Here is a 115,343-nt window from a genome sequence, read left to right as displayed (position 1 = left end):
TTTTTCCATATCGGATCAGTCTGAACAAAACAGCCCGCAGCCCATGCAAACCGGTGTTTGCGAGGGGTGCGGGCCAACGATGAAGCCCAGAAACCCAGGGGAATGCCTGGAGAGTCGGGCCCCATCAACGGGGGCGATAAAAATTAGCGGTTAGCGCGTGCGAAACGGGCCAGTTGCTCGTTGCCACGGGTCACGGCTGTGTCCAGGGCTTCCTTGGGAGTCTTCTTGCCCGACCAGATTTGTTCGGTTTCCTCGTCGATGATGGCGCGAACCTGAACGAAGTTGCCCAGACGAATGCCGCGCGACTTGTCGGTTGCCTTACGAATCATCTGTGTCACGGCCACATCGGTGCCTGGGTTCTTTTCATAGAAACCGGAGGCTTCGGTGAGCTTGTAAGCGCCCATGGTCACAGGCAGATAGCCGGTGCGCTGGTGGCTGGCGGCTTGCACCTTGGTGTCGTTCAGGAAGTTCAGGAAGTCGGCAACGCCCTTGTACTCTTCGGCCTTCTTGCCGGCCATCACCCACAGGCTGGCACCACCAATGGCGGTGTTCTGGGGCGCGCCCTTCACGTCAGCGTAGTAAGGCAGGGTCGAGATGCCGTAGGCAAACTTGGCTTCCTTGGCCACGCGGGCGTACAGACCGGACGAGCCGGTGATCATCGCGCACTCACCCGATGGGAAGGATGCGTCCGCTGCGTTGCCGCGGCCCTTGTACACAAAGCTGCCGTCCTTCGAAGCCTTGGCCAGGTTTTCAAAGTGGCGCACGTGCAGCGGGGTGTTGATCTGCAGCTGGGCATCGTTGCCGTCAAAGCCATTGTTCTTGCTGGCGAACAGCGTGTTGTGCCACAGCGAGAAGCTCTCGAGCTGCGTCCAGCTGATCCAGCTGGTGGTGAACGGGCAGCTGTGGCCGCTGGCCTTGAGCTTGGAGGCGGCTTCAAACACTTCAGGCCAGGTCTTGGGAGGCTTGTTGGCGTCCAGACCGGCCTTCTTGAAGGCGTCCTTGTTGTAATAGAAGATGGTGGTGGAGCTGTTGAGCGGGTAGCTCAGCATCTGGCCGTTGGGCGCGGTGTAGTAACCGGCCACTGCCGACACGTACGAGGTGGGGTCGAACTTGAAGCCCGCATCGCTCATCACCTTGCCTGCGGGCACGATGGCGCCCTTGCTGGCCATCATGGTGGCGGTGCCCACTTCAAACACCTGAATGATGTGGGGTGCATTGCCAGCGCGGAAGGCGGCAATACCGGCTGTCATCGATTCGTCATACGTGCCCTTGTAGGTGGGCACGATCTTGTACTTGGTTTGGCTTGCGTTGTATTGCTTGGCCAGGTCATTCACCCAGTCGCCCAAAGCGGCGCTCATGGAATGCCACCATTGAATTTCCGTCTGGGCGTGTGCGGGAACACAGGCGCCGAAGGCGATGGCGGCAGTCAATGCCAATTTCTTCAGTTGCATTGATATCTCTCCAAAGATGACGCTGGGCACAAAGCGGCCGATGCTAGGCACGAAATGTGTCAAACATGTGTCGTTGTCCCACGGTTGTCCGGCCGATTACAACGGTAAAAACCCGTTGAGGGCCGGGCGGTGTGTCCAATTGTGACGTTTCCATGACAGTTTCAGGGTGGATTTGCCCCGAGTTGCAAGGTCTTGTGCATTGCACCATGCTTGTGCTAGCCAAGGTAAATCTGCCCCAGCCCCCTTCCATCCACTGAACAGGGACCTTCATGACCGCGCAATCGCTGGACAAAAGCAAGATCAAATTTTTATTGCTGGAGGGCATTCACCCCTCTGCGGTGGACGTGCTGCGTTCCGCTGGGTACACGCAGATCGAAGCCATCTCTGGCGCGCTGCCCGACGAGGAACTCAAGCGCAAGATTGCGGATGTGCACTTTGTGGGCATTCGCTCGCGCACCCAGTTGACCGAGGACGTGTTTGCCCACGCGCACAAGCTGGTCGCTGTAGGATGTTTTTGCATCGGTACCAACCAGGTGGATCTGAACGCTGCGCGCGAGCGGGGCATTGCCGTCTTCAACGCCCCGTATTCCAACACCCGCTCGGTGGCCGAACTGGTGCTGGCAGAGGCCATCTTGCTGCTGCGCGGCGTGCCCGAAAAGAATGCCGTGGCCCACCGTGGCGGCTGGCTCAAGTCGGCCGAGAACGCCTACGAAATCCGTGGCAAGACGCTGGGCATCGTCGGCTACGGCTCCATCGGCACGCAGTTGTCAGTGCTGGCTGAAGCATTGGGCATGCAGGTGGCGTTTTACGACGTGGTGAGCAAGCTGCCGCTGGGCAATGCGCGCCAGGTGGCCAAGCTGCACGACCTGTTGGCCCAAAGCGACATCGTCAGCCTGCATGTGCCCGAGTTGCCATCGACCGAGGGCATGATTGGCGCGGCCGAAATTGCGGCGATGAAGCCCGGCGGCATCCTCATCAACGCCGCACGCGGCACGGTGGTGGATATCGATGCCCTGGCCGACGCGCTCAAAGCCAAGAAGCTGCTTGGCGCGGCGATTGACGTGTTCCCGGTCGAGCCGCGCACCAACAAGGACGAGTTCCTGTCGCCCCTGCGCGGGCTGGACAATGTCATCCTCACTCCCCACATCGGTGGCTCCACCATGGAAGCGCAGGCCAACATCGGCACCGAGGTGGCCGAGAAGCTGGTGAAGTACAGCGACAACGGAACCAGCACCTCGTCCGTCAACTTCCCTGAAGTGGCGCTGCCCGCGCACGCGGGCAAGCACCGCCTGCTGCACATCCACCGCAACGTGCCGGGGGTGCTGTCGGAAATCAACCGCATTTTTTCCGACAACCAGATCAACGTGGCGGCCCAGTACCTGCAAACCAACGAGAAGATCGGCTACGTGGTGATCGATATCGACGCAGCCTCTTCCCCGCTGGCGCTGGACAAACTGGCCGGGGTCACAGGCACCCTGCGTAGCCGCGTGTTGTTCTGATCCTGTCGCGGGCTGCGGGGCCGAGCCGGTGCGTTGGGCCGCCCAAGGTTAAAATCCGCGCCGCACCCAAGGCACCGCAAGCGCAAATCGCCGGATTTGACCGGCTTTTGCAGCGCAGTGTCTTCATCCAGCCCCTCCAGGGCTGTCGCCCCACACGGCGATGGCTCGCATGCGCCACCTGGCCTTCAGGCCCAGGGCGCGCTGCAGGGGTGATTCACAAGGAATTTCCATGAGCCTCAAATGCGGCATCGTGGGCCTGCCCAACGTGGGCAAGTCCACCCTCTTCAACGCGCTGACCAAGGCAGGCATTGCCGCCGAGAACTACCCGTTCTGCACCATCGAGCCCAACACCGGCGTGGTGGAAGTGCCCGATCCGCGCCTGCAGCAGCTGGCCGAGATCATCCAGCCCGAGCGCATCGTTCCCGCCATCGTCGAGTTTGTGGACATCGCTGGCCTGGTGGCGGGCGCCAGCAAGGGTGAGGGCCTGGGCAACCAGTTCCTGGCCCACATCCGCGAAACCGACGCCATCGTCAACGTGGTGCGCTGCTTTGAAGATCCCAACGTGATCCACGTGGCCGGCCGTGTGGATCCGATCGCCGACATCGAAGTCATCCAGACCGAACTGTGCCTGGCCGACCTGGGCACCGTTGAAAAAGCCCTGAACCGCTACAGCAAGGCCGCCAAGTCGGGCAACGACAAGGAAGCCGCCAAGATCGTTTCGCTGGTCACGCCCATCCAGGCCGCGCTGAACGAAGGCAAGCCCGCCCGCACGGTGGAAGTGAGCAAGGAAGATGCTCCCCTGCTCAAGCAGTTCTGCCTCATCACCTCCAAGCCCGCCATGTTCGTGGGCAACGTGAGCGAAGACGGCTTTGAAAACAACCCGCTGCTCGATCGCCTGAAGGAATACGCCGCTGCGCAGAATGCGCCCGTGGTGGCCATCTGCGCAAAGATCGAGTCGGAAATGTCCGAAATGAGCGACGAAGACCGCGACATGTTCCTGGCTGAAATGGGCCAGGATGAGCCCGGCCTGAACCGCCTGATCCGCGCTGGCTTCAAGCTGCTGGGCCTGCAAACCTACTTCACCGCCGGAGTGAAGGAAGTGCGCGCCTGGACTATTCATGTGGGCGACACCGCCCCCCAAGCCGCAGGCGTGATCCACGGCGACTTCGAGCGCGGCTTCATCCGCGCCCAGACCATCGCGTTTGAAGACTTCATCCAATACAAGGGTGAGCAGGGCGCGAAGGACGCGGGCAAGATGCGCGCCGAAGGCAAGGAATACGTGGTCAAGGACGGCGACGTGCTGAACTTCCTGTTCAACGTCTAACAGGCCGTTGAAAAAATGCTCATCGAACGCGCCAGGGTCGTGGATTTCGAAGAAGCGAGTCGTCCAGACGCGCCTACGAAGCGAATGCGAGGGCCATTTCGGCCTGTTTGCAGGCCGTTTTGCCCGTTTCGGGCGCACGTATCCCATGGCTCACGCATGATGCGCGTCCCACCAGCCACCCAGACTGCCCATGCGCACCAGGTTGTAGGTGGCAAAGCACAGCAGCGCCTGGCCCGCGAGCTTGGCCTGACCGATCAGCTTGGTCTTGGCCAGACCACCCACGGTCTTGATCCAGCCAAAGGCCTCCTCGATGCGCTTGCGCACCTTCAGGCTGGTCTTGTAGCTCTCGTGCCGCGTGACTCTGGCGTCGACCGCCGAGTGCTTGTCCTTGGCCGCCACGTGTGGCGTGACCAAAAGCCGGCGGCAGCCCTTGATGAAGGCCTTGCTGTCGTAGCCCTTGTCGGCCCCGACCGTGGCCCGCTTGTTCCTGTTGCCCCGGCGCCCCAGCATGGCCAGCGCCGCTTCGCGCTCGGCGGTGCCACTGGCGTGGGTGATCTCAACATCCACGATCAGCCCGTTGCGGTTTTCCATGAGGATGTGCCCCATGTGGCACAGGCGGGACTTGTCACCCGCGCTCTTCTTGAACAACCGTGCATCAGCGTCCGTGGTGCTTTGGTGGGTGTCGTTGCAGCGCTCCTGTCCTTTGAAGTCCACCTCGGGATTGCGTCCGGGCGGCGTGTCGCTGTCATCGTCTTTGCGCTTGAAGCTCTTGTGCGAGGCCCAGGCTTCGATGAGCGTGCCGTCCACGCTGAAGTGCTCGTCGCTGGCAAGCCGCCCCCACTGGGCGCTGAGCTTGACGCGCTCGAAGAAGGCACGGGCGAGGTCTTCGTTGAACAAGCGTTCGCGGTTGGCGCTGAAGGTGGAGTGGTCCCAGACCTTGTCTTCGATGTTCAGGCCCACGAACCAGCGGTACAGCAGGTTGTAGTTGACCGCCTCGACCAGTTGGCGCTCGCTGCGGATGGAGAACAGGATCTGCAGCAGCAAGGCCTTGAGCAGCATCTCGGGCGGCACCGAGGGGCGCCCGCGGCGGGCATACACCGCTTCGAACTCGCTGTGCATCGTCGCCAGCAGCGCATCGACCACGGCGCGCAACTTGCGCAGCGGGTGTGCCGCTGGCACGCGCTCTTCAAGGCTGATGTAGCTGAACATCGCCCCCTGGAAGTCTTGGTTGCCTCTCATCTTTCTTGTCTGGGTCGTTCTTGGATGGCTTCAGATCGTAGCGGCCCACACGGGCGGCGGCGAAGGATTTTTCAACGGCCTGCTAAGCCACTGCGCGGCAGAGTTTCTGCCCCTTGGCCGTCGATCCAGCCCCGCCATGGCGCAATGCCAGTCAGTTAAGAGCTGACTGGCATTTTTTCGTTGGGAATTTGGAAGCGCGTTTTTTGACGACCCTTGGGAAGCGGCGCCCAGTGCGGCGTGGCCGCAGCACGAAGTGTCGCGATTGCGCCAGCAGGGCTGCCAACTGCTTGGGCAAGGTGCCGGCAGAGTCCAGGCTGGGGACCGCCAGTAAGTTCACGATGGCGTAGCTGGCTGTGTGGAAGCTGATGCGCTGGGGCTCGACTTGGACGTGCGCTGCCATCTCGCGCATCCAGCGGCGCAGCAGCGTGTAGGCGATCAGCACGCCCCACAGCTCCTGGCGCACCAGCGCGGGCTGCTTGCTGCGCAGCACCGGCTCACCCTCCTGCAGGGTCTGCTTGATCTCCCGGAACCCCAACTCGATCTCCCAGCGCTGGTGGTAGAGCTCGGCCAGCTCCTGCGCCGGATGCGTGCGGGGACACGGCAAGGATGTGATGAAGCGGCGCAGCCGTCCACCCACGCTCACCTCGATCAGGCGTGCCTGCCAGTGGCTGGGCAGATGCGGGTGTGCCTTGCGCGCTTGTGGGGACACCGGCATGCGGATCAGCGCATCGCCGCACGCCAGTTGCTGGACGATCTCATGGCGCAGATTGTCCCGCGCGCGCATCAACCAGTGGCGCTGCGTACCCGCAGCCTGCCAGTCCAACAGGAACGCGGCCGAGAAGTACGCCCGGTCGAACAGGGTCACCGAGTGATCCTCGCCGCGCAACTGCGCTGCCAGGCTCAATTCGCCGCAGTCCATGGCGCCGAGCTTGGCATCAAGCATCTCGTGGCTGTGTGTGTCCATCAGGCAAGTGGCGCGGATCTGCGGCCAGGGCGAGAGGCCATGCTGGTTGCTGCAGCTGCCCAGTTCGACTCGATTCTCAGGGGTGTCCGGCGCCGACCAGACCACACCATCCACAGCCAGTACGCGCAGTGGCTGGCGCACATTCACCGCAGGACGGCTCCAGGCTTGGGTCAGTAGAGCGAACAGCTCGGCCAGAGGCTCCTCGCCCAGGCGCTGGCGGGCTTGCACGCTGACACTCGGTGCAGGCGGCGCTTGTCCATCCAGGCTCAAATCCAGCTGCTGCACCACCTGCCACAGTGGCCGGTCGCGAAACAGCGCCAGTCCGATCACAAGCCACACGGCATGTTCGGCAGGCAGCTTGCGCCGGCGGATGGAGGCCTTGCCGCTGGTCCCCAGCGCCTGTGCGATCCAGGCAGGGTCTATCAACGCGCTGAGCTGCTCGAGGCGATCAGGTACTCGGGGCAGGGTCTGGCGCAAGGCGTTTGCAAGCAGGCTCATCAAGAAAAAAGGGAACGTGTTGAACACGCTCCCTTTTACTGGATCAAGCCGCCTGCGGGCTTAACTGACTGGCATTGCGCCGAAGCGGGGCTTTTTTATGGGCGACCGGGTTGCAGGCTTGATTTCACTTTTTAATTGAAATTGGGCGCTAGCGCTTATCTGGAAAGCGCAAGGCGCTATTTAATTGATAGCAATTGATTGGGCTGCGATAGGTGTTGAGCCATCCACCTGCGGTCGGTTAGCGCAGTCGGGTTGACAGCCGCCGCACCACGCGCACACTGGGGCCATCTTGTTGCCTGGCTGCACGGCCTGCGGCCTTTTGCTCGTGTCTGAGTTTTCCAAGCCCACCCATCTCGCTCCTTCTGACTCCTTTGCGCGGCAGCACATTGCCAGGTCTGCGCTGGAGGATGCCTACGCCGCTGCGCAACAGCGTGTGCATCAACTGCAGCATCACCCGGAGGGCTGGGGCTATGCGGGCTGCACCGTGGAGTGCATCGAAACGCACATCTCGTGGCTGCTGCTGGTGGGTGGGCATGTGTACAAGTTCAAGAAGCCTTTGGCGCTGGATTTTCTGGACTTCAGCACGGCCGCACTGCGCTTGGCCGCGTGCCAGGAAGAGCTGCGCATCAATCGCCGCACGGCCCCACACATGTACCTGGACGTGGTGGGCGTGGAGGGCGACGGCAGCGAGGCCCGGCCCTGGCGGGTGAAGCCCTGGGCGGCAGGGGATGCCGCAGGGGCGGAGCCCGCGGTGCTGATGCGCCGCTTTGACCAGCAGGCCTTGCTCAGCCGCAGGCTGGAGGCGGGATGCGTGGCAGACGAAGACATGGATGCCCTGGCCGAGCAGGTGGCCAGGCTGCACACGCAGGCAGCCGTGGCAGACATGGCGCAGCTGGGCGGGGCGCTGGCGGCGCCATCACCCGAGCATGCTGCCACCGCGCCGGTGCGTGAATGCCTTACCGCGCTGGCCTTGGTGCTGCCGGAGGTGGCACCGGGGCAGATGGGCGACTTGCAGCGGCTGGAACAGTGGTGCGCCGTGCAGCAGATCGCGTTGAAAGAAGTGTGGGCCCAACGTTGGCGCGGTGGCCATGTGCGCGAGTGCCATGGCGATCTGCACCTGGCCAACATTGCCTGGATTGACGGCCAACCGCAGTTGTTTGATGCGCTGGAGTTCAACCCCGATCTGCGCTGGATTGACTGCATGGCCGACCTGGCCTTTTTGGCGATGGACTTGCAAGCGCGTGGCCGGCCTGACCTGGCCTGGCGCTGCGTGAACCGATGGCTGGAGCACACGGGCGATTACGAAGGCCTGCAGGTGCTGGGCTACTACCGTGTGTACCGCGCGCTGGTGCGGGCCCGTGTGGCGGGCTTGCAGTGGACGCAGCTGCAAGCGCAGCGCGTCGATAGCGCAGCACAGGCGGCCCATGCTGCGCTGATAGACGAGGCGCAGCGCACGCTGCAACGCTACCTGGCGCTGGCCGTGGAGCTGACCCAGCCAAACGCAGTGGTGCTGTGGCTGGCGTATGGCTTGTCGGGCTCGGGCAAAAGCACCCATTCGTTACCGCTGGTGGCTCAGCGTGGCGCGGTGCGCCTGCGGGCTGATGTAGAGCGCAAGCGTTTGTTCGGCCTGCGCGCGGGGCAGCGCAGTGATGGTGTTGAAGGCGGCATCTACACCCCCCAGGCTTCGCGGCAGACCCACGAGCGGCTGGCGCAACTGGCCGTGCTGGTGCTGAAGGCGGGCTACCCGGTGCTGGTCGATGCCACCTTCTTGAACCCGGCCACGCGCACTCAGTTCATGGCACTGGCGCGGGCGTTGCAGGTGCCTTGCCGCATTCTGGCTTTTGAAGCGCCGCTGGCAGTGCTGCGCGAGCGCGTGCTGGCGCGCCAGCGCCTGGGCGAAGATGCGTCAGAAGCCGATGTGGCGGTGCTGGATTCGCAATGGGCCCACCTGCAGCCCTTGGCGCCCGATGAATTGGCGCTGACGGTGCATGTGGACACCACCCAGCCGGTGGACTGGGATGCATTGCTGCCCCGAAGCCGATGACCTGGGTGCGGGCCCTCAGCCGCCCAACTGTCCTGGCATGAAGTACAGCAGCACGCTCGTCATGACCAGGTAGCGAAAGAACTTGCCCACTGCCATGTAGGCTACGCAGGGCCAGAACGGCAGCTTGAGCCAGCCGGCCACGGCGCACAGCGGGTCACCCACACCGGGCAGCCAGCTCAGCAGGCAGGCGGCGGGGCCAAAGCGGCGCAACCAGCCCAGTGCGCGCACTTCGGTGGGGCTGCCCCGGGCGCGGTCCACGGCCTTGTGGGCGCCCAGGCCCATCCACCAGCTCACCGCACCGCCCAGGGTGTTGCCCACGGTGGCCACACCAATCGCGGGCCAGAAAAGATCTGGGTTGAGCTTGACGAGCCCGAACACCGCAGGCTCGGAGCCCAAAGGCAGCAGTGTGGCCGAGATGAACGAGACCACGAAGACCGTGCTCAGCCCGAATTGCGGCAAGGCCAGCCAGTGAAGCAGCTGGTGCATCCAGATTTCCATAGCGTTGGAGTGTAGGGCTCTGCGCCCGCGTTTCTCGCTTTGGCGGCCTCGTCCTACAGCGGCGCGGGGCATACGCTCTGGGGGCGGCGGCCCGTCGCTCGGTACCTTCTCCTCATGCCCACCCTGGAAAGCAAAAACGAGGAGTAACCCATGCCCCACCGCCACACAACTTCGATGTTTCCCGACACAGCCCGCCCATCGCGCCCCCGCTGGCAGCTCTGGCAGCACTGGCAGCACTGGCTCGTGGCCGGGTTGTTGGCAGCGGGGTTTGGTGGCCATGCAGCCGTTCACGCTGCCGATGCCGAGGGAGATGTGGATTGGCGGGGCCAGTCGGCAGGCAGTTGCCAGCAAGACCGCGCTGGTCAAGCCGCGTTATCGCGCATTGCGCAGCAGTTGCAGGCGCAAGGCATGGCCTTGAAGGCGCGCTGCCATGGGCCCAGCGGCGCCTGGCGGGTCGAGGTGACCGTGGTGGATGGCCTCAAAGCCAGCAAGGTGGTGCGTGGCCCCTTGGCCGATGGGCATGAGGTGGACATGGGCACACCGGCCGGGGTGCCGCTGGCAGCGGCGTCGGTGGATGCGAGCGGCTTCTCGCCCGACGTGCAATTCAACCGCCAGTGGCTGCGCACGTTGATGGCGCAGCACCGCTTCAGCAATCTGCCCGATGCCTGGTGGCACTTTGCCCAGCAAGGCAGCAGCCCTGTGAGTGTGGCTGCCCGCTGAGGTGGGTGATTGCAGTACAAAACAAAAACGGGTTGTGTGCAAAAACGGGTTGCGTGATCCCGCTGCGCAAGGGCTGGGGCCGCACTTGAATCGCGCGGTTGGATATTTCAGTTGCTGAAATTTTGAGCAGGTACAATCCTGCCTCCTTTTTCAGCACCCGCTGCCAACCCCCGTACCCCCATGCACATAGGCCAGTTCTCTTTGGCGAATCGTCTGTTCGTCGCTCCCATGGCGGGTGTGACGGACCGGCCCTTTCGCCAGCTGTGCAAAGCGCTGGGGGCGGGTTACGCGGTGAGCGAGATGGTGACCTCGCGCAAGGACTTGTGGAACAGCCTCAAGACTTCGCGCCGGGCCAACCATGAAGGGGAGCCAGGCCCCATTGCCGTACAGATTGCCGGCACCGAGGCGCAGATGATGGCCGAGGCGGCGGTCTACAACGTAGAGCGCGGCGCGCAGATCATCGACATCAACATGGGCTGCCCGGCCAAGAAGGTGTGCAACAAGTGGGCGGGCTCCGCCCTGATGCAGGACGAGGCGCTGGCCGTGTCCATCGCGCAGGCGGTGGTCGAGGCCTGTGCGCCGTTCAACGTGCCCGTCACGCTGAAAATGCGCACCGGCTGGTGCCAGCAGCACAAGAACGCTGTATCGCTAGCGCGCCAGTTTGAATCCATCGGCATCCAGATGCTGACGGTGCATGGCCGCACGCGCGAGCAGGGCTACAAGGGCCAGGCCGAGTACGACACCATTGCCGCCGTGAAAGCGGCGGTGAAGGTGCCCGTGGTGGCCAACGGCGACATCACCTCGCCCGAGAAGGCGCGCGATGTGCTGGCCTACACCGGGGCCGACGCCATCATGATCGGCCGCGCCGCCCAGGGCCGGCCGTGGATCTTCCGCGAGATTGGCCACTTTCTGGACACTGGCGAGCACCTGGCCCCACCCCTGGTGGCCGAGGTGCGCCGCCTGCTGCTCGATCATTTGCAAGACCACTACAGCCTGTACGGCGAGCTGACCGGCGTGCGCAGCGCCCGCAAGCACATTGCGTGGTACCTGCGCGCCTTGCCGGGCGGCGAAGCCTTCAGGCAGCACATCAACACGATAGAAGACAGCGCTGCGCAGTGGCAGGCAGTGGCCGATTTTCTGGATGCCCTGGGCACCCAGATGGACCGCATGCCCGCCGCTACTGCCGCGCTTGCAGATACAGAAGAACAAGAGGGATTGCCTGCATGAGCAAACAACACATAGAAGAGTGCGTCCGCGAAAGCCTGCAAGGTTACTTCCGCGATCTGGGCGGTGAAACGCCTGACGGCATGTACGACATGCTGGTGCGCGTGGTCGAAAAGCCGCTGCTGGAAGTGGTGATGAGCCACGCTGACAACAACCAGTCCCGCGCGGCCGAATGGCTGGGCCTGAACCGCAACACCCTGCGCAAGAAGCTGGTCGAGCACAAGTTGCTCTGATGCTGCGACAGGTGTTTGCTATATAAAACATAGCTGCTAGCGCTTGGCAGACGTGCGCTAGAGCCCAATTTCACTTCAAACTTTACCTCCACCATGGCCATGAACGCACTTCTTTCCGTATCCGACAAGACCGGCATTGTTGACTTTGCCAAAGCCCTGCACGCGCTGGGCATCAAGCTGCTGTCCACCGGCGGCACTGCGCAACTGCTGGCCAAGGAAGGCCTGCCCGTGACCGAGGTGGCCGAGGTCACCCAGTTCCCTGAAATGCTGGACGGCCGCGTCAAGACCCTGCACCCCAAGGTGCACGGCGGCCTGCTGGCCCGCCGCGAGCTGCCTGCCCACATGGCAGCCCTGAAGGAACACGGCATCGACACCATCGACCTGCTGGTGGTCAATCTGTATCCCTTTGAAGCCACAGTGGCCAAGGCCGGTTGCACGCTGGCCGACGCCATCGAGAACATCGACATCGGCGGCCCCGCCATGGTGCGCAGCGCCGCCAAGAACTGGAAAGACGTGGGCGTGATCACCGCCGCAGACCAGTACGACGCCGTGCTGGCCGAGCTGAAGGCGAACGGAAAGCTGAGCGACAAACTGCGCTTTGCCCTGTCGGTGGCTGCGTTCAACCGCATCGCCCAGTACGACGGCGCCATCAGCGACTACCTCTCGTCCGTCACGTTCGAAGAAGAAAAGCTCTCGGAAACCTACGTGCCCACGCGTACCCAGTTCCCCGGTCAGAGCAACGGCATCTTCACCAAGGTGCAAGACTTGCGCTACGGCGAAAACAGCCACCAGCAAGCCGCGCTGTACCGCGACCTGCACCCCGCGCCCGGCTCGCTGGTCACCGGCGTGCAACTGCAGGGCAAGGAACTCAGCTACAACAACATTGCGGACGCCGATGCCGCGTGGGAATGCGTGAAGAGCTTTGACGCCGCCGCCTGCGTGATCGTCAAGCACGCCAACCCCTGCGGCGTGGCCGTGGGGCTCGATGCCCTGAGCGCCTACAGCAAGGCTTTCCAGACCGACCCCACCAGCGCCTTCGGCGGCATCATCGCCTTCAACCGCGTGGTCGATGGCGCTGCCGCTGCCCAGGTCAGCAAGCAGTTTGTGGAAGTACTGATGGCCCCCGAGTTCACGCCTGAAGCGCTGGAAATTTTCAAGAGCAAGGCCAATGTGCGCCTGCTCAAGATCGCCCTTCCCTCGACATCTTCCGCACACGGAGGCAACACCGACTGGGAGCGTGGCCGCAACGCCATGGACGCCAAGCGCATCGGCTCGGGCTTGCTGCTGCAGACGGCTGACAACCACGAGCTGTCGCTGATCGACCTCAAGGTCGTGACCAAGAAGCAGCCCACACTGGAAGAAATGGAAGACCTGTTGTTTGCCTGGAAGGTGGCCAAGTACGTCAAGAGCAACGCCATCGTCTTCTGCAAGGGCGGCATGACCATGGGTGTGGGCGCGGGCCAGATGAGCCGACTCGACTCCGCCCGCATCGCCAGCATCAAGGCCAGCCACGCCAACCTGTCGCTGCAAGGCACCGTGGTGGCGAGCGACGCCTTCTTCCCCTTCCGCGACGGCCTCGACGTGGTGGTGGATGCAGGCGCCACCTGCGTCATCCAACCTGGTGGCTCGATGCGCGACCAGGAAGTGATTGACGCCGCCAACGAGCGCGGCGTGGCCATGGTGTTCAGCGGCGTGCGCCACTTCCGCCATTGATCTGCGCGCCACAAGACATCTCTGGATTTGTAGATGCATCCAGACGATGACAACCCGCCACCCCGGCCGCGCTGGCTGGGGTGGGCACTGATCGCCTTCGGGCTGCTGGTGGCCCTGGGCATGCTCAACCTGGGCGTGCGCATGGTGCTCTCGGCCAAGCCCGCGCAGGCCGACGCACCGGGGGCCGTAACTCCGCAGCCACCGGCCTCTGCAAACCCTGCAGCCCCTACCGACCCCGCTGCGGGTGCCTCAGAGGCCGCAGCTCTCCAAACCACCTCATTGGCCGGGCAAGCCTTGGTGGAATCCAGCGATTGTTTGCGCTGCCACGGCATGGATCGGCGCTACGTCGGCCCGTCCTTTCGCCAGATTTCGGCCCGCTACCAAGACCGCCCCGACGCTGCCGCTTACCTCGCCCGCAAGATCCGCGAGGGCAGTGTGGGTGAATGGGGGCGTACTGTGATGCCTCGGCATCCGCAGGTGACTGAAGTGCAGGCGCAGGCGATGGCGCTTTGGGTGCTAGGGTTGCAGCCTGCGGAGGGTGGGAGGGCTGCTGCTCCGCCGTAGTGACCTGCCCCTGATTAGTGGGGCGTCAAAGGTCTGTCTGTGACTACAGATGAAAGTGCGCGCTCAAAGTTTGAAATGGGAGGCATGCCACGGCTTGCCAAGCACGTTCTCTCAATTGAAGCGTTAGAAGTTGTACGTGACTGGCACGACGTTCATGAATGGGTCACGCCAGTCTTCCAGATACTTCTTCGCGAAAGCAGTCGTCTCGCCAGGTCGATACATCTCTAGCGTCTTCTTATAAGTCCCTACGCAAATCGTAACGATGAAGTTCAGAAGCATGTTTACGTCTGCCAAGTGACGTATTGGCTTGAACCGGACTTGGCTATCCACAAAGCGGACGTGATCCTTGTATGTTCCTGTGTGAGTGACCTGAGAGCCCTTGGAATAGAAAAACTCATACTCCGGCAATCGGTCGACCTTTTCCGCAACTTGCCGAATTGATTGGAGACCATCCAGTTCGTACCACTCAGGGTCACGCTTGCGTTTCCCGCGTGCAGCAGTGAACTCTTGATCGATTGCCGCAAGATACGGCTGAGCCAAGATTCTGTCGACCTCAGTCAGGTGGGTGCTGGCCTCACCTGCGAGCGTGGGTCGTTCGGCGTGAATATCGACGCCCAAGACCTGGGCGATCTTTGTGAAAGCAATCTCCTCGGCTGTCCCAGGAATCACGCGGGAGGCCCAAAGCCTTTCATCACGATAGTTCGCCACTACGTATCGTGTCGCTCTTCGCTCGCTGTCTCCAGCAAATATCCAATCGATATAAATTGATGCCTCGAACGCCGTTCTGGCCGGTAGGAAAGATGCGTGGCCGCAGCCTGCTGATAGAAGCACTTCAGCGGCATCAACCATTGCGACGACTTGTTTGAGCAGCACGCCGCAGACTACGACTTCGGCCATCTTCTTCGGGCTTGAATCAAACGCACGGACGATCAGATTTGATCCGTAGTTTGCTAAGTCGCGCAGCAGTTCCGTTTGTTTGGCAAAGTGCTGGAGTGCGACGGCTTTTACCTCTTCGCGATTGAGGATTGCCGGATGAGGCGTCTCTTGCATGGCAGCGACTTCTAACGAATGAAAGGGACCTCTCCGTCCCGGGTGAACCGCACGGCTGCGGAGTACGGCATTCAACTGCCACGATGGGACGTTCGATCTCTCATCAACTCACTCATTTGTGGGAGGAAGACGTCCGTGACTGACATTGTCAATTTCGGAATCGATCTAGCAATGAATGTTTTTGCTGTACATGGCGTTTAGGCCACAGGCAAACCGACATTGTTGTGTTCGAGTGCGCGGCGTGCAGCCAGACCGTGAAAGATTTCGGGTGTGCATTCTGAATGCAAGCTCGGGGCCCATTTCGGAGTGGGCCTTCCGTCTCAAACACCTTTTGCGGTGATGCAGCTGAACACCGTTGGGCTCATCACCCGCTTCTTTGGCAAAGCACTCCTTGTAATAAAAATAGCCTCCAGCGCTTATCAATAAAGCGCAAGAATCTATTTTTTCGTAACGAGGTGATGCTGAATCACGCGTCAAAATTCATCGGCAACCCCACATAGTTCTCCGCCAGCGACCGAGAAGCAGCCTCCGAATTCACCAGGTAATCCAGCTCCGCCTCCTGCATCTTCTGGCCAAAGGCGCCGGTCTCTGGGAAGTGGTGCATCAGCGAGGTGAACCACCACGAGAAGCGCTCGGCGCGCCATACGCGGCGCAGGCAGCGGTCGGAGTAGGTGTCGATGCCTGCGCGGGATTTGTCGTTGTAGAAGTCGGCCAGCGCTTTCCACAGGTAGCCCACGTCGCTCGCAGCCAGGTTCAGGCCCTTGGCGCCGGTGGGGGGCACGATGTGGGCGGCGTCGCCTGCCAGGAACAGGCTGCCAAAGCGCATGGGCTCGGCCACAAAGCTGCGCAGCGGGGCGATGCTTTTTTCCAGCGACGGGCCGGTGGTCAGGTTCTCGCGGGCTTCGGGGTCCAGGCGGTTGCGCAGTTCGGCCCAGAAGGCGTCGTCGCTCCAGTTTTCCACCTTGTCGGTCAGCGGCACTTGCAGGTAGTAGCGGCTGCGGGTGTTGCTGCGCATGCTGCACAGCGCAAAGCCCCGGTCTGTGTGGGCGTAGATCAGCTCGTGCGCCACGGGCTTCACATCGGCCAGCAGGCCCAGCCAGCCAAACGGGTAGACGCGCTCGTAGGTGCGGATGGCGGCCTCGGGCACGCTGGCGCGGCACACGCCGTGGAAGCCGTCGCAGCCTGCGATGAAGTCGCAGGTGAGGGTGTGCGGCTGGCCGTCCTTCTCATACGTGACGCGGGGTGTGGCGCCGTCAAAGTCGTGCACTTGCACATTGGCGGCTTCGTACACGGTGGTCAGGCCCGCGGCTGCGCGGGCGTCCATCAGATCTTGCGTCACTTCGGTCTGGCCATAGACCATGACGCGGCTGCCGCCGGTCAAGGCGTGCATGTTGATGCGGTGGCGCTGGCCCTTGAACAGCAGCTCAAAGCCGTCGTGCGGCAGGCCTTCAGCATGGGTGCGGGCGCTCACGCCGACCTGGTCCAGCAGGTCCATGGTGACCTGCTCCAGCACGCCTGCGCGGATACGGCTGAGCACGTAGCTGGGGCTGCGCTGCTCAATGATGACGGCATCAATACCAGACTTGTGCAGCAGTGCGCCGAGCAGCAAGCCCGCAGGGCCTGCACCAACGATGGCAACTTGGGTTCGCATGTCTCTCTACCTCGTGATGGAATGTTGATGGGCATCAAAAAACAGTGAGGTGGAGCGTAGGTGCGAGGCTCGCCAGCAGCGAGGTGCACCATGCGATAGCGTGCGATCTTCAAGCTATCTGTGCGATCATCGCGCAGAACTTGATGTGCGTCAGGCTGGCTGATCCACGAACGCAGCGCCATGCGGGGTGCTGTTCTACGCAAAGGAATTCCCTCCATGGCCACTTTTCCGATTGCCAAAGCGGATCTGATTGAAGGCATGGCCAAAGGCATGGCGGTGCTGGAGAGCTTTGACACCGAGCGCCAGCGGCTCAATGCCACGCTGGCTGCGCAGCGCACGGGCCTGACAAGGGCAGCAGCGCGGCGGCATCTGCTCACGCTGGCGCACCTGGGGTATCTGGAGACGGATGGCAGCTACTTCTGGCTGGCGCCCAAGGTGTTGCGGTTTTCGGGCAGCTACCTGGCATCGGCCCGGCTGCCGCGTGTGCTGCAGCCCACGCTGAACCGGCTGGCGGCGCAAACGCAGCAGTCGTTCTCTGCCGTGGTGCTGGACGGGGACGAGGTGGTGATCGTGGCGCGCAGCGGGGTGTATGGCGCGCCCTCGCGCACCATGGCCTATGGCTTGCACCTGGGGGCGCGCCTGCCAGCACACCCCACATCTACCGGGCGGGTGTTGTTGGCAGCGCTGCCCACGGCCGAGTTCACGCAGTGGCTGCAGGGCTGCACGCTGCAGCGGCTCACGCCCCACACCGTGACGCAGCGCAGCGCCTTGCGCAAGGTGGTGGCCCAGGTGCGGCGCGATGATTTTTGTCTGGCGGTGGAAGAGCACGAGCTGGGCGTGCACGCCCTGGCTGTGCCCTTGCGGAATCTGCAGGGGCACACGGTGGCGGCGCTCAACGTGGTCGCATCGCCCCAGCAGATGCAGGCGCAAACCCTGCAGCGCGACATGCTGCCGCTGCTGCAGGAGGCTGCGCGCGAGGTGCGCGGGCTACTGTAGCCTCGAGGCCTCGCTCACGCAGGCCTACGCGGCCTACGCGGCCTGTCGCGGCGCCGCCTTAGGCCGCGACGATGCGACCTACGCCTGTGGCGCCAGCCACCACCTTGAGCGACTTGTCGGTGCTGGCGGTGTAGTTGCGGCTGGTGATGGTGTTGACGTAAATCCAGTCGGCGCGGCATTCGCTGGCTGTGGCGGTGAGCACCATGTAGCCACGGCGCGAGGTGTCGCAGTACTTCAGGGGCGCAATCAACTGCTGCAGCGCGCCCGCCAGGGTGGCGGGGTTTTCGTTGGGCAGATATTCCTCAAAGCCGGGCGAGGTGACGGACGAGGTGGCGAACTCCACGCCCACTGCGTTGCCGTTGCGGTCTTGCAGTTCGTTGGCCCAGGCGTTGTGGGTGTCGCCCGACAGCACCACCAGGTTCTTGCCCAGGCTGCGCGAGGTGGCCAGCACGGTTTCGCGTGCGGCCTGGTAGCCGTCCCATGCGTCCAGGTTGTAGGGGATGGAGGGCTGCGCCAGGATGGCCTGCTCGGCGGGCGTGAGGCTGGCCGGGTTGGTGCGCGCACGGGCCACCAGCGCGGCGTATTGGCTCACGGAAACCCCTGCGCCGGGCTGGATGGTTTCCATCAGGATCGGTGCAGGAATGTTCATGCGCCCCATCAGCACCTGCTGGCCCAGCACCTGCCAGGTGGCGCTGGATGCGGCCATTTGCTGCTGCAGCCACTGCGTTTGCGTGTTGCCCAGCAACTGGCGGCTGGTATTGCCCACAGCTGCGGTGAAGCTGGCTGCATCAAAGCCGGTGGCAGCGAAGAACTTGGTGTAGTCCAGCTGCTCGTCGCGCGCGACTACGCGGGTGTCGAGCATGTGCAAGGCCACGAGGTTGCCGAACGCGAAGCTGCGGTAGATCAGATCAGGCTGCGCGTTGCGGGTGGGCATCCATTCGTGGTACGCCTGCAGGGCCGCTGCCTTGCGGGTGCTGAAGCTGCCTTCGGTGGCGGCTTGGTGGTTGTCTGCACCGTCGCGCCAGGTGTCGTTGGCGATTTCGTGGTCGTCCCACACGGCGATCATGGGGGCGGCGGCGTGCAGGGCCTGCAGGTCGGCGTCGCTCTTGTACTGTGCGTGGCGCTGGCGGTAGTCGGCCAGGCTGAGGATCTCCTTGGCGGGCGTGGACAGGCGGCCCAGTGCCCCGGCGTTGGCCGATGCGTAGCCGCCCTGGCCGTATTCGTAGATGTAGTCGCCCAGGTGCACGGTGGCGTCCAGGTCGCCGCGCTTGGCGGCATGGGCGTACACGTTGAAGTAACCGGCGGGGTAGTTGGCGCACGAGAACACCGCCAGCTTGACCTGCGCCACGCTGCCCGTGGGCAAGGTGCGGGTGCGGCCTGTGGGGGAGGTGGCTGCGTAGGCTCGGAAGCGGTAGTGGTAGGCGGTGGCGGCTTTCAGCCCCGTGGCATCGACCTTGACGGTGAAGTCTTTGCTGGCCAGTGCAGTGGCTTGGCCCTGGGCCACGAGGGTGGTGAAGGCGCTGTCGGTGGCCACTTCCCATTCCACCGGGATATCACCTGTGTGGCCGACCGGGGGCGTGACGCGGGTCCACAGCATCACGCGGTCGGCCAGCGGATCGCCACTGGCGATGCCGTGGGCGAACTGCACGGCAGGGGCGTCGTCACCACCGCCGCAGGCCGCGAGGGGCAGCGTGCCCAGGGCGGCGGCTGCCAGGCCCATGTGGCGCACAAAGCGACGGCGGCTGGGGTTGGCCTCGGCCGCGTCGCGGATGGGGTGGGGGGAAGAGAGGAGTTTGTCGGTCATGGCTCAGGCAGTGGGTAAAGCACCCAAGACTGCCTTGGCCAGATGACGGTGGTGTGAAGCGTGCAGAGGCGGTGTCGGCTCTGCTACAGATTTAAATAAAATAAGCCTGCAGCGCTTATCTATCAAGCGCCAGTAGCTATTATTTTGATAGTGTTTTGAACACTTCGCGTGCTGCCGCCACGGTGGCCGCGATGTCGTCGGCCGTGTGGGCGCCACTGACAAAGCCGGCTTCGTACAGCGCCGGGGCGATGTACACGCCGCGATCAAGCAGGCCGTGGAACAGCTGGTTGAAGCGGGCGCTGTCGGTCTTGAGCACGGCGGGGTAGTTCTGGGGCAGCTCGGGCAACAGGAAGAAGCCGAACATGCCGCCCTCGCAGTCGGCGCTGAAGGGCACGCCTTCGTCCTTGGCGGCCTGGGCCAGCCCATCGACCAGTGAGCGGGTGGAGGCCGACAGAGCGTCGAAGAAGCCGGGCTTCTTGATCTCGCGCAGCGTGGTCAGCCCGCAAGCCGTGGCCACCGGGTTGCCCGACAAGGTGCCCGCTTGGTACACGCCGCCCAGCGGGGCCAGGTGTTCCATGATGGCGCGCGGGCCGCCAAAGGCTGCGAGCGGCATGCCTCCGCCAATCACCTTGCCCAGCACGGTGATGTCGGGCCTGAAGCCGGGGATGCTCTTGGCGTACACGCTTTGCGCGCTGCCGAGCGCTACGCGGAAGCCGGTCATCACTTCATCAAGCACCAGCAGCGCGCCGTATTCGGTGCACAGCTCGCGGCAGCGCTTCATGAAGGGCACACTGGCGCGCACAAAGTTCATGTTGCCTGCAATGGGTTCGATCATCACGCAGGCCAGCTCCTTGCCGTGCAGGGCAAAGGCTTCTTCCAGTTGCGCAACGTTGTTGTACTCGAGCACCAGGGTGTGCTGCACCACTTCAGGCGGCACGCCCGCGCTGGTAGCGTTGCCAAAGGTGGCCAGGCCCGAGCCGGCTTTAACCAGCAGCGAATCGGCATGGCCGTGGTAGCAGCCCTCGAACTTGATGAACTTGCTGCGGCCGGTGGCGCCACGGGCCAGGCGAATGGCGCTCATGCCCGCTTCGGTGCCCGAGCTGACGAGGCGGATCATCTCCATCGATGGCACCAGGCTCAGGATTTCTTCGGCCAGCTCCACTTCGCGCTCTGTGGGGGCGCCGAAGCTGAAGCCTTCGAGTGCGGCCTTTTGCACCGCTTCAAGCACGGCGGGGTGGCCGTGGCCCAGGATCATCGGGCCCCAGGAGCCGATGTAGTCGATGAAACGCTGGTCGTTGGCATCCCAGAAGTAGGCGCCTTGCGCGCGCTTGACGAAGCGGGGTGTGCCGCCCACGGCCTTGAAGGCACGCACGGGCGAGTTCACGCCGCCGGGGATCAGCGCCTTGGCGCGTTCAAACAGGGGAATATTGAGATCAGTGCTTGGTGTCATGGGGTGGCATTACAAAGCCTTCGATGGCCTGTGTTTCGTCAAGGGAATCTGCTTCGCTGTCTTCGGACTGGTCGTCCTCGGGCTGGGCCCAGAACATGCGATCGGGAATGATGTGGCCCATGCCGGGCCGAAAGCCTGCGTCCAGGCAGCGGTCGAGGTAGTTGAGGGCTTCGCTGGTGGCTTCGCCCAGGTCGTTGCCGCTGCCCACCAGGGCCGTGAGTGCGGCCGACAGGGTGTCGCCCGCGCCGGAGAAGGTGGCATCGAACAGTTCAAACTTGTTGTTGCCCAGCACGGTCTGGGGCGAGGCGAGTACGTTGTCAACAAACTGCTCGGGCAGTGGAATGCCGGTGACCAGGGTGTAGGGCACGCCCATCTCGGATGCCGCGCGGGCGATGTCCCGGGCGGTGGGGCTGCGGTCGCTGCTCCAGTCGGGCAACAGCCAGCGCCACAGCGTGCTGTGGTTTCCAACCAACACCGAAGTCTGTGGCAGCAGCAGCTCGCGGAAGGCATCCAGGTACTCGTCAATCAGCTCTTCACGCCACCAGGAAAGGTTGGGCATGTAGGCGATGACGGGCACATCGTCGTAGTCGGCAGCGATCTCGGCAATGGTGCTGATGTTCTCGGTGCTGCCCACAAAGCCCACCTTGATGGCTTGCACTGGCAAGTCCTCCAGCACGGCGCGGGCCTGCTCTGCCACGGCCTCGTCGTCCAGGCAGAAGTGATCGAAGATCTGCGCTGTGTCTCGCGCGTAGGCGCCCGTCACCACAGCGATGGCGTGGCCGCCCACGGAGGCAATGGTGGCGATGTCGCCCGTCAGCCCGCCAGCGCCGCTGGGGTCGCTGGCGTTGAAAACCAGAATGCAGGCGGGGCTGGATTCATCCGATGGATCACTGTCCAGTTCATCGGTGTCGGGGGGGAGGGGGGGGGGCATGGTCATGATCCAGTTCCTGCGCCAATGGTGGCATAGAAGCAGCAGCTCGCAGAGATGGCTAGATACAATCGTTGCATTCTATGTGAAGGCCTATTAAGCTGTGACCGACTCTAAGACGTGGATGTGTTTGATATGCGGTTGGATCTACGACGAGGCCTTGGGTTCGCCTGAACATGGCATCGCTCCCAACACGCCATGGGATCAGGTTCCTATGAACTGGACGTGCCCCGAATGCGGAGCCCGCAAAGAAGATTTTGAGATGGTACAGATTTGACACGCGGCTCCTGCTGCGACATTTGCACTTTCCATCGGGAGCGATAATAAATTGACTACAACAGGCGCATCTTTCAAGGTGCTCGTCGTGGATGACAGCAACACCATCCGCCGAAGCGCCGAGATTTTTCTGAAGCAGGGGGGGCACGAAGTCTTGTTGGCTGACGACGGCTTCGATGCACTGGCAAAGGTGAACGACTATCAGCCTCAGCTGATCTTCTGTGACATCCTGATGCCCAAGCTGGATGGCTACCAGACCTGCGCCATCATCAAGCGCAATGCACGTTTCGCAGACACGCCGGTGGTAATGCTTTCGTCCAAAGACGGTGTTTTTGACAAGGCACGCGGTCGCATGGTCGGCTGCCAGGAATACCTCACCAAACCCTTTACCAAAGACCAGCTGCTGCAGGCTGTGCAGCAGTTCGGCAATTCCCAACTAGGAGCGATGTAATGCCCATCCAGAAAGTACTGGTCGTCGACGACTCGAAGACTGAGTTGATGTTTTTGACAGACCTGCTTCAGAAAAAAGGCATGCAAGTGCGCACGGCTGAGAACGCTGAAGAAGCGTTTCGTCGCTTGGCTGAAGAAAAGCCAGATCTGATTTTGATGGACGTTGTGATGCCTGGCCAAAATGGCTTTCAGCTGACCCGTGCCATCAGCCGCGATCCTCAATATGCTGACGTGCCCATCATCATGTGCACCAGCAAGAACCAGGAAACTGATCGTGTCTGGGGCATGCGCCAGGGAGCGCGTGGCTACATCACCAAGCCGGTCGATCCAGCAGAGTTGCAGTCCAAGATCGACGCCCTCAACTGAGGCTGCTGCGCGTTCATGGCCAATCGTGAAGCTCTCAGAGAGCTCCAAGTGCGTCTTGCTGGCCGATTGCAGGCGGCAAGGGTTGAGGGCTTGTCCGTTTCGTCATGGCTCGCGGTAGAAGCTGCGGGCCAGTCTTATCTGTTGCCGTTGGCGCAGTCGGGCGAAATTTTTCCATGGGTTGCCGTGCAACCCGTGCCATACACCCAGGCATGGTTTTTGGGTGTTGCCAATTTGCGCGGTGGTTTGGTAGGGGTGGTGGACCTGGCTGGGCTTTTGGGCTCGCCGGTGCAACGCACGGAGCAAATGCTCGCCGAGTCTAGCTTGTTGGCTCTCAACACGGCGTTGGAAGTGAACGCCGCTTTGTTGGTGGACCGTTTGGCGGGATTGCGGGGGACGGAGGCGTTTGTCGCGGCAGAAAATCCTGCAAAGGAAGCCCCCGCGTTTTACGGCACCGTCTACATCGACGCAGCAGGCGTCCGCTGGCAAGAACTGAACTTGCAGATCTTGTCCCAACATCCCGCATTTCTGAGCATCAGTGCTTGAGTTTTTCTGTAAGGCTGCACCATGTCTTTCGCTAATCAATTTGGAAAACTGTTCAATCGGAAACCCGCTCCAGCAGAAGCTGAGGCAGGTGCCGAGGGCAACAGCGATTTGCTGTCTGCCGAGTCTCCAGATGCAGGCGCATCGCGCGACCCCTACCAAGTCGAGCCCATGAACAGTGTGCAGGGTGATGTCGATTCCTATGCCCCGGGTTCGGACGACACCGTTGGTGTGGACAGTGAACTGATCACTTTGCCTGTGCTGGGCAGTGCCACAGCTGCTGCGCACCAGCGCCGCCTGCTGGCCCTGCTGGCTGTGGGCGTGGTGGCTTTGGGTGTGATTGCCGCGTGGGTGCTGCGCCAGGCAGACCAGTCGGCTCAGCAACTGGCCGCTACGGGCCAATCGTTGATGCAGTCGCAGCGTTTGGCGAAATCGGTGTCGCAAGCGCTGGTGGGTAGCCCACAGGCGTTCCCGGACGTGGTGGAAAGCTCGGGCGTGTTGGCGCGCAACATCCGCGCCCTGAGTAGCGGAGATGCCGAGCTGGGCGTGCCTGCCCTGGGCGAGCCCTACAAGCCTGAACTGGACGCGGTCATTCCGATGATGGAGCGCGCTGAGCGCAATGCAGGCGTGGTGATGGCGCAGCAGAAGATTCTGACCCAGGTAGGTGACGCTCTACGTACCATCAACCGCCAGTCTTCTGACTTGCTGGAAATTGCTGAAACGGTTTCGTCCCTGAAGCTGCAGCAAAATGCCCCCGCCTCCGAGATCTCTGCCGCAGGCCAGCTGGTGATGTTGACCCAGCGTATCGGTAAATCGGCCAACGAATTCCAGACCATGGAAGGCGTGAGCCCCGAAGCGGTGTTCTTGCTGGGCAAGGACTTGAATTCGTTCAAGGAAATCGCACAAGGCATGTTGGACGGCAGCCCTGAGTTGCGTCTGGCTGCGACCAAGGACGCCCAAACGCGTGAGCAGCTTGAAGGCCTTGTAAAGTTGTATGAGCAGACACGTACACAAGCCAGTGCCATTCTGGGCAATCTGCAAGGCTTGGTGTCTGCCCGTGAAGCGCAGTCCGCGATCATTGCCGACAGCGAACCACTGCGTCGCCAGTTGGAAACCCTCCAGACCAAGCTGTCCGCCCAAACCGGTGTGGGCGCCGGTCAGTTGGCTGCTCTGGTTCTGGCCAGTGCCTTCCTGTTGATTTGCGGCTTCTTCCTGTCGCGTGTTCAGCTGCTGGACAGCCGTAACCGCCAAAAGACTGCTGAAGCGCAGCAAAAAGACGCCAAGCGTCAAGAGCAGGAAGCCAAGCGCGTCAATGACGCCAACCAGGCCGCCATTTTGCGTTTGATGAACGAGCTGCAATCGGTTGCTGAAGGTGACTTGACGCAAGAAGCCACCGTGACCGAAGACATCACTGGCGCCATTGCTGACTCGGTGAACTACACGGTGGAAGAGCTGCGCCAGCTGGTGGGTAGCGTGCAGAACACGGCTACTCGCGTGGCGCAGACGACAGCCCAGGTGGATGCTACCTCCACTGAACTGCTGGCTGCTTCTACTGAGCAGCTGCGTGAGATTCGTGAAACTGGCCGCTCCGTTCTTGACATGGCGACCCGCATTAACGAGGTGTCCACTCAAGCCCAAGAGTCGGCCACGGTGGCGCGCCAATCGCTGCAAGCTGCTGACTCCGGTCTGCAGGCCGTGCAGAACGCCATCGGCGGTATGAATTCCATCCGTGACCAGATTCAGGACACCTCCAAGCGCATCAAGCGCCTGGGCGAATCGTCGCAGGAGATCGGTGAAATCACGGAGCTGATTTCCGACATTACCGAACAGACGAACGTGCTGGCTCTGAATGCTGCCATTCAGGCCGCGTCTGCCGGTGAAGCCGGTCGCGGCTTCTCTGTGGTGGCCGAAGAAGTGCAGCGACTGGCTGAACGTTCTGCCGATGCTACGCGTCAGATCTCGGCACTGGTGAAAGCCATTCAGACAGATACCCAGGATGCTGTGGCCGCTATGGAGCGTTCTACGCAGGGTGTGGTGGAAGGGGCTCGCCTGTCTGACAGTGCCGGTACGGCCCTGACTGAAATTGACCGCGTGTCGCGCCGCCTTGCTGAACTGATTGAGCAGATTTCGTCTTCGACATCGCGTGAAGCTGTGTTGGCCAACGAAGTGGCTGACAACATCCAGCACATTTTCGCGGTGACTGAGCAAACGGGTGAAGGTACCCGCACCACAGCGCAACAGGTTCGTGAACTGTCGCAAATGGCCGAGGAACTGCGTCAATCGGTGGCGCGTTTCAAGATCGCCTGACGCTAGTCATCAACCAGCTGGCTCTTTGCAGCCGGGGACGAATCCATGTCATCTATTGATGTCAACAATGCACCGGCCGCGGACTGGACCCCTGGAGACCAGGATCTGGGTCCTCTGGCCTGGGTGCTTGACGAGTTACGCAAATCGCTGGGTGGCGCAGTCAAATCGATGCGCCGTTTTTTGCGCGAGGCTGAACAGGCTCAGGAATCCGATCTGGCATCTCTGGACGCTGGATCGTTGCGCATAGCAAGGCAGCAGTTGCACCAGGCCAGCGGTGCGCTGGAAATGGTGGGTATGGCCCCTCCAGCTCTCGTGCTGCGGGCCATGGAGTCTGCGGTACAAAAATTTGTGCAGCGTCCCGAGCTGTGCCAAGACGACTCAGCAGGCATCATTGAACGTGCCAGCTTTGCTCTGATCGAATATCTGGAAGGCGTGCTGGGAGGCAAGCCCGTTTCGCCTGTGGCCTTGTTTCCCCAGTACCGCGATGTCCAGACGCTTGCGGGTGCGGATCGAGTTCACCCTGCAGACCTGTGGCCTGTAGAGCGGCGTTTCCGGGAGCCTGATCTGGAGGTGACCGGGTCGCCTCTGCTTTATGGCGCAGATGCCCGAGCTCGTCTTGATGCTGCGGTGCTCAAGATTGTGAAGACCGGTGACCGCAAGGCGGCGCGCAGTATGCGTGACACCTGCCTGGGGTTCGTGGCAGCCCAGCAGGACCGCCAGGTACGTGCTTTCTGGAAGATTTGTGCAGGCTTCTTTGAAGCTTGTATGGAAGGTCTGCTGCCACCAGATGTCTACGTCAAACGCGTTGCCTCGCGTGTGCTGATGCAGTACGCCACCCTTGCCAAGGGTGACAAAACGGTGGCAGATCGGCTGGTTCAAGATCTCTTGTTCTTCTGCTCCCAGGCCCAGAACGTGGATGGTGCACGTACACCTGCCCTGCAGGCTGTGCGGGACGCATTTGCGCTGGACCGTTTCAAGCCTGTGGATTACGAAACGGTGCGTTTTGGTCGTTTCGACCCCGCACTGTTGGCACAAGCCCGCAAGCGCATTGCAGCGGCTACGGAGACATGGTCAGCCTTGGCGGGCGGAGATCGCAACAAGATCAAACCGGCTGCAGATCAATTCAGCTTGGTTTGCGATTCGCTGCGCAAGCTCAATCCGGGCAGCGAGAGCTTGGCGGTCGCACTGACCAAAACCCTCGACGCCATCACCCGCACGGGCGAACCACCATCGGCCGCGTTGGCCATGGAAGTGGCGACATCGGTGCTGTATCTGCAAGCAGCCTTTGAAGAGTTGGATGCCGCAGATGACCAGATGATCCAGCGGGCGGCCCGTTTGGCCGAGCGGTTGGATGCGGTGGGATCGGGTGCAGAGCCTGAGCCTCTGGAAGCCTGGATGGAAGAGCTGTACCGCCGTGTCAGCGACAACCAGACGATGGGCAGCGTGGTGGATGAGTTGCGCGCCACCCTCGCTGAGGCCGAAAAGGCGATGGATCAGTTTTTCCGTAGCCCGCAAGAAACCTCGCTGCTGGTGGCCGTACCCGGCTTCTTGGCGCAAATGCGTGGGGTACTGTCTGTGCTGGGATTGGATCAGGCATCTCTGGCGGTGCTGCGCATGCGCGACACTGTGGAGCGTCTGCTCATCAATGAGATTTCTGACGCAGACAAGCCCGGCGCATTCGAAAAGCTGGGCAGCAATCTGGGTGCGTTGGGCTTTCTGATTGATATGCTCAACTACCAGCGTGCCATGGCGCGCAAGCTTTTCGTTTATGACGAAGAGGCAGGTGAGCTGCGCATTCTCACTGCCAAGGGGCGTTCGCGTGCCTCTGATGCTCAGGAAGAAGCTCCAGCCAAGCTGGAAGAGCGAGCAGCACAACCGTTGCCTGAGATCGTGCCACGCTTCCCGGTGGAAGAGCCTGACGGTGTGCCGACAGATTTCTCGCCATTCCCCGGCATGTCCTCGGACAGCGCCGATGCATCACAGCCGATCCCAGAAGATCAGTTGGCTCCCGAGATCTCTTTTGATTTCGCTGAGGCAGCGTCGCCAGCTGTTTCACCTGCGCCAGCGCCCATCGAGTTCGCAGTCAAAGAGCAACTGGCTGTCGAAGACGAGTTACTGGAAGTGTTCCTGGAAGAGGCACGGGAGGTAGTGGTCAACGGCACCGCGGCCATCGCAGCCTTGATTGAGGAGCCTGGCAACCTCAGCGAACAGACCACCTTGCGCCGTGCGTTCCACACGCTCAAAGGCAGTTCGCGCATGGTGGGGCTGAACGACTTTGGCGAAGCCGCTTGGGCCATGGAGCAACTGCTCAATGCTTGGCTGGCAGAGCAAAAGCCCATGCAGCCGCCGCTGTTGAAGCTCTCGTCCGATGCACTGCAAGCATTTGATCGCTGGGCCAGTGATATTGCCGCAGGCCAAGCCAGCGGATGGCAATCCCAGGCATTCCGTGAATCTGCCGATGCTTTGCGCTTGCAAGGAGCGGTGGTTTCGTTGGTGGTGCCCGGTGGTCAACAAGCTCCAGAAGCAGAAGCTACAGAGCCTGCAGCGGAAGCGCATGTGGAGCCAGCCGCTCAGGCTCCGATCGAACTGACCGAAGTATTCGACATCTCTGAGGAGGTGCTGCACGAGGACTTCCAATCCACGGAAATTCCCGAAGGAGAGGCAGAGTCGGGTTTTGTGGCGGACGCCTCGTCCCCTCAGTCCATGGGTGGCGCCGTTACAGAGGAGATCGATTTTGCGGAGTTCACTTCGGCCCTCACTGAGTCTGAGCCATCGGTAGCCCCTGCAGAAACGCCGCCTGTGTTGAACGCTGCGGTGGAGCCGGGAGTGGACAGCCCCGTCGATCTAAGTTTGCCGGACCTTTCGTTCCTGGATGCAGACGTGCCTGCTGCTGCGGTGGTGGAAGAGACGCCACTGCTTGAAGAGCATACTGTGTTCGAAGAACTGCCAGCGTTGGATGAGGTGCCCGCTTTGGACTTCGGCGCTACCGTTGAGTCTGCACAAGAAGCACCCGCGATGGAGAGCGAGCCTGAAGAGGTGCCGCTCTCGGTTTATGAGCCTGATGCCCTGACGGAACCCGTGCCTGAAGCGCCGTCTGTCATCACCGACGCGATGGAGGTTGAGGCGACTCAGCCAGAGACTACATTGGAGTCTCCAGCCGAAGAGGAACCGGTGAGCGAAGAGGCGGTCAAGGTCATTGAAACCTTGCGTATTGGCTTGCCGCTGTACAACGTGTACCTGAATGAAGCGGACGAGTGGTCGCGTCGCTTGGTCACCTGTCTGCAGGAATGGGCTCTGGAATTGCATGAGCCTTTGCCTGACACCGCAGTCGCGCTGGCCCACTCGTTGGCTGGCAGCTCTGCTACCGTGGGATTCACCGCCCTGTCCGAAATGGCACGAGTGCTCGAACACGCACTGCAGCATGTTCAGCTGGCACCGCAGGGCAACGAGGAGCAGGTGTCGGTGTTCATGGCTGCGGCTGATGACATTCGCCGCTTGCTTCACCAGTTCGCCGCAGGCTTCCTGAAAGAGCCCAACCCTGAAGTGCTGGATGCTTTGCGCCAGATTCTGGAGACAGAAGTCAGCAGCACGTTGTCGCCTGCTTACGACGATTTGATGGAGGATTCTGCGCCTGAGCCCGAGGGGCTGGAGGCATCGGAGTCTTTGGCGGAAGTAGAGAAGCCAGAAGAATTGTCCACGCCTGTCGTTTCGCAGGAGCCTGCAGTGGCTGCCCCAGTGGCTCGCGCCGTTGCGCCCGCGCTATCGGCGGTCAAGCGCGATGCGGCATCCCTGGTGGGTACTGACGTGGACGACGACATTGACGTTGTGGACGTCATTGATCCCGACCTGTTCCCGATTTTTGAGGAAGAGGCTGCCGAATTGCTGCCCCAACTGGGTGGTGCACTGCGCCAGTGGGCAGCTCGTCCAGACAATCTGGGTGCCCGCAGCGAAGTCTTGCGTGCCTTGCACACACTCAAAGGTAGCTCGCGTTTGGCAGGCGCCATGCGCTTGGGTGAAATGGCGCACCGCCTCGAATCTGCCATTGAGCAGATCGACGTGGAGACGGTCACCGTCGACCAAGTGGAGCCTTTGCTTGCGAGCTTCGACAATCTGGAAGCAAACTTCCAGACTCTCAGCGCCCATGGCGGTCAAGACCCCAGCGCAGGTGTAGAGGCAGAAGCGGTTCAAGGTTTCGTGGAACCAGTCGCTGCGACTGAATCCGTGTCGTCTCAAGGCGGTTCAAGTGCTGCCCCAGCTGTACCAGCTGTGCGTTTGCCTGCTCCGTCGCAACTGGCTCCGCTGCGTGTTGCAGCCAACCAGTCGGTGCGTGTGCGTGCGCAGTTGCTCGATCGCTTGGTCAACCAGGCGGGTGAGGTGATGATCAGCCGCTCGCGTCTGGATGTACGGCTTGGACAGTTCCGCAGCTCGCTCAATGACCTGTCCGGCAACTTGGATCGCCTGCGTCAGCAGTTGCGTGACATCGAAGTACAGGCCGAGTCGCAGATGCAATCGCGCATGGCGCTGGCCAAGGACTCTGCCGCAGGTTTCGACCCGCTGGAATTTGACCGTTTCACCCGCGTGCAAGAGTTGACCCGCATGATGGCCGAGTCGGTGAACGACGTGGCGACGGTGCAGCGCAACTTGCAGCGCGCCATGGAAGGTGCGGAAGACGATCTGATTGCCCAAGGCCGCCAGGCGCGTGAGCTGCAGCGTGATCTGCTGCGTACCCGCATGGTGGAGTTCGAAGGCATTGCGGAGCGTTTGTACGCTGTGGTTCGCCAATCGTCCAAGGAAAGCGGCAAGCAGATCAAGCTGGACATCACCGGAGGCTCTATTGAAATGGACCGTGGGGTGCTGGACCGCATGACACCTGCCTTCGAGCACTTGCTGCGTAACTGCGTTGCCCACGGCATCGAAGAGCCTGACGTGCGGGTGGCCGCTGGCAAGCCAGCCACCGGAACCATCACGGTGGATCTGCGGCACGAAGGCAACGACGTGTCGGTGGAGTTCCGCGACGACGGAGCAGGCCTGAACCTTGCCCGTATTCGTGAAAAAGCCGTTGCGCAAGGTCTGCTGCAAGCAGATGACGAACTCAGCGACGACGCCGCAGCCAACCTGATCTTCATGCCGGGCTTCAGTACCGCGACCGAAGTGACTGGTTTGTCTGGCCGGGGCATCGGCATGGACGTGGTTCGCTCCGAAATCAACGCCTTGGGTGGCCGCATCGAAACGTCTACCCACACCGGGCAAGGCACGGCCTTCCGGATGGTGCTGCCACTGACCACTGCTGTGACGCAGGTGGTGATGTTGCGCGCCGGTGAGTTGGCCGTGGGTGTGCCCGCCAATCTGGTGGAGATCGTGCGCCGCACCTCGGCCCAGGACCTGGAAGAGGCTTACCGCACCGGTTATTTCGACGACGGTCTGGAGAAAGTGCCCTTTTTCTGGTCGGGAGCGCTGCTGCAGTCTTCCGCCCGCAGCAACGAGCCTGCAGGCAAGACCCGCCCGGTGGTGATCTTCCGAAGCGCTTCGCAGCGTGTGGCCATGCACGTGGATGAAGTGCTGGGCAACCAGGAAGTGGTGGTGAAGAACCTGGGTCCACAACTGTCCCGTTTGCCAGGCCTGGCAGGTATGTCGGTGCTGGCTTCGGGTGCGGTGGTCTTGATCTACAACCCTGTGGCCTTGGCTACGGTGTATGGCGATCAGGTGCGTGCCGCCAGTGCCGGTGTGTCCATGCTGGCGGAAACCGACAGCCCGGATGCACCGAAGGCTCCCACGTCTTCGATGCTGTCGGGCGCCAGCCAGGTTCCGCTGATTCTGGTGGTGGACGATTCCATCACGGTCCGTCGTGTGACGCAGCGTTTGCTGCAGCGCGAGGGTTACCGGGTGTCGTTGGCTGCCGATGGCCTGCAGGCGCTGGAGCGTTTGCAGGAAGAGCGGCCCACTGTGGTTCTCTCCGACATCGAAATGCCACGCATGGATGGCTTCGATCTGGCCCGTAACATACGTGCTGACAGTGCGTTGCGCGATCTGCCAATCATCATGATCACCTCGCGTATCGCTGAAAAGCATCGCGAGCATGCGATGGAACTGGGTGTGAACCACTACCTGGGCAAGCCCTACTCGGATGAGGAACTGCTGAGCCTGATCCAGCACTACGCACGCCTGGCGGCCGCTACCGCAGAGGTGTGAAGTCAAGGCTGCCAAGTGCAGTTTTGGCAGCCCAAAAAAAGCGCCCTGAGGGGTAATGCCAGTTAGTTAAGCCCGCAGGCGGCTTGATCCAGTAAAAAGGGAGCGTGTTCAACACGTTCCCTTTTTTCTTGATGAGCCTGCTTGCAAACGCCTTGCGCCAGACCCTGCCCCGAGTACCTGATCGCCTCGAGCAGCTCAGCGCGTTGATAGACCCTGCCTGGATCGCACAGGCGCTGGGGACCAGCGGCAAGGCCTCCATCCGCCGGCGCAAGCTGCCTGCCGAACATGCCGTGTGGCTTGTGATCGGACTGGCGCTGTTTCGCGACCGGCCACTGTGGCAGGTGGTGCAGCAGCTGGATTTGAGCCTGGATGGACAAGCGCCGCCTGCACCGAGTGTCAGCGTGCAAGCCCGCCAGCGCCTGGGCGAGGAGCCTCTGGCCGAGCTGTTCGCTCTACTGACCCAAGCCTGGAGCCGTCCTGCGGTGAATGTGCGCCAGCCACTGCGCGTACTGGCTGTGGATGGTGTGGTCTGGTCGGCGCCGGACACCCCTGAGAATCGAGTCGAACTGGGCAGCTGCAGCAACCAGCATGGCCTCTCGCCCTGGCCGCAGATCCGCGCCACTTGCCTGATGGACACACACAGCCACGAGATGCTTGATGCCAAGCTCGGCGCCATGGACTGCGGCGAATTGAGCCTGGCAGCGCAGTTGCGCGGCGAGGATCACTCGGTGACCCTGTTCGACCGGGCGTACTTCTCGGCCGCGTTCCTGTTGGACTGGCAGGCTGCGGGTACGCAGCGCCACTGGTTGATGCGCGCGCGGGACAATCTGCGCCATGAGATCGTCCAGCAACTGGCGTGCGGCGATGCGCTGATCCGCATGCCGGTGTCCCCACAAGCGCGCAAGGCACACCCGCATCTGCCCAGCCACTGGCAGGCACGCCTGATCGAGGTGAGCGTGGGTGGACGGCTGCGCCGCTTCATCACATCCTTGCCGTGTCCCCGCACGCATCCTGCGCAGGAGCTGGCCGAGCTCTACCACCAGCGCTGGGAGATCGAGTTGGGGTTCCGGGAGATCAAGCAGACCCTGCAGGAGGGTGAGCCGGTGCTGCGCAGCAAGCAGCCCGCGCTGGTGCGCCAGGAGCTGTGGGGCGTGCTGATCGCCTACACGCTGCTGCGCCGCTGGATGCGCGAGATGGCAGCGCACGTCCAAGTCGAGCCCCAGCGCATCAGCTTCCATACGGCCAGCTACGCCATCGTGAACTTGCTGGCGGTCCCCAGCCTGGACTCTGCCGGCACCTTGCCCAAGCAGTTGGCAGCCCTGTTGGCGCAATCGCGACACTTCGTGCTGCCGCCACGCCGCACTGGGCGCCGCTTCCCAAGGGTCGTCAAAAAACGCGCTTCCAAATTCCCAACGAAAAAATGCCAGTCAGCTCTTAACTGACTGGCATTGCCCTGAGGGGCGTTTTTTCATGGGGCAGGTACGGGATGTAAGGGGCGATAGCGCGCCGCGCCATGGGGCGCGCGCTGCGGCCCCGCCGGGCGGCGTGCTAGGGCGCTGCAGCCTTCACCACCGCGTAACGCTCCAGCGTTTTTTGGCGTGCCTCATCGTGTTGCACGATGGGAAGGGGGTAGGTGTGGCCCAAGGTAACACCTGCTGCTTGCAATTCCAGCGGCTTTGCTTCCCAAGGGGCGTGCAGCGCGGCTTTGCTTAGCCCGTTCAGTTGCGGCAGGTAGCGGCGTATGAACTTGCCATCCGGGTCAAACTTCTCGCTCTGGCTGACCGGGTTGAAGATGCGGAAATAGGGCTGCGCGTCGCAGCCGCTTGAGCTGGCCCATTGCCAGCCGCCGTTGTTGGCGGCGAGGTCAAAGTCGTTGAGTTGGTGCGCGAAATACTGCTCGCCCCAGCGCCAATCAATGCCCAGGTCCTTCACCAGAAAGCTGGCCACCACCATGCGCAAGCGGTTGTGCATGTAGCCCGTCTGGTTGAGTTGAGCCATGGCGGCATCGACCAGGGGGTAGCCCGTTTGCCCATCGCACCATGCCTTGAACAGCGCTTGTGCCGTGTCACCCTGCTCCCATGCGATGGCGTCATAAGCGGGTTTGAAGCTGCGCTCTGCCACATGGGGGTGGTGGTAGAGAATCTGGAAGTAGAAATCGCGCCAGATCAGTTCATTCAGCCAAGTGGCAGCGCCTGGGTTGCCCTGCTGCGCCAAGGTATGCGCAGTGCGCGCCAGCAGCCGGGGCGAGATAGTGCCAAAGCGCAGGTGCACGCTGAGGTAGCTCGGCCCTTTCACGGCCGGAAAGTTGCGCGTTTCTTCGTAACGCTCAATGCGCTGCAGGAAGTCATCAAACAACTGCTGCGCCCCCCGGCTTCCCGTGGGCAATTTCAGCTGACCCAGAGTGCTTTGTTCAAAGCCGATCTCTCCCAACGTGGGCACGGGGCGCGTGTGTTCTGGCGGTCGTGGTGCCAGTCGGTGTGCGTGGCGCTCTACCGGGTAGCTTTTCAGGTAGAAGGCATCGATTTTGCGCAGCCAGGCATTTTTGTACGGTGTGAACACGCTGTAGGGCGTGCCCGATTGGGTGAGCACTTCGTCTCGTTCCAGCACCGTATGGTCTTTGTAGGTGTGCATTGCCACACCATTGCGCGCCAGCTGGGTGCGCACAGCGTTGTCGCGCTGCAAGGCCTGGGGTTCGTCGTCGTGGTTGGTGAAGACGGCATTCGCACCCAGCGCCTGGGCCAGCCGGGGCACCGCATCGACGGCTGCCGCGTGCAGCACGATGAGGCCTCCCTGCGTGTGGCCACTCAACTCACGCAGATGGGTATCCAGCTCTACCAGCGATTCGCGGATGAACTCCACGCGCCGGTCGGCCCGGGGCAGCGGGGCGAGGATGTCTGTGTCGAAGACAAAAACGCAATGCACTTGCTGGCATTGGGTCAGTGCGTGGTACAGGGCTGCATGGTCCAGTGCGCGCAGGTCGCGCCGGAACCAGACAAGGCCGGTGGCGTAAGAGGGCTCCATGTTCACCGTTAAAATTGGACAATGTCTTCCGATTCTGCGCCCATCAACCTGACGCATCATTTTTTGATCGCCATGCCCGGTCTTGAAGATGAGTCTTTCGCGCGCAGTGTGGTGTACCTGTGCGAGCACAGCGAACGCGGTGCTCTGGGTCTCATCATCAACAAGCCCTCCGATATCACTCTCAAAGGGCTGTTCGACAAGGTCGATTTGTCTTTGCGCCGCGAGGATCTGACCCAGGAACCTGTGTTTCAGGGTGGTCCGGTGCAAACCGAACGCGGTTTTGTGCTGCATGAGCCCATGCTCGCAGGCACCGAAAAAGCCGACGAATCGGCCTATGCCTCGAGCATAGCGATTCCTGGTGGCCTGGCCATGACTACCTCCAAGGATGTGCTGGAAGCCCTTTCCACAGGCGCCGGGCCCCGCCGGGTGCTGGTCACGCTGGGGTATTCATCGTGGGGGGAAGGCCAGCTGGAGTCTGAGCTGGCCGAAAACGCCTGGCTCACCGTGGGCGCCGACATGTCCGTGATTTTCGACACGCCCGTGCCCGAGCGTTACGACCGTGCGCTGGGCTTGCTGGGCTTGCAGGCCTGGATGCTCTCTCCTGAGGCGGGACACGCATGACCGGGCTTCCCGCTCAGCCTACCGCTTCCGTCCAGCCCGCCGTTCCCGCGCAGTTTCAGACTTTTCTTGCTTTTGATTTTGGCCTCAAGCGCACGGGGGTGGCCTCGGGCAACCGCATGCTGCGCACGGCCAGCCCGCAGGCCACCATCAAGGCCGAGGGCGACGCCCGTTTCGCCCAGGTGGCCCAGCGCATCAAAGAATGGCAGCCCGACGCGCTGGTCATCGGCGTGCCCTACCACCCTGATGGTGCCAGCCACGAAAACACGCAGCGCGCCCTGAAATTTGGCCGCCAATTGCGCGGGCGCTTTGGTCTGCAGGTGTTTGAGGTGGACGAGCGCTACAGCACCACCGAGGCCATCGCCAGTGGCGCCAAGGATGCCGACGCCGCCTCGGCCTGCATCATCCTGGAACAGTTTTTGAGGAACCTCCCATGACGACTTCTCCTGCCGGCCAAGCCGGCAGCCTTGTGCTCGACGCCGAGGCCCTGTACCGCGAGCTGCTGCGCGGCGTGCGCAGCATGCTCACCCCCACCACGCGCCTGGCGGGCATCGCCTCGGGCGGAGCCTGGCTGGCAGAGCGCCTGCAAAAAGATCTGGGCCTGGAAGGCCCCGCCGGGGTGCTGTCATCGGTCATGCACCGCGACGACTTTGCCCAGCGCGGCCTGGCCACCGGCGCGCAAACGGCCCTGCCGTTTGATGTGGACGGTGCCGATGTGCTGGTGCTCGACGACGTGCTCTACACCGGCCGCACCATCCGCGCCGTGCTCAACGAGCTGTTTGACTACGGTCGTCCCGCCAGCGTTCGCCTGGCCGTGTTGGTGGACCGGGGTGGGCGCGAATTGCCCGTGCAGGCCGACTTTGCCGCTGCCCGCGTGGCGTTGCCCGGCAGCCAGTCGCTGGCCCTGGCACGCAATGAGCAGGGCACTTTCCAGTTTCAAGTCCAGGAGGCCTGACCGTGCTGCACAAGCGCAACCCCCAACTCAACAAGAACGGCGAGCTGATCCACCTGCTCTCCATCGAAGGCCTGCCGCGGGACATCGTCACGCACATCCTCGACACCGCTGCCAACTTCGTGAGCGTGAACGACCGCGAAGTGAAGAAGGTGCCCCTGCTGCGCGGCAAAAGCGTGTTCAACCTGTTCTTCGAGAACAGCACGCGCACGCGCACCACGTTCGAGATTGCGGCCAAGCGCCTGTCTGCCGACGTGATCAACCTCGACATCGCGCGCAGCTCGGCCAGCAAGGGCGAGTCGCTGCTCGACACCATCGCCAACCTGTCGGCCATGGCGGCTGACCTGTTCGTGGTGCGTCACAGCGAATCGGGGGCTCCGTACCTGATTGCGCAGCACGTGGCTCCCCATGTGCACGTGATCAACGCGGGCGATGGCCGCCATGCCCACCCCACGCAGGGGCTGCTGGATATGTACACCATCCGCCACTACAAGAAGGATTTCAGCAACCTCACCGTGGCCATCGTGGGCGACGTGCTGCACTCCCGCGTGGCGCGCTCGGACATCCATGCCCTCACCACCCTCGGCGCGGCCGAAGTGCGTGTGGTGGGCCCACGCACGCTGGTGCCGGGCGACATGGCGCAGATGGGCGTGCGCGTGTGCCACACGCTGGAAGAGGGCATCAAGGACGCCGACGTGGTCATCATGCTGCGCCTGCAGAACGAGCGCATGAGCGGGGCTCTGTTGCCGTCCAGCCAGGAATACTTCAAGAGCTTTGGCCTCACGCAGGAAAAGCTGCAGCTGGCCAAGCCCGATGCCATCGTGATGCACCCCGGCCCTATCAACCGGGGCGTGGAGATCGACTCCGCTGTGGTCGATGGCAAGCAAAGCGTGATCTTGCCGCAGGTGACTTTCGGCATCGCGGTGCGCATGGCGGTCATGTCCATCGTTGCTGGAAATGAAGCCTAACCCCCGCAACGCAATGCCCCCTGTGCCGCTTCGCGTCATCCCCCAAGGGGGACGCCACCCCTGGCCCGGCGAAGCCGGTTCCACGGTGGCACTGGCATTTGGTCGGCTGTGGTGCAAATAGGCGGGCACAATGTTGAGCGATGTAGATGCTATGTATTTAATAGCTGCTTGCGCTTATCCGGTAAGCGTTAGTGGCCAATTTGGCTTGAAATCATGAAAATCCTGATCCAGAACGGCCGTGTGATCGACCCCGCTTCGGGCCTTGACCAGATATGCGACGTGGCCGTGGCGGCCGGGCGCATTGTGGGCCTGGGGCGCGCCCCGGCAGACTTTGCCCCCACTCGCACCATTGATGCCTCGGGCTGCATCGTCTTGCCCGGCCTGGTGGACTTGGCGGCGCGCCTGCGTGAGCCCGGCCACGAGCACGAAGGCATGCTCGAATCCGAAATGGCCGCCGCCGTGGCCGGTGGCGTGACCAGCCTGGTCTGCCCGCCCGATACCGACCCCGTGCTTGACGAGCCGGGTCTCGTGGAGATGCTCAAGTTCCGCGCCGAGAAGCTGCACCAGTCGCGCCTGTTTCCGCTGGGCGCTTTGACCCGCGGTTTGGCCGGCGAGGTGCTGACCGAGATGGCCGAGCTGACCGAGTCCGGCTGCGTGGGCTTTGGCCAGGCCGAGGTGCCGCTGGCCAGCACCCAGGTGCTGCAGCGCGCCCTGCAGTACGCCGCCACCTATGGCTACACCGTGTGGTTGCGCCCGCAAGAGATGCACCTGGGCAAGGGCGTGGCCGCCAGCGGCCCGCTGGCCACGCGCCTGGGCCTGTCGGGCGTGCCCGTGGCGGCCGAAACCATTGCGCTGCACACCATTTTTGAACTGCTCAAAACCACGGGCACCCGCGTGCACCTGTGCCGTATCAGCAGCGCTGCGGGTGTCGAGCTGGTGCGCCGCGCCAAGGCCGATGGCCTCAAGGTCACGGCCGACGTGAGCATCAACTCGCTGCACCTCACCGACGTGGACATCGGCTTCTTCGACAGCCGCGCCCGCCTGTCGCCCCCGCTGCGCCAGCAGCGCGACCGCGATGCGCTCAGCGCCGCGCTGGCCGATGGCACCATCGACGTACTGGTGTCAGACCACAACCCGGTGGACGAAGACGCCAAGACCCTGCCCTTTGCAGAAGCCGAGCCCGGCGCCACCGGGCTGGAGCTGCTGCTGTCGCTGGCGCTCAAGTGGTCGCAAGACCAAGGCGTGCCGCTGCAGCGCGCCCTGGCCGCCATCACTGCTGAACCCGCGCGCGTGCTGGGCACGGCCCTGGGTACGCTGCAAGCCAGCGTGGGCCAGTTGGTCGAAGGCGGCGTGGCCGACCTGTGCGTGTTCGACCCCCAGGCCGCCTGGACGGTGCAGGCCGACGCCCTGCGCAGCCAGGGCAAGCACACACCGTTTTCGGGCTACGAACTGCCCGGCTGCGTGCGGGCCACCCTGGTGGGTGGGCATGTGGCGTTTGAGCGGGCCTGAATGCGCTTGAAGGGTTCCAGGCCGCCCGAGCAAGGCTCTTGCGTTGCGCTGCGCGACGCGCCGGGGTTCTTGTGAAGTTGCCACGCGCGCTGTGGCGCTGTGCGCGCCTGCTGGGCCATGTGCTGCATGGCCTGTGGGTGGTCACGCTGCGTTTTCCGCGCATGTCGCAAGAGCAGCAATACATCCGCGTGCAGGCGTGGTCGCAGCAGTTGCTCGCGTGTGCCGGTATCTCGTTGCGGGTGCAGGGCACGCCGCCGGTGCGTGGCCCGGTCATGCTGGTGGCCAACCACATTTCGTGGCTCGATATTCCGGTGATGCACGCGGCGCGGCATTGCTGCTTCATCTCAAAGTCAGACGTGCAGGGCTGGCCCTTGATTGGCACGCTGGCCACTGCTGGCGGCACGCTGTACATCGAACGCACCTCGCGCCGCGACGCCATGCGCATGGTGCGCACCATGCAAGAAGCCCTGCAGCGCAACGAGGTGCTGGCGGTGTTTCCGGAGGGCACCACGGGCGATGGCCGAGCCATGTTGCCCTTCCATGCCAACCTACTGCAAGCCGCTGTGGCGGCCGATGCGCCGGTCGTACCCGTGGGGCTGCGGTTTGTTGACAAGGCCACTGGTGCCACCAGCTTTGCGCCCAGCTACATCGGTGACGAGACCCTGCTGGGCTCTATCTGGCGTACGCTGAGCGCCCCGGCCATTGAGGCGGTGGTGACGTACGGAGAGCCCGAAACCTCCCAGGGCCGTGACCGCCGCGAATGGGCCATCCACCTGCAGGCTGTGGTGGACCAATTGCGCCAGCAGCAGGGCTGAGCAACGCCGCTGCTGCTGCTCCGCCGTGGTGGGCTTGGCAAATCAGGCGCGGCGATAGCTCCTGGCTCACCGCCTCAGCTCTTCAGGCGCTTGGCAGTGCTGGCATGCGGACAGGGCCCGGCACCGGCAGCGCCTCGTGCTGTGGGGGCAACACAAACTGGCTGATCAGGTGCGTGAGCTCGTTGGCCTGGTGGCGCAGGCCCTCTGAGGCGGCGGCAGACTCTTCCACCAGGGCCGAATTTTGCTGCGTCATCTGGTCCAGGCGCGCCACGGCCGTGTTGATGTCGTTGATGTCGCGGGTCTGCGAGAGCGTGGTGGTGCTGATGTCGCTGATCATGCTGGCGACGTTGCGGATCGAGTCCACGATCTGGCCCATGGTGTGGCCCGCGCCATTGACCAGGGCGGTCCCGGTCTCCACGTTCTGGGCCGAGGTCGCGATCAGCCCCTTGATCTCGCGGGCGGCTTCGCCCGCGCGCATGGCCAGCTGGCGCACTTCGGCCGCCACCACGGCAAAACCCCGGCCTTGCTCGCCCGCGCGGGCGGCTTCCACAGCGGCGTTCAGCGCCAGGATGTTGGTCTGGAAAGCAATGCTGTCGATCACCCCGGTCACTTCCTCCACCTTGCGGGACGACTGCTGGATGTTCTGCATGGTGTGCACCACCTGGGCCATCGCGTTGCCGCCCTCGGTGGCCACGGCCGATGCCTGGCTGGCCATGTGCTCGGCGCGGGCTGCCGTTTCGGTGGATTGGTGCAGGCGTTGCGTTACCTGCTCCAGCGCAGCGGCCGTTTGCTGCAGGCTGGACGCCGTGCCTTCCGTGCGCTCGGACAGGTCGGCATTGCCCTGCGCAATCTCGTGGGCTGCCAGGCGCACGCTCTGGGCGGACTGGCGCACTTGCATCACCAAGGTGCGCAGGGCTTCCTGCATGGTGTTCAGGGACAGCAGCAACTGGCCTGCCTCATCCCGGTTGTGCCCTTCGATGTTCTCGCGCAGGTCCAGGCTGGACACGCGCTGGGCCGTGGCGTTGGCCGTGCCGATGGGGCGCGAAATGCTGCGCACCAGCCACCAGGTCAGCACGCTGCCCAGCAGCAGGGCTGTGGCGCAAAACAGGGTCAGCGCCACCTGGGCGCGTTGGCTGCTTTGTGCAATCTGGGCGCCCGCTGCGTCAATCGCATCGCGCTGCGATTGCGCCAGCTGCTGCAACGACCCGAGCAGGGCGGCGGCACTGGGCTCAAAGCGCTCAGCGAACACCTTGCGGATGCGCTCGGTCAGGCCAAAGTCCCGGGCCGCTACCAGTTCTTTGACGGCGGCCTGAAAGTCTTGCGCCTTGTCGTGTGTGCCGGTGAGCAGGGCTTGCTCCGCAGGCGTTTGCAGGCGCGTGGCCAGCTGGTCCATCAGCTCGCGGTAGTGGGTTTGGGTGCGCTCAATGTCGGCCGACAGAATCTCGCCCACTTCGGGCTCGGAACTCAAGGCCATGGCCTTGTAACGTTCGGCATTGATGGCTTGCAGGCGGTACGCATCGGCCACCAGGCGTTCGGTGGCCACGTTGTTTTCAATGGCCTGGCGGGTGGCTGCGTCCACGCTACGCAAGGACCATACGCCAATGGCAGAACCAGCCAGCGTGAGCAAAAGTACGGTCACAAAAGTGGCCAGCAGGCGGCGACCGAGGATGTTGGTGGCGCGGGGTGCAGGAGCGGTAGCGATCATGGCAAGTCGGTGGAACCCACCTGCGTTCGCCGGGCCCCTCACTGGCGGGGCTGCACCGGCACCTGCGCGCAGGCGGTGGCATTGGGCAATATCACCCGACGCCATTGGGCCTGCAAAGTGTGACAATTTGTTTGCAATTGCGGGTGGACCATCGCCACCGGCTGCAATCCTGTCAAATTGCTATGAAAAATATAGCTGCCGCCGCTTTTTCAGCGGGCGCTAGAGGCTGATTTGACGAAAATTGTCCGGTGGCCTCATGCACCTCGCGCAAAGGTCACCACATGGTCCACCTGGGCGCGAATGCCAATCCACTCGCCCACCGCATGGTCGTGGTGGCTGGGCACGTGGGCCATGACCTGCAGGCCGCTGCGCAGCCGCAGGGTGTACAGAAATTCTGACCCGCGAAACGCCTTGCGCACGATCTGCGCCTGCACCGGTGCATGGTCGTCGTGCACGATGTCGTCGGCGCGCAGCAGCACATCGCATTCACCGCCAGGGTAGCTGCTGGGCAAGGGGCATTCGGCCAGGTCGGTCAGGTCGCCCAAGGGGGTTTGGGCCACCACGTTGGTGCCACGCTGCACCAGCGTGGCCGGGGCAAACACGCCATGGCCGATGAAGTCGGCCACGAAACGGGTGGCGGGGCGGTGGTACAGGGTGTAGGCGTCGTCCCATTGGTGCAGATGGCCTTCGTGCATCACGCCGATCACATCGCCAATGGCAAAGGCCTCGAACTGGTCGTGCGTCACGAACAGGGCGGTGGCCCCTGCGGCTTTCAGAATGCCGCGCACCTCGTGCGCCAGCCGTTCGCGCAGGTCCACGTCCAGGTTGGAAAAGGGCTCGTCCAGCAGCATGAGCTGCGGGCGTGGCGCCAGGGCACGCGCCAGGGCCACGCGCTGCTGCTGGCCGCCCGAGAGTTCGTGGGGGTAGCGGTTCTCGCTGCCTTCCAGGCCCACCAGTTGCAGCACCTCGGCCACGCGGGCAGCTTGTTCGGCGCGCGGCAGCTGGTGGATGCCGAAGGCCACATTGCGCCCCACCGACAGGTGCGGGAACAGCGCGTAGTCCTGAAACACCATGCCAATGCGGCGCTGCTCCGGCGGCACGCTCAGCGTGGCACTGCTCACCACGCTTTTGGTCAGGCGGATTTCACCGCTGGAAACAGGCTCCAGCCCCGCTACGGCACGCAGCAAAGTGGTCTTGCCGCAGCCAGAAGGGCCGATGAGCACGCCGATGTCGCCCGCATGCAAGCCCAGCGAAACACCTTGAACGGCGGCTTGTGCGCGGCCCGCGTAGCGCACATCGAGTTGGGAGACCTCTAGGAACATCCCGCCATTCTAGGTGGCGAATGCTTAAAATTCGCATTTGCATCCCAGCCGCCACGGCGCGCAAGGGCCGTGCCGCCCTGGCGGGTGGCCCCCTGGCGCTGTGTTCCATCCGCCTCCATAGATTGCCCGTCTTGCGCCGCAGCCCCTTCGCTCTCCGTTCCCTGGCCCTGATTTTGTTGGCGGGCGTGCTTGCCTTGCCGGTATTGGCGGTGCTGGCGTCCTGGCTCCCTTGGGGGCAGGGCGACGCCCAGGCGGGCAGCATCTTGCGCGAGATGGCGGCTACGGTGCTGCCGGGCTATGTGGGCACCACCCTGTGGCTGAGTGTGATGGTGGCCTTGGGCGCGGCCCTGGTGGGCACCGCTGCGGCGGCGGCGGTCACGCTGTTTGATTTTCCGGGGCGGCGCACGTTTGAATGGCTGCTGCTGCTGCCGCTGGCCATGCCCGCGTATGTCACGGCCTATGCGTACACCGACTTTTTGCAGTTCAGCGGCCCGTTGCAGGTGGGCTTGCGCAACATGTTTGGCCTGGAAGGCCGCCTGCTGCCTGAAGTGCGCAGCCTGGGTGGTGCGGTGTGGGTGTTCATCTTCTCGCTCTACCCCTATGTGTACCTGCTGGCCCGCACAGCTTTGGGTGAGCGTGCGGCGCAGCTCATGGAGGCAGCGCGGCTGCTGGGTGCCCCGCTGCCGCGCCGCATCCGGGCGGTGGCCTTGCCGCTGGCCCGCCCGGCCGTGGCCGCAGGCGTGGCGTTGGTGCTGATGGAGACCCTGGCCGATTTCGGCGTGGCCAGCTACTTTGGCATCCAGACCTTCACCACCGGCATCTACAAAGCCTGGCTGTCCATGGACAACCGCCTGGCGGCGGCCCAGCTGGCCACCATGCTGCTGGTGGTGGTGCTGGCCCTGTTGCACCTGGAGCACCGCGCCCAAAAGCGCATGCGCTTTGCCGCCGGTGGGGTGGGGCGTGCGGGCTCGTCAGAGGCGCAACCGCTGGTGCTGCGCGGTGGCTTGCGCGTGGCGGCGTGGCTGGTGTGCGGCCTGCCGGTGCTGATGGGTTTTGTGGCACCGATTGCCTTCATGCTGCGGCCGCTGGCGGCCGACTGGTCGGTGCTGCCCTGGGGCCGTTTTGTGGAATGGGCCTGGCACAGCGTGCGACTGGGCGGCATCACTTCTGCCCTGGCTGTGGCCGTGGCGTTGACGCTGGCCTTTGCGGTGCGCCGCCGCCCCGATGGCGTGACGCGCGGCGTGGTGCAACTGGCCAGCCTGGGCTATGCGGTGCCGGGGGCTGTGATTGTGGTGGGGCTGCTGCTGCCCGTGGGCTGGCTGCAGGCCGCCGTGCCGCAGTGGGGCATTGGCGCGCTGGTGACGGCCACGGCAGTGGGCATTGTGTGGGCGTACCTGGTGCGCTTTTGTGCGGTGGCCCTGCAGTCGGTGCAAAGCGGCTATGCGCGCATTCCAGCCAGCCTGGACGATTCCGCCCGCATGCTGGGCATGGGAAGCCTGGGGCTGATGGCGCGGGTGCATTGGCCGCTGCTGCGTCGCTCTACCGCTGCCGCCGCGCTGCTGGTGTTTGTGGACGTGATGAAGGAGCTGCCCGCCACCATGGTGCTGCGCCCCTTCAACAGCGACACCCTGGCCGTGGTGGCCTACCAGCTGGCCCGCGACGAGCGCCTGGGCGAAGCCGCCTTGCCATCGCTGGCGCTGGTGGCGGTGGGCCTGGTGCCGGTGATTCTGCTCAGCCGCACCTTGCGCAGCCGCCACTGAGACGGCTGTGCCTTCCAATGAATCACGTCGTCGGTTCGCCTTGCCGAGCTACAGCACTTTCTGTGGCTTGCGGCCCGCTTATCTGATGGAATGCAAAACCGTGTGAACCTGCGGTGCGGCGTCGTTGCCGCCTCGCAGCCTGCTCATGCACTCGGAGCCGTCAAACATTGCCAGCTTGCGGGCTGGCCTTGCCGGTAGGGGCGCTCGCCTCAGCTGGCCGTGCGGTTCGCGACCGTGCCAGGCCCGCACCTGACCGTGCCTTGACCCGCAAGCGCCGCCAGCCCACCACCACACCTGTCACGCTCAGGGCCGTGCCACCCACGCTCAGCACGATCAGCACCACGTCCCACAGCGGGCGGCGCTCCAGCAGGGGCAGCCAGTCCCAACTGTGCAGCATGGAAAACAGCCAGCGGCTGGTGCGGCGGTGGGTGTCGGTGCGGCCCAGCACGGTGCCCGTGCGTGGGTCGATGTGCACCCAGGTGGCATGCGGGTCGGCAAACACCACCCGCCACACGGGCAGGGGCTTGTCGGCGCCACCGCCCATGGTGTGCGGGGCCCGGTCGTAATAGTGCAGGTCGTACGCGTTCAGCGTTTGCACTTCCTGTACGGGCGCGTCCACCAGGCGTGCGGCTGCGGCGGTCAGCTCCCGCGGGGCGATGGCATGGTGCGCGGCGGTGGTTGCGTCCAGCAGCGTGGCCACGCCGCTGGGGCTCCAGGCCTGCACCACGGTGTGGCCCGCCGCGCGCACCCAGCGCAGCTCGCGCACGTTGGGCGTAGCCTGTGCCAGCAAGGCCTGCACGCTGGCCAGGGGAGGGCCACTGGCCAGTTGCAGGGGGCCGCCGTGCATGGCAGCGGTGCGCAGGGGCGGTGCACCGCTGTCAAACAGCTTCCAGGGGTTCATCGACATCAGCCCGCTGAACACCCAGGTGGTGGTGACCGCTGCGAACAGCAGTCCCGTGGTGTGGTGCCACTTCATCATGCCGCTGGGGTAGGGCGAGCGTGAACCGCTTTTGTAGCGTGCCCCCGTGAAGCGCCAGCGCAGCACGCCCACCACGGTGCCCGTGAGCGCCAGCACGATGCCGGCGATGGACAGCCAGTTCACGATGTCCGTCCAGTACCGGTCGAACACATTGCCCCGGAAAGGGTAGAGCCAGTGGATCCATGCGCCTGCGTAGTTCCACAGGCGTTCCGTGCGGGTGGCGTCGCGCACCACCTCGCCCGTGGCGCTGGAGACATACACCACGGTGTCCTCTGCATCACCCAGGGCCACGGTGTGCAAGGGTCGGTGCATGTCCAGCGCCCTGGAATGGGTGAACGCGTCTTCGCTCACCATGCCCAGGTGCTGGGGGTAGGCGTCTGCTGCCAAGGCGCTGTCACGCGACGAGGCGAAGGTTTGGGCCGATGCCAGCGCGTGGGCGGCTGATACGTTGCGGATCAGCTCGCCCGTGGTGGCATCGATGACCACTGGCGCTGGCTTGGATCGCCTTGCGGCCCTGCTGCCGGGCTCCAGGTCGGTGGCCGGGGTGGCCACATACACGGGGCGGCCACCACTGGCCAGCGCCAGCCGCAGCTCTTGCAGCGGGCCCTGCAAGCCTGCCGCTTGCAGGGTCTGGGCAGGCTCCAGTGCAACGGGCACCCCGCGCAGCGGAGGCAGGTGCTCCAGCCGCTCGGCCGGTGTGAGCTTGGGGTAGCCCACGTACATCATGACGATGCCAGAGATGAACCAGAGGGCGAAGACGCTGCACAGCAGCACCCCCAGCCAACGGTGAACCAGGTAAAGCCAGCGTTTGGCGTGCCGCATGGGGTGCTCTGCCTTTTAAAACGCGGTGTGGAGTGTCACGTCCAGCGTGCGTGGGGCGCCCAGGTAGACCTGGCCGCTGCCCGCATTGGCGGCGTAGATCCGGTCTGTGGCGTTGCGCAGGCGGGCCGTCAGTGTGGTGGCAGGCCGCAGCTTCCAGGCTACGGCGAGGTCCAGCAGCGTGTAGGCGGGCCAGTGTTGCATGTTGGCAGCATTGGCATACACCTTGCCCACATGGCGCACGCCCGCGCTGGCCGTCCATGTCGGTGTCAGGGCATAGCTCACCCACAGGTTGGCCACTGTCTGCGGTGTGTTGGTCGGTGTCTTGCCAGCCAGCGAAACGCCGCCTTGTACAAAGTTCTCATAACGCGCCTGTGTTCGCACCACGTTGCCTTGCAGTTGCCAGCGTGCATGGGGGCGCAGCCCTGCGGCCAGTTCCACCCCTTTGGACGATTGCGCGCCCACCAGCAGTGTCTGGCTGCTGTTGTTGGGGTCTTGGGTGGCGATGTTTTTGCGCGTGATGTGGAAGGCCGCCACGGTGGCCGTGCCTTTGCCGCCCCAGAAGTCCAGCTTGCTGCCCACTTCATACGAGCGGCCTGTGGTCAGCTCGGTGTTGTCGCGCACGTTGGCAAAGGTGGCGGTGCTCAGAACACCTGCTGGCGGATCGGCCGCGGTGGCGTACTGCGCGTACAGGTTCATGCCAGGCGTCACATCCCACACCAGGCCCATGCGTCCGGTGGTGGGCTCGTAGCTGCGGGCCATGTGGGCGGGGCTGGTGGCCGTGATGGCGCGGCGATTGGTGAGGTCCAGCGCAATGCGTTCGTGCCGCAGCGCGGTTATCAGCTGCAGTGCGGGTGCCAGGGCGGTGCGGTTTTCCAGGTACACGGCGGTGGTCGTGACCTTGTTGTCGCGGTCAGGCTGAAAGCCTGGCTTCATGCCCGGGATGTTGAAGAAATACTCGGTGGTGAAGTTGTAGGGGTCCACCGTGCTCACGGTGGTGGACAGGCTGTTGGGGAAGCGTGTTTGCCGGTTCACGCTGAAGTCCAGCCCGGCAGACCAGTCGCTGCGCCGCCCGGCCAGGGTGCCTTGGTAGTTGGCTTCCAGGCGGTTGCCAATCACCTCGTGGTCATGCCGTTGCAGCTGCACGCCCGAGCGCGCCACTGCCGTGTTGGTGGCGTTGAAGGCGTAGGTTTCGACGTTGCGGTAGTCGCGCAGCGCATCGTAGGCGTACAGGGTGTTGCGCAGCTGCAGCGCGTCTGACACCCTCCATTGCGCCACAGAGCGCAGCCACTGCACGCGCTGTGCGTACAGCCCGTCTGCGCTGTTGTAGTTCTTGTCGCGGGTGCCTGGGTCAATGCGTAGTTCCCCTACAGCCGGTTGCAGCACGGGAGTGCCCCAGTAAGGGCGGTGCACGTTTTCGTTTTGGTATTCGTAGGCCAGCAGGTGGCTCCAGCCGCCGCCCAGGTCAGACAGCAGCGATGCCGCCAGCTGCGTGGCGCGGCGCTCGGTGCCTTCCGTCCAGCTGCCGCCGTCACGGTGGTTCAGGTCCAGCCGTGCGTAGTGTGCGGTGCCACCGCCCGAGGCTGTGGCCGCAGAGCCCAGGCTGCGGTTGATGCCGATGGACAATTCCCGCAGCCGGTGCGAGCCAGCACGCACCTGCGCTTCGGTGAAGTCGGTGCGCTCGGGCGTTTTGGTGATGTAGTTGATGGACCCGCCCACGGCGCCCGAGCCGAACAGGAAGCTCGACAGTCCGCCAATGGCTTCCACCCGGTCGTAGATCCAGCTATCCACCGGGCGCGCCGCAATGCTGTACTGCACCGTGATGCCATTGAACAACTGGCCCAGCGAGCCGCTGCCAAAACCACGGTAGCTCACGCCCACGCTGCCCGGCGCATCGTGCGCGGTCACGCCGGGCACGGCCCGCAAGATTTCCTGGGTGTCCTGGGCGCCGCGTGCCTCGATGGTGGCGCGGTCCACCACGGTGACCGATGCGGGCGTCTCGCGCGCTGTCAGGCCCAGGCGGCTGCCGGTTTCCGCGGGTGTATCCAGAGTGAGCTTGCCGTTGGGCGTGGCAGAGCCCTCGGTCACCTCCACCACTGGCAGGGTGGCGGCTTGGGGTGTGGTGGTTGCCTTCTCCTGGGCTGATGTGCCCAGCGGCATGAATGCCAGTGCAGCAGACACGCTGGCCACCAGGGTGTGCAGTGCGAATGGTGGCAGTCCCGGTTGGAGGCCAAGAGATGAAAAGACGGAACGGCGCACGGCGGCGCCCACGGCCGCGGTGCGGCCCAAAGCTGGGAATGGCATGAAACATCACTCTGAAAGCAGCAGGCCAGCGCCAGGCAAAACAATGCCGGGCGCACCCTGCCGCGCATACGAACAGGCACCGCAAGCCCCAGGCCATGAAGGCACCGGGTGCGAGCGGATCAGGAACGGGTCAGAGTGAGTGCGGTGGGCCGCGCGCAGGCAGCGGCGCAGCCGTGGCGGCCGCAATGCGGGCCGCCTGCACAGGCTGCACGGCATGGGCCAGCGGGTGAGGGGAGGGAGGTGCCCAGGCCGCAGGGGCCGGAGGCGCGCCGGTAGCGGGGGCGCACAAGGGGCAGTCCATGTGGGTAGAGCCCATCTCTACCGCGCCGTCGTCGGTCTGCACCATCCACTTGATGGCCCCGGTGCCCGAGCAGATCACTTCGATGGACTGTGGGTGGATGAGCGGCGATGCCACCGACACCCCGATGGAGGCGACGAACCACGCCAGCACCCAAAGGCGCAGGAGGAAGAGGGTTCGACGATTGGACATGGCGCGCGATTATGCCCCGTGCCAGTGGTCCACCGCTTGATCTGACCGGGGTGGTCAGCGCGCCAGTTCTTCGCGCACCGCAGCCACCTGCCTGCGCGAGACCGACAGCACTTCGGTAGATCCCTGCAAGCGCACAGCCCAGCCTTCGCCCTCTTCGGGGTCGTGGTGCTTTTCCAGCGCCCGCAGCGCGCGGCGTGCCACCAGGGCGTTGCGGTGGATGCGCAGGAAGCGCTCGCCGTAGCGTGACTCCAGGTCGCTCAATGCACCATCCATGATGAAGCTGCGGGTGGCGGTGCGCACGGTCACGTACTTCTGCTCGGCCTTGAAATACAGCACCTCGTGCAGCGCAATGCGCTCGGTACGCCCCCGGTCCTGGATGAGCAGCGTCTCGCCTTCCGGCAGGGTGGAAATGGGGGCGGGCGTGCTGGGGCGTTGCAGGCGCTGCACCTTGGCCAGCGCCTGTTGCAGGCGTTCGCGCCGCACGGGTTTGGTGAGATAGTCCACGGCGTCCAGCTCAAACGCGCTCACCGCATGGTCGGCATAGGCGGTGACGAACACCACGGCAGGCGGTTGGGGCAGGGCCTGCACGGCGTGGGCGAGGCTCAGCCCGTCCTGGCCGGGCATGTGAATGTCCAGCAGCAGCACGTCAAAGCCGCGCCCGCCGGTGGGGCCCAGCAGCGCCAGCGCTTCGCCCGCGTTGCCTGCTTCTGCCACGGTGGTGCGCTGGCAGTCGGTGCAGTCGCTCAGCAGGGTGCGCAAGCGCTGGCGGGCCAGCGGTTCGTCGTCAACGATCAGGATGTTCATGGCGCTTTCGGCGGTGTGGAAGGTGAGGCTGTGCGTGGCGTGGTCGATGGTTTGCGGCGCCCCTTGGCGGCCCGCTGGGCTTGCAGTGCGCGGCGCATGGGGGCTTCCACCGGCAGCGTGATGCGCACCTGGTAGAGCCCGTCTTGCACCCCGGCCGTGAACTCGCCCTGCACATCGTGCAGCAGTGCCAGCCGGGCACGCACATTGGCCAGCGCAATGCCATGGCCGCGTGGGGCGTCGTTCTTGATGTGCGAGGGCGGCAGGGTGTTGGTGATGCGCACCACCACGCGGCTGCCACGCAGCTCGGTCATCACCTTCAGCTTGCCGCCGCGCGGGCTGGGCTCCACACCGTGCTTGACGGCGTTTTCCACCAGCGGCTGCAGCAGCAGCGGGGGCAGGCGCGCGCTGTCGGTGCGCGGGTCCAGGTTCCACTGCACTTGCAGGCGGTTGCCAAAGCGCACCTGCTCAATGCCCAGGTAGCGCCGCGCCAGTGTGATCTCTTCCGCCAGCGTTGTGGATTCGCCCTGCTCGATGAGGGCCACGCGGAACAGGTCCGACAGGTCTTCGAGCAGCGACTCGGCCTTGGCAGGCTCTTCACGCACCAGCGCAATGGCGCTGTTGAGTGTGTTGAACAAAAAATGTGGGCGAATGCGCGACTGCAGTTCCGTCAGGCGTGCCGTGGTGGCCGCCGGGGTGCGGCCGCGCGCGCGCAGCACCAGTGCAGTGACCAGCATGGCTGACAGCAGGGCCCCGCAGGCGGCGCTGGCGAGCCATGGGGGCGAGGGGGGCGCCACATTGGCCAGCTTGAGCATGGCGCAGGCATAGGCACCCGCCAGCGCCCCCAGCACCACGCCCGCTGCATATTGCTGGGCGGTGCTCAGGCGCTGCAGCACGGTCTTGAGGCTACAGGCCGTGCCCAGCCAGACCAGCGTGGCGGGCAAGGCACCGCCCGTGAGCAGAGCGGCCGTGGCCAGCCATTGGTAGAACGTATCGGCCCCAAACATGGCCCCGACGCCCACCACCGTCTCCACAAACAGCACCGCGCGCAGCACCACCCCCAGGTGGCATGCATCGAACACTAGGGCCCGCCCGGCAGGGGCTTTGGAGCCCTTGGACCATGGCTGCGCCTGCGCAGAAGACGGTGTTTGTCCGCGCTCGGGGGGCAGGGTCGATAAAATTTCGGTGTTTTGCATTGGCATCCGGGCTGTCCGGGTGTCTGAACCATCCAATTATTGCCCTCCCATGTCCTCCAGCCAAGCCAACAACGCCGCGTCTGCGCCATCCCACAACCAGCTCGACACCAAGGCCCAGGCCTGGTCGGCGCTGTTTTCCGAGCCCATGAGCGACCTGGTCAAGCGCTACACCTCCAGCGTGTTCTTCGACAAGCGCCTGTGGCAGGCCGACATTGCAGGCAGCCTGGCCCACGCAGAGATGCTGGCCGCGCAAGGCGTGATCAGTGCGGAGGACCACGCTTCCATCCAGCGCGGCATGGCGCAGATCACACAGGAAATCGAATCCGGCGCGTTTGAATGGAAGCTGGACCTCGAAGACGTGCACCTGAATATCGAAGCCCGCCTGACCCAGCTGGTGGGCGACGCCGGCAAGCGCCTGCACACCGGCCGCAGCCGCAACGACCAGGTGGCCACCGACGTGCGCCTGTGGCTGCGCGGCGAGATTGACCTGATTGGCGACCTGCTCAAAGAACTGCAAATCTCTTTGGTCGATGTGGCCGAGCAGAACGTGGACGTGATCCTGCCCGGCTTCACCCACCTGCAGGTGGCCCAGCCCGTGAGTTTTGGCCACCACATGCTGGCCTATGTGGAAATGTTCAAGCGCGATGCAGAGCGCATGGCCGACGTGCGCCGCCGCACCAACGTGCTGCCCCTGGGCAGCGCGGCCCTGGCCGGCACCACCTACCCGCTGGACCGCGAACGCGTGGCGCGCACGCTGGGCATGGAGGGCGTCTGCCAGAACAGCCTGGACGCCGTGAGCGACCGTGACTTCGCCATCGAATTCACCGCCGCCGCCAGCCTGTGCATGGTGCACGTAAGCCGCTTGAGTGAAGAACTCATCATCTGGATGAGCCAGAACTTCGGCTTCATCAAGATTGCCGACCGCTTCACCACGGGCTCGTCGATCATGCCGCAGAAGAAAAACCCCGACGTACCTGAACTCGCGCGCGGCAAGACGGGCCGCGTGGTCGGCCACCTGATGGGCCTGATCACCCTGATGAAGGGCCAGCCCCTGGCCTACAACAAGGACAACCAGGAAGACAAGGAGCCGCTGTTCGACACGGTGGACACGCTCAAAGACACGCTGCGCATCTTTGCCGAAATGGTGGGCGGCCAGCTGAACCCCGCCACGGGCAAGAAAGAGGGCGGCATCACCGTGAACGCCCAGGCCATGGAACAGGCCGCGCTCAAGGGCTATGCCACCGCCACCGACCTGGCCGACTACCTGGTGAAGAAGGGCCTGCCCTTCCGCGATGCGCACGAGATCGTGGCGCACGCGGTGAAGGCCGCCACGTCGCACGCCTGCGATTTGTCGGAGCTGCCGCTGGCGGTGCTCCAGGGCTTTCACCCTGCCATCGACAAGGACGTGTACGAGGTGCTGAGCCTGCGCGGCTCGCTCAACGCCCGCAACACCCTGGGCGGCACCGCGCCCGCGCAGGTGCGCACGCAGCTGGCGCGCCACCGTGCGCGGCTGGCGGCCTGACTATCAAAAAGTGAGCTGCTTGCGCCTGTCTATCCACGGTTTCAGATGGAAAAATATCTGAAACCGAGGAACGGAAAGCGCTAGCAGCTATTTTTTATGTAGCGCACCCCGTCACGGCGTGACGATGTTGAACAAGGGGTTGAACTCCATCAGGTTCGTCAGCACGGCCCCCAGCGCCTTCGGGTTGCCTTCGACCTTGGCCTCGCCCGCCTCGATCAGCTTGGGCAGCGGCACCTTGGCGAGCAGCATCTTGAAGAAGGCCGCGCGCGTGAGCGACAGCGTGGCGTCCGGGTGGGAGAGCTGGCGGCCCTTGGTGTTGTTGAGCACCGCGTTCGACAGCTCCAGCGCGTAGGTTTCGTTGGCATCGGTGAAGTTGACCTGCGTCGCCAGCGTCAGGCCGTCCACCTTCTGGCGGTCCAGCCGCACGGCGAGAAAGTCGAAGATCATCTCCAGCGTCATGCCGCGCACCATGTCCGGCCCCTGGGTGCTCAGGCGCACGGGCTTGGTGCCCTGGCGCAGTTCCTGCGCGCCCGTCAGGTAGGCGTTGCGCCACACGCCCGATTCGGCCTGGTAGCCCATCTGCTCCAGCGTGGCGGCCTGCTGCATGCGGGCGGCCTCGTTGCCCGGCTCGGCCATCACGGCGTGGTTGCCCAGCACGGCGGCCCAGCGGTAGTCGCCCGCGTCGAAGGCGGTGCGCGCCTGCTTCAGCACGGCGTCGATGCCGCCCATGGCCTTCACGTAGCGCTGCGACGATTCCGCCACCGGCAGCGGGTCCAGCGTGGCGGGGTTGGCGTCGTAGTAGCCCAGGTAGAAGTTGTAGACGGCGCGCAGGTTGTGGCTGAGGGTGCCGTAGTAGCCGTGGGTGGAGAAGTCGTTCTTCAGCCCCTGCGGGAAGAAGGTGGCGTTGGCGATGTCGTCCATCTTGCGCCCCTGGTTGAGCAGGCCGACGGCTTGGTCGTGGATGAAGCGGTAGGCGTCGCGCTGGTGCGCCAGGTGCTGGCGGATGCGGTCCGCGCCCCACACCGGCCAGTGGTGGCTGCGGAAGGCCACCTGCGCCTGCGGGAAGGCGTCGATCATGCGGTTGATGTACTTGCTCCAGCCCAGCGCATCGCGCATCTGCGCGCCGCGGATGGTGTAGATGTTGTGCATGTTGGCCGTGACCACCTCGGACAGGCACAGCGCCTTCAGGTCGGGGAAGTAGAAGGCGAATTCCGCCGGGGCTTCCGAGCCGTTGGCCATCAGGAACTGGATGCGCACGCCGTCCACCACGCGCTCCTCGCCGGTCTGGCGCACGGTGTCGGTGGGCGGGATCAGGCCCATGGAGCCCACGGAGACGGTTTTGCCCAGGCCCGAGCCGACCGCGCCGCGCTCGCCAAAGGCCAGCGGGGTGCCGAACTGGTATTGGGCGCGCCGCGTCATGGCGTTGCCGGCCAGCACGTTCTCGGCCACGGCGTGCTCCATGAAGCCTTCGGGCGCGATGATGGACACCTTGCCTGCGCGCACGTCGGCTTCATCCACCACGCCGCGTACGCCGCCGAAGTGGTCCACGTGGCTGTGCGTGTAGATCACGGCCACCACGGGCTTGTGGCCCAGTTGCTGCATGGCGAAGGCCAGCGTGGCTTTCGCCGTCTCGGCGGTCAGCAGCGGGTCGATCACGATCCAGCCGGTCTTGCCCTGCACCAGTGTCATGTTGGCGAGGTCGTAGCCGCGAATCTGCCAGATGCCATCGGTCACCTTGAACAGGCCGGCCTGGTTGTTGAGCTGTTCCTGGCGCCACAGGCTGGGGTTGACGCTGTCGGGCGCGGCCCCCCGGATGAAGGCGAACTGCCCGCCGTCCCAGGCAATATTGCCCTGGGCGTCGCGGATCACCCCGCCGGGCAGCGTGGCTACCAGGCCGCGCGAGGCGTCCTCCAAGTCCTGCGGCTGGGCCAGATCGTAGGCGGCGGCGACGGCGCGGTTGGCCTGGGCGGTGGCGGGCGTGGTGGGCTGCGGTTCGTGGGCGTGGGCGAGCGGCAGCGCGCCCAGCGCGGCCAGAACGAGGGTGTGGCGGATTCTCATGGTGATGTCTCCTGGTTGGTGTGTGGTTTCAAAGCGGGGCGTGTGCGCGGATCAGGTCGGCGGCCTTCTCGGCGATCATGATCGCGGGGGCGTTGGTGTTGCCGCCGATCAGCGTGGGCATGATGGAAGCGTCGGCCACGCGCAGGCCGGCGATGCCGTGCACGCGCAGTTGCGCATCCACCACCGCCATCGGGTCGCTGGCGGGGCCCATGCGGCAGGTGCCCACGGGGTGGTACTGGGTGTCGGCGCGGCGGCGGATGTCTGCGGCCATGCCGGCGGGGTCGTCGAGGCGCGTGGGGTACAGCATCGGGCCGCGAATGCCGTCGAAGGGGCTGGATTCGATGATGCGCTGCTGCATTTGCGCGCCCCGCAGCAGCAGCGCCAGGTCGCGCTCGTCGCTGAGGAACTGCGGGTCGATGCGCGGTGCCTGGCGTGGGTCGGTGCCGTTCAGGCCCACGCTGCCCCGGCTGAAGGGGCGCAGCACCTCGACGTGGCAGGAGATGCCGTGGCCCGTGTGCAGCTTGCGCGCGTGGTCGTCCACGATGGCGAGCACGAACACCAGTTGCAGATCGGGCACCAGCACATCGGGCGCGGAGCGCACGAAGGCCCCCGCCGTGGCGAACGGCGTGGTGACCCTGCCCGAGCGCTGGCTGCGCCATTCCAGCGCCGCCGCCGCCATGCGGGCCGCGCCGCGCGCCGACACGCCGAAAGTCTCGGCGCTGCTGGGCACGCGCCAGGTCTGCACATAGTCGATGTGGTCTTGCAGGTTCTGCCCCACGCCCGGCAGCGCATGGGCCACGGCGATGCCGTGGCGTTGCAGTTCCTCCTGCGGGCCGATGCCCGACAGCAGCAACAACTGCGGCGAGCCGAACGCGCCGCTGCACAGTACCGTCTCGCGCCGCGCACGCACCTGCCGCAACTGGCCGCCCTGGTGGTAGGCCATGCCCGTGGCGCGCCGGCCGTCGAGCAGCACACGCGCCGCCACGGCCTGCGTGACCACCTTCAGGTTGGGCCGCGCCAGATGGGGTGTGAGAAAGGCCTTGGCGGCGCTGCAACGCTCGCCGTCGCGCTGCGTCACCTGGTAGAGGAAGGAGCCCTCCTGCTCCGCGCCGTTGTAGTCCGGGTTGGCGGTGAGGCCGTGCATCTGCGCAGCCTCCTGGAACATCTGGTTGACGGGGCTGTCGTGGCGCGGGTAGGTCACGTTCAGCGGGCCGCCCTGGCCGTGGAAGGCGTCGGTGAACTGCTCGTTGTGCTCGCTGCGCCTGAACAGCGGCAGCACCTCGTCGTACGACCAGCCGGGGTTGCCCAGCGCGGCCCAGTGGTCGTAGTCCCAGCGGTTGCCGCGCACGTAGAGCATGGCGTTGATGGAGCTGGAGCCGCCCAGCACCCTGCCGCGCGGCTGGTAGCCGCGCCGCCCGTTCAGGCCCGGCTGCGGCACGGTGTCGTACCCGTAGTTGTTGATCTTGGTGGGCAGCATCGCCACCACCGCCGCCGGGGCGTGGATCAGCACGCTCTTGTCGGGGCCGCCCGCTTCCAGCAGGCAGACGCTGGTGCCGGGGTCTTCGGACAGGCGCGCGGCCAGCGCGCAGCCCGCCGAGCCCGCGCCGGAGATGACGTAATCGAATTCTTCAAGGGCGTTCATGGGGTGTCTTTTCGAGAGGTTTGCAGCGCCGGGTCGCCCGCGCCCAGCCACAGCCGCAGCACCAGGCGCTGCACGGCGTTGCCGAAGGGCGGGTAGAACAGGCCGATGGGAAAGAAGCGGTGGCGCAGGAACACGGTGCGCGCGTGCGAAAGCTCGCGGAAGCCCTCCTCGCCGTGGTAGGTGCCCATGCCCGAGTTGCCCACGCCGCCGAAGGGCGCGTCGTGGTTCAGCACGTGCCAGCCCCAGTCGTTGACCGTGACGCCGCCCGAGTGCGTGTGCGCCAGCAGCCGCCGGCGCGCCGCCGCGTCGTGGCCGAAGGCGTACAGCGCCAGCGGGCGCGGGCCGCCCTGGATGATGGCGATGGCGTCGTCCAGCGTGTCGTAGGCCAGCACCGGCAGGATGGGGCCGAAGATTTCCTCCTGCGCGATGCGCATGCGCGGCGTCAAGCCGGTCACGATGTGCAGCGGCATCTGCCGGCCCGTGCCGCCCTCGGCGCAGGCGATGACCGTGGCGCCCTGGGCGCGCGCGTCGTCCAGCAGCGCGGCGATGCGCTGGCGGTGGCGCTCGTTGACCAGCGCGGTGTAGTCGGGGTGGCCCTGCACGCGGGGGCCGTACAGGCGGGCGAACGCGGCCTGTGCCTGTTGCGCGAAGGCCTCCACGCTGGCGCGGGGCACCAGCGCGTAGTCGGGCGCGACGCAGATCTGCCCGCAGTTGGCCGCCTTGCCGTGGACGATGCGCGTGGCCGCCTCGGCGACGTCGGCGCCGGGCAGCACCACGGCGGGCGACTTGCCGCCCAGCTCCAGCGTCACCGGCGTCAGGTGCTCGGCGGCGGTGCGCATCACGGTGCGGCCCACGGCGGGCGAGCCGGTGAACACGATGTGGTCGAAGGGCAGGGCGGTGAAGGCGCCCGGATCGAGCAGTTCCTCGCCCACCACCGCCACCTGGTCCTCGCTGAACGCCTCGGCCAGCAGGCGGCGCAGGCAGGCGTTGGTGGCGGGCGTGGCCTCGGGCATCTTCACCATCACCCGGTTGCCCGCGGCCAGCGCGGCGGCCAGCGGCCCCAGCGCCAGGTAGATGGGAAAGTTCCAGGGCACGATCACGCCGACCACGCCCTTGGGCTGGTAGGTCACGCGCAGGCGGTTGGTCAGGAACAGCAGTTCGGTCGAGCGCCTGCGCGGCTTCATCCAGCGCCCGAGGTGGCGCAGGGCGTGGTTGATCTCCAGCGTCGAGCCCAGGATGTCGAGCATCTTGGATTCGGCCGGTGCGCGGTAGCCGAAGTCCTGGCTCATGGCCTCGGCCAGCACGTCCTGGTGCCGCAGCAGTTCGCGCTTGAGGCGGCGCAGGTCGTCCCGGCGCTGGGCGGCGCTGGGGCAGGGCGCTTGAAGGAAGGCGCGCCGCTGGCGCTCGAACAGGGCGGCGTGGCGCGCTGGCGGGGCTGCCGTGGCCGCAAGGCGGTCGTTCATGCGTGTCTCCGGTGTGTTTTGGCCGCCAGTGTCGGCAGCGCACCGGCCCGGCGCGAGGGCCAAAGACGCCATGCCGGGGGGGCAAACGCGCCAAACACGCGCCTTTCGGGGTTTACCTGGGGGTGCGCGGCCAGGAGTACAATGCGCGTATCAAGATGCAACGAGGTTCACGATGACAGGGTTCGCCGCGCCTTCCCCGGCCATCCGGGCCAGCGGACTGGAGGGTGCCACCCACAGCATGCTCGGCCTGGGTGCCCTGGTCGATGAAATGGCCGGCCAGGGCATCGCCGCCGCCGAGCTGCTGCAAGGCACGGGCCTGGTGCCGCAGCAACTGGCCGACCCCAAGGCCCTGATGTCCACCACGCAGAAGGTCACGGTGCTGCGCAACGTGCAGCGCCTGTCCGCCGTGCCCGACGTGGGCCTGCGCGCCGGCTGCCGCCAGCGCCTGAGCGATTTCGGCGTCTGGGGCTACGCCCTGGCCAGCAGCGCCACCTTTGGCGATGCGGTGGTGCTGGGCATACGCCACATCAAGCTCGCCGGCCCGGTGCTGGAGAAGCGCTTTCGCGTCGAGGGCGACCGCGCCATCTTCGAGGGCTGCGACGTGCTGCAACTGGGCGACATCCTGCCGCTGTCCAGCGAGTTCTGGTTCAGCTCCATCCTGAAGCTCGGCCAGACCTTGCTGGGCAGTCCGGGGCCGCTGCCCGGCAGCCTGCTGCGGCTGCCCTACCCGCGCCCGGCCCATGCGGCGGCCTACGAGCGCGTGTTCGGCGGCGCCATCGAGTTCGACGCCGGGGCGATGGAGTGGCACTTCGACGCCGCCGCGCTGCGCCAGCCCTTGCCCAACGCCAACCCGATCACGGCGGGCCTGTGCGCGCAGTTCTGCGAGCGCATGGTGGAGAGCCTGCCCGAGGAGGAGGACAGCCTGGCGCGCCGCATCCGCGCGGCCTGCCTCAACAGCCGGGGGCAGTTTCCCAGCGCCGACGAGATGGCCCAGCGCCTGGGCCTGTCGCTGCGCACCTTGCAGCGGCGGCTGGCCGACGCGGGCAAAAGCTACCAAGCTATCATCGACGAGGTACGCGCCTCGCTGGCCCTGGAGTTCCTGGAGCACACCTCGCTGCCGGTGGCGGAAATCGCAGCCCGGACCGGGTTTTCCGAGGTGGCGAGCTTTCGCAAGGCGTTTCGCAAATGGACGGGCAACGCGCCCAGCCACTACCGGGAGCGCGCAGGCGATCCCCCGAGCCTTCCATCCCCTGTGCGGAGTCCATGATGTCCCTTCCCCGCCGCCACTGGCTGATCGGTTCCGCCGCCATCGCTGCCTCTCTGCCTGCCTTGTCCTGGGGGGCCAGCCCCATCCGCCTGCTCGTGGGCTTTCCGCCCGGCGGCGGCAGTGATGCCATTGCCCGCCTGCTGGCCGAAAAGCTCAAGGACGAACTGCACATGCCCGTGGTGGTGGAAAACCGCCCCGGCGCAGGCGGGCAGATTGCGGCGCAGGCCCTCAAGGCCGCACCGGCCGATGGGCACACGCTGTTCCTGTCGCACGACCACACCATCTCCATCCTGCCCCAGGTGGTGAAGAACCCTGGTTACGACCCGGTGCACGACTTCGTGTCGGTGGGCGGTTTTGCCACGTTCGTGAATGCGTTCGCCGTCTCGGGCGGCACCCCGGCCAGGTCGTTCACCGACTACGTGGCCTGGGTGAAGGCGCAGGGCAAGGGCAAAGGGGCGGTGGGCATTCCGGCCCCGGCCTCCACGCCCGAGTTCCTGGTCAAGCTGGTGGGCGAAAAGTACCAGATCGACCTGGTCTCTGCCCCCTACCGCGGCAGCGCGCCCATGATGGCTGACATGCTGGGCAACCAGATCGCGGCGGGTGTGGGATCGGTGCAGGACTTCATCGAGAACCACAAGGCAGGCAAGGTGCATGTGGTGGCCGTACTGGGCACCCGCCGCCAGGCCGCCATGCCCGATGTGCCCACGTTTGATGAGCTGGGCCTCAAGGGCTTTGAAGACCTGCCGTACTACGGCATCTACGCCCCCGCAGGCACGCCGCAGAAGTTCGTGGTGGACTTCTCCAACGCGCTGGCCAAGGTGGTCGCGCAGCCGGATGTACACAGCCAGCTCACCACCATGGGGCTCACCGTGGGGTACATGACCCCGCAGCAACTCACCAACCGCCAGAACGCCTACACCCAGGCCTGGTCGCGCATCATCAAGAACAGCGGTTTCGTTGCGCAGTAACCTGCACGGTGCGGGTGGGGCAGGCCAAGGCCTCCGCCTCAGGGTTTGAAGCAAAAATAGCTGCCAGCGCTTATGGATAAAGCGCTGGCAGCTATTTTATTGATAGCGATTGCCGCAGGCGTCTATCCGTCTGCTGGCTGCATGCTGGTCAGAGCATGCTTTCGCGCTGCTGCTCGGCGCGCGATGCGCCGATGGCGGTTTCCACGTTCTTGACCTCTTCGGGCGGCGGCAGCACCGCTGGCAGGCCCAGGGCCTCGATGGCCAGCTCGCGGCACCAGCCCTTGGTGTGGTACAGGTGGTGGTCTTCGTCTTTCTCCACCGCTTCGTGGGCCGCTTTCAGGGCCCGGCCCAGATCGCCCGTGGCCACTTCGGCCACCTTGCCCAGCAGCTCCCAGTTGGCGTGGTCGTTGGTTTCTGCGTGCACCACACATTCACAAGCCACCAGCTGGGCGGCGGCGGGGTCGCCCCCTTGCTTGGCCAGCTGCATGGCTTTGACCAGCGACTCGCCAATGTGTTTGACCACCCGGCGCGTGGGCGACTGGGTGTCGGGGTCCAGCCCCAGGGTGTCGCACAGGCTGCGCTCCACCTCCTGGTGGGTCAGGCAAGGGTGCGCACTTTGGGTTCGCGGGCCCATTGGCGGGTTTGTGCCGCGGCGATGAAGCCCTCGGCATCGGCGGGTGCCACGACGCCCGCATCGGGCTCGATGCCACCGGCCTGCAAGATGGCCTGCGTGCCCTTGCAGGCGGCAATGGCCTTGAGGTGGCCGAAGGCGTCGCGGAACCAGTCCACGGCTGCGGCTTCTTTGGCCAGTTGCTCGCCCATCTCGGGCGACAGGATGGACGCCACGGCGTCAAACACCACCGACGGCGTGCCCTGCAACTGGCCATCAGCGGGCAGCAGCGTGCCGTCTTTCAGCACCGCGCCGCCCACCTTGGGCGCAACGATCTTGACCGTGGCACCTGCTTTCTCCAGCGCCTTGCGCAGGTTGGCTACGGTGGTGCCGTTCGAGCCATCGGCCACCAGGATGCCGATGCAGCGGCCCTGCAGCGTGGGCTTCATGCGGTCGATGATGCGCAGCGCGGGCGACAGTGGCAGGTCTTGCACCGGCTCGGCAGCGGGTGGGGCTGGGGGCAGCGCCTGCAGGCCCAGGCCGGCTGCCACGCGCTGGACCAGTTCAGGATCCACATGCAGCAGCTGGCCCACCACCGCCTCGCGCACATGCGGTGTCTCCACCTTCGACAGCTCAAACACCAGCGCCGACGCCATGTGCGCCTGCTCCAGCGGGCTTTGGCTGCGGTAGAACATGCGCGCCTGGCTGTAGTGGTCGGCAAAGCTTTCGGGGCGGATGCGGCCCTTGCCCCGGCCACTGCCATCGTCGCCCTGCGCAAAGTGGCGGAAGCCCCGCGCCAGCGAAGCGCGCGGCGTGTCGCCCTGCAGGCTGCTGGGCTCGTAGTTCACGCGGCCTTTGGGCACCTGCATCTGCATGTGGCCATCGCGCTGCATGTGGTGGAACGGGCACTTGGGCGCGTTGATCGGGATCTGCGCAAAGTTCGGCCCGCCCAGGCGCGAGAGCTGCGTGTCCAGGTACGAAAACAGGCGGCCTTGCAGCAATGGGTCGTTGCTGAAGTCGATGCCCGGCGGCACGTTGGCGGGGCAGAAGGCCACCTGCTCGGTCTCGGCAAAGAAGTTGTCGGGCCAGCGGTTGAGCACCATGCGGCCGATGGGTTGCAGCGGCACCAGCTCCTCGGGGATAAGCTTGGTCGGGTCCAGGTGGTCGAAGGGGAAGCGCTCTGCGTCTTCCTCGGTGAAGAGCTGCACCGAAAGCTCCCACTCCGGGAAATCGCCCGCCTCAATCGCTTCAAACAGGTCGCGGCGGTGGAAGTCGTTGTCGGCCGCCTGCAGCTTCATCGCTTCGTCCCACACGGTGGACTGGATGCCCAGCTTGGGCCGCCAGTGGAACTTCACGAACGTGCTTTCGCCCGCCGCATTGATGAGGCGGAAGCTGTGCACGCCAAAGCCCTCCATGGTGCGCAGGCTGCGCGGCAGGGTGCGGTCGCTCATGGCCCACATCACCATGTGCATGGACTCGGGCATCAGCGAAACAAAGTCCCAGAAGGTGTCGTGCGCGCTGGCGGCCTGGGGGAAGGCGCGGTCCGGTTCCATCTTCACGGCGTGCACCAGGTCCGGGAACTTCATCGCGTCCTGGATGAAGAACACCGGAATGTTGTTGCCCACCAGGTCCCAGTTGCCCTCGGGCGTATAGAACTTCACAGCAAAGCCGCGCACGTCGCGCGGCGTGTCCACCGAGCCTGCACCGCCCGCCACGGTGGAAAACCGGGTGAACACAGGCGTCTGCACGCCTACTTCGGTCAGCACCTGGGCTGTGGTGTATTTCTTGAGCGAGTGCGTCAGCTCGAAAAAGCCATGCGCACCCGAGCCACGCGCGTGCACGATGCGCTCGGGAATGCGTTCGTGGTCAAAGTGCGTGATCTTCTCGCGCAGGATGAAATCTTCCAACAGCGCGGGCCCGCGTGGCGAGGCGCGCAGAGAGTTCTGGTTGTCTGCCACCGCAATGCCCTGCTGCGTGGTCAGCACCGGATGTTTGCCACCGGCTTGCTGTTGCAGCTCACCGGCGTTGCCGCGAAAGGTTTCAGACTGGGTGGAAGAGGGCAGTGCAGACGGCGACTTTGGTGCCGCGCCGCGCGAAGTGGGGGTTCGTGCCATGGGCGCTCCTGAAGGTTGGGTATCAGAAAAAAGAACAGCCCCCATCGTTGGATCCCAGCGCTTTGCCACGCGTAGGACACAGCCCCATGTGCGCGTCGTCGTGCTCAGGCAATGGCCGGTGGGCGCCGCAACGCACGCCGGCTGGTGTTTGCTACGCTTGGCGCCCACTGCGTTGATTGCGGCGGGCCCTTGCGGCTGGCGCCATCGACATTTCTGCCCTTGCTCTGCTGACCCATGTTCTACGCCATCCCCCTCGAAAGCCGGCCCACCTAGCGCAACCCGCCGTGGATGACCGTGCTGCTGATCTTGGTGAACATGCTCGTGTTCTGGGGCCCGCAGCGCACCGAGGAAAACGCGCGCGACCGCGCCGCCGCCTTCTACATCGCCAGCCCCTTGCCCGCCATTGAGGTACCGCGCTTTCTGGCGTGGCTGGAGGAAACGGGCGACAAGCGTTTGCCCCAGGCGCGCGCGCTGCAAAAGGCGGGCAACCAGCGTGCGCTGCTGGCCTGGATGGAGCATGAAGACGACTTTCAGCAGCTGCTGCGCAGCCCCCGCTTCGTGCCCGCAGAAGACCCCCAGCACGCGGACTGGACTGCAGCCCGCGCGCAGTACCAATCCCGCCTGCCCGCCCCCTTCACCCGCCACTGGGCCATCGACTACGGCAAGGACGCTGAATTTCGCCCCATCACCTGGCTCACGGCCACCTTCCTGCACGGCAGCACCGGGCACTTGCTGGGCAACATGCTGTTTCTCTTCCTGTTCGGCTTCTCGGTCGAGCTGGCATTGGGGCGCACCACCTACCTCGCGTTCTACCTGCTGGGCGGCCTGGGGGGCTCGGCCCTGTCGGCCTGGGCGTATAGCGGCACTGGCAGCTATGGCCTGGGCGCTTCGGGGGCCGTGTCTGCGCTGATGGGTATGTATGCCGTGCTGTACCGGCTGCGGCGCGTGCGGTTTTTCTACCAGCTGTTTTTCTATTTCAACTACGTCACGGCGCCGGCCTTGCTCCTGCTGCCTGCGTGGATTGCCAACGAGCTGTTGCAGCACTGGCTCAGCGGCCGAGGTGTGGCCTACATGGCGCACCTGGGTGGCTTGCTCGCAGGGGCTTCGCTGATGGCCCTGGTGATGCTGGTGCGCCGCCGCCCCCTGGAAGGGCCTACGGCGCAGGTTGCCGTGCCCGACGATGGTTTTGACGCCCATGTGGCCAACGCCCAGCGCCTGGCCCAGGCCATGAAGTTTGAGCAGGCGCTGCCCCAGTGGCGCGCCGCCGCCAAGCTGCGCCCGCAGGATCAACAGGTGCTCAGCGCCTGGTTCAAGACCGCATCGCTGTGGCCCGACAGCGAAGACTTTCACCGCGCCGCGCGCCGCATCTTCCGGCTGCGCGCCCATGACGAGCAGACGTTGCAGTTTCAGCACGCCAGCTACCGCACCTACTTCGACAAAGCCAAGCCCGGCGCGCGTTTGCAGCCGGACGACATGGCTCGCCTGTCCCGGCGCTTTGCGCGGGCGCAGCAGTGGGGCGATGCGGAAAAGCTGTTCAACGCCTTGCACAGGGCGGCGCCTGCGCACCCGGAGCTGGGGGAGACACTGGGCATGTTGGTGGCTGCACTGTGCTATGCGGGGCGGCGGGAGCAGGCGGCTGTGTTCCGGCCGCAGTTGCAGCAGTTGGCGCCGGGGAGTGCGGCGTTGCAGGTGTTGGGTGGGGTTTAGGTTTTGATTGAATTGGGCTCTGGCGCTTGTGGGGTGAGCGCTGGTAGCTATTGAATTGATAGTGGGCTGGTTCGTCGTCGGCCGTTTGGGGCTTGGTGGGCCGATGGGGCCGTATGCCTTTGCTGAGGGCGGGAGCCGGGTGTTCGCCCCGGCGGGCGAGGCACTTTTCTTTGCTTCGCCAAAGAAAAGTACCCAAAAGAAAGGCGACCCCCAGTCTGCGACCCCTGCGCTGCGCTACGGGGCAAACCTGCGGCGGTGCGGTTGCGGGGTGCGCCGTGGAACTCGCTTTGCTGCTGCGCAGCGCCGCTCGGACAGCCACGGCGAGTCAGATCACGAAGCATGGGCGCACGGGCGCCCATGCCACCCCGCAACCACCCCGCCGCAGGCGCAGCCAGCAGGGGGTGAACACCCCAACAGCCATTCGGGTCGTCGCTGCGCTCGACCCAGCATGCGCTGTGCCCTGCGCAAGGCGCTTGCGCCCACAACAAAGGGCCGAGCGAAGCAATGGCCCGAATGGCTGTTTGGCTGCCCATCCCCTCTGTATGCGCCGAGGAGCGCAGCGGCCAGCGGATCAGGGCTCGCGATTGTCTGAGCGAAGCGAGTTCGAGCGAGACCCCGCTGGACGCGAGCACCGCAGGTTGCCCCGTAGCGAAGCGCAGGGGACGCAGACAGTGGGGTCGCCCTTTCTTTGGTGACTTTCTTTCGGCGAAGCGAAAGAAAGTTACTGCGCCGCCGGGCGCACATCCCGGCTCCCGCCCTTGGCAAAGGCATGCAGCCAAAAGACTAGCGACGAATCAGATCACTATCAATTCAATAGCTACCAGCGCTTACCCCATAAGCGCTAGAACCCAATTCAACCCTCAACCCCCCACCGCCCCCTGCGGCACATGGTTCCGCAGCAACCACCGCGTCTCCCGTGCCGCCTCGGTGTCCGGGTGGCGCGATTCCAGCGTGGCCAGCACACGCAGCGCCATGTCTGCGCGGTTCAGACCCTGCAGCAGCACACGGGCCACCAGCTCATAAGCGGCGGGCACAGCGTCGTGGCCCTTGAAGCGGCGGTCAAAACCTTGCAGCAGGGCCAGGGCGTCTTTCGCGTCGCCCGTGTTCCACGCGGCCTTGGCCAGGGCCAGGGTGGTGGGGGCGTCTTGCAGCGCAAACTGCGCGTCTTTGGCGCGGCAGGTCTGGAAGGCCTTGAGGGCTTCGCCGCTCTGGCCCGAACGCAGCAGCAGCGGGATGTAGCGCTGCGCATGGTCCAGCAACGTGGCGGTCTTGCCCTCGGCCAGTGCCAGCACGCGGTGGTAGCGGCGTTGCGCAGCCACTTCGTCGCCGCGCATGCGCTGCTCTTCATAGGCCAGGGCCACAGCGGCGGTCATGTCGCCAGCGGTGACCAGCTGGGCCACCTGGGCGTCGATGGCGTCTTGCTCGATCTGGCGTGGCGTGCGGCGGTCCACGGGGGCCTTGTCATCGTCCAGGCCTGCACCGGGCAGCAGGTCAATGCCGAAGGCTTCGTGGTTCTGGTACATGGCGTAGCCCAGCAGGCTGGCCATGACCCAGCTGAAATAGATGAGCACCCAGTTGACGATGGGCAGCAGAATCCAGCCCTTGAAGAGCGGCTGCAGCAGGCCCAGCGCGATGAAGGTGCCCTGGCTCAGCAGGAACAGGAAGACGCACAGCAGCAGGTACGGCCAGCCAATGGTGCGCACGGCGTTCCAGGCGTTGGCGGGGTTCAGGGTTTCGACAAAGCTGCAGGTCTGCACCAGCACGATCTGCGTGGCGGGCAGCAAAAAGCACATGACCAGCCAGGCCAGGGTGCCCAGGGTGGGGCTCACGCTCTGAAGCCAGCCCACCACCATGGATTGCGCAATGACGATGGCGAACAGCTTCCAGGGCAGGTTCTTCCAGTCGGGGTCCAGCTCGGCGGGGTAGTCATCGGCGTTGTAGATGCCGCGCGAGCCCAGGGCGGTGATCTTGAAGCCGTAGCGCGATGCAGCCAGCAAGATGCCGATCTCCACAATCAGGATGCCCAAGGCATCCGGCAGGAAGAAGATCGCCTTGAACAGCATGCTGGACAGCGCCAGGATCAGGCTGTACATCAGCGGCTTGGACTGCAGCGGGAAGGTGAAGAAGGTGTTGAGCCGGTGCCAGAACGGTGCGGGCTGTTTGGCGGGCTGGGCAGTCTGGTCGAAGCCCGTGGGTCGTGTGGCCATGGTGTTGCTCCCGCCTCCCTGCGCGGGGTGCGCTGCCCGGGCGTTTTTCGCTTGGATGGGAGGCAGCGCCAATAGATTGCGCGGGAGTATAGGTGGGGCACACAGGCGCTTGGCGGCTGCACTTTCTCACACATTCCCGGTCTGGACAGGCGGCGCGCGGTAGCGCCTGAGCGGGTGCATCGGCTACGCTCAGAGCCTGCTTACGATCTCGCAGGGGACCCCTGGGAGACCGTAAACAGGCTCTCATACCCCTTGCAGGCAAGAGTGACAAACACAATGAAAACACTTTGGAGGAATGCCCGGGCCACCACGGCGCTGGTGGGCGGGTTGCTGTTGGCCGCACAGGCGCAGGCGTTGCAGATCGTCAGCTTCAGCCCGCAGGGCGAGGTGGCGCGGGTGCGCCAGGCGGTGGCCAAGTTCGATGCGGCGGCCGTGACCTTTGGCGACCCCAAGGCCCCGGCGCCGCTGGCCATCAGTTGCAACGATGCGGCAGCCTCCAAGGGCACGGGCCGCTGGACCAGCGAGCGCGAATGGGTGTTTGACTTCGAGGCCGACCTGCCCCCGGGCATGCGCTGCACGGCCACCGTCAAGCCTGAGTTCAAATCAGCCTCTGGCGCTTTGTTGACGGGCGCAAAAAGCTATCAATTCAATAGCGGCGGACCCTTTGTGCAAGGCGTGCGGCCCAACACCTACCAGCAACTCGACGAAGAGCAGTTCTTTGTGTTGCAGCTCAACGGGCCCGCCACTACCGAGAGCGTGCAGGCCAACGTGTGGTGCGCGCTGGAAGGCGTGGGCGAGCGCGTGCCGGTGCGCATGATTGAAGGTGCCCAGCGCACCGACCTGCTCAAGGCCCTGGGCCTGGAAAAGCGGGCCGCGAAAGAGCCACTGCAGTTCCCCAGCTTTGCCTGCAACCGCCGGCTTACCTCCGGCTCGCAACTGCAGCTGGTGTTTGGCAAGGGCGTGGCTACGCCCAGCGGGGTGGCCAACAGCGTGGAAAAGCGCTTCACCTACCGGGTGCGCGAAGCGTTTGCGGCCGAGTTCAGCTGCGAGCGTGAAAACGCCCAGGCGGCCTGTATGCCGCTGCGCCCGCTGTCGCTGTCGTTCAACGCCCCGGTGCCGCGCAAGCTGGCCATGGCCATCCGGCTCAAGTCGGCCAACGAGACCTTCAAGCCCAGGGTGGATGGCGGCGAGGACGGCGGCGATGCCGATTCCGTGATCAACGGCGTGCAGTTCGACGCGCCCCTGCCCGAGCAGACCAGCTTTACGCTGGAGCTGCCCAAGGATTTCAAAGACGCCTCGGGCCGCACCCTGCGCAATGCCGCGAGCTTTCCGCTGAAGGTGGCTACGGCGGGCCTGCCGCCGCTGGCAAAATTTGCTGCTGCGCCGTTTGGCGTGGTGGAACGATTTGCCGAAGGGCCGGACGGCCCCGCGCTGCTGCCGGTGACGCTGCGCAATGTGGAAGCGGGCCTCAAGGTGCAGGGCCTGCAGACGGGCGCAGCGCCAGCGCCCACGGGCAAGGTGAGCACGCTCAAGCCATCGACCGATGCCGACATCATTGCCTGGTTCCGCAAGGTGGCGCGCTACGACGACTACCACGTACCGCGCCGCGTGGCCGCACGCGACGTGAGGGGCCCGCTGCCCAAGGTGATCGACGACGAGCGCGACCATGTGCAGACGCGCATGCTCTCGCTGCTGGCGGGGCAGGGCGGTGTCAAGACGCTGGACTTGCCCCAGGTCACCGGCAAGGAACTGCGCCCGTTCGAGGTGGTGGGCATTCCGCTGCCGCCGGGCTTTCATGTGGTGGAAATCGCATCGCAAAAGCTGGGTGCCTCGTTGCTGGATGGGCGCCATGGCGAGGGCCGCACCATGTACGTGCGCACCTCGGCGCTGGTGACCAACCTGGGCGTGCACTTCAAGCTGGGGCGTGAAAACGCGGCGGTGTGGGTGACCTCACTGGACAAGGGCAAACCGGTGGCTGGCGCCAAAGTGCGCGTGTCGGACTGCCGAGGGCGCGAACTGGCGCAGGCCATCACCAACGAGCAGGGCGTGGCCATGATCGAGGGGCTGTCGCCCGATGCGCCGTCTTGCCACAGCAACGATGACTACGGCCAGGGTTCGTCGGCCTATTTCGTCAGCGCTCGTCATGCGCAGGGCGGGGTGGAAGACATGGCCTTCACCTGGAGTGACTGGCAGCGGGGCATTGAGCCCTGGCGCTTCAATGTGCCCACCAGCAGCGAGGTTCAGCCCGATGCACGGGCGCACACCGTGTTCGACCGCACCCTGCTGCGCGCGGGCGAGACGGTCTCGATGAAGCACTACTACCGCCTGGAAAACCGCAAGGGTTTTGACGCCCCCGCCGCAGGCCCGGGCACCTTGCTCATCACCCATGTGGGCAGCGGCCAGCAGTTTGAACAGCCGGTGCAGTGGCGCACAACCCCCACGGGCGGGCTGAGCGCCGTGAACAGCTTTGCCATTCCGCCCGCTGCCAAGCTGGGGGAATACAGCGTGGAGCTGCAAGGCGCTGGCGCAGAGCGTGGCACCATCACCACCGGCCAGTTCCGCGTGGAAGAGTTTCGTCTGCCGGTGCTGGAAGGGCGCATTGCCCCGGCCGACAGCAAGCCCCTGGTGCGCGTGCGCTCGGTGCCTGCCGATGTGCAGGTCAATTACGTGGCGGGCGGTGGCGCGGCGAACTTGCCAGTGCGCGTGTCGGCCCTGGTGCGCAGCAAGGTCCTGCAGTTTGCCGACTACGACATGTTCAGCTTCACGCCGCCCCGCCACAAGGGCGCCATCAGTGCGCAAAGTGACGATGAAGAAGCCAGCGCTGGCCAGGACGCGCGCGTGGTGGCCGACAAGCTGCCCCTGACGCTGGACCGCAACGGCACCGGCAAGGTCACCATCGACAACCTGCCCCAGGCCCGCCGCGCGCGTGAGCTGCTGCTGGAAGCCACCTACGCCGACCCCAACGGCGAAGTGCAAACCCTGCGCAGCACCCACACGCTATGGCCAGCGGGCGTGGTGGCGGGCATCAAGACCGAGGGCTGGGCATCGGCCAGCCAGAAGATCCGCTTCCAGGCCCTGGCGCTGCAGCACAATGGCCAGGCCGCACCGGGCACGGCGCTGCAGGTGCAGGCCATTGCGCGCATCACCACCACCACGCGCAAGCGCATGGTGGGCGGCTTTTACAGCTACGACAACCAGACATCCAGCAAAGACCTGGGCACGGTGTGCACCGGCAAGAGCGACAGCCGGGGTCTGCTCCTGTGCGACGCCAAGCTGGACGAGGCCGGTGAGGTGGAACTGGTGGTGACCGCCACCGACCGCGACGGCAACACCAGCGAGGCTGCTTCGTCCGTGTGGGTGACCCGCCAGGGCGAACTGTGGTTTGGCGGCGAAGACCACGACCGCATCGACCTGCTGCCCGAGAAGAAGAGCTACCAGGTGGGCGAGACCGCCAAGTTCCAGGTGCGCATGCCGTTTCGCTTTGCCACTGCGCTGGTGGCGGTGGAGCGTGAGGGCATCATCGAAACCCATGTGCTGCAGCTCAACGGGCAAGACCCCACGGTGAGCCTGAAGGTGCAGTCCGACTGGGGCCCGAACGTCTACGTGAGCGTGCTGGCCCTGCGTGGTCGGCTGCGTGAGGTGCCTTGGTACAGCTTCTTCACCTGGGGCTTCAAGGCACCGGGCGAGTGGTGGAACGCCTTCTGGTACGAGGGCAAGGAATACCAGGCCCCGTCAGCACTGGTGGATTTGTCCAAACCCGCATTCCGCCTGGGCTTGGCTGAAATTCGCGTGGGCAAAGAGGCCCACCAGATCAATGTGAAGGTGGCGGCCGACAAGGAAAGCTACCCGGTGCGTGGCAAGGCCCAGGTCACCATCACCGCCACGCTGCCCGGCGGCAAGCCCGCGGCCAATGCGGAAGTGGCCGTGGCCGCCGTGGACCAGGCCCTGCTGGAGCTGATGCCCAACGCCAGCTGGAACCTGCTCGAAGCCATGCTGCAGCGCCGCAGCTGGGGCGTGCAGACTTCCACCGCGCAGATGGAAATCATCGGCCGGCGCCACTACGGCAAGAAGGCGGTGCCAGCAGGTGGGGGCGGCGGCCGTGCGCAAACGCGCGAGCTGCTCGACACGCTGCTGCTGTGGAACCCCACTGTGCAGCTTGACGCCAACGGCCAGGCCAAGGTCACCGTGCCGCTGAACGACGCACTCACTACCTTCAAGATCGTGGCGGTGGCCGATGCGTCTGCCGGGTTGTTTGGCACGGGCAGCACCAGCATTCGCGCCACACAAGACCTGCAGATCATCAGCGGCCTGCCGCCGCTGGTGCGGGAGGGCGACCAATTCCGTGCACAGATCACGCTGCGCAACACCACCAAGGCGCCCATGAAGGTGGAGGTGGCACCGCGTGCCACGCTGCTGGAACTCAAGCCCCAGCAGGTGGACATCCCCGCTGGTGAAGCGCGTGAGGTGGCGTGGGACGTGACGGCGCCCGCGCAACTCGCGCAGACCCGTTCCGAAGCGATCCTGTGGGAAATCCAGGCGCGCGACACCGCTTCGGGCGCTACCGATGCGCTCAAGGCCCGCCAGCGCATCGTGCCCGCGGTGCCGCTCACGGTGCAGCAGGCCACGCTGGTGCAGGTGGATGGCAAGTTCGCCATCGACGCCGCGCCGCCTGCAGACGCCATCCCCGGCCGGGGCGGGCTGAAGATGTCGCTGCAGCCCAAGCTGGCCGAAGGTCTGCCTGGCGTGCGCGACTGGTGGGCGGCCTACCCGTTCAGCTGCCTGGAGCAGCAGACCAGCAAGGCCGTGGGCCTGCGCGACGGCAAGCTGTGGCAAACCGTGGTGGCCAACCTGCCCACGTATCTGGACAGCGACGGTCTGGCCAGCTACTTCCCGCCGCGCAGCGGAGATGCCAACACGGGCAGCGACACCCTCACGGCCTACCTGCTGGCTGCCACGCACGAGGCTGCTGCCATCAACCCCGCTTTTGCGCTGCCCGATGAGGCCCGTGCGCCGATGGAGCGCGCCCTGATCGCGTTTGTGGAAGGCCGCATCCAGCGCAGCCACTGGAGCCCGCGCAAGGATCTGGACATGCGCAAGCTCGCCGCCATCGAGGCCCTGTCGCGCTATGGCAAAGCCCAGGGCCGCATGCTCAGCAGCATCACCATTGCGCCCAACCAGTGGCCCACGCACTCGGTGATTGACTGGGTGAATGTTTTGAAGCGCGTGGCAGACGTGCCCGAGCGCGACAAACGCCTGGCTGAAGCCATGCAAATCCTGCGCGCGCGCCTGTCGTTCCAGGGCACCAAGCTCATCTTCAGCACCGAGCAGGACGACTACTGGTGGTGGCTGATGCAAAACGGCGATGTGAACACCGCACGCCTGATGCTGGCGGTGATGGACGACCCCACCTGGAAGGACGACATGGGCCGCCTGGCGAATGGCTTCATCAGCCGCCAGCAGGCCGGTGCGTGGCACACCACCACCGCCAACCTGTGGGGCGGCCTGGCGCTCGAAAAATTCAGCGCCAAGTTTGAAGCCAGCCCCGTGGCGGGTGCCACCAAGGCGGCCATGGGCAGCAACAGCGCCAGCGTGGACTGGAGCAAAGTCGAGCGCATCAAGGCCACCGACGCCAGCGGCGCCGCCCACCAGACCACCTGGTTTGGCGCGCCCGCAGCACCGGGCAACCTGAAGAACAACAGCATGTTCCTGCCCTGGGGCAAGGCTGGCGGCAAAGAGGCGCTGGAGGTGACCCACCAGGGCACCGGCAAGCCCTGGCTGACCCTGCAGTCGGTGGCGGCGGTGGAGTTGAAGGCGCCGTTCGCAGCGGGCTACTCCATCAAGAAGACGGTGACCCCGGTCGAGCAGGCCAACAAGTCGCTGCCCGCAGGCCAGTACACCCGTGGCGATGTGCTGCGCGTGAAGCTGGAAGTGAATGCCAGCGCCGACATGACCTGGGTGGCCATCACCGACCCCATCCCGGGCGGCGCCACTATCCTGGGCAGCGGCCTGGGCCGCGACTCGGAAATCGCCACGCAGGGCGAAAAGCAAAGCGGCAGCGGCTGGGCGGCGTTTGAAGAGCGCAGCTTTGAGTCCTTCCGCAGCTACTACCAATACCTGCCCAAGGGCACCGTGACCATGGAATACACCGTGCGCCTGAACAACGTGGGTGACTTCGCCTTGCCGCCCAGCCGCGTGGAGGCCATGTACGCGCCCGAGATGTTTGGCGAAGCGCCGAATGCAAGGGTGAAGGTGGGAGCGGCTGCGCGTTGAGGGCATTGAACGCCTTGCTTCACGCCCCACCGCCACGCAGCGCCTGGCGGCAATGCGCTGTGGTGCTGCTTGCCGGTACAACGGCCATGGCTGCCCACGCCCTGCCCAGCTACGAGGAGGTGCGCGCTGACTTTCGCCCGTCTGACACGCTCATCCTCTCGCGTGAAGGGGAGGTGGTGCAGCGCCTGCGCACCGACGCCACGGTGCGCCGCGGCCAGTGGGTGCCGCTGGCCGATGTGTCGCCTGCGCTGCGCATGGCGCTCGTGCTGAGTGAGGACAAGCGCTTTTACGAGCACAGCGGGGTGGACTGGCGTGCGGCCTCTGCCGCCGCCTGGGGCAACCTCTGGAACCAGCGCACGCGGGGGGCCAGCACCATCACCATGCAACTGGCGGGGCTGCTGGATGGCGACTGGAGGCAGGGGCCAGGGGGGCGATCCGTGGTGCAAAAAATTGGGCAGACGGTGGCCGCACAGGTGCTGGACCGGCGCTGGCGCAAGGATCAGATTCTGGAGGCCTACCTGAACCTGGTGCCGTTTCGCGGAGAGGTGGTGGGCATTGATGCGCTGAGCCGCACTTTGTTTGGCAAGGCAGCCCATGGCCTGCAAGACCGCGAGGCAGCCGTGGCCGCCGCCCTGGTGCGTGCCCCCAACGCCAGGCCGGCCCTGGTGGCGCAGCGTGCCTGCGGCGTGTTGCGGGCCATGCAGCCGCCAGCGACTGCGGTGGATTGCGATGCGCTGGAGCTGTTCACCACCGCTGCATTGCAACGGCGTGCGTTTGATGCGACCGAAGGCGCAGCGCCGCACTTTGCGCGCTATGCGTTGCGCCAGCAGGCAGAGGCGGCGGCATCGTCCCCAGCAGCCCCATCTGCCGCCAGCACTGGCACCCCGCAGCTGCGCACCACCTTGCGCGCACCCTTGCAGCGCTTTGCCACCCAAACCCTGCAGCAGCACCTGCGCGAATTGCGCGGGCGGAATGTGGAAGACGGCGCCGTGCTGGTGCTGGACAACGCCACGGGGGCTGTGCTGGCCTGGGTAGGTTCTTCAGGAGCGCTGAGCCAGGCCAGCGAGGTCGATGGCGTGCTGGCCGCGCGCCAGCCAGGCTCCACGCTCAAGCCGTTTCTGTACGCGCAGGCGATTGCCGAGCAGCGGCTCACGGCGGCGTCGCTGGTGGATGACTCGTCGGCCCAGATCGCCACGTCCAGCGGCCTGTACATCCCGCAGAACTACGACCGCCAGTTCAAGGGCTGGGTGTCGGTGCGTACGGCGCTGGCCGCGTCGCTCAATGTACCGGCCGTGCGCACGCTGGTGATGGTGACGCCGGATGCCTTTCACCGCCAGTTGGGTGCGCTGGGCCTGCCGTTGCGCGAAAACGGTGATTACTTTGGCTACAGCCTGGCCCTGGGCAGTGCCGAGGTGCCCTTGCTGCACCTGACCAATGCCTTTCGTTCGCTGGCCAACGGCGGGCGCTTCAGCCCTTTGGTGGTGTTGCCGACGCGAGCGCGCCCGGCGTTCACCCCGGCGCTGGATGCGCGCGCTGCCTTCATCGTGGGCGACATCCTTTCAGACGGCAACGCCCGCGCCCGCACCTTCGGCACCGACAGCGTGCTGGCCACCCGCTTCTGGTCGGCCGTGAAAACCGGCACCAGCAAGGACATGCGCGACAACTGGGCGGTGGGCTGGTCCGAACGCTACACCGTGGGCGTGTGGGTGGGCAATGCCAGCGGCGCTGCGATGCACGATGTGAGCGGCACCAGCGGGGCCGCGCCCGTGTGGGCTACCGTGATGGGCTTTCTACATGCGCGCGAGCCCAGCCGCCCGCCGCGCCCGCCGCAGGGGCTGGTGCAGTGGCCTGTGCGGTTTGGGCCTGCGGGGGGCGATGGCGACAGCGCCACGGCCTCACTCCCGCTGGAGGCTGCGCGCACCGAGTGGTTTGTGCCAGGCACGCAGCAGTCTGTGTTTGCTATCAATAACGTAGCTGATGGCGCTTTATCAGTAAGCGCTGGAGGCCAAAAACGTTCAAAATCCGCAGAACCCCAGCCTGACCTGGGGCCTGCGCGCATCCTGATGCCGGTTCACGGCACGGTCATCGCGCTGGATCCGGACATTCCGCCCCAGTCCCAGCGCTTGCGGCTGCAGGCCGCCGACCTTGCAGCCCCCCGCCTGGCATGGCGCATGGACGGCAAGCCGCTGGGCCGGGGGGCTGTGCTGGAATGGCTGCCCTGGCCGGGCCGACACACGCTGGAGTTGGTGGACGCCCAGGGGCTGGTGCTGGACACGGTGCGTTTTGAAGTGCGCGGCGCCGGGGTGGCGCCGGGGGCCGTCCCCGGCACCGCCTCGAAGCCCCAATGAGGCAGGTGACCCGTCGGTTATTTCCCCTGATGCCGTTGTGGCGATCACTACAATGGTGTGCAACTCTATGTATACGTTGTTCTTACATGCCTATCCCCCCGCGCATTTCACGCCACGGCGGCGCTGAAATCCACCGCGACGGCCCCTTAGCAGCCGCTTCACGGCCCAGTCAGGGGCCTGACCGTCGTTCTGCAGGCAGTGCGCGGGCCCGAGGAGCCGGCTTCGATCAATAGCCACGCATGTCTGCCGTCCGTTCCCTTCTGTCTCAGCGGTTTCTCTGGATGGCCTTGCTGCTGTCCCTCGGGATCGGCGCATTGTCAGTGCGTGCTCTGTGGACGTTGCGCAACGACGAATGGACCTACGCTCTCAAAGCCAACACCAACCTGGTGGGCACGCTGGCGCATTCGCTGGAGTGGACGCTGGACTCGGTGGACCAGTCTCTGATCACGGTGGTGGAGGGGATTGAGAGCGCGGGCGAGTTGTCCCCTTCAGCCCGTATGCGCGATCGCCTGCGGGAAGTCGTTCGCTTTGAAAGCGTGGTGCGCCTGCATGCGTTGGGCAATGTGGTGGTGATCAATGCCCAGGGCGATGTGATTCTGGATTCTGGCTCGCAGGAGCCTCGCAAGGCCAACGTTGCCGACCGGGAATATTTCCTGGCGTTCAAGGAGCGGGGGCATGAGGGCCTGTTTGTGGGCCGGCCGGTGCCCTCCCGCATTACCGGGGTCATGTCGCTGCCCCTGGCGCGCGGCTTTCGCACTTCCCAGGGCGAGTTTGGCGGCATTGTGCTGGGCGCGGTGCGGCTGAGCTACTTCAATGAACTGTTCGCCTCAGTGGATCTGGGTGAGAACAGCGGCGTCAATCTGTTTCGTAACGATGGTGTCATCGTTTCGCGCTTTCCCTATGGTGACGCGGACGTGGGCAAGAGCATTGCGGGCACGCCCAACATGATCCGCTTTCAGCAGGAGAAAGAAGGCAGCTTTGTGGGGCGTGCGGCGCTGGATGGGGTGGAGCGCTCGTATTCCTTCAAGCACGTGGGGCGCTTTCCGCTGATCCTGAACTTGGCCCAGGCCAAGGCCACCATTTTCAAGAAGTGGAACCGCTCGGCTTGGGGGCTGGGGCTGTTCACTTTCGCGCTCATGCTGGCGTCCATGGCGCTGGCAGTGCTCTTCACACGCGAGCTGCAGCGCCGCCAGGCGGTGAGTGCGCAACTGCAGCGCGCCGAGCGCGACATGAGCAATATCTTGCACAGCATCCCTTCGCTGGTCGGCTCATGGGATGTGAACCTCTACAACCGATTTGGCAACCAGGCCCACGAGACCTGGTTTGGCGTACCGCTCGAAAAGCTGCACGGAATGCACATGCGCGATCTGCTGGGGCCCGAGCGCTTCCAGCAAACCGAGCTGCTGCTGGCCAACGCTCTGGAGGGCGAGGCGCAGGTGTTTGAAACCCGGCTCACGGATGCCCAGGGCATACGGCGGCACATCATCGTGTCGTACACCCCCGAGCGCGATGGCGACAAGGTGCTGGGCCTGTTCATCCAGGCCACCGACATCAGCGAGCGCAAGCGCATGGAAGACCTGCTCTTTGAAGAAAAAGAGCTGATGCGCCTGACCCTGCAGTCCATTGGCGATGCCGTGGTGTGTTGTGATGCAGATGGGCAGGTTACCTACCTGAACCCGGTGGCCCAGCGGCTCACCGGCTGGCAAGGGTTTGACGCCGCCGGCTGCGATGTGGATGAAGTCATTCGGCTGGTTCCGTCGGAGGTGGGCGCTGATCTCAAGAGCCCGCTGCGCGCTGCCATGCGGGACGACCGTGCCTTGCCGCCCACGCGCGGCGCGGTCTCCCATCGCACCACCCACCAGCGGTTTGATGTGGAACTTTCAGCCAGCCCGATTGCCGATCGCCATGGCCATGTGACGGGCGCAGTGGCCGTGCTGCGCGATGTGACCCAGGCTGTGGCCATGCAGGCGCGTATGGCGCGGCTGGCCCATTACGACGTGCTGACCGACTTACCCAACCGCGTGTTGCTGCAAGACCGCGCTCAGCAAGCCATTGCCCAGGCCCAGCGCGAAGGCAAGTGCGTGGCGGTGATTTACCTCGACCTCGATGGTTTCAAACAGGTCAACGACGCCATGGGCCACGATGTGGGCGACCAGCTGTTGGTGCAGTGGTCACGTCGCCTGCAGGCCGTGGTGAGGCAGACCGACACCGTCTGCCGCCAGGGCGGTGATGAATTCGTTTTGCTGCTGCCAGCCATTGGCGGCGCTCAGCAGGCAGGCGTGGTGGCGCGCAAACTCATGCAGCAGTGCGTGGAGCCATTCGTGCTGCAGGGCGTGACCCTGTCGCTGGGGCTCAGCGGGGGCATCAGCCTGTACCCACAGCATGGCCAGAATCTGGACGAACTCACGCGCCATGCCGACGCTGCGATGTATGCCGCCAAGCAGGCCGGGCGCAACCAGATCCGCCAGTATCAAGGCCCCGCAACGCCGCCCAGTCTGGTGGTGCAGAAGGACGAACTGGCCTGAGGCCCTGAACGGGTGCGCGCAGCGCATGACGTTCCTTTCGCACCCGGTTGGCGGCGAGGATGGCTGGCCATGCGCTTCGCCCGCAATGGGCCGAGCAGCGTGCCACGGCACGGAATGGAAATTTGTTGCAAGCCCGCGCAAATAATTTTGATGGTCTGGCGTTTTGCCAGGGCCTACCATGCAGCGCTGTATTTCAAGAACGGAGCGAGAGCGTGCCAGACCTGTCCAAAATCACCTGTATCGAAGACCTGCGTGTCATTGCCCAGCGCCGCGTGCCGCGCATGTTCTACGACTATGCAGACTCGGGTTCGTACACCGAGGGAACCTACCGCTCCAACGAGTCGGACTTCCAGCGCATCAAGCTGCGCCAGCGCGTGGCGGTGAACATGGAAGGCCGTACCACCCGCACCACCATGGTGGGGCAGGACGTGGCCATGCCGGTGGCGATTGCGCCCACGGGCCTGACAGGCATGCAGCACGCCGATGGAGAAATTCTGGGTGCGCGCGCCGCCAAGGCGTTTGGCATTCCGTTCACGCTGTCCACCATGAGCATTTGCTCTATCGAAGACGTGGCCGAGCACACGGGCCGCCACCCCTTCTGGTTCCAGGTGTACGTGATGCGCGACCGCGACTTCATCAACCGCCTCATCGACCGCGCCAAGGCCGCCAACTGCTCGGCGCTGCAACTCACGCTGGATTTGCAGATCCTGGGCCAGCGCCACAAGGACATCAAGAACGGCCTGTCGGCCCCGCCCAAGCCCACCATCGCCAACCTCATCAACCTGGCCACCAAGCCGCGCTGGTGCCTGGGCATGCTGGGCACCAAGCGCCGCAGCTTCGGCAACATCGTGGGCCATGCCAAAGGGGTGGGCGATTTGTCATCGCTGTCGTCGTGGACGGCGGAGCAGTTCGACCCGCAGCTCAACTGGGGCGATGTGGAGTGGATCAAGAAACGCTGGGGCGGCAAGTTGATCCTCAAGGGCATCATGGACGCCGAAGACGCGCGCCTGGCCGTCAACAGCGGTGCCGATGCACTCATCGTGAGCAACCACGGCGGCCGCCAGCTCGATGGGGCGCCTTCCTCCATTGCTGCATTGCCTCACATTGCCGAAGCGGTGGGCAAGAACATCGAGGTGTGGATGGATGGCGGCATCCGCAGCGGGCAAGATGTGCTCAAAGCCCGTGCTTTGGGCGCGCAAGGCACGCTGATTGGCCGCAGCTTCCTGTACGGCCTGGGTGCGTTTGGCGAGGCGGGTGTGACCCGCGCCTTGCAGATCATCCAGAAGGAGCTGGACATCACCATGGCTTTCTGCGGCCACACCAACATCAACAACGTGGACCGCTCTGTACTGTTGCCGGGCACCATCCCCACGCTGTAACCCCGCTGTGCTGATGGCGCCCCGGTGAACAAAGCCCCGCAAATGCGGGGCTTTGTGTTTTGGCAGGGCGTGCGCTAGCCCGCTTTCAGGAAGCAGCCTTCCAGATGATGTAGTCGGCCTGGTACTTCACCACCTGTTTTTGCCCTGCGTTGGCCGCAGTGCAGGCCGCGGCAGGTGCCACGCCGCCCTGGGTGGCCACGCGCTGGATATAGGTTACGCCCTGCATCGCGCCCATGCCCATGGCAGGGTTGGCCTTCACCAGCTGCAGCGGAATGTTGCCCGCGCTGGCGGGCGCCACCGCCAGTTGCGTGGCAGTGACCTTGGAGCCGTCGTTGCTCTCCCAGGTGGCTGGTGGGCCGTAGTAGCGGCCCACCACCTTGCCCGAGCGGTCCATCAGCTTCGCATCGGGGCCCACAAACACCCATTCAAAGGCGCTGGGCATGTCTTTTTTGGCGCGGCATTCGTAGGTGATGTCGCCCGCGCCCACGGTTTCCATGGCGATGCGCTGGCCGGCAGGCACCTGCACAGTGGCGGGCAGGCTGCTTTGGTTGAAGGCTGGAGCGGCTGGCGAGCTCATCGAGCCGCAGGCCGTGAGGGCAGCGGCAGCGCCCAACAGGGCCAGGGTGGTCAAAGAGGTGCGGATCGTAGGCATGGTGCTTCCTTGGTTGCGGGTTGAAAACCAGAGGGTGCTTTGCGCCGCAGCAAAGGCGGTATGGGCACCCGTCACTCCTCTGTACGGAGCCATCGCCACGCTGGATTCAAAAAGTTTTCAGATTTTTTTGAAATGACCACAAACCCATCGGTTTGCATGGGTTTGAATCTGCCGCGCCCGCGGCTGCGTATTTGTGTTGACAAACGTTGCGCGGCGTTGAAAGCCCCGGGGGTATTTCCACCCTTGTGCGCAACCCGCAGGCATCCCACACAATCGGTGCATGAGCACCCTCGAACCAGACCGCGAACTCATGGAACTCCTCGACCGCGTGGCCACGCAGGACGACAAGGCCCTCAAAGCCTTGTACGACCGCACCTCGTCGAAGCTGTATGGCCTGGCGCTGCGCATCGTGCGGGAGCGGGACGCGGCCGAAGATGTGCTGCAGGAGGCGTTTGTCTCCATCTGGCGCGGTGCGGGCAGTTACCGCGCCTCGCTGAGCCCGCCCCTGGCCTGGATGGGGCTCATCGTGCGCAGCCGGGCCCTGGACGCCCTGCGCAAACGCACGGCCGACCGCGCAGGCGTGACGGAAGAGCTTGATGAGTTGCTGGCCGACACCCTGGAAGGTGACAGCCCCAACCCCATGGACGTGAACGACGCCAGCCAGCAGGCCTTTGCCCTGCACCAGTGCCTGACGCGGCTGGAAGCCAAGCAGCGCGAGGTGGTGAGCCTGGCCTACCTGCGTGACCAGAGCCATGGCGAGCTGGCCGAGCAGCTTCAGCTGCCCCTGGGCACTGTCAAGACCTGGATACGGCGCGGGCTGGAGCAGTTGCGCCAATGCATGGCCCGGTACGCATGAGGGCCCACACGCCATGAACATCACCCAACACCCTGAACTGCTGCAGCGCCTGGCTGCCAGCTACGCCCTGGGCACACTGCGCGGCGGGGCCCGCCGGCGTTTTGAAAGACTGGCCCGCGAACATGCCGCCGTGCGGGCCGCTGCACTGGTGTGGCAAACGCATTGGTCGGGTCTGGCTGAATTGCAGCCCGGCACCACGCCTGACCCGGCCGTGTGGCTGCGCATCCAGAACCTGGTGCAAGCGGACCAAGCCCAGCACCGCATGGAGCTGGCCCGTGCCGAGGCGGTGAGCGCGTCAGGCTGGTGGCGCAGCCTGCGTTGGTGGCGCGGTGCGGCGGCAGCGGGTGCGCTGACCACCGTGGCCGCCGTGCTGGTGGGGTGGCAGGCGCACGGGGGGCTGCAGGCTGCCACCAGCGCCCAAATAGCGGCGCTGCAGCAGCAGTTGCAAGCCACACCGCAGATTCAGTACGTGGCCGTGCTGGCCGATGACCAGGCCGCCGCCTCGATGCTCGTCACCTTTGACCCCAAGAACCAGAAGCTCGTGCTGCAGCGGGTGGGCGGCTTCCAGGAGGGGGATGACAAATCCCTGCAACTGTGGGCCTTGCCGCCTGCGGGCGGGCCGCGTTCGCTGGGGGTTTTGGGGCAGGACAAGCTGCTCACCCTCACGGCAGCCGAACAAGAGGTGAAGCAGGTTCCCACCCTGGCCATCAGTCTGGAGCCCAAGGGTGGCGTGCCCAGCGAAGGGGGCCCTACCGGCCCGGTGCTGTTCAAGGGCGCGCTCATCCAGCGCATGCTGTGAAAAAAACGTGGGGCGGCGTGAATCCGGCAGGCTGGGCGGCGCGTACCAGGTAAGGGTCAGCACATCGTGGTTCTGACAAGTACACAACCTTTGGAGGAGACACCCCGATGACCTTGCCCCTACGACCAATTGCACAGGCCGCCGCCCTGGCGGCCCTCTTGGCCTCTGGCGGTGCCCAGGCTGACACCGGCAAGCTGGTGCTGACCGGGGGCGTCAGCTCCATCACCGGCAGCGCCGGGGGCGGCATCACCCCCTGGGCGGTGATTGGAACCCAGGCCACCGAGGGTGAGCTGGGATTCAGCGCCTATGGCACCCGCGCTGGCACGCAGGACTACGCACTTTCCAGCTACGGAGCAGCTATCGGTTGGCAGGACAGGGTGGAGCTGTCACTGGCGCGGCAGGATTTTGATGCGGCCCCGGCCTTCGCCCTCAACGGCATCGCGCCTTTTGGCGTGGCGCCCGGCCAGCACATCAAGATGGACGTGCTGGGCCTGAAAGTGAAACTGCTGGGCGATGCCATTCTGGATGCCGACACCCGGGTGCCACAGGTGGCGCTGGGGCTGGAGCACAAACAGGTGCGCCCCGGATCACTGCAGTCGGTGCTGGATTTTCTGGGTACCAAGACGAGCGGCACCGATCTGTACCTGAGCGCTACCAAGCTGCTGCTGGACAAGAGCCTGCTGCTCAACACCACCCTGCGCTACACCAATGCCAACCAAAACGGGTTGCTGGGCTTTGGCTCGGCCGCGCCTGGCAAGAACCGCCGCAGCCTGCAGCCCGAGTTTTCGATCGCCTACCTGCTGCGGCACAACCTTGCCGTGGGGGCCGAGTACCGCTTCAAGCCCAACAACCTGCAGGCCTTGGGTGCGGCAGCCGGCCTGGGGGCTGCCCTGCGCGAGGACGACTGGAAGGATGTTTTCGTTGCCTGGGCGCCCAGCAAAAATGTCTCGCTCACGCTGGCGTGGGTGGACCTGGGCCGCATCGTGCCGGGCGTGACCCGGGACCGGCGCCAAACCGGTTACTACCTCTCGGCCCAGGTCGCGTTCTGACCGAGCCGGTTTTCACCTTCTGGAGCTCCACCATGACCACCCAACTCTGCGCATGGGCCGTGGCCGCAGCCTGCCTGCTGGCCCTGCCCGCCGCCGCCCAAACAGCCCCGACCCCTTCATCCACCGCGCCCGCAGGCCTGTACCAGGCGCTGGGCGAAAAGCCTGGCATCACGCGCCTGGTCGATGATTTTGTGAACCGCGCTGTGAAAGACCCGCGCATCGGCAGCCACTTCAAGGACGCGAAGCTCCAGGCCCTCAAGGAAAGCCTGACTGACCAGATTTGCCAACTCAGCGGTGGCCCTTGCCAGTACGAAGGCGGTGACATGAAGTCTGCCCACGCTGACATGGACATCACCAAAGCGCATTTCAACGCGCTGGTGGAAGTGCTGCAGGCGGCCATGGCGGCCCAGGGCATTGCGTTTACGCAGCAAAACCGCCTGCTGGCGCTGCTGGCCCCCATGCACCGCGACATCATCACCGTGCGCTGACCATGCAATCCATTGTTGCTACATTATTGATAGCTGGTTGCGCTTATTCCATAAGCGCTAGCGCCGGAAATGTTCAAATTCAGGTGCTAGGCCGTGACGGAAAGCCCGTGCCCGAGGCCGTGGTGGTGCTGTACCCCAGCGCAGCCAACGCGGCCACAGCGCCCAGCCTGCTGCAAGCCAGCCCCACCATCGAACAAGAACGCATGCGCTTTGTGCCCGCGCTCACAGTGGTGGCGCCGGGCACCACGCTGCGTTTTACCAACCAGGACCGCTGGGACCACCATGTGCGCGGCACGCCGGTGGGCCCCGCAGCCACGGGCGGGGCAGGGGGCAATGAAGGCTTTGAGATGCGGTTGGCGGGCAAGCAAGACGGGCAGGCCGCCCAGGCAGCCGAGACCACCGTGCGCCAGCCTGGCGTGCTGCTGCTGGGCTGCCACCTGCACGGCTCCATGCGCGGCCATGTGTTTGTGACCGATTCGGCCTGGACGCTCAAGACCGACATCGACGGTATCGCCCGTTTTGCCAGCGTGCCCGATGGCGCCGCGCAAGTGCGCGTGTGGCATGCCGAGCAACTGGTGGACCTGCCGCGCAAGGCGCTGAATGTGGTGCCCGGCCCGGTGCTGGATACCGTGCAGCTCAGTGTGGTGCCCCGCGTGCGGCGTGCACCCCCTGCCGCGCCTGCAGGCCCCGGCAACACCCCGGGTGGACCCATGGGGTCGTACAGCCTGGCCCCCGTTTCGGCCCACCCAGCCCATCAGCACCCCGGCAGCTGATCCGCCACACCAGCGGGTGGTCCAACGGGGGCGGGTCAGCAGGGCAGTCACTTTGAACGGGCGGAGTGCTTCGCCCTTTCTTTGTATGAGTCTCCACGGCCACCCGACGGCAGGGCTGCCAGGGAGGCGCCGAGGTCAGCCAGGCTGCTTGAGCCCGCCGGGCCCGGAGGGCACGGTGTTGGCACTGCTCTTCTGGCCGCCAGCTGCGGTGCTGCCCACCTCCTGCTTCACGCTGCCGGGGGCGCGTTTAGGTACAGGTACAGCGCCTGCGCGTCCACATCGCTCAACTGACCCAGCGACTCGAAGGGCATGACCTGGATGGGCGTGCCGTCCGGTCGCTTGCCGGTGCGCAGCATGGACACAAAACTGGCAGCGTTGGGATAGCGGGCCAGGGCGGTGCCCGCGCTGTGTGTGCCAGGACGGATGTCTGCGGCCGCAGGCCAATCGGGCGGCGCGCCCGGAATCTTGCCGCCCGACAGATCGGCACCGGGGCAGCCGGTGCCATGTTGGCCACGTATTGGCCGTTGGCCAGCGTCACGCCAGCAGCGGTGGGGCGCGAGGGCGCCAACTGGTGGTCGATGCGCGAAGCTGCGTCAGGAATCGCCCCCAGCCCATACAGCACCCAGGCAGGGTGCGGCAGATCGATCACCGCCTGCTCGCCTTCCTTCGGCGGGAACTGGCGCACATAGGACACCAGGGCGTTCAGGTCTTCGTTGGTGAAGCGGTTGTAGTCCTCGCTGGGCATCGCCAGCAGCGGGCGGCCGTTGGGCTTGACGCCATGGCGGATCACGCTGTTCCAGTCCTCGGGCGGGTAGCGTGCCACCACGCCCGCGGGCCTGATGTTGGGCCCCACGATGCGCGTGCCCTTGCCATCGTTGACGAACTCGCGGCCCGTGCCCTGTGCGCCGTGGCAGTAGGAGCAGCTGCGCGATGCATACAGATAGCGCCCGCGCTCGATGGTCTGCGCATCGGTGGTGTAGGCCACGGGGCGGGGCTTGATGTCGATGGTGCGGTTGCGCTTTTGCTCGGCCAGGTACAGGCCGCTGGCTGCCGAGCCGATCACAATCGCACCCAGCAGCATGGCGCCGCTCGCAGTCCATTTGATCCAGCGTTTCATGGTGGCATCCCTCTTCTTCGATTCAACGATCCAATTGCCGTTCAGGCGGCGAATTCAGAATTCGAAGCAGCGGTGAGTGGCGACCTCGCTATCCACTGGGCGCCATGCCCGGTGACATATGTCACAGACTTCCTGCCGGTTTTGTTGCGGAAGGCACCTGTGGGGCGCGACGCGGCTGTGGTTTACCGACAAAAAATCTGACGAGGAGAGGTGTATTCAATGAGCTATGTCATCCACATATGGGACCAGCCCACCCCGGCCACCTGGACGGAGGCCTGCTCGGTTCTGGCGCGGCTGGTGAACCAGCCCGCGTCACCCCACCCGCGTTTTGCAGAGCTGGCGCGGCGTATGCATGTGTGGATGCCAGAGCTTGCCGTCGACTGGACTCTGGATGCGCCGGATGGTGTGGTGGATGAGGCCGTGTGGTCGCTGGCACTGGCTCAGACCTTGCCGGATAGCTTTTATCCGCGCCTGATCGATCAGGCGGTGAGCCTGGGGCTGAGCGTGTACGACGAGCAGGCGGGAGAGTGTTTTGTGCCCGGGCCTTGGCGGATGTCGGTGGCGGGTCGGGAGCCGCTTGTCCATGCGCCGGTTGCGCCTCCCGCGCCGTCGGGTTTGCTCGATGTTCAAGGGCGCTTTCGGGCGCTGGTTTTGCCGCGCCTGCAGCGCCATGGGTTCGCGCTGGAAACGCCCGCGCCACGCGGCAACCTGGTGGAAACGCACCTTGTGCGGCCTACCCCGCTCGGGGACCAGCGCATTCATGTCGACTGGATGGGCGATGCGGCCAGCCACTATGTGGCAACGGTGATTTCCCGCATCACGCCTCAGTTGCCCGAAGCGGTGGCCAAAGTGTGTGCACCTCAAACGCGGATCCTCTTCAATGTGGAGGATACCCCGCAGATCAATGCCTTTCTGCGCAACTTTTCCCCCAAGAACCCCACATCGCGCAGCTACCTCGCCTCCGGTGTCGAGGGACTGGACGTTTTCATGTCTGCGCTGGGCGATTGGCTCCTGACAGAGTTGGTGCCCGTGCTGGACCAGTGCAAAATGCTGGACGATTTTCTGGCGTACGAGTTGGGTGAGCCCCGCAGCCCGATCTACGTCATGGCCTATCTGGCCAATCTCGCTCTGGCGTATGGTGCAGGGGTTCCTGATCTGGATGCGCGCTTTGACCAGCTCATGCAGCGGCGCCGCGCGCAAGGGATGAATCCTGCGCAAATGGCAGCAGCCTTCGAGGCACTGCGCTCGCTTCGCATCGCTTGAGGATTTTGCAGCGGGCTCCCGGCGGGCGCTTTACCACCCCCCACCCAGCGGCGCTGGATGGTTTGGGTCACGCCGCCCGCTACCGCTGCCCCGCGCACTCCGCCACCAGCCAGTCCCGGAAGGCCTTGACCAGAGGCGACTGCGCGCGCGCCTCGGGGTACACCAAGTAATACGCATCGGTGCTGGTGAGCACCAGGTCTGACAGCTCTACCAGGCTGCCTGCGGCCAGTTCCTGCTCGATCAGAAAACGCGGCAGCAGCGCCGCGCCCAGGTGCGACACCGCAGCTTGCGCAATCATGGCGAAGTGCTCCGACTGGGGGCCACGCAAGGCCAGCGCCGTGGGGGCGCCCGCCAGTTCAAACCATTCAGCCCACTGCGTGGGGCGGGTGCTTTGCTGCAGTAGCGCCACGCGGGTCAGATCTTGCGGTGTGCGGATGTTATGGCGGTCGCGGTAGATGGGGCTGCACACGGGCACGGTTTCCTCGTGCATCAGGTATTCGCACACCGCCCCGGCCCAGTGCGGCGCGCCGAAGTGGATGGCCGCGTCAAACGGCGTGCCGGCAAAGTCAAAAGGCTCAGTGCGCGCGGAGAAATTGACCATGGCCTCAGGGTGCCGCGCCATGAAGCCCCCCAGGCGCGGAATGAGCCAGCGGGTGCCCAGCGTGGGCAGCACGGCCAGGTTGAGCAGGCCGTCGGTGCTGGCAAACGCCATGGTCTTTTGCGTGCTGGCCGACAGTTGCTGCAGCACGGCCTGCACATCGGCTGCGTAGATGCGTCCTGCATCGGTCAGCACCACGCGCTGGCGCACGCGGTGAAAGAGGGCGGTGCCCAGTTGTTCCTCCAGCTGGCGAATCTGGCGCGATACCGCGCTTTGCGTCAGGTGCAACTCTTCAGCCGCCCGCGAGATGCTGGTGTGCCGGGCAGCTGCCTCAAAGGCCAGCAAGTCGGCAATCGGCGGCAAAAAGGTCTTGCGGAACATGGTGGTGCGGCACTGGGGTTAATGATGGGAGGGAATGAGCTGGCAGCGTGACGTGCTCACCGTTTCGGTGCGCTAGCGCTTGCTATTTGAGCGCCAGCTACTCCTGAATTTGCACCAGATTTTGCTTCACTTCATTCTGATCGGGTATGAAGTTGTTCCAATTTTTTGCTATGCACTGCCCGGTGCAGGGTGGATAGTGGCACCATCTTTGCTGCAGAAATGCTTGTGCCGGGGCACCTGGGCTGTTGGCCCGCCTGCCCCAGCTTTTCCATTGAACATCTCACCGGTTGATTGCCATGTCTGACACCTCTGTTGCTTCCAGCGTCATTTCTGAAGTTCATGCCCTGCTGCAGCGCCTGGGCGTGCCCGCGTCTGCTTACCAGGGGGGCGACTTGGCTGTGCGCTCACCCCTAACCGGCGAAGTGGTGGCCCATGTGCCTCAGCACACGCCTGCGCAGGCCAGCGACTCCATTGGCCGCGCACACGCAGCCTTCGCCACCTGGCGCACCGTGCCTGCACCGCGCAGGGGTGAACTGATTCGCCTGCTGGGCGAAGAGCTGCGCGCCGCCAAGGCCGACCTGGGCCGCCTGGTGACGTTGGAGGCGGGCAAGATCCCGTCCGAAGGCCTGGGCGAAGTGCAGGAGATGATCGACATCTGCGACTTTGCCGTGGGCCTGTCGCGCCAGTTGTACGGCCTGACGATTGCCACAGAGCGCCCCGGCCACCGCATGATGGAAACCTGGCACCCGCTGGGCGTGTGCGGCGTGATCTCGGCCTTCAACTTCCCCGTGGCCGTGTGGTCGTGGAACGCTGCGCTGGCGCTGGTGTGTGGCGACCCGGTGGTGTGGAAGCCGTCTGAGAAAACCCCGCTGACGGCCCTGGCCACGCACGCCATCGCCCAGCGCGCACTGGCCCGCTTTGGCAGCGACGCGCCCGCGGGCCTGCTGGAGCTGATCATTGGCCAGCGCGACATTGGCGAGGTGCTGGTTCAGGATGCCCGCGTGCCCGTGCTGTCGGCCACCGGCTCCACCGCCATGGGCCGCGCCGTGGGCCCGCGCCTGGCAGCCCGCTTTGCACGCGCCATTCTGGAACTGGGTGGCAACAACGCCGCCATCGTCGCCCCCTCTGCCGATCTGGACCTGGCCCTGCGCGGCATTGCCTTTGCGGCCATGGGCACGGCAGGCCAGCGCTGCACCACGCTGCGCCGCCTGTTTGTGCACGACAGCGTGTACGACCAGCTCGTGCCCCAGCTCATCAAGGTCTACGGCAACGTGCAGGTGGGCGACCCACGCGCTGAAGGCACGCTGGTGGGCCCGCTGATTGACCGCATGGCGTTTGACGGCATGCAAAAGGCGCTGGAGCAAAGCCGTGCCTTGGGTGCCAAGGTGCACGGCGGTGGCCGCGTCGAAGGCCTGGGCGGTCCTGATGCGTACTACGTGCGCCCTGCGCTGGTGGAGCTGCAAAAGCACGAAGGCCCCGCGCTGCACGAAACCTTTGCACCCATCCTGTACGTGGTGCGCTACAGCACCATCGACGAAGCCATTGCCATGAACAACGCCGTGGGCGCGGGCCTGTCGTCGTCCATCTTCACGCTGAACATGCGCGAGGCCGAGCAGTTCATGTCTGCCTCGGGCTCTGACTGCGGCATTGCCAACGTGAACATTGGCCCGAGCGGCGCAGAAATTGGCGGCGCGTTTGGCGGTGAGAAGGAAACCGGTGGCGGCCGCGAGGCTGGGTCTGACAGCTGGAAGGCCTACATGCGCCGCGCCACCAACACGGTGAACTATTCAAGCGCGCTTCCGCTGGCGCAGGGCGTCAAGTTTGACGTTTAAGCCGCATTCCAGAGCCACTTTTTTCGCCAGCCATCATGTCTGCACTCCAAAGCGGGCCCATCGTCATCATTGGCGGTGGCGTCATCGGCAGCGCCATTGCCTACTTTCTCACCCTGCAGCAGCCGGGCTGCGAGGTGGTGGTGGTTGAGCGCGACCCGACTTACGCCACGGCCTCGTCGGCCCTGTCAGCCAGCTCTATCCGCCAGCAGTTTTCTACCGACATCAACATCCAGATCTCGGCCTACGGCATCGGCTTCTTGCGCAACGTGGGCCAGCTGCTGGCCTGCCATGGCGATGTGCCTGACATTGGCTTGCACGAAGGCGGCTACCTGTATCTGGCCACCCAGGCGGGCGAGGCCACGCTGCGCGAGAACCACGCATTGCAAAAACAGCATGGTGCCGATGTGGCGCTGCTCAGCCCGCAGCAACTGGCCGAGCGCTTTCCGTGGCTGGCGTTGCAGGACGTGGCGCTGGGCTCGCTGGGCCTGTCGGGCGAGGGCTGGTTTGATGGCTACCTGCTGCTTGCGGCGCTGCGCAAAAAGGCACAAAGCCAGGGCGTGCGCTATGTGACTGATGAGGCCGTGGGGTTCGACACAGCGAACAGCGACGGCGTGCTGCACGTCAACGCGGTGCACCTGCAAAGCGGTGCGGTGCTGCCCTGCCGCTATGCGGTGAACGCCGGTGGCCCGTGGGCTGCGGCCATTGCGGGTTGGGCGGGTATCGATTTGCCCGTGGCGGGCAAGCGCCGCACGGTGTTCAACCTGGCCAGCCCCGCCGCGCTGCCGGGTTGCCCGCTGCTCATCGACACCAGCGGCATCTGGCTGCGGCCTGAGGGCAAAGGCTTTATCTGTGGCTTTGCGCCCGACGCCGACAACGATGCCGACTTTGCCCCGCTGGAGCCTGAGTACGCAGCGTTCGAGGACCACATCTGGCCCACGTTGGCAGAGCGCATCCCCGGCTTTGAGGCCCTGCGCATGCAGGGTGCCTGGGCCGGTTACTACGAGATGAACACCTTTGACCACAACGCGCTGGTGGGCTTGCACACCGCTTGCGACAACCTGGTGTTCGCCACCGGCTTTTCGGGCCACGGCCTGCAGCAGTGCCCTGCCGTGGGGCGCGGCCTGGCTGAGTGGATGTTGACGGGTCGCTACCAAAGCCTGGACCTGTCACCGCTGTCCATCGAACGCATTGCGCGCAACGCGCCGCTGCTCGAAAAGAACGTGATCTGAGCCTCGCCTTTTTTCAACCTGCCAACGATAAAACACAAGGAGGCAACGGCATGGCAATTTCCCGCAAGACCTTCACCGCGCTCGCTGCAGGCCTGGCCCTGGCTTGGGTGGCTACAGCCCCCGCGCTGGCGCAGACGGTCAACCAGCCCACGCTGGAGAAGATCAAGGCATCGGGCAAGGTGGTGCTGGGCGTGCGCGAGACCTCACCGCCCATGGCCTACGCGCTGGGTGCCAACGAGAAATACGTGGGCTACCACGTCGAGCTGTGCGAGCGCGTGCTCAAGGAAATCGTGCCCCAGGCCAAGCTGGAATACATGGCCGTTACGGCGCAGAACACGCTGCCCCTGGTGCAAAACGGCACGCTGGACATTGGCTGTGGCCCCACCACCAACAACACCGCGCGCCAGCAGCAAGTGGCCTTTGCCGTAACCACCTACGTGAGCGAAGTGCGCATGGCCGTGCGCAAAGACTCAGACCTCAAGTCCATCAGTCAGCTGGGCAACCGCACCATTGCGGCGTCCACCGGCACCACCGCTGTGCAACTGCTGCGCAAACAAGAGCGCACGCTGGGCGCGCCCATCAAGACCGTGCTGGGCAAGGACCACCATGAAAGCTTCATGCTGCTCGAATCGGGTCGTGCTGATGCGTTTGTGCTGGACGACAACCTGCTCGCCGGGATGATTGCCAACTCCAAGGACCCCTCGGCCTACCGCATCGTGGGCGAGCCCTTGGGCGCCGAGCCGATTGCACTGCTGTTCCGCAAGGACGACCCCACGTTCAAGGCCGCGGTGGATGGCGTGCTCACCAAGCTCATGCAAAGCGGCGAGATGGAAAAAATCTACACCAAGTGGTTTGTGAACCCCATTCCGCCTAAGAACATGAGCCTGAACCTGCCGCTGGGCACCACGCTGCGCCAGCTGTTTGCCGCGCCCAACGACAAGCCTCTGGAGACTTACCAGCAATGAACGCTCCCATCCCCGCCACGGCTTTTCGCGCGGCCGACCGCCTGGGCGCCATCGGCGTCTCGGAAATCGTGCGCCTGACGCAAGAGGCCAACCAGCTCAAGCGCCAGGGCCAGCCTGTCATCGTGCTGGGCCTGGGCGAGCCCGACTTCGATACGCCAGCGCACATCCTCGAAGCCGCGCAGCAGGCCATGGCGCGGGGGGAGACGCACTACACGGTGCTGGATGGCACGGCCGAGCTGAAAGCCGCCATCCAGCACAAGTTCAAGCACGACAACGGGCTGGACTTTCAGCTCAACGAAATCACCGCCGGGGCCGGGGCCAAGCAAATCCTCTACAACGCGCTGATGGCGTCGGTGAATCCGGGTGACGAAGTGATCCTGCCCGCACCGTACTGGACTTCGTACGCCGACATGGTGCTGATTGCGGGTGGGGTGCCCGTGGTGGTGCCCTGCACCGAGGCCAACGGCTTTCGCATCACGCCCGAGCAGCTGGAGGCGTCCATCACGCCGCGCACGCGCTGGGTGTTTATCAACTCGCCCTCCAACCCCAGCGGCGCGGCTTACAGCGCTGAGCAACTACGCCCGGTGCTGGAAGTGGTGGAGCGCCACCCGCAGGTGTGGCTGCTGGCGGACGACATCTACGAACACATCCTGTACGACGGCCGTGCGTTTGCCACGCCCGCCGCTGTGTTGCCGTCACTGCGCGATCGCACGCTGACGGTGAACGGTGTCTCCAAGGCCTATGCCATGACAGGCTGGCGCCTGGGCTACGGAGCAGGCCCCAAGGCGCTGATCGCTGCCATGGCCGTGGTGCAGAGCCAGGCCACATCCTGCCCGTCGTCCATCAGCCAGGCGGCGGCCGTGGCGGCACTGACCGGGCCGCAAGACGTGGTGCGCGAGCGCTGCCAAGCCTTTCAGGACCGGCGCGATCTGGTCGTGGCCGCACTCAATGCCTCGCCTGGCCTGCGTTGCCGTGTGCCCGAAGGTGCGTTCTACACCTTTGCCAGCTGCGAAGGCGTGCTGGGCCGCACCACGCCGGGCGGCATGCTGCTGTGCACCGATGCCGACTTTTGCGCCTACCTGTTGCGCGAGCACCATGTGGCTGTGGTGCCCGGTGGCGTGCTGGGGCTGGCGCCGTACTTCCGCATTTCGTACGCCGCATCTACCGCCGATTTGCAAGAGGCTTGTGCGCGCATCCAGCGCGCCTGCCAGGCGCTGTTCTGATTTCCACTTATTGATTCGTCACTGCAGACATGAACACGACTTCCCTCACCCCCCGCACCGGCGGCCAGATCCTGGTGCAGCAGCTCATCACCCATGGCGTGAAGCAGCTCTTTTGCGTGCCCGGCGAAAGTTATCTGGCGGTGCTCGATGCGCTGCACGATGCCAACATTGCCGTCACCGTGTGTCGTCAGGAAGGCGGCGCAGCCATGATGGCCGAGGCGCAGGGCAAGCTCACCGGCCAGCCCGGCATCTGCTTTGTGACGCGCGGGCCCGGTGCCACCAATGCGTCGGCCGGTGTGCACATTGCGCACCAGGACTCGACGCCCATGATCCTGTTCGTGGGCCAGGTGGCCCGCAACGCCATGGGGCGTGAGGCATTTCAGGAACTGGACTACAGCGCCGTGTTCGGCACCATGGCCAAGTGGGTGGTGCAGATAGACGACCCGGCTCGCGTGCCCGAGCTGATCTCGCGCGCCTTCCACGTTGCCACCTCGGGCCGCCCTGGCCCCGTGGTGGTGGCGCTGCCCGAAGACATGCTGACCGAGGCCGCCACGGTGGCCGATGCGCTGCCCTACCAGATGACAGAAACGCACCCCGGCGCCGCGCAGATGGTCGAGCTGGCGCAGCGTCTGCAAGCCGCCCAAAGCCCCGTGGCCATCCTGGGCGGCAGCCGCTGGTCTGAGCAGGCGGTGCGTGAGTTCACCGCGTTTGCCGAAGCCTGGTCCATTCCTGTGTACTGCTCGTTCCGCCGCCAGATGCTGTTCCCGGCCACGCACGCTTGCTACGGCGGCGACCTGGGCCTGGGCGTCAACCCCAAGCTGCTGGCTCGCATCAAGGCGTCGGACTTGGTGTTAGTGGTGGGCGGGCGGCTGTCTGAAGTGCCCTCGCAAGGCTATGAGTTGTTCAACATCCCCACCCCTGCACAGCCGCTGGTGCATGTGCATGCCGATGCGGATGAGCTGGGCAAGCTCTACCGCCCGACACAGGCCATCCACGCCACGCCCCAGGCGTTTGCTGCTGCGCTCAATATGGTGCGCCCCACGGCGGCTGTGCCATGGAAGACCCACACAGAAGCTGCCCATGCCGAATACTTGGCCTGGAGCGACACGGCACCCATTCGCATCCCTGGCAATCTGCAAATGGGCCAGGTGATGCAGCACCTGAAGGAGGTGCTGCCCGCCGACACCATCTTCTGCAACGGCGCGGGCAACTTTGCCACCTGGATTCACCGCTTCTGGCCTTTCACCCACTACGCGAGCCAGCTGGCACCCACCAGTGGGTCGATGGGCTACGGCCTGCCCGCAGGCGTGGGCGGCAAGCGTCTTTGGCCGCAACGCGAGGTGGTGATCTTTGCGGGCGATGGTGACTTTCTGATGCACGGCCAGGAATTTGCGACCGCCGTGCAGTACGGCTTGCCCATCATCGTGGTGATCCTGGACAACGCCATGTACGGCACCATCCGCATGCATCAGGAGCGCGAGTACCCCGGCCGCATCAGCGCCACGCAGCTCAGGAACCCCGACTTCAAGGCCTATGCCCAGGCCTTTGGCGGCCACGGCGAGCGCGTGGAGCGCACCGAAGACTTTGCCCCCGCATTGGCCCGCGCCCGCGCCAGCGGCCTGCCCAGCGTGCTGCACTGCCTGATCGACCCTGAGGCCATCACGCCTACGGGCACGTTGCAGGGCATTCGCAGCGCAGCGCTGGCCAGGAAGTAAAGCGTTGCGCCTGCTCAGGCGGTGCCGGGGTACGGCCTGATTAGCCGAAGGCTGGTATCTGCCGCGTTCGCAGGCTGCGCACTGGTCTTGATGCGCCTGCCTCAGAGCAGGAGTTGTTGGCGGTGTCAGAGCCCGGCGCAAGGGGCAGCGTTCCTTTGTCCTATTGATCGGGCCCCATAAAGATTGAACTTTCTGCTGATTTTCGCGTTCGAAGCAGCATGGACAAAGAAGACGCGAGATACCAAACCCTGGAGCAGCTTCACGAGCGGCGCAAGCAAGTCATCCGACTGCACAAACGGGGCATCAAAGTCATGGAACTGGTGCAGATGTCGGGCTTGAGCTACCCGGCTGTGCGCAAGGTGCTTGATCTGTTCGAGCAAGGCGGCTGGCCAGCCATCAAACCAGCCGGTCGTGGTCGCACGAAAGGCGATGCCCGATTGCTCACGCCCGAGCAAGAAGTCCACATCCAAAAGACCATCTGCGACAAACGTCCCGAGCAATTGAAGATGGACTTCTTCCTGTGGAGTCGCGCCGCCGTGATGCAGCTTATCGAACAGGAATGTGGCTTGAAATTGGGTGTGCGCACCGTGGGCAAATACCTGGCACGCTGGGGTTTCACCCCACAAAAGCCCATCAAGAAGGCATACGAACAACGCCCCGAAGCCGTCAAGGCCTGGCTAGATGAACACTACCCGGCCATCGAGGCCAAGGCCAAGGCTGAGGGCGGCGAAATCCACTGGGGCGATGAGACCGCACTGGTCAACACCGATGTACGCGGCAGGAGCTATGCACCAGCAGGTGAGACACCCGTGGCGTTCACGGTGGGCAGCACACGCCAGAAGCTGTCGATGATCGCCACGGTGACCAACCGGGGCAAGGCACGCTGGATGATCATTGACGAGGCCTTCAACAGCGACAAGTTGATTGAGTTCCTGGAGGCCTTGATCAAGGACGCGGGCAAGAAGGTGTTCCTGATCCTTGACAACCTGCGTGTACATCACAGCAAACCGGTCAAGGCGTGGCTGGCAGAGAGAAAGGAACAGATCGAGGTGTTCTACCTGCCCAGCTACAGCCCGGAACTCAACCCAGAAGAGCGTTTGAACGCCGACCTCAAGCAGGCCATGGGCAAGCGGGTCCCGGTCAGAACAAAGGCAAAACTGCGCGATGCGGCCAACGAACACATGGCCATGCTGGAGAAGTCACCCGAGCGGGTGATGAGCTACTTTCAGGATCCCCGCGTCAAATATGCCGCCGCTTGAGACTTCATGGGGCCGGAGCAATAATGGCGGGATGACCACGCACAATACAGGGTGTGGCCGTTACCGAGACTGATCCAACCGACCCTGCGTCGCCAAATTCGCCTGCTCGCGCCAGCAAGCAGCGCCGAGTTGCGCACCTGGACATGGATGCGTTCTACGCTTCTGTGGAGCTGCTGCGCTATCCCCAGCTCAAGGGCTTGCCCGTGGTGATTGGTGGTGGCCGGCGCAAGGTGGACGATGCCTTGTTGCAGCACCCCGATGGTTCAGGGCCGCGGGAGCCTTGCTTCGTTCCTGTGTCGGAATTTCCCTTGCTCAAGGACTACGTAGGCCGGGGCGTGATTACCACGGCCACTTACCCGGCGCGGCAGTTTGGGGTGGGCTCGGCCATGGGCATGATGAAAGCGGCCAAGCTGTGCCCCCAGGCGATTGTGCTGCCGGTGGATTTTGAAGAGGTGCGCAAGTATTCGCGCATGTTCAAAAACGCCATCACCGAGATCGCCCCTGTGATGCAGGACCGGGGGGTGGACGAGGTGTACATCGACTTCACCGATGTGCCCGGCGGCCAGCGCGAAGGCGGGAGGGTGTTGGCGCGGCTCATCCAGAAGAGCATCTTCGACAAGACCGGGTTGACCTGTTCCATTGGCGTGGCACCCAACCGGCTGCTCGCCAAGATGGCGAGTGAGTTCAACAAGCCCAACGGCATCTCCATCGTTTACGAGGAAGATCTGCAGAGCAAGATCTGGCCGCTGCATGTGCGCAAGATCAATGGCATCGGCCCCAAGGCGGGCGAAAAGCTGGCGCGGCTGGGCATTGAAACCATTGGACAACTGGCCGCGCAGGATGAGCGCTGGCTCATCAGCCACTTTGGAAAATCCACCGGCGCCTGGATGCACCGCGCGGCCTGGGGCAGGGATGACAGCCCGGTGGTGACCGAGAGCGAGCCGGTGAGCATGAGCCGCGAAACCACGTTTGATCGCGATCTGCACGCCGTACTCGATAAAGCCGAGTTGTCCCGCATCTTCACAGACCTGTGCGTGCGCGTGGCGCAGGATTTGCAGCGCAAGGGGTATGTGGGCAAGACGATTGGCATCAAGCTGCGTTACGAAGATTTCAAGACCGCCACACGGGACCACACGCTGCCTTTGCCCACCAACGATGCGGCTGTCATCCGGCGCACGGCTGGCTTGTGTCTCAAGCGCGTGCCCCTGGACAAGCGGCTGCGGCTGCTGGGGGTGCGGGTGGGCACGCTCCAGCCAGCCGATGCGCTCAACCTGCCGCCAGAGAGCGCGTCGGGGCTACAGTCTTCATCGCGCAAAGCCCGTCACGCGGACCTCCACACAGTACCCCTCTTTTAAAGCGTAAAAACAATGTCAACCGTGCCTTTGGGTGGTTAAACTTGATTGGTATCAATTAGTAACGCGCTGGTGCAGGCGGGGCACTCCTCGTCTGGATGCCTGCGCAAAAAGGGTGAGCTTCAGCGGTGGGTGCGAGTCCATCCGTTGCCAACGTCCAGCCACCCAACCCAAGGGAAAACCGCATGCGCATCAACCTGCCAGTCACGCAACAAAACTACGATTACCCGGGTGAAGAGTTGTTGGTCTCCAGTACCAACACCAAGGGCGAAATTACGCACTGCAACCAGGCTTTCGTGCGCGTGAGTGGCTATGGTGTGGAGGAGTTGATCGGCCAGCCCCATAACATCATTCGCCACCCCGACATGCCTGCCGAGGCCTACCGCGACATGTGGCGCACCATTGGGCGGGGCGAGCCCTGGACGGGGCTGGTGAAGAACCGCCGCAAGAACGGTGACCACTACTGGGTCCGTGCCAACGTCACGCCCATCATGGAAGGCGGCAAGCCGCGTGGCTATATGTCGGTGCGCACCAAGCCCAGCGCGCAGGAATGTGCGGCCGCTGAAGCGCTTTACGCACAAATGCGGGCGGAGGCGGCTGCCGGGCGCGCCAGCCTGCAATTGCAAGCCGGCGTGCTTCAGCGCACGGGCTGGCGCGGCATGGTGCAGCGCGTGGCGCAGTTGACGCTCATGCAGCGCATGGCCTTGATGCTGTTGTGCATGGCGCTGGTGGCCCTGGTGCCCGATGCGCTCGGAATGCAGGGCAAGGCGGCTGTGCTGGTGCGCGGAGTGTTGCTTGTGCTGGGCGGCGCGGTAGTGCTGTGGCGTTTTCAGGCGGTGGTGGGGCGCGGCATTGCCGAGGCGAGCCGCTTCGGGGCCGACTTATCTGGCTGCAACCTCACTTCGACCGTGAGCACAGACTTCCCCCAACCCCTGCAGAGCCTGATGCAGCGCTTGCAGCAAACGCAAGTCAACCTGCGGGCCGTGGTGGGCGATGTGCGCACCGGGGTGCGCCACTTCACCGAAGCGGCTGCGGAAATCGCACAGGGCAGCCACGACCTGTCTGCACGCACTGAGTCGCAGGCCAGCAGCCTGGAGCAAACCGCCGCATCGATGGAGCAGCTGGCCAGCACCGTGCGGCAGACGGCTGACACTGCCGCCAAGGTGTCTCAGGAAAGTGAGCGGGGCAGCCAGGTGGCGGCCAGCGGCGGCCGGGCCGTCCAGGAGCTGGGTGCTGCCATGCGCGAGATGCAGCAGTCCTCGGCCAAGATCAATGAAATCGTCGGGTTGATTGAAGGCATTGCCTTCCAGACCAACCTGCTGGCGCTCAACGCTGCGGTAGAGGCCGCGCGCGCCGGCGAACAGGGGCGAGGCTTTGCCGTGGTGGCGGGCGAGGTGCGTGCCCTGGCCCAGCGCAGCGCGGGCGCTGCCAAGGAAATCAGCGCCTTGGTGAATGCCACCGTCAACCAGATTGCCAGCGGCGCCAAGCGGATGGACCACACGGCCGCCACCATCGGCAGCGTGGTGGATGCCGTGCAGCGTGTGAGCTCGCTGGTGCAACAGATCAGCTCGGCCACCAAGGAGCAGTCGATTGGCATCGCACAGGTGAATGAGGCCGTCACCCAGCTGGACACCGTGACCCAGCAAAACGCAGCGCTGGTGGAGGAGTCCACCGCTTCTGCCCAAGACCTCAAAAGCAGCGCCCATACGCTGGGGCTGTCGGTGGATGTTTTTAAGATGCCTTGAGTCCGAATCTTTAACGGATTGTTGCCAGCTAGCGCAAAGCCCTGTTGATGGCAAAGCCTTGCCGCCGCGCGATGTTTTCTTCGCGCAACGTTGGCGTGGCAGTCGGTTGAGGCAGGTCAAATGCCTGGTGACGGAGGTCAAATCCGTCATGCGGGTGCGGGTGTTCTCTGGCACCTTGGCGGGTTGTTGCATCTGCTAACAAACACAGTTAGCGGGGCATTTTTTGACCTCGCCCACCATGCGTACCAACCTGCCTGTCTCTCACAAAGAGTATTTTTTCCCCGAGTCCCAATTGCTGGTGTCCACCACCGATGCGCGCGGACACATCACCCATTGCAACACAGCTTTTGCGGAGGTGAGTGGCTACAGCTACGACGAGCTGATGGGCCAGCCCCACAACCTGATTCGCCACCCGGACATGCCGCCGGAGGCGTTCAAGGACATGTGGGCCACGATTGGGCGCGGTCGGCCGTGGTCGGGCATCGTGAAAAACCGCCGCGCCAATGGCGACCACTACTGGGTGGAGGCGAACGTCACGCCCATAATCGATAACGGCAAGCCCGTGGGCTACATGTCAGTGCGCTTTCGGCCCACCCGTGAACAAGTGGCTGCGGCCGAGGCGCTGTACGCCAAGGTGGCGCAGGAGCGCGCCAGCGGCCACCACACCTTCAAGCTGCACGCGGGGCGGGTGCGCCCCCTGGGCTGGCGCGACACCTTCGGGCCGCTGCACCGGCTGTCCCTCACCCAGCGGCTGGCATTGGGCCTGGTGGGTGTACTGGCGGCAGGGGCGGCGCCTGTAGCGCTGGGCATGACGGGGTGGGCCGCCATGGCGGCGCAGTGGGGTTGCTCTGCCGTGGCTGCAGGGGGCTTGCTGGCCTGGTTCTACCGCAGCGTGGCCTGCGTGATCAACCAGGTGGATGATTTTTCCGCTGCGCTGGCGGCGTGCAACCTCAAGTCCACCATGATCAAGCCTCACCCGCATGTGCTGGCGTCTTTGGTGCGCAACGTGTGGCAGGTGCAGGTCAATTTGCGCGCCGTGATTGGGGATGTGCGCGCGGAGGTGGGCGTGTTCTCGCAGGCCACGGCACGCATCTCGGCCAGCGCGCAAGACCTGGCCGCCCGCACCGAAGACCAGGCCAGCAGCCTGCAGGAAACCGCTGCCTCGATGGAGCAACTGGCCAGCACCGTGCAGCAGACCGCCGATGCCGCCCGCCAGATTGCCGCGCAGAGCCAGCAAAGCAGCGACATTGCCCAACAAGGCAGCACCGCAGTCGGCAGCGCCAACGCGTCCATGCAGGCGATCGAGGCTTCGTCGCGGCGCATGGAAGACATCATTGGCATCATCGAAAGCATTGCCTTCCAGACCAACATCCTGGCCCTGAATGCCGCGGTGGAAGCCGCGCGTGCAGGCGAGCAGGGGCGGGGTTTTGCTGTGGTGGCTTCGGAGGTGCGCGAGCTGGCCCAGCGCAGTGCGCAGGCGGCCCGCGAAATTCACCAGCTCATCAGCGAATCGTCCGAGCAGGTCAGCAGTGGTGCGGGTTATGCCGCTCAGGCGCAGGCCACCATTGCCAGTGTGGAGCGCTCGGTGAAGCAAGTCACCAGCCTGATGTCGCAGATCACCAGCGCCACGGGCGAGCAGTCTATGGGCATTGGCCAGGTCAATGATGCGGTGAACCGGCTCGACAGCGTGACGCAGCAAAACGCCAACATGGTGGACCAGACAGCCGCCGAGGTTGGCGTGCTCAGCGAGCGCACCAAGACGCTATCGCGTGCGGTGCAGGTCTTTCACATGAGCGCCTGAGGGCAGTTACTGCCGCGCCGTGCGCACATTGGCCGGCAGTGCCTGTGGGTGGCTGGTGCGCAGCGGGTTGATGTCCAGCCCGCCGCGGCGCGTGTAGCGGGCGTACACCATCAGCTTGATGGGTTTGCAGCGCGTCCACAGGTCCATGAAGATGCGTTCCACACACTGCTCGTGGAATTCGTTGTGGTTGCGAAAGCTCACGATGTATTGCAGCAGGCCTTCCTGGTCGATCTGGGGGCCGGTGTAGCGAATCTGCACGCTGCCCCAGTCGGGCTGGCCGGTCACCAGGCAGTTGCTTTTGAGCAGGTTGCTGGTCAGCACCTCGGTCACCGGGGCTTCGTCAAACTGGGCTTTGAGCAGATCGGGCGCAGGCTGGTAGCGGGTGCATTCCACGTCCAGGCGGTCCAGGCTCAGGCCGTCCAGTTCGTGCACGGGTTCCTGGTCAAACAGCTCGGGTGCAATCAGCTTGACCCCCACCGTGGCGGGGTGGGGCGCGCCGCGCCACACGGCTTCGCTGATGTCGGCACGCAGGCGGGACTGCACCTCGCTGGCATCGCCAAAGCGGGTGTTGTTGAAGCTGTTGAGGTAGAGCTTGAACGACTTGCTCTCAACGATGTTGGGCGACTCGCACGGGATGGTGAAGTGCACCAGCGCCACCTGGGGCTTGCCGCGCAGGTTGAGCCAAGACACCTCAAACGCCGTCCACAGATCGGCCCCGAAGAAGGGTGGGACATCGGCAATGCCGATCTCGGCCCGCTTGTCTGCGCGTGGGATGGGAAAGAGCAGCGTCGGGTCGTACTGGTCGGTGTAGTCCGAGGCTTTGCCCAGCTGGGATTGTTCGGGAGTATTGGTCATTTGCTATAAAAATAGTAGCTGCTTGCGCTTATTAATCAAGCGCTAGGGCGTGATTTGATGCTTATTTGAACTCGCGTTCGCGCAGCCACTTGGTGGCGATCCACTTCTCGCCCGCAATCACCGGTGCGCCGCCGTGCAGCGTCTGGGTGGAGGGGTGGGGCCGCTCGTAGCTGAAGAACACCGCGTTGCCCCGCTGGGGCGCCACTTCCAGGAACACATCGGGAAAGGTGGTACCGCCGCCTTTTTCGGGGGTGTTAAGGTACATCACCAGCGTGCCCACGCGCTGCCCGCCGCGCTTGACGATGGTGGGCGTGCCGGGTTCGTGGGGGTCAAAGTAGTCGTAATGCGGCTTGTATTCGGCGCCAGGGCGGTAGTGCAGCACCTGCAGGCCTTCGCCGTTTTCAATGGGCCATTGCAGCAGCTTGGCAATGCGCTCTTCAATGGTCTGAACCAAAGCGCTTTCGCCGCGCTGGAAGAACATGCCGTCGCTGGTGCGGTCGTCGTTCACTTCTTCGCCGCCGGTCTGCGTGGCCACGGTGAGCGAACGGGCCATGCGCGGGCGTGCGGCGGCAATCAGGGCATCGCATTCCTCGGGCGAGAGGAAGTTGCCAAACACCACCACGCGGGGTTTGGCCAGTTGCATCAGCACCTGCACCTGGCGGTCGCCTGCGTTCAGCAGGGCGGGGGAATCGCCCAGCAGTGGCTCTGGCACAGGCACCGCACTGGGTTCGCCCTTTTGCACGGCCAGCTCGTTCAGGTGCTCCTGCAGCGTGGTCTCCATGGCGTCGGCGGCCACGTCTTCGTCCCAGCCCGCGTCGCGCATGGATTGCAGCACCACCGGGGCCGAAAAGCCCGCCTGGGCCTGCTCGATGATCCAGCGGCGCAGCTCTGGCGTGATGGACTGGGCCGAAGGCTTGCGGGTGCTGGTGGCGGTTTGCTGGGCGGGAGACAGGGCCATGTTCAAAACCTCAAACGTGTGCAGGTGTGGACAGAGGGGAAGACATCAGTCGGGCTTGCGCCGGAATACCAGGCGCTCGGGCTCAGATGCTAGCTTGTCATACGCATAGCCTTCCAGGTCAAAGCCTTCGAGGTCGTGCGGCGTGGTGACCCGGCGGGTGATGGCATAGCGCGCCATCAGCCCCCGCGCGCGCTTGGCGTGGAAGCTGATGATCTTGTAGGCGCCGCCTTTCCAGTCTTCAAACACGCATTCAATGACACGCGCCTTGAGAGCCTTGCGGTCTACCGCCTTGAAGTATTCCTGCGAGGCCAGGTTCACGATCACGGGCGTGGTGTCCGAGCGCAGCTGGGTGTTGAGGTACTCGGCAATCTGGCTTCCCCAGTACTGGTACAGGGTGTTGCCCGCCGTGGTGGCCAGCCGCGTACCCATTTCCAGGCGGTAGGGCTGCATACGGTCCAGCGGCCGCAGCACGCCGTACAGGCCGCTCAAAATGGCGATGTGGCGCTGGGCCCACTCCAGGTCTTCCGCGCTCAGGCTGCGGGCCTGCAGGCCTTCGTACACGTCACCATTGAAAGCCAGCACTGCCTGGCGCGAGTTGCTGGCCGTGAATTGCGGCTTCCATACCTGGTAACGGGCTACGTTCAGTGCCGCGAGCGTGTCGCTCAAGGCCATGAGGGAGGCGATCTCCTGCACAGACTTTTCGCGCAGCACCTCGATCAAGGCGGTGGACTGGGGCACAAACTGCGGCCGGGTGTGCGGCAGGCTCTCAGGCACAGGGGTGTCGTAGTCCAGCGATTTGGCGGGGGACAGCAGAAACAGCATGGGGGTGTCTAATTAGAAAAGCGGCGGGGTTGCACGGTGGCGTTGAACACTCGTCAGTGCGTCGCGCGGGGCGGCTCTATTTTGAGCGATGCACTCAGGCACTGCCCCTGGGTGCACCAGAGGCCCTGACCATCAATGCGAATTGCCACTATGGTCAGCTCGTGCGGTTCAGTGCAAGGCACCTGGTTTGCCAAGGTTGTGTTCGCGCCACCAATAAAGCACAAAGGCGGCCAGGGCCGCCTTTGTGGATGGCCCCAGCGGGGCACACACTCACTTCTGCTGTCAGGCAGATGGTGTCTGCTCAAACGGAAGCGTCATGGCGGCCAGGTCGCGGCGGGTTTCCACCAGCACCAGCGGGCCTTCATCCAGCACCACCACGGGGGGGCGTTCGCGTGGCACGTGCACGGGCTTGGGTTCTGCCGCAATCGCAGCTTGCACGGCAGCGATCTTCTCGCTGTCGGAATTCACCCACTGCAGGCCAGAGGCTGCGGCCACTGCCTGCAGGGCTTCCACCGGCAGCGTGAAGGGTTGCACGCGGGGCATGCCTGCGGGTGCAGCTTCAGGGGCTGCCGCTACAGGCTTTGCCACCGGAGCCGGCACCACGGGGGCGGGTTGCGCCACAGGTTGTGCAGCCACCGGCGCTTCAACCGGTGCTGCCACCGGTGCAGGCGCCTGCTCGGCCGCTGCAGCAGCTACCGGTGCCGGGGCTTCTGCGGCGGGCGCTGCAAAGTAGCTGCGACGTGGGGCTTCGTCCTGTACCACCTCGGCTGCTGGCGCAGCGACTGCGTTGTCTTGCGGTGCCACGTCTGCGTTGGTGTCGGCGCCCTCGCGTGGAGCACGTTCGCCACGCTCGCGTCGGTCGCGGCCGTAACGGTCGCGTGAACGTCGTTCACGGCGCTCTTCGGTGGCAGGTGCGGCCGTTTGCACCGTGACTTCGTTACCGGTCAGGTCCAGATCGGGCAGCGATGCCATGGGCGATGTGTCTGCAAAGTCCATGGGGGCGGCATTGCGCTCCTGGCCTTCGCCGTTGCGTGGGCTGCGCTCGCGGCGGCCACCTTCGGCGCGCTCACCACGTTCGCCACGTTCACCGCGCTCACGGCGGGGTGCACGCTCACTGCGTGGCTGGGCCGCGCCATTCGCATCTGGTGCGGCGGCGCTCACGTTGGCCAGTGCTTCTGCGGGTGCGGCGTTGGCATCGCCGTTCAGTGCGGCATTGCTGCGGTTTTCGGCGTCGCGGCGGCCACGGCCATTGCGGCCTTCACGCGCCTCACCGTTGCGGTTTTCACCTTCGGGGCGGCGGTCGCCATCGCGGGGTGCGCGCCCTTCAGTGCCGCGTTCGTTGCGGCGGCCACGGCCTTCGCTGGTGCTGCCTGCGGCGTCACGGTTGCCTTCGCGGGCGGGGTCGCGCGCACCATCGCGGGCGCCATCCCGTCCGCCGCGTCGGCCACGTCCTTCACCGCCTCGGCCATCACGGCGGCCATCGCCGCGCGCATTGCCTTCAGCCGGGGCTGCTGGCGCAGGGGCTGCCACGGGGGCTGGAGCCGGTGCCGCGCCAAAGCCGAACAGGCTCTTGAGCCAGGCGAAGAAGCCCTTCTCTTGCGGCACGGGTGCTGGTGCCGGTGCCGGTGCCGGTGCGGGCGCAGGGGTTGCAGCGGCGCCATTGCGGGCACCCTGGCCGCTGCCATTGCGGGTGGGGCGGGCTGCGCCTTCAGGGCGGGGCTCGGCGACGGGGGCGGGTGCGTCCGGCAGCACGCCCTTGATGACCGGAGTCTGCTTGTTGGTGGGCTCCTGCGAACGGCGTGTCACAGCCGTAGGGTCTTCCACGTCTTCGGCCAGCTTGTAGCTTGCGTCGATATGGTCCAGACGCGGGTCGTCGTGCTTCAAGCGCTCCAGCCGGTAGTTGGGGGTTTCCAGCGTCTTGTTGGGCACCATCAGCACGCTCACGCGCTGCTTGAGTTCGATCTTGGCGATCTCGGTGCGCTTTTCGTTGAGCAGGAACGAGGCCACTTCCACCGGCACCTGGCAGTGCACGGCAGCGGTGTTGTCCTTCATCGACTCTTCCTGAATGATCCGCAGGATCTGCAGGGCCGACGATTCGGTGTCGCGGATATGGCCTGCGCCGCCGCAGCGTGGGCATGGGATGGACGAGCCTTCGGACAGCGCAGGCTTGAGGCGCTGGCGGCTCATTTCCATGAGGCCGAACTTGCTGATGGTGCCGAACTGCACGCGGGCGCGGTCCTGGCGCAGCGCGTCGCGCAGGCGGTTTTCCACTTCGCGGCGGTTCTTCGACTCTTCCATGTCGATAAAGTCGATCACGATCAGGCCGCCCAGGTCGCGCAGGCGCATCTGGCGGGCCACTTCGTCGGCGGCTTCCAGGTTGGTTCGGGTGGCGGTTTCCTCGATGTCGCCGCCCTTGATGGCTCGGGCTGAGTTCACATCCACGGACACCAGCGCTTCGGTGTGGTCGATCACGATGGCGCCACCCGAAGGCAGCTGCACGGTGCGGGCGTAGGCCGATTCGATCTGGTGCTCGATCTGGAAGCGACTGAACAGGGCGGCGTCGTCGCGGTAGCGCTTCACGCGGGCGGCATGCTCGGGCATGACGTGCGCCATGAACTGCTGTGCCTGTTCGTAGATGTCGTCGGTATCGATGAGGATGTCACCGATGTCGTTGTTGAAGTAGTCGCGGATGGCGCGGATGACGAGCGAAGACTCCTGGTAAATCAGGAATGCGCCCTTGCCGCCTTTGGCGGCGCCGTCGATGGCGTTCCATAATTTCAGCAGGTAGTTCAGGTCCCACTGCAGCTCAGGCGCGGTGCGGCCAATGCCCGCGGTGCGGGCAATGATGGACATGCCGTTCGGGTATTCCAGCTGGTCCATCGCCTCCTTGAGCTCGGCGCGGTCCTCGCCCTCGATGCGGCGCGACACGCCACCACCCCGGGGGTTGTTGGGCATCAGCACCACATAGCGGCCCGCCAGGCTGATGAAGGTGGTCAGGGCCGCGCCCTTGTTGCCGCGCTCTTCCTTTTCAACCTGGACCAGCAGTTCCTGGCCTTCCTTGATGACGTCGTTGATGCGCGCCTGGCTGGGCGAGACGCCGGGGGCAAAGTACTGGCGCGAGATTTCCTTGAAGGGCAGGAAGCCGTGGCGGTCTTCGCCGTAATCGACAAAGCAGGCTTCCAGCGAGGGCTCGACGCGGGTGACGACGGCCTTGTAGATGTTGCCCTTGCGCTGTTCGCGCCCTTCAATTTCGATTTCGTAGTCGAGGAGCTTTTGTCCGTCGACGATGGCCAGGCGGCGTTCTTCGGGCTGCGTGGCGTTGATGAGCATCCGCTTCATGATGCGATTCCTTTTCGTTTTTTTGCGAATGGCAGCGGCGCAGCTCAGTTGCTGCAGCGGGCTGCCACCCACAGTTCCAAACCAATGACAAGCTCTACAGGAGCTGTAAATGCCTGGACTGACGGATCGAAACGAAGGGAATTGCCGGGGATGACTCAGGCTGCCGAGGGTGAGCTCAGCACAGGAGGCAAAGGCGCGTGGATGGGGGCGAGTGGGATTGGCGCAGATTTGCTATGCTTTTGATAGCTGCTTGCGCTTGCTGGTAGGGCGCTGGTGGTAATTGGATGCGCATGGCGGGGGGCAAGAGCCGCCGCCATAAAGTCGCCATCCAAGCCATCAACAACCACATGCTCGCTTTGATCCGCCGGCAGACCTGTCCCTGGTAGGGAGCATCTGCCGGTTTGGGGGATTCCGTATCGGTGTTTCAATTTGTCAGCCCGCCGACTGCCGCCCAGGCCATTGCGAGCATCTGGCCCGCAATCTGCGTGTGCGACACCCGCTGGCATCGACCTGCCTGCGCAAGTAGCAAGGCTGAGTGGACTAAACTCCAGACAAATCAACCACTTACAAAACAACGCGCAGGTGAAACACATTATAGGGGGCAAACCACCGCTGGACGGGGCCCCGGCTACCAACCCTCCTGCAGTCCGCTTGGTCGAAGTCGATGAAGATTCCGCTGGCCAGAGGCTCGATAACTTCCTGATACGCCATTTGAAGGGCGTACCCAAGACCCACGTTTACCGCATTATTCGCAGCGGCGAAGTGCGCATCAACAAAGGCCGCGCCAGCGCCGACACCCGCGTCGAGCAGGGCGACATGGTGCGTCTGCCGCCCGTGCGCGTCTCCGACAAGGTGGCCGAGAAGGCCGAGCGCCCAGCGCCGGCGCGCGAGTTTCCGGTTCTTCTGGAAGACGAGCATCTTCTCGCCATCGACAAACCCGCTGGTGTGGCCGTGCACGGGGGCAGTGGCGTGAGCTTTGGCGTGATTGAGCAGTTGCGGCAAGCCCGTCCGCAGGCCAAGCTATTGGAGCTGGTGCACCGGCTGGACCGGGAGACCTCGGGAATCCTGCTGGTGGCCAAGAAAAGGTCAGCGCTGACTCACCTGCAAGACCAGTTTCGCGAGCGGGAAACGGGCAAGACTTACCTGGCGTTGGTCACGGGCCAATGGGCGCCCAGCAACAAGGTCATTGACCTGCCCCTGCACAAATACCTGCAGGCCGACGGTGAGCGCCGCGTGCGCGTCACCACTGCAGACGACCCGGACGGCATGCGCTCCATTACTTTGGTGAAGGTGCGGCAGGCCGTGCCTGCGCGGCCCCTGCAAGGATTGCCCGCCATGACGCTGCTGGAGGTGACCATCAAAACCGGTCGCACCCACCAGATTCGGGTTCACCTCGCCAGCCAGGGGCACCCCATCGTGGGCGACGACAAGTACGGGGACTTTGACCTGAACAAGCGGTTGCAGAAGCTTGGGCTCAAGCGCATGTTTTTGCACGCCTGGCGGTTACAGTTCAGCCACCCCGCCACCGCCGAGCGCATCACCTTGAACGCGCCGCTGCCCTCCGAGTTGGCAGAATTCATTCCCTCCGCTTGATCACACCCGCCATGCCGTCCCCCGCCCGCTCGCGCCGTTTTGACCTGATTGCCTTCGACTGGGATGGCACGCTGTACGACTCTACTGCCATCATCGTGCGCTCTATCCAGGAAGCGGTGCGGGATGTGGGCGGCACCGTGCCTTCTGACAAGGAGGCTGCCTATGTCATTGGCATGGCATTGATTCCAGCGCTGGCACATGCTGCGCCTGATGTGCCGCCAGAAAAATACCAGGAGCTGGGCAACCGCTACCGCTTTCATTACCTGCAGCACCAGAACGACCTGAGCTTGTTTGCCGGGGTGTTGCCCATGCTGAACGACTTGCGCCAGCGCGGCCATCTGCTGGCGGTCGCCACCGGAAAGAGCCGGCGTGGCCTGGACGAGGTGCTGCATTCCGTGGACTTGCGCGGCATGTTCGACGGCTCCCGCACGGCAGACCAGACGGCTGGCAAGCCCCACCCGCTGATGTTGCAGGAGCTGATGGCCGAGTTCGACGTGCCGCCCGAGCGGCTGCTGATGATCGGTGACACCACCCATGACCTGCAAATGGCGCTGAATGCGGGTTGTGCCAGCGTGGGGGTCAGCTACGGCGCCCACGAGCCGGATGCTTTCCATGAGCTCAAGCCGTTGTTTGTTGCGCACTCAGTGGCGCAGTTGCATGGCTGGCTGTTGGAGGAAGCCTGAGCGATGTGGCAGCGCAATATTGGTTTCGCTGCAAAGGGCAATCATGTCTGAGCCTGTGATCGCCCTGTGCGCCAGCGCCGATCTGCAGGAGGGCGGCTTGGCCGTGCCCTTCGATGTGCAATACGGCGGGCAGACCTGCCGGGCTTTTGCCATTCGCTACCAGGGCGTTGCCCATGCGTATCTGAACCGCTGCACCCATGTGGCCATGGAAATGGATTACCAACCCAATCGTTTTTTCGATGATTCCGGGAAATGGTTGTTGTGCGCAACCCACGGTGCTGCGTACGCGCCCGATACGGGGTCGTGTGCTGGCGGCCCGTGCCGTGGCGGTTTGGTGAAAATTCCCCTATCGGAAAGCGATGGCGTAGTGCGCTGGCATACTGCTTACAACCTACAACCCGTGGTGTTGTGATGCGTACTTTGAGTCGTATCTTGATTTCTTTGTCCGCTGTGCTGTCCAGCGCTTTTCCTAGGACTGGTCAGGCAGCGGGAGGCTTTGCATGACTGAACCAAATACCCCTCCATCCCCTACCCCTGGCGGTGCGCCAGATTCGTTGCCTGCGTCTGATCTGTGGGCTGCGCAGGCCACAGCGCCTGCACCCGCCGCGGCGGGCCCCAAAAACGCCCCGGCGGGTGAGCCGGGCTGGGAGCGTGCAGTGCTGGAAAAGCTCGCTATGGCGTCTTTGGCGGAGCAGCGAGCTGCCCGGCGCTGGAAGATCTTCTTCCGGTTCACGTGGCTGCTATTGGTGGGTGCCATTTTCTGGGGAGCGATGCTGCAAGGGTCGCCCAGTGCCAACAAGAGCGCACCGCATACAGCGGTGGTGGACATCAAGGGTGAAATTGCCTCGGGTGCAGAGGCGAGCGCCGAGTTTGTGGTGGCTGCCATGCGCAGTGCCTTCGAAGACGAGGGCTCCAAGGCGGTGGTCTTGCTGATCAACTCCCCAGGGGGCAGCCCGGTGCAGGCGGGCATCATCAATGACGAAATCACCCGCCTCAAGGCCAAGCACAACAAGCCGGTGTACGCGGTGGTGGAAGAAACCTGCGCCTCGGCGGCCTACTACATTGCTGCCGCTGCCGATGAAATCTTCGTGGACAAGGCCAGCATCGTCGGCAGCATTGGTGTCCTCATGGATGGTTTCGGTTTTACCGGCACCATGGAAAAGCTGGGCGTGGAGCGTCGCTTGCTCACGGCCGGGGAAAACAAGGGTTTTCTGGATCCGTTCAGCCCCCAGACTGAGCAGCAGCGCACCTATGCACAAGCCATGCTGAATCAAATCCACCAGCAGTTTATTGCCGTGGTGAAGGCCGGTCGGGGCGACCGACTGAAGACAACGCCTGAAACGTTCAGTGGGCTTTTCTGGACTGGGCAGCAGGCTGTGGAAATGGGCTTGGCAGACAAGTTGGGCAACCTGGACTATGTGGCGCGTGAAGTGGTCAAGGCGGAAGACATCATCGACTACACCCGCCGCGATAACGTGGCCGAGCGTCTGGTCAAACGCTTTGGCGCGGCTATGGGGGCAGGCGCAGCCAAAGCTGCGACTTCTATAGCCGCACCGCAATTGCGTTAAGTGCCGCGGCGCGGGTTTAAAAAAAGCCCCGGCAGCCTCTTTTGTGGGGGCTGCCGGGGCTTTTTTATCAGGGTTGGGTGGGTGTCGCGAGGATTACCGGCCGATGAGGAACACCGTGGGAGTGCGGTTGTCTACAGGGATCTCTCGTTGCCGCCACTGCTTCACGGGCAAGCTACACAGCTTGGCGGATTCCAGCGTGAGCCCTGCGGCCATGGCCAGCCGGGTGTTGGTTTGCAGTGTTTGGGTTAGCGCCTGCCACAGTGCTGCATTGCGATAAGGAGTCTCGATGAACACCTGTGTCTGCCCGGTTTTGAGGGCAAATGACTCCAGCTCGCGGATGCGTTGGGTGCGTTCCTGTCCACTTTGGGGCAGGTAGCCCACAAAGGCGAAGTTTTGTCCGTTCATGCCGCTGGCAGCCAGGGCCAGTAGCAGCGAAACCGGGCCGACCAGCGGAACTACCGGGACTTCCAGGTCGTGGGCAGCCCGCACGATGGAGGAGCCAGGGTCGGCCACTGCGGGCATGCCCGCTTCGCTGACCAGGCCCATATCGTGCCCTTGCAGGGCTGCCGCCAGCAACGGGCGTGCGTCAAACACCGGGGCGCCTTTGTCACCATGGTCTCCCTTTTTGTGAACTTCGCGGGGGAGTTCGGTGATCTGCTGGGCTTGAATGGGGGTGGCTAGCGCCTGGATGGCGTCTACGCGTTTGAGGTACGCGCGGGTGCTTTTGGCGTTTTCGCAGATCCAGTGGCTGAGCTGGGCTGCTTGCCCAATCGTGGCGCGCGGCAGGGCATCTTCCAGCGGCGCTTGCTGTTCGCAGCCAAAGTCGAGCGGTGCGGGCACCAGGAACAGGCGGCCCCGTTTTGGGTCGGAAGAGGCTGTGACCGCAGCGACCGGCGAGGGGGTGGTGGCTTGGCTCATGGCAGCACCAGCCCGGCGGCGCGCAGCATGCGGCACGTGCGAATCAAAGGCAGGCCAATCAAGGCGGTGGGGTCGTCACTCAGGATGGCATCCAGCAGGCTGATGCCCAACCCTTCGCTTTTGGCGCTGCCTGCGCAGTCGTAGGGCTCTTCTGCGCGCAGATACCTTTCAATTTCTGCGGAGCTGAGGGGGCGAAATTTCACCTCCACCGGCGCCAGATCCACCTGTTCAAAACCCGTTTCCGCGCAAACGACAGCAACAGCCGTTTGAAAGATGACAGTTTGACCGCTCATGGCCTGGAGTTGCTGCGTGGCTTTTTCATGGTTGCCCGGCTTGCCCAAGGGGTGCCCCGCCAAATCGGCTACTTGGTCGGATCCAATGACTACGGCGGTGGGGTGGAGTGCTGCGACCGCCCGCGCTTTGGCCAGTGCAAGCCGAAGGGCAAGCTCTTTGGGAGGCTCTCGGTCGTGAGGGGTTTCATCGACTTCGGGGGCGGCCACATCGAAAGGCAGGTTCAGGCGCGACAGCAGTTCGCGCCGATAGCGGGAGGTGGAGCCCAATACCAGAGGGCGTGGCAGGGTGGGGGATTCATGCATGCGCCAATTCTCTTACACTGCCGCCATGACCAAGGAATACTCCCCCGACCGGCTTGACATCAAGGCTTTCGCCCAAGCGGGAGGCCATCTGTCAGGTCATGATTCGCTCCTGAAATATGAGCGCTTGGCGCAAGAGGCCAAAGGCTTGCACCCGGATCTGCTCGTGGACTGGAAAGCGGTTTCCGAAATCCGACCCGAAGCAGGAGGTCCAGGGCAAATCTGGCTTCACCTGTCTGTGCACGCCAGCTTTCCCATGGAATGCCAGCGTTGCCTTACCCCGGTCGATGTCCCGCTGGACGTGGAGCGTTCCTTCCGGTTTGTGGCAGACGAAGCTACGGCCGAAGCTCTGGATGAAGAGTGTGATGAGGATCTGTTGGCTTTGAGCCGAGAGTTCGACTTGCGCGAGCTGATCGAGGACGAACTGCTGATGGCGTTGCCCGTGGTGCCACGCCACGAGGAGTGCCCTACGTCTGTTCCCCTGGCTTCCTCCGACGACGACTTTGAGGTGGCCAACTCAGAAAAACCCAACCCGTTCGCTGCGCTGGCTGCTCTTCGCAAGGACGGAAAAGGGACATAAATTTTTGTTTGGGCTATAATCGAGGGCTTCTCGCGAATCCCCCTCGTGTCTTATTGGGCTGATCGCGTTTTTACCAACCCTATTCAAGACCAGGAGCCATCATGGCAGTTCAGCAAAACAAAAAGTCTCCCTCCAAGCGCGGCATGCACCGTTCGCACAATGCACTGAATGTGCCAGGCACCGCTGTGGAACCCACCACCGGTGAAACACACCTGCGTCACCACATCAGCCCCAACGGTTTCTACCGTGGCCGCCAAGTGCTGAAGAACAAGTCTGAAGCCTGATTTCAGCTGCATTCAAGGCCCGCAACTACATCTTGTAGTGCGGGCCTTTGTTTTGACCGTCGTATTTATCTTCTGGCCAAGGCCGTTGGCTGGACAAGTCGCCCATGATCACACTGGCTGTTGACTGCATGGGGGGCGATCACGGCCCCCGCGTCACGCTCGCGGCGTGCCGCCAGTTCCTAGAAACCCATTCCCAGGCGCGTTTGTTGTTGGTGGGCTTGCCTCAAAGCCTTCAATCGTTCGCGCACGACCGTGCCACCATCGTGGCTGCCTCTGAGGTCGTCGCCATGGATGACCCCGTGGAAGTGGCCTTGCGCAAGAAGAAAGATTCTTCTATGCGCGTAGCCATCCAGCAGGTCAAGGATGGCGCTGCCGCCGCCGCGGTGTCGGCTGGCAACACGGGCGCTTTGATGGCCATTGCCCGTTATCTGTTGAAGACGCTGGATGGCATTGATCGCCCAGCTATCGCCACGCAATTGCCCAACGCCCAGGGAGGCGCCACCACGGTGCTGGATTTGGGTGCGAATGTGGACTGCTCCGCAGAACACTTGCTCCAGTTTGCCGTGATGGGTTCTGCCCTGGTTTCTGCTTTGCAGGAGGGGGGCGAGCCCACTGTGGGGTTGCTCAACATCGGCGAAGAAATCATCAAAGGCAGCGAAGTCATCAAAAAAGCGGGCGAATTGCTGCGAACAGCAGCAAGTTCCGGTGATTTGAACTTCTACGGCAATGTGGAAGGCAACGACATCTTCAAGGGCACCGTGGACATCGTGGTGTGTGACGGTTTTGTGGGCAATGTGGCCCTCAAGGCCAGCGAAGGTGTTGCCTCCATGGTCATTGGCGGCTTGAAAAACGAGTTTTCTCGCAACATCTTGACCAAAGCTGCTGCGATCATTGCCTATCCGGTTCTAAAAGCGTTGATGAAGCGCATGGACTACCGCCGTTACAACGGCGCAGCGCTGTTGGGCCTGCGGGGTCTGGTCTTCAAGAGCCACGGATCGGCAGATGTTCTCGCGTTCGAGCAGGCTTTGAACCGGGCGTATGATGCAGCCCGAAACAACCTGCTCGACCGTGTCCGGACGCGGATTGCGCATGCAGCGCCCCTTCTGGCGCCCGCAGATGCGCAAGCCAAGACCGGTGTTTCGGCGACGACACATTGATGAGACGTTATTCCCGCATTACCGGCACCGGCAGCAGTTTGCCCCCCCGCCGCCTGACCAATGCCGATCTGGTGGCCGAGCTCGCGCAGCGCGGTATTGAAACTTCTGACGAATGGATTGTGGAACGCACCGGCATTCGTGCCCGGCACTTTGCCGACCCCGAGGTGGGTAGCAGCGACCTGGGTCTGGAAGCCGCCCGCAACGCCTTGGAAGCCGCTGGTGTTCAGCCCCAAGATATTGACCTGATCATTGTTGCGACGTCCACACCAGACATGGTGTTTCCTTCCACGGCCTGCATCTTGCAAAACAAGCTGGGGGCCAACGGATGCCCGGCTTTTGATGTGCAGGCGGTGTGCAGCGGCTTTGTCTATGCGCTGTCGGTGGCCGACGCCATGATCCAGTCTGGCGCTGCCAGCCGGGCACTGGTGGTGGGCGCTGAAGTATTCAGCCGCATTCTCGACTTCAATGACCGCACGACCTGCGTGCTGTTTGGCGATGGTGCAGGCGCTGTGGTGCTGGAGGCGTCTGAAACCCCCGGTATTTTGTCCAGTGACCTGCATGCCGACGGCAAGCATGTGGGCATTCTGTGCGTTCCCGGCAATGTGTCGGGTGGACAAGTCTTGGGTGATCCTCTGCTGAAGATGGACGGCCAGGCAGTGTTCAAGCTGGCGGTGGGGGTGCTGGAAAAGGCGGCCCATGCAGCGCTTGCCAAGGCTGGTTTGACGGAGTCGGACATCGATTGGCTGATTCCGCACCAGGCGAACATCCGCATCATGCAGGGCACGGCCCGCAAGCTGAAGCTCTCCATGGACAAGGTTGTGGTCACGGTGGACCAGCATGGCAACACCTCTGCGGCATCGATCCCTCTGGCGCTGGACCATGCGGTACGCAATGGTCAGGTCAAGCCCGGTCAGACGGTGCTGCTGGAGGGCGTGGGTGGTGGCTTCACCTGGGGTGCTGTGCTATTGAAAATGTAGCTGCTTGCGCTTGCTGTATAAGCGCTAGAGCATGTTTTGATTAGAAAATTATGAAGTCATTCGCATTTGTTTTTCCGGGGCAGGGCTCGCAGGCTGTGGGCATGCTCGACGCCTGGGGCGACCATCCTGCTGTGCAGCAGACGTTGCAAGAGGCCTCTGAGGCCTTGGGTGAGGATGTGGCCCGTTTGATCCACGAAGGCCCCAAGGAGGTGCTGGCCCTGACGACCAATACCCAGCCGGTGATGCTGGTGGCTGGTGTGGCAGCCTGGCGCGCATGGTGTGCGGCTGGCGGTGCCAAGCCCGCAGCTTTGGCGGGTCATTCATTGGGTGAGTATTCGGCGCTGGTGGCAGCAGGTGTGTTGACCCTGGCGCAGGCTGCGCCTTTGGTGCGCCTGCGCGCGGCGGCCATGCAGGAGGCTGTGCCGGTCGGTGCTGGCGCCATGGCTGCCATCCTGGGGCTCGAGGCTTCAAAGGTGATTTCTGGCTGCGCGGAGGCTGTGGCCTCTCTGGGCGGCGCCGAAGTGGTCGAGGCGGTCAATTTCAACGACCCTGCCCAGACGGTGATTGCAGGTACCAAGGCCGGGGTTGAGAAGGCTTGTGAG

At 64.5% G+C, this 115,343-nt stretch carries 88 protein-coding genes (2 of these 88 cut by a window edge); 55 read left to right on the top strand and 33 right to left on the bottom strand.

Features of this window, described 5'->3' with window-relative positions; genetic code table 11:
• Nucleotides 1-9: the 5' end (the start) of a sn-glycerol-3-phosphate ABC transporter permease UgpA gene (gene ugpA, locus PQV96_RS16355; protein ID WP_044400106.1), read on the bottom strand. It extends 873 nt beyond the left edge of the window; 9 of the gene's 882 nt are visible here — the first part of the coding sequence; the start codon lies at nucleotides 7-9; the stop codon falls past the left edge of the window.
• Nucleotides 10-143: 134 nt separating this feature from the next.
• A complete protein-coding gene (ugpB, locus tag PQV96_RS16350) occupies nucleotides 144-1,451 on the bottom strand; it encodes a sn-glycerol-3-phosphate ABC transporter substrate-binding protein UgpB (RefSeq protein WP_207375041.1) in 1,308 nt (435 codons plus the stop codon).
• 269 nt (nucleotides 1,452-1,720) lie between these two features.
• On the opposite strand from ugpB, the gene serA reads away from it, so the two are divergent.
• Nucleotides 1,721-2,950 carry a phosphoglycerate dehydrogenase gene (serA, locus tag PQV96_RS16345; protein ID WP_207375040.1) on the top strand — a complete coding sequence of 410 codons (1,230 nt, stop codon included), beginning with the start codon at nucleotides 1,721-1,723 and terminating at the stop codon, nucleotides 2,948-2,950.
• A 229-nt stretch (nucleotides 2,951-3,179) separates the two neighbouring features.
• Complete coding sequence (gene ychF / locus PQV96_RS16340) at nucleotides 3,180-4,274, top strand: redox-regulated ATPase YchF (protein WP_273623594.1); 1,095 nt, start codon at nucleotides 3,180-3,182, stop codon at nucleotides 4,272-4,274.
• Nucleotides 4,275-4,424: 150 nt separating this feature from the next.
• On the opposite strand, the gene PQV96_RS16335 is transcribed toward ychF, so the two are convergent.
• On the bottom strand, nucleotides 4,425-5,513 hold the full coding sequence (locus PQV96_RS16335; protein WP_125958923.1) for an IS5 family transposase: 1,089 nt from the start codon (nucleotides 5,511-5,513) through the stop codon (nucleotides 4,425-4,427).
• 151 nt (nucleotides 5,514-5,664) lie between these two features.
• Nucleotides 5,665-6,975, bottom strand: a complete 1,311-nt coding sequence (locus PQV96_RS16330; protein WP_273623592.1) for an IS4 family transposase — start codon at nucleotides 6,973-6,975, stop codon at nucleotides 5,665-5,667.
• 325 nt (nucleotides 6,976-7,300) lie between these two features.
• On the opposite strand from PQV96_RS16330, the gene PQV96_RS16325 reads away from it, so the two are divergent.
• Nucleotides 7,301-9,019 (top strand): bifunctional aminoglycoside phosphotransferase/ATP-binding protein, encoded by a 1,719-nt coding sequence (locus PQV96_RS16325; protein ID WP_273623591.1) that lies wholly within the window; start codon nucleotides 7,301-7,303, stop codon nucleotides 9,017-9,019.
• 15 nt (nucleotides 9,020-9,034) lie between these two features.
• On the opposite strand, the gene PQV96_RS16320 is transcribed toward PQV96_RS16325, so the two are convergent.
• The gene (locus PQV96_RS16320) at nucleotides 9,035-9,505 is read right to left on the bottom strand and encodes a YqaA family protein (RefSeq protein WP_198847205.1); all 471 of its coding nucleotides are present in this window, start codon (nucleotides 9,503-9,505) and stop codon (nucleotides 9,035-9,037) included.
• Nucleotides 9,506-9,667: 162 nt separating this feature from the next.
• On the opposite strand from PQV96_RS16320, the gene PQV96_RS16315 reads away from it, so the two are divergent.
• The 5 genes from PQV96_RS16315 (at nucleotide 9,668) to PQV96_RS16295 (ending at nucleotide 13,971) form a co-directional block, all read left to right on the top strand.
• Nucleotides 9,668-10,237 carry a M15 family metallopeptidase domain-containing protein gene (locus tag PQV96_RS16315; RefSeq protein ID WP_273623589.1) on the top strand — a complete coding sequence of 190 codons (570 nt, stop codon included), beginning with the start codon at nucleotides 9,668-9,670 and terminating at the stop codon, nucleotides 10,235-10,237.
• 180 nt (nucleotides 10,238-10,417) lie between these two features.
• The gene (dusB, locus tag PQV96_RS16310; protein WP_273623588.1) at nucleotides 10,418-11,464 is read left to right on the top strand and encodes a tRNA dihydrouridine synthase DusB; all 1,047 of its coding nucleotides are present in this window, start codon (nucleotides 10,418-10,420) and stop codon (nucleotides 11,462-11,464) included.
• Nucleotides 11,461-11,694 carry a Fis family transcriptional regulator gene (locus tag PQV96_RS16305; RefSeq protein WP_044398839.1) on the top strand — a complete coding sequence of 78 codons (234 nt, stop codon included), beginning with the start codon at nucleotides 11,461-11,463 and terminating at the stop codon, nucleotides 11,692-11,694. Before dusB ends, PQV96_RS16305 begins: the two co-directional genes overlap by 4 nt.
• Nucleotides 11,695-11,787: 93 nt before the next feature.
• Complete coding sequence (gene purH / locus PQV96_RS16300) at nucleotides 11,788-13,407, top strand: bifunctional phosphoribosylaminoimidazolecarboxamide formyltransferase/IMP cyclohydrolase (protein ID WP_273623585.1); 1,620 nt, start codon at nucleotides 11,788-11,790, stop codon at nucleotides 13,405-13,407.
• A 33-nt stretch (nucleotides 13,408-13,440) separates the two neighbouring features.
• Complete coding sequence (locus PQV96_RS16295; RefSeq protein WP_207374054.1) at nucleotides 13,441-13,971, top strand: c-type cytochrome; 531 nt, start codon at nucleotides 13,441-13,443, stop codon at nucleotides 13,969-13,971.
• 123 nt (nucleotides 13,972-14,094) lie between these two features.
• Here PQV96_RS16295 and PQV96_RS16290 read toward each other — a convergent pair whose 3' ends face one another.
• Entirely contained in the window at nucleotides 14,095-15,021 is a 927-nt protein-coding gene (locus tag PQV96_RS16290) for a DUF5677 domain-containing protein (protein WP_207374055.1), read from the bottom strand.
• Between the two features lie 466 nt (nucleotides 15,022-15,487).
• Entirely contained in the window at nucleotides 15,488-16,672 is a 1,185-nt protein-coding gene (gene pobA / locus PQV96_RS16285; RefSeq protein ID WP_273623584.1) for a 4-hydroxybenzoate 3-monooxygenase, read from the bottom strand.
• A 216-nt stretch (nucleotides 16,673-16,888) separates the two neighbouring features.
• On the opposite strand from pobA, the gene PQV96_RS16280 reads away from it, so the two are divergent.
• The gene (locus PQV96_RS16280) at nucleotides 16,889-17,668 is read left to right on the top strand and encodes an IclR family transcriptional regulator domain-containing protein (RefSeq protein WP_207374057.1); all 780 of its coding nucleotides are present in this window, start codon (nucleotides 16,889-16,891) and stop codon (nucleotides 17,666-17,668) included.
• A gap of 58 nt (nucleotides 17,669-17,726) precedes the next feature.
• Here PQV96_RS16280 and PQV96_RS16275 read toward each other — a convergent pair whose 3' ends face one another.
• The 3 genes from PQV96_RS16275 to thiD all read right to left on the bottom strand — a co-directional run bounded on the left by PQV96_RS16275 (nucleotide 17,727) and on the right by thiD (nucleotide 21,859).
• Nucleotides 17,727-19,472 (bottom strand): alkaline phosphatase D family protein, encoded by a 1,746-nt coding sequence (locus PQV96_RS16275; RefSeq protein ID WP_273623583.1) that lies wholly within the window; start codon nucleotides 19,470-19,472, stop codon nucleotides 17,727-17,729.
• 139 nt (nucleotides 19,473-19,611) lie between these two features.
• The gene (gene hemL / locus PQV96_RS16270; RefSeq protein WP_273623582.1) at nucleotides 19,612-20,922 is read right to left on the bottom strand and encodes a glutamate-1-semialdehyde 2,1-aminomutase; all 1,311 of its coding nucleotides are present in this window, start codon (nucleotides 20,920-20,922) and stop codon (nucleotides 19,612-19,614) included.
• Nucleotides 20,906-21,859 carry a bifunctional hydroxymethylpyrimidine kinase/phosphomethylpyrimidine kinase gene (gene thiD / locus PQV96_RS16265; RefSeq protein WP_273623580.1) on the bottom strand — a complete coding sequence of 318 codons (954 nt, stop codon included), beginning with the start codon at nucleotides 21,857-21,859 and terminating at the stop codon, nucleotides 20,906-20,908. The genes hemL and thiD overlap by 17 nt, the downstream gene beginning before the upstream one ends.
• A 94-nt stretch (nucleotides 21,860-21,953) precedes the next feature.
• Between thiD and PQV96_RS16260 the strand changes: the two genes are divergently transcribed.
• The 7 genes from PQV96_RS16260 to PQV96_RS16230 all read left to right on the top strand — a co-directional run bounded on the left by PQV96_RS16260 (nucleotide 21,954) and on the right by PQV96_RS16230 (nucleotide 33,420).
• Nucleotides 21,954-22,127: a rubredoxin gene (locus tag PQV96_RS16260; RefSeq protein ID WP_142083509.1), complete on the top strand. Its 174-nt coding sequence runs from the start codon at nucleotides 21,954-21,956 to the stop codon at nucleotides 22,125-22,127.
• Nucleotides 22,128-22,178: 51 nt separating this feature from the next.
• The gene (locus tag PQV96_RS16255) at nucleotides 22,179-22,577 is read left to right on the top strand and encodes a response regulator (protein ID WP_044398823.1); all 399 of its coding nucleotides are present in this window, start codon (nucleotides 22,179-22,181) and stop codon (nucleotides 22,575-22,577) included.
• Entirely contained in the window at nucleotides 22,577-22,942 is a 366-nt protein-coding gene (locus PQV96_RS16250) for a response regulator (RefSeq protein ID WP_066694660.1), read from the top strand. Before PQV96_RS16255 ends, PQV96_RS16250 begins: the two co-directional genes overlap by 1 nt.
• A gap of 15 nt (nucleotides 22,943-22,957) precedes the next feature.
• Nucleotides 22,958-23,485: a chemotaxis protein CheW gene (locus tag PQV96_RS16245; RefSeq protein WP_066694658.1), complete on the top strand. Its 528-nt coding sequence runs from the start codon at nucleotides 22,958-22,960 to the stop codon at nucleotides 23,483-23,485.
• A 21-nt stretch (nucleotides 23,486-23,506) separates the two neighbouring features.
• A complete protein-coding gene (locus PQV96_RS16240) occupies nucleotides 23,507-25,789 on the top strand; it encodes a methyl-accepting chemotaxis protein (RefSeq protein ID WP_066694652.1) in 2,283 nt (760 codons plus the stop codon).
• Nucleotides 25,790-25,834: 45 nt separating this feature from the next.
• Entirely contained in the window at nucleotides 25,835-31,978 is a 6,144-nt protein-coding gene (locus tag PQV96_RS16235; RefSeq protein WP_273623576.1) for a hybrid sensor histidine kinase/response regulator, read from the top strand.
• A gap of 131 nt (nucleotides 31,979-32,109) precedes the next feature.
• The gene (locus tag PQV96_RS16230; RefSeq protein ID WP_273623574.1) at nucleotides 32,110-33,420 is read left to right on the top strand and encodes an IS4 family transposase; all 1,311 of its coding nucleotides are present in this window, start codon (nucleotides 32,110-32,112) and stop codon (nucleotides 33,418-33,420) included.
• A gap of 106 nt (nucleotides 33,421-33,526) precedes the next feature.
• On the opposite strand, the gene PQV96_RS16225 is transcribed toward PQV96_RS16230, so the two are convergent.
• On the bottom strand, nucleotides 33,527-34,999 hold the full coding sequence (locus PQV96_RS16225) for a cryptochrome/photolyase family protein (RefSeq protein ID WP_273623572.1): 1,473 nt from the start codon (nucleotides 34,997-34,999) through the stop codon (nucleotides 33,527-33,529).
• Nucleotides 35,000-35,020: 21 nt separating this feature from the next.
• Here PQV96_RS16225 and PQV96_RS16220 point away from each other — a divergent pair, with 21 nt between their 5' ends.
• The 6 genes from PQV96_RS16220 (at nucleotide 35,021) to PQV96_RS16195 (ending at nucleotide 39,861) form a co-directional block, all read left to right on the top strand.
• Nucleotides 35,021-35,620 (top strand): YqgE/AlgH family protein, encoded by a 600-nt coding sequence (locus tag PQV96_RS16220; RefSeq protein WP_273623570.1) that lies wholly within the window; start codon nucleotides 35,021-35,023, stop codon nucleotides 35,618-35,620.
• The gene (ruvX, locus tag PQV96_RS16215; protein ID WP_142083518.1) at nucleotides 35,617-36,054 is read left to right on the top strand and encodes a Holliday junction resolvase RuvX; all 438 of its coding nucleotides are present in this window, start codon (nucleotides 35,617-35,619) and stop codon (nucleotides 36,052-36,054) included. Before PQV96_RS16220 ends, ruvX begins: the two co-directional genes overlap by 4 nt.
• Complete coding sequence (gene pyrR / locus PQV96_RS16210; RefSeq protein ID WP_142083520.1) at nucleotides 36,051-36,572, top strand: bifunctional pyr operon transcriptional regulator/uracil phosphoribosyltransferase PyrR; 522 nt, start codon at nucleotides 36,051-36,053, stop codon at nucleotides 36,570-36,572. The genes ruvX and pyrR overlap by 4 nt, the downstream gene beginning before the upstream one ends.
• A 2-nt stretch (nucleotides 36,573-36,574) precedes the next feature.
• Nucleotides 36,575-37,537 carry an aspartate carbamoyltransferase catalytic subunit gene (locus PQV96_RS16205; RefSeq protein ID WP_044398807.1) on the top strand — a complete coding sequence of 321 codons (963 nt, stop codon included), beginning with the start codon at nucleotides 36,575-36,577 and terminating at the stop codon, nucleotides 37,535-37,537.
• 213 nt (nucleotides 37,538-37,750) lie between these two features.
• A complete protein-coding gene (locus tag PQV96_RS16200; RefSeq protein ID WP_044398804.1) occupies nucleotides 37,751-39,046 on the top strand; it encodes a dihydroorotase in 1,296 nt (431 codons plus the stop codon).
• Between the two features lie 71 nt (nucleotides 39,047-39,117).
• Entirely contained in the window at nucleotides 39,118-39,861 is a 744-nt protein-coding gene (locus PQV96_RS16195) for a lysophospholipid acyltransferase family protein (RefSeq protein ID WP_066788778.1), read from the top strand.
• An 82-nt stretch (nucleotides 39,862-39,943) separates the two neighbouring features.
• Here the strand turns inward: PQV96_RS16195 and PQV96_RS16190 are convergent, their stop codons facing one another.
• Nucleotides 39,944-41,566, bottom strand: coding sequence for a methyl-accepting chemotaxis protein (locus PQV96_RS16190; RefSeq protein ID WP_273623564.1), 1,623 nt, complete (start codon nucleotides 41,564-41,566; stop codon nucleotides 39,944-39,946).
• 254 nt (nucleotides 41,567-41,820) lie between these two features.
• The gene (locus tag PQV96_RS16185) at nucleotides 41,821-42,888 is read right to left on the bottom strand and encodes an ABC transporter ATP-binding protein (protein WP_273623563.1); all 1,068 of its coding nucleotides are present in this window, start codon (nucleotides 42,886-42,888) and stop codon (nucleotides 41,821-41,823) included.
• 131 nt (nucleotides 42,889-43,019) lie between these two features.
• Here PQV96_RS16185 and PQV96_RS16180 point away from each other — a divergent pair, with 131 nt between their 5' ends.
• Nucleotides 43,020-44,648: an ABC transporter permease gene (locus tag PQV96_RS16180; RefSeq protein ID WP_066788787.1), complete on the top strand. Its 1,629-nt coding sequence runs from the start codon at nucleotides 43,020-43,022 to the stop codon at nucleotides 44,646-44,648.
• A gap of 160 nt (nucleotides 44,649-44,808) precedes the next feature.
• On the opposite strand, the gene PQV96_RS16175 is transcribed toward PQV96_RS16180, so the two are convergent.
• The 5 genes from PQV96_RS16175 to PQV96_RS16155 form a co-directional block, all read right to left on the bottom strand.
• On the bottom strand, nucleotides 44,809-46,449 hold the full coding sequence (locus PQV96_RS16175) for a PepSY-associated TM helix domain-containing protein (RefSeq protein WP_273623562.1): 1,641 nt from the start codon (nucleotides 46,447-46,449) through the stop codon (nucleotides 44,809-44,811).
• Nucleotides 46,450-46,464: 15 nt separating this feature from the next.
• The gene (locus tag PQV96_RS16170; RefSeq protein WP_273625271.1) at nucleotides 46,465-48,606 is read right to left on the bottom strand and encodes a TonB-dependent receptor; all 2,142 of its coding nucleotides are present in this window, start codon (nucleotides 48,604-48,606) and stop codon (nucleotides 46,465-46,467) included.
• Between the two features lie 274 nt (nucleotides 48,607-48,880).
• Nucleotides 48,881-49,240 (bottom strand): DUF2946 family protein, encoded by a 360-nt coding sequence (locus tag PQV96_RS16165; RefSeq protein WP_207374067.1) that lies wholly within the window; start codon nucleotides 49,238-49,240, stop codon nucleotides 48,881-48,883.
• Nucleotides 49,241-49,294: 54 nt separating this feature from the next.
• Nucleotides 49,295-50,044, bottom strand: coding sequence for a LytR/AlgR family response regulator transcription factor (locus tag PQV96_RS16160; protein ID WP_207374068.1), 750 nt, complete (start codon nucleotides 50,042-50,044; stop codon nucleotides 49,295-49,297).
• Nucleotides 50,041-51,237 (bottom strand): sensor histidine kinase, encoded by a 1,197-nt coding sequence (locus PQV96_RS16155; protein WP_273625270.1) that lies wholly within the window; start codon nucleotides 51,235-51,237, stop codon nucleotides 50,041-50,043. Before PQV96_RS16155 ends, PQV96_RS16160 begins: the two co-directional genes overlap by 4 nt.
• A gap of 49 nt (nucleotides 51,238-51,286) precedes the next feature.
• On the opposite strand from PQV96_RS16155, the gene argH reads away from it, so the two are divergent.
• Nucleotides 51,287-52,759, top strand: a complete 1,473-nt coding sequence (gene argH / locus PQV96_RS16150; protein ID WP_273623561.1) for an argininosuccinate lyase — start codon at nucleotides 51,287-51,289, stop codon at nucleotides 52,757-52,759.
• Between the two features lie 111 nt (nucleotides 52,760-52,870).
• Here argH and PQV96_RS16145 read toward each other — a convergent pair whose 3' ends face one another.
• Genes PQV96_RS16145 through PQV96_RS16135 form a run of 3 tightly spaced genes read right to left on the bottom strand, consistent with a single transcriptional unit; the run spans nucleotide 52,871 to nucleotide 57,922 of the window.
• Complete coding sequence (locus PQV96_RS16145) at nucleotides 52,871-54,817, bottom strand: alkyl/aryl-sulfatase (protein ID WP_273623560.1); 1,947 nt, start codon at nucleotides 54,815-54,817, stop codon at nucleotides 52,871-52,873.
• A gap of 28 nt (nucleotides 54,818-54,845) precedes the next feature.
• Complete coding sequence (locus tag PQV96_RS16140; protein WP_273623559.1) at nucleotides 54,846-56,459, bottom strand: GMC family oxidoreductase; 1,614 nt, start codon at nucleotides 56,457-56,459, stop codon at nucleotides 54,846-54,848.
• Nucleotides 56,456-57,922, bottom strand: coding sequence for a coniferyl aldehyde dehydrogenase (locus PQV96_RS16135; protein ID WP_273623558.1), 1,467 nt, complete (start codon nucleotides 57,920-57,922; stop codon nucleotides 56,456-56,458). Before PQV96_RS16135 ends, PQV96_RS16140 begins: the two co-directional genes overlap by 4 nt.
• A gap of 172 nt (nucleotides 57,923-58,094) precedes the next feature.
• Between PQV96_RS16135 and PQV96_RS16130 the strand changes: the two genes are divergently transcribed.
• Together PQV96_RS16130 and PQV96_RS16125 are read left to right on the top strand one after the other, a co-directional pair.
• A complete protein-coding gene (locus PQV96_RS16130; RefSeq protein WP_273623557.1) occupies nucleotides 58,095-59,189 on the top strand; it encodes an AraC family transcriptional regulator in 1,095 nt (364 codons plus the stop codon).
• On the top strand, nucleotides 59,189-60,157 hold the full coding sequence (locus PQV96_RS16125) for a Bug family tripartite tricarboxylate transporter substrate binding protein (protein ID WP_273623556.1): 969 nt from the start codon (nucleotides 59,189-59,191) through the stop codon (nucleotides 60,155-60,157). Before PQV96_RS16130 ends, PQV96_RS16125 begins: the two co-directional genes overlap by 1 nt.
• 148 nt (nucleotides 60,158-60,305) lie before the next feature.
• On the opposite strand, the gene PQV96_RS16120 is transcribed toward PQV96_RS16125, so the two are convergent.
• Together PQV96_RS16120 and PQV96_RS16115 are read right to left on the bottom strand one after the other, a co-directional pair.
• Nucleotides 60,306-60,791, bottom strand: a complete 486-nt coding sequence (locus PQV96_RS16120; protein ID WP_273623555.1) for a hypothetical protein — start codon at nucleotides 60,789-60,791, stop codon at nucleotides 60,306-60,308.
• Complete coding sequence (locus PQV96_RS16115) at nucleotides 60,755-62,881, bottom strand: catalase (protein WP_273623553.1); 2,127 nt, start codon at nucleotides 62,879-62,881, stop codon at nucleotides 60,755-60,757. The genes PQV96_RS16120 and PQV96_RS16115 overlap by 37 nt, the downstream gene beginning before the upstream one ends.
• 288 nt (nucleotides 62,882-63,169) lie before the next feature.
• Between PQV96_RS16115 and PQV96_RS16110 the strand changes: the two genes are divergently transcribed.
• Complete coding sequence (locus tag PQV96_RS16110) at nucleotides 63,170-64,588, top strand: rhomboid family intramembrane serine protease (protein ID WP_273623552.1); 1,419 nt, start codon at nucleotides 63,170-63,172, stop codon at nucleotides 64,586-64,588.
• An 860-nt stretch (nucleotides 64,589-65,448) separates the two neighbouring features.
• On the opposite strand, the gene PQV96_RS16105 is transcribed toward PQV96_RS16110, so the two are convergent.
• A complete protein-coding gene (locus tag PQV96_RS16105) occupies nucleotides 65,449-66,795 on the bottom strand; it encodes a tetratricopeptide repeat protein (protein ID WP_273623551.1) in 1,347 nt (448 codons plus the stop codon).
• 276 nt (nucleotides 66,796-67,071) lie between these two features.
• Between PQV96_RS16105 and PQV96_RS16100 the strand changes: the two genes are divergently transcribed.
• From PQV96_RS16100 to PQV96_RS16085, 4 genes are all read left to right on the top strand, one after another.
• Nucleotides 67,072-73,065 (top strand): alpha-2-macroglobulin family protein, encoded by a 5,994-nt coding sequence (locus PQV96_RS16100; protein WP_273623550.1) that lies wholly within the window; start codon nucleotides 67,072-67,074, stop codon nucleotides 73,063-73,065.
• Between the two features lie 86 nt (nucleotides 73,066-73,151).
• Entirely contained in the window at nucleotides 73,152-75,413 is a 2,262-nt protein-coding gene (gene pbpC, locus PQV96_RS16095) for a penicillin-binding protein 1C (RefSeq protein ID WP_273623548.1), read from the top strand.
• A gap of 239 nt (nucleotides 75,414-75,652) precedes the next feature.
• Nucleotides 75,653-77,938, top strand: coding sequence for a bifunctional diguanylate cyclase/phosphodiesterase (locus tag PQV96_RS16090; RefSeq protein ID WP_273623546.1), 2,286 nt, complete (start codon nucleotides 75,653-75,655; stop codon nucleotides 77,936-77,938).
• A gap of 212 nt (nucleotides 77,939-78,150) precedes the next feature.
• A complete protein-coding gene (locus tag PQV96_RS16085) occupies nucleotides 78,151-79,317 on the top strand; it encodes an alpha-hydroxy acid oxidase (protein WP_273623544.1) in 1,167 nt (388 codons plus the stop codon).
• A gap of 85 nt (nucleotides 79,318-79,402) precedes the next feature.
• On the opposite strand, the gene PQV96_RS16080 is transcribed toward PQV96_RS16085, so the two are convergent.
• Nucleotides 79,403-79,969: a DUF3455 domain-containing protein gene (locus PQV96_RS16080; RefSeq protein ID WP_066784832.1), complete on the bottom strand. Its 567-nt coding sequence runs from the start codon at nucleotides 79,967-79,969 to the stop codon at nucleotides 79,403-79,405.
• A 280-nt stretch (nucleotides 79,970-80,249) separates the two neighbouring features.
• On the opposite strand from PQV96_RS16080, the gene PQV96_RS16075 reads away from it, so the two are divergent.
• From PQV96_RS16075 to PQV96_RS16055, 5 genes are all read left to right on the top strand, one after another.
• Entirely contained in the window at nucleotides 80,250-80,825 is a 576-nt protein-coding gene (locus PQV96_RS16075) for an RNA polymerase sigma factor (protein ID WP_273623543.1), read from the top strand.
• A 13-nt stretch (nucleotides 80,826-80,838) separates the two neighbouring features.
• Nucleotides 80,839-81,624: an anti-sigma factor gene (locus PQV96_RS16070; RefSeq protein ID WP_273623542.1), complete on the top strand. Its 786-nt coding sequence runs from the start codon at nucleotides 80,839-80,841 to the stop codon at nucleotides 81,622-81,624.
• A gap of 107 nt (nucleotides 81,625-81,731) precedes the next feature.
• Complete coding sequence (locus PQV96_RS16065) at nucleotides 81,732-82,673, top strand: DUF3034 family protein (RefSeq protein WP_273623539.1); 942 nt, start codon at nucleotides 81,732-81,734, stop codon at nucleotides 82,671-82,673.
• A gap of 32 nt (nucleotides 82,674-82,705) precedes the next feature.
• Nucleotides 82,706-83,161, top strand: a complete 456-nt coding sequence (locus PQV96_RS16060; protein WP_142083552.1) for a group I truncated hemoglobin — start codon at nucleotides 82,706-82,708, stop codon at nucleotides 83,159-83,161.
• A 107-nt stretch (nucleotides 83,162-83,268) separates the two neighbouring features.
• The gene (locus PQV96_RS16055; protein ID WP_273623538.1) at nucleotides 83,269-83,934 is read left to right on the top strand and encodes a cupredoxin domain-containing protein; all 666 of its coding nucleotides are present in this window, start codon (nucleotides 83,269-83,271) and stop codon (nucleotides 83,932-83,934) included.
• Between the two features lie 283 nt (nucleotides 83,935-84,217).
• Here PQV96_RS16055 and PQV96_RS16050 read toward each other — a convergent pair whose 3' ends face one another.
• Entirely contained in the window at nucleotides 84,218-85,051 is an 834-nt protein-coding gene (locus tag PQV96_RS16050) for a c-type cytochrome (protein ID WP_337930758.1), read from the bottom strand.
• 219 nt (nucleotides 85,052-85,270) lie between these two features.
• Here PQV96_RS16050 and PQV96_RS16045 point away from each other — a divergent pair, with 219 nt between their 5' ends.
• Entirely contained in the window at nucleotides 85,271-86,314 is a 1,044-nt protein-coding gene (locus tag PQV96_RS16045) for a hypothetical protein (RefSeq protein ID WP_273623537.1), read from the top strand.
• A 79-nt stretch (nucleotides 86,315-86,393) separates the two neighbouring features.
• Here PQV96_RS16045 and PQV96_RS16040 read toward each other — a convergent pair whose 3' ends face one another.
• Entirely contained in the window at nucleotides 86,394-87,293 is a 900-nt protein-coding gene (locus tag PQV96_RS16040; RefSeq protein ID WP_273623536.1) for a LysR family transcriptional regulator, read from the bottom strand.
• 296 nt (nucleotides 87,294-87,589) lie between these two features.
• Here PQV96_RS16040 and amaB point away from each other — a divergent pair, with 296 nt between their 5' ends.
• The 9 genes from amaB to PQV96_RS15995 all read left to right on the top strand — a co-directional run bounded on the left by amaB (nucleotide 87,590) and on the right by PQV96_RS15995 (nucleotide 100,414).
• Nucleotides 87,590-89,125, top strand: a complete 1,536-nt coding sequence (gene amaB / locus PQV96_RS16035; RefSeq protein ID WP_273623535.1) for an L-piperidine-6-carboxylate dehydrogenase — start codon at nucleotides 87,590-87,592, stop codon at nucleotides 89,123-89,125.
• A gap of 35 nt (nucleotides 89,126-89,160) precedes the next feature.
• Nucleotides 89,161-90,354: an NAD(P)/FAD-dependent oxidoreductase gene (locus tag PQV96_RS16030; RefSeq protein WP_207375277.1), complete on the top strand. Its 1,194-nt coding sequence runs from the start codon at nucleotides 89,161-89,163 to the stop codon at nucleotides 90,352-90,354.
• A gap of 50 nt (nucleotides 90,355-90,404) precedes the next feature.
• Nucleotides 90,405-91,319, top strand: coding sequence for an amino acid ABC transporter substrate-binding protein (locus PQV96_RS16025; protein WP_207375278.1), 915 nt, complete (start codon nucleotides 90,405-90,407; stop codon nucleotides 91,317-91,319).
• The gene (locus PQV96_RS16020; RefSeq protein WP_207375279.1) at nucleotides 91,316-92,542 is read left to right on the top strand and encodes a pyridoxal phosphate-dependent aminotransferase; all 1,227 of its coding nucleotides are present in this window, start codon (nucleotides 91,316-91,318) and stop codon (nucleotides 92,540-92,542) included. Before PQV96_RS16025 ends, PQV96_RS16020 begins: the two co-directional genes overlap by 4 nt.
• A 29-nt stretch (nucleotides 92,543-92,571) precedes the next feature.
• Nucleotides 92,572-94,257, top strand: coding sequence for a thiamine pyrophosphate-binding protein (locus tag PQV96_RS16015; RefSeq protein ID WP_207375280.1), 1,686 nt, complete (start codon nucleotides 92,572-92,574; stop codon nucleotides 94,255-94,257).
• 218 nt (nucleotides 94,258-94,475) lie between these two features.
• Nucleotides 94,476-95,516 (top strand): IS630 family transposase, encoded by a 1,041-nt coding sequence (locus tag PQV96_RS16010; RefSeq protein WP_044395424.1) that lies wholly within the window; start codon nucleotides 94,476-94,478, stop codon nucleotides 95,514-95,516.
• A gap of 143 nt (nucleotides 95,517-95,659) precedes the next feature.
• Nucleotides 95,660-96,871: a Y-family DNA polymerase gene (locus PQV96_RS16005; RefSeq protein ID WP_207375605.1), complete on the top strand. Its 1,212-nt coding sequence runs from the start codon at nucleotides 95,660-95,662 to the stop codon at nucleotides 96,869-96,871.
• Nucleotides 96,872-97,053: 182 nt separating this feature from the next.
• The gene (locus PQV96_RS16000) at nucleotides 97,054-98,613 is read left to right on the top strand and encodes a methyl-accepting chemotaxis protein (protein ID WP_207375604.1); all 1,560 of its coding nucleotides are present in this window, start codon (nucleotides 97,054-97,056) and stop codon (nucleotides 98,611-98,613) included.
• Nucleotides 98,614-98,851: 238 nt separating this feature from the next.
• Nucleotides 98,852-100,414, top strand: coding sequence for a methyl-accepting chemotaxis protein (locus tag PQV96_RS15995; RefSeq protein ID WP_273623534.1), 1,563 nt, complete (start codon nucleotides 98,852-98,854; stop codon nucleotides 100,412-100,414).
• A 6-nt stretch (nucleotides 100,415-100,420) separates the two neighbouring features.
• Here the strand turns inward: PQV96_RS15995 and queF are convergent, their stop codons facing one another.
• From queF to PQV96_RS15975, 4 genes are all read right to left on the bottom strand, one after another.
• Entirely contained in the window at nucleotides 100,421-101,269 is an 849-nt protein-coding gene (gene queF, locus PQV96_RS15990) for an NADPH-dependent 7-cyano-7-deazaguanine reductase QueF (protein WP_273623533.1), read from the bottom strand.
• A 61-nt stretch (nucleotides 101,270-101,330) separates the two neighbouring features.
• Nucleotides 101,331-102,227 carry a 2OG-Fe(II) oxygenase gene (locus tag PQV96_RS15985; protein WP_207373459.1) on the bottom strand — a complete coding sequence of 299 codons (897 nt, stop codon included), beginning with the start codon at nucleotides 102,225-102,227 and terminating at the stop codon, nucleotides 101,331-101,333.
• A gap of 45 nt (nucleotides 102,228-102,272) precedes the next feature.
• Nucleotides 102,273-103,049: a peroxide stress protein YaaA gene (yaaA, locus tag PQV96_RS15980; protein ID WP_207373460.1), complete on the bottom strand. Its 777-nt coding sequence runs from the start codon at nucleotides 103,047-103,049 to the stop codon at nucleotides 102,273-102,275.
• Nucleotides 103,050-103,331: 282 nt separating this feature from the next.
• On the bottom strand, nucleotides 103,332-106,388 hold the full coding sequence (locus tag PQV96_RS15975; protein ID WP_207373461.1) for an Rne/Rng family ribonuclease: 3,057 nt from the start codon (nucleotides 106,386-106,388) through the stop codon (nucleotides 103,332-103,334).
• A gap of 582 nt (nucleotides 106,389-106,970) precedes the next feature.
• On the opposite strand from PQV96_RS15975, the gene PQV96_RS15970 reads away from it, so the two are divergent.
• From PQV96_RS15970 to PQV96_RS15955, 4 genes are all read left to right on the top strand, one after another.
• Nucleotides 106,971-107,981 carry an RluA family pseudouridine synthase gene (locus tag PQV96_RS15970; protein ID WP_207373462.1) on the top strand — a complete coding sequence of 337 codons (1,011 nt, stop codon included), beginning with the start codon at nucleotides 106,971-106,973 and terminating at the stop codon, nucleotides 107,979-107,981.
• An 11-nt stretch (nucleotides 107,982-107,992) separates the two neighbouring features.
• A complete protein-coding gene (locus PQV96_RS15965) occupies nucleotides 107,993-108,664 on the top strand; it encodes an HAD family hydrolase (RefSeq protein ID WP_207373516.1) in 672 nt (223 codons plus the stop codon).
• A 43-nt stretch (nucleotides 108,665-108,707) separates the two neighbouring features.
• Nucleotides 108,708-109,076, top strand: coding sequence for a Rieske (2Fe-2S) protein (locus PQV96_RS15960; RefSeq protein ID WP_207373463.1), 369 nt, complete (start codon nucleotides 108,708-108,710; stop codon nucleotides 109,074-109,076).
• Nucleotides 109,077-109,164: 88 nt separating this feature from the next.
• Nucleotides 109,165-110,232 (top strand): S49 family peptidase, encoded by a 1,068-nt coding sequence (locus PQV96_RS15955; RefSeq protein WP_207373464.1) that lies wholly within the window; start codon nucleotides 109,165-109,167, stop codon nucleotides 110,230-110,232.
• Between the two features lie 93 nt (nucleotides 110,233-110,325).
• Here the strand turns inward: PQV96_RS15955 and PQV96_RS15950 are convergent, their stop codons facing one another.
• Together PQV96_RS15950 and PQV96_RS15945 are read right to left on the bottom strand one after the other, a co-directional pair.
• Nucleotides 110,326-111,150 (bottom strand): SAM-dependent methyltransferase, encoded by an 825-nt coding sequence (locus tag PQV96_RS15950; RefSeq protein WP_066696459.1) that lies wholly within the window; start codon nucleotides 111,148-111,150, stop codon nucleotides 110,326-110,328.
• The gene (locus tag PQV96_RS15945) at nucleotides 111,147-111,746 is read right to left on the bottom strand and encodes a Maf family nucleotide pyrophosphatase (protein WP_273623532.1); all 600 of its coding nucleotides are present in this window, start codon (nucleotides 111,744-111,746) and stop codon (nucleotides 111,147-111,149) included. The genes PQV96_RS15950 and PQV96_RS15945 overlap by 4 nt, the downstream gene beginning before the upstream one ends.
• Before the next feature lie 25 nt (nucleotides 111,747-111,771).
• Between PQV96_RS15945 and PQV96_RS15940 the strand changes: the two genes are divergently transcribed.
• The 5 genes from PQV96_RS15940 to fabD all read left to right on the top strand — a co-directional run.
• The gene (locus tag PQV96_RS15940; protein WP_273623531.1) at nucleotides 111,772-112,323 is read left to right on the top strand and encodes a YceD family protein; all 552 of its coding nucleotides are present in this window, start codon (nucleotides 111,772-111,774) and stop codon (nucleotides 112,321-112,323) included.
• Between the two features lie 101 nt (nucleotides 112,324-112,424).
• Nucleotides 112,425-112,607: a 50S ribosomal protein L32 gene (rpmF, locus tag PQV96_RS15935; RefSeq protein ID WP_044397881.1), complete on the top strand. Its 183-nt coding sequence runs from the start codon at nucleotides 112,425-112,427 to the stop codon at nucleotides 112,605-112,607.
• Nucleotides 112,608-112,711: 104 nt separating this feature from the next.
• Nucleotides 112,712-113,764 carry a phosphate acyltransferase PlsX gene (gene plsX, locus PQV96_RS15930; protein WP_044397882.1) on the top strand — a complete coding sequence of 351 codons (1,053 nt, stop codon included), beginning with the start codon at nucleotides 112,712-112,714 and terminating at the stop codon, nucleotides 113,762-113,764.
• Nucleotides 113,764-114,741 carry a beta-ketoacyl-ACP synthase III gene (locus tag PQV96_RS15925; RefSeq protein WP_066784720.1) on the top strand — a complete coding sequence of 326 codons (978 nt, stop codon included), beginning with the start codon at nucleotides 113,764-113,766 and terminating at the stop codon, nucleotides 114,739-114,741. Before plsX ends, PQV96_RS15925 begins: the two co-directional genes overlap by 1 nt.
• Nucleotides 114,742-114,791: 50 nt before the next feature.
• Nucleotides 114,792-115,343, top strand: partial view of an ACP S-malonyltransferase gene (fabD, locus tag PQV96_RS15920; RefSeq protein ID WP_273623530.1) — the 5' portion only. 393 nt of this gene lie beyond the right edge of the window; 552 of the gene's 945 nt are visible here — the first part of the coding sequence; its start codon is at nucleotides 114,792-114,794; its stop codon lies off the right edge, out of view.

Origin of the sequence: Acidovorax temperans, assembly GCF_028596105.1 — a bacterium.
GTDB lineage: Bacteria > Pseudomonadota > Gammaproteobacteria > Burkholderiales > Burkholderiaceae_C > Acidovorax > Acidovorax temperans.
Note: the sequence above shows the minus strand (reverse complement) of the source record. Positions and strands in the feature narration are given on the sequence as shown.

What these genes read in the sequence shown, in the direction of transcription:
- pyrR (WP_142083520.1), top strand. Translation starts at nt 36,051, where the DNA reads ATGACGACTTCTCCTGCCGGCCAAGCCGGCAGCCTTGTGCTCGACGCC.
- PQV96_RS16320 (WP_198847205.1), bottom strand. Translation starts at nt 9,505, where the DNA reads ATGCACCAGCTGCTTCACTGGCTGGCCTTGCCGCAATTCGGGCTGAGC.
- PQV96_RS16060 (WP_142083552.1), top strand. Translation starts at nt 82,706, where the DNA reads ATGACCACCCAACTCTGCGCATGGGCCGTGGCCGCAGCCTGCCTGCTG.
- PQV96_RS15975 (WP_207373461.1), bottom strand. Translation starts at nt 106,388, where the DNA reads ATGAAGCGGATGCTCATCAACGCCACGCAGCCCGAAGAACGCCGCCTG.
- PQV96_RS16120 (WP_273623555.1), bottom strand. Translation starts at nt 60,791, where the DNA reads ATGGGCCCGCGAACCCAAAGTGCGCACCCTTGCCTGACCCACCAGGAG.
- PQV96_RS16130 (WP_273623557.1), top strand. Translation starts at nt 58,095, where the DNA reads ATGACAGGGTTCGCCGCGCCTTCCCCGGCCATCCGGGCCAGCGGACTG.
- PQV96_RS16125 (WP_273623556.1), top strand. Translation starts at nt 59,189, where the DNA reads ATGTCCCTTCCCCGCCGCCACTGGCTGATCGGTTCCGCCGCCATCGCT.
- PQV96_RS16050 (WP_337930758.1), bottom strand. Translation starts at nt 85,051, where the DNA reads ATGAAACGCTGGATCAAATGGACTGCGAGCGGCGCCATGCTGCTGGGT.
- PQV96_RS16235 (WP_273623576.1), top strand. Translation starts at nt 25,835, where the DNA reads ATGTCATCTATTGATGTCAACAATGCACCGGCCGCGGACTGGACCCCT.
- PQV96_RS16015 (WP_207375280.1), top strand. Translation starts at nt 92,572, where the DNA reads ATGAACACGACTTCCCTCACCCCCCGCACCGGCGGCCAGATCCTGGTG.
- PQV96_RS16185 (WP_273623563.1), bottom strand. Translation starts at nt 42,888, where the DNA reads ATGTTCCTAGAGGTCTCCCAACTCGATGTGCGCTACGCGGGCCGCGCA.
- PQV96_RS16245 (WP_066694658.1), top strand. Translation starts at nt 22,958, where the DNA reads ATGGCCAATCGTGAAGCTCTCAGAGAGCTCCAAGTGCGTCTTGCTGGC.
- PQV96_RS16005 (WP_207375605.1), top strand. Translation starts at nt 95,660, where the DNA reads ATGGATGCGTTCTACGCTTCTGTGGAGCTGCTGCGCTATCCCCAGCTC.
- ruvX (WP_142083518.1), top strand. Translation starts at nt 35,617, where the DNA reads ATGACCGGGCTTCCCGCTCAGCCTACCGCTTCCGTCCAGCCCGCCGTT.
- PQV96_RS16225 (WP_273623572.1), bottom strand. Translation starts at nt 34,999, where the DNA reads ATGGAGCCCTCTTACGCCACCGGCCTTGTCTGGTTCCGGCGCGACCTG.
- amaB (WP_273623535.1), top strand. Translation starts at nt 87,590, where the DNA reads ATGTCTGACACCTCTGTTGCTTCCAGCGTCATTTCTGAAGTTCATGCC.
- thiD (WP_273623580.1), bottom strand. Translation starts at nt 21,859, where the DNA reads ATGACCATGCCCCCCCCCCTCCCCCCCGACACCGATGAACTGGACAGT.
- PQV96_RS16305 (WP_044398839.1), top strand. Translation starts at nt 11,461, where the DNA reads ATGAGCAAACAACACATAGAAGAGTGCGTCCGCGAAAGCCTGCAAGGT.
- PQV96_RS16295 (WP_207374054.1), top strand. Translation starts at nt 13,441, where the DNA reads ATGCATCCAGACGATGACAACCCGCCACCCCGGCCGCGCTGGCTGGGG.
- PQV96_RS16110 (WP_273623552.1), top strand. Translation starts at nt 63,170, where the DNA reads ATGACCGTGCTGCTGATCTTGGTGAACATGCTCGTGTTCTGGGGCCCG.
- PQV96_RS16080 (WP_066784832.1), bottom strand. Translation starts at nt 79,969, where the DNA reads ATGCCTACGATCCGCACCTCTTTGACCACCCTGGCCCTGTTGGGCGCT.
- PQV96_RS16275 (WP_273623583.1), bottom strand. Translation starts at nt 19,472, where the DNA reads ATGACCGACAAACTCCTCTCTTCCCCCCACCCCATCCGCGACGCGGCC.
- PQV96_RS16045 (WP_273623537.1), top strand. Translation starts at nt 85,271, where the DNA reads ATGAGCTATGTCATCCACATATGGGACCAGCCCACCCCGGCCACCTGG.
- PQV96_RS16280 (WP_207374057.1), top strand. Translation starts at nt 16,889, where the DNA reads ATGGCCACTTTTCCGATTGCCAAAGCGGATCTGATTGAAGGCATGGCC.
- PQV96_RS16105 (WP_273623551.1), bottom strand. Translation starts at nt 66,795, where the DNA reads ATGGCCACACGACCCACGGGCTTCGACCAGACTGCCCAGCCCGCCAAA.
- PQV96_RS16145 (WP_273623560.1), bottom strand. Translation starts at nt 54,817, where the DNA reads ATGAGAATCCGCCACACCCTCGTTCTGGCCGCGCTGGGCGCGCTGCCG.
- PQV96_RS16315 (WP_273623589.1), top strand. Translation starts at nt 9,668, where the DNA reads ATGCCCCACCGCCACACAACTTCGATGTTTCCCGACACAGCCCGCCCA.
- PQV96_RS16230 (WP_273623574.1), top strand. Translation starts at nt 32,110, where the DNA reads ATGAGCCTGCTTGCAAACGCCTTGCGCCAGACCCTGCCCCGAGTACCT.
- PQV96_RS16220 (WP_273623570.1), top strand. Translation starts at nt 35,021, where the DNA reads ATGTCTTCCGATTCTGCGCCCATCAACCTGACGCATCATTTTTTGATC.
- pbpC (WP_273623548.1), top strand. Translation starts at nt 73,152, where the DNA reads ATGGCTGCCCACGCCCTGCCCAGCTACGAGGAGGTGCGCGCTGACTTT.
- PQV96_RS16025 (WP_207375278.1), top strand. Translation starts at nt 90,405, where the DNA reads ATGGCAATTTCCCGCAAGACCTTCACCGCGCTCGCTGCAGGCCTGGCC.
- PQV96_RS16335 (WP_125958923.1), bottom strand. Translation starts at nt 5,513, where the DNA reads ATGAGAGGCAACCAAGACTTCCAGGGGGCGATGTTCAGCTACATCAGC.
- PQV96_RS16330 (WP_273623592.1), bottom strand. Translation starts at nt 6,975, where the DNA reads ATGAGCCTGCTTGCAAACGCCTTGCGCCAGACCCTGCCCCGAGTACCT.
- PQV96_RS16135 (WP_273623558.1), bottom strand. Translation starts at nt 57,922, where the DNA reads ATGAACGACCGCCTTGCGGCCACGGCAGCCCCGCCAGCGCGCCACGCC.
- PQV96_RS16240 (WP_066694652.1), top strand. Translation starts at nt 23,507, where the DNA reads ATGTCTTTCGCTAATCAATTTGGAAAACTGTTCAATCGGAAACCCGCT.
- PQV96_RS15985 (WP_207373459.1), bottom strand. Translation starts at nt 102,227, where the DNA reads ATGGCCCTGTCTCCCGCCCAGCAAACCGCCACCAGCACCCGCAAGCCT.
- hemL (WP_273623582.1), bottom strand. Translation starts at nt 20,922, where the DNA reads ATGACACCAAGCACTGATCTCAATATTCCCCTGTTTGAACGCGCCAAG.
- ugpB (WP_207375041.1), bottom strand. Translation starts at nt 1,451, where the DNA reads ATGCAACTGAAGAAATTGGCATTGACTGCCGCCATCGCCTTCGGCGCC.
- queF (WP_273623533.1), bottom strand. Translation starts at nt 101,269, where the DNA reads ATGACCAATACTCCCGAACAATCCCAGCTGGGCAAAGCCTCGGACTAC.
- PQV96_RS16200 (WP_044398804.1), top strand. Translation starts at nt 37,751, where the DNA reads ATGAAAATCCTGATCCAGAACGGCCGTGTGATCGACCCCGCTTCGGGC.
- PQV96_RS16115 (WP_273623553.1), bottom strand. Translation starts at nt 62,881, where the DNA reads ATGGCACGAACCCCCACTTCGCGCGGCGCGGCACCAAAGTCGCCGTCT.
- PQV96_RS15995 (WP_273623534.1), top strand. Translation starts at nt 98,852, where the DNA reads ATGCGTACCAACCTGCCTGTCTCTCACAAAGAGTATTTTTTCCCCGAG.
- PQV96_RS16190 (WP_273623564.1), bottom strand. Translation starts at nt 41,566, where the DNA reads ATGATCGCTACCGCTCCTGCACCCCGCGCCACCAACATCCTCGGTCGC.
- PQV96_RS16070 (WP_273623542.1), top strand. Translation starts at nt 80,839, where the DNA reads ATGAACATCACCCAACACCCTGAACTGCTGCAGCGCCTGGCTGCCAGC.
- rpmF (WP_044397881.1), top strand. Translation starts at nt 112,425, where the DNA reads ATGGCAGTTCAGCAAAACAAAAAGTCTCCCTCCAAGCGCGGCATGCAC.
- PQV96_RS15945 (WP_273623532.1), bottom strand. Translation starts at nt 111,746, where the DNA reads ATGCATGAATCCCCCACCCTGCCACGCCCTCTGGTATTGGGCTCCACC.
- PQV96_RS16170 (WP_273625271.1), bottom strand. Translation starts at nt 48,606, where the DNA reads ATGCCGCTGGGCACATCAGCCCAGGAGAAGGCAACCACCACACCCCAA.
- purH (WP_273623585.1), top strand. Translation starts at nt 11,788, where the DNA reads ATGGCCATGAACGCACTTCTTTCCGTATCCGACAAGACCGGCATTGTT.
- dusB (WP_273623588.1), top strand. Translation starts at nt 10,418, where the DNA reads ATGCACATAGGCCAGTTCTCTTTGGCGAATCGTCTGTTCGTCGCTCCC.
- plsX (WP_044397882.1), top strand. Translation starts at nt 112,712, where the DNA reads ATGATCACACTGGCTGTTGACTGCATGGGGGGCGATCACGGCCCCCGC.
- PQV96_RS16250 (WP_066694660.1), top strand. Translation starts at nt 22,577, where the DNA reads ATGCCCATCCAGAAAGTACTGGTCGTCGACGACTCGAAGACTGAGTTG.
- PQV96_RS16065 (WP_273623539.1), top strand. Translation starts at nt 81,732, where the DNA reads ATGACCTTGCCCCTACGACCAATTGCACAGGCCGCCGCCCTGGCGGCC.
- PQV96_RS16075 (WP_273623543.1), top strand. Translation starts at nt 80,250, where the DNA reads ATGAGCACCCTCGAACCAGACCGCGAACTCATGGAACTCCTCGACCGC.
- PQV96_RS15955 (WP_207373464.1), top strand. Translation starts at nt 109,165, where the DNA reads ATGACTGAACCAAATACCCCTCCATCCCCTACCCCTGGCGGTGCGCCA.
- PQV96_RS15950 (WP_066696459.1), bottom strand. Translation starts at nt 111,150, where the DNA reads ATGAGCCAAGCCACCACCCCCTCGCCGGTCGCTGCGGTCACAGCCTCT.
- PQV96_RS15960 (WP_207373463.1), top strand. Translation starts at nt 108,708, where the DNA reads ATGTCTGAGCCTGTGATCGCCCTGTGCGCCAGCGCCGATCTGCAGGAG.
- serA (WP_207375040.1), top strand. Translation starts at nt 1,721, where the DNA reads ATGACCGCGCAATCGCTGGACAAAAGCAAGATCAAATTTTTATTGCTG.
- PQV96_RS15940 (WP_273623531.1), top strand. Translation starts at nt 111,772, where the DNA reads ATGACCAAGGAATACTCCCCCGACCGGCTTGACATCAAGGCTTTCGCC.
- PQV96_RS16030 (WP_207375277.1), top strand. Translation starts at nt 89,161, where the DNA reads ATGTCTGCACTCCAAAGCGGGCCCATCGTCATCATTGGCGGTGGCGTC.
- ychF (WP_273623594.1), top strand. Translation starts at nt 3,180, where the DNA reads ATGAGCCTCAAATGCGGCATCGTGGGCCTGCCCAACGTGGGCAAGTCC.
- PQV96_RS16290 (WP_207374055.1), bottom strand. Translation starts at nt 15,021, where the DNA reads ATGCAAGAGACGCCTCATCCGGCAATCCTCAATCGCGAAGAGGTAAAA.
- pobA (WP_273623584.1), bottom strand. Translation starts at nt 16,672, where the DNA reads ATGCGAACCCAAGTTGCCATCGTTGGTGCAGGCCCTGCGGGCTTGCTG.
- PQV96_RS16000 (WP_207375604.1), top strand. Translation starts at nt 97,054, where the DNA reads ATGCGCATCAACCTGCCAGTCACGCAACAAAACTACGATTACCCGGGT.
- PQV96_RS16165 (WP_207374067.1), bottom strand. Translation starts at nt 49,240, where the DNA reads ATGTCCAATCGTCGAACCCTCTTCCTCCTGCGCCTTTGGGTGCTGGCG.
- yaaA (WP_207373460.1), bottom strand. Translation starts at nt 103,049, where the DNA reads ATGCTGTTTCTGCTGTCCCCCGCCAAATCGCTGGACTACGACACCCCT.
- PQV96_RS16090 (WP_273623546.1), top strand. Translation starts at nt 75,653, where the DNA reads ATGTCTGCCGTCCGTTCCCTTCTGTCTCAGCGGTTTCTCTGGATGGCC.
- PQV96_RS16155 (WP_273625270.1), bottom strand. Translation starts at nt 51,237, where the DNA reads ATGCAAAACACCGAAATTTTATCGACCCTGCCCCCCGAGCGCGGACAA.
- PQV96_RS16020 (WP_207375279.1), top strand. Translation starts at nt 91,316, where the DNA reads ATGAACGCTCCCATCCCCGCCACGGCTTTTCGCGCGGCCGACCGCCTG.
- PQV96_RS16010 (WP_044395424.1), top strand. Translation starts at nt 94,476, where the DNA reads ATGGACAAAGAAGACGCGAGATACCAAACCCTGGAGCAGCTTCACGAG.
- PQV96_RS16175 (WP_273623562.1), bottom strand. Translation starts at nt 46,449, where the DNA reads ATGCGGCACGCCAAACGCTGGCTTTACCTGGTTCACCGTTGGCTGGGG.
- PQV96_RS16160 (WP_207374068.1), bottom strand. Translation starts at nt 50,044, where the DNA reads ATGAACATCCTGATCGTTGACGACGAACCGCTGGCCCGCCAGCGCTTG.
- PQV96_RS15965 (WP_207373516.1), top strand. Translation starts at nt 107,993, where the DNA reads ATGCCGTCCCCCGCCCGCTCGCGCCGTTTTGACCTGATTGCCTTCGAC.
- PQV96_RS16140 (WP_273623559.1), bottom strand. Translation starts at nt 56,459, where the DNA reads ATGAACGCCCTTGAAGAATTCGATTACGTCATCTCCGGCGCGGGCTCG.
- PQV96_RS16100 (WP_273623550.1), top strand. Translation starts at nt 67,072, where the DNA reads ATGAAAACACTTTGGAGGAATGCCCGGGCCACCACGGCGCTGGTGGGC.
- PQV96_RS15925 (WP_066784720.1), top strand. Translation starts at nt 113,764, where the DNA reads ATGAGACGTTATTCCCGCATTACCGGCACCGGCAGCAGTTTGCCCCCC.
- PQV96_RS16040 (WP_273623536.1), bottom strand. Translation starts at nt 87,293, where the DNA reads ATGTTCCGCAAGACCTTTTTGCCGCCGATTGCCGACTTGCTGGCCTTT.
- argH (WP_273623561.1), top strand. Translation starts at nt 51,287, where the DNA reads ATGTCCTCCAGCCAAGCCAACAACGCCGCGTCTGCGCCATCCCACAAC.